Annotated in this window: 102 protein-coding genes (1 of these 102 cut by a window edge); 56 read left to right on the plus strand and 46 right to left on the minus strand. The window is 70.2% G+C overall.

Annotated features, from left to right (window positions below; genetic code table 11):
• Positions 1-311 precede the first annotated feature (311 nt).
• From G495_RS0100490 to G495_RS0100505, 4 genes are all read left to right on the plus strand, one after another.
• Positions 312-794 carry a periplasmic heavy metal sensor gene (locus G495_RS0100490; protein WP_169734333.1) on the plus strand — a complete coding sequence of 161 codons (483 nt, stop codon included), beginning with the start codon at positions 312-314 and terminating at the stop codon, positions 792-794.
• 321 nt (positions 795-1,115) lie between these two features.
• A complete protein-coding gene (locus G495_RS16830) occupies positions 1,116-1,751 on the plus strand; it encodes a periplasmic heavy metal sensor (RefSeq protein WP_169734334.1) in 636 nt (211 codons plus the stop codon).
• A gap of 123 nt (positions 1,752-1,874) precedes the next feature.
• Positions 1,875-3,692 (plus strand): two-component system sensor histidine kinase NtrB, encoded by a 1,818-nt coding sequence (locus G495_RS16835; protein ID WP_051444916.1) that lies wholly within the window; start codon positions 1,875-1,877, stop codon positions 3,690-3,692.
• Positions 3,692-5,104: a sigma-54-dependent transcriptional regulator gene (locus tag G495_RS0100505; RefSeq protein WP_028586192.1), complete on the plus strand. Its 1,413-nt coding sequence runs from the start codon at positions 3,692-3,694 to the stop codon at positions 5,102-5,104. The genes G495_RS16835 and G495_RS0100505 overlap by 1 nt, the downstream gene beginning before the upstream one ends.
• A gap of 77 nt (positions 5,105-5,181) precedes the next feature.
• Here the strand turns inward: G495_RS0100505 and G495_RS0100510 are convergent, their stop codons facing one another.
• The 10 genes from G495_RS0100510 to G495_RS0100555 form a co-directional block, all read right to left on the minus strand.
• Entirely contained in the window at positions 5,182-5,532 is a 351-nt protein-coding gene (locus tag G495_RS0100510) for a ferredoxin-thioredoxin reductase catalytic domain-containing protein (protein WP_028586193.1), read from the minus strand.
• 3 nt (positions 5,533-5,535) lie between these two features.
• The gene (locus G495_RS0100515) at positions 5,536-5,790 is read right to left on the minus strand and encodes a glutaredoxin family protein (RefSeq protein WP_028586194.1); all 255 of its coding nucleotides are present in this window, start codon (positions 5,788-5,790) and stop codon (positions 5,536-5,538) included.
• A gap of 78 nt (positions 5,791-5,868) precedes the next feature.
• Positions 5,869-6,798 carry an amino acid ABC transporter permease gene (locus tag G495_RS16840; RefSeq protein ID WP_156939529.1) on the minus strand — a complete coding sequence of 310 codons (930 nt, stop codon included), beginning with the start codon at positions 6,796-6,798 and terminating at the stop codon, positions 5,869-5,871.
• A gap of 4 nt (positions 6,799-6,802) precedes the next feature.
• A complete protein-coding gene (locus G495_RS0100525) occupies positions 6,803-7,627 on the minus strand; it encodes a transporter substrate-binding domain-containing protein (RefSeq protein ID WP_028586195.1) in 825 nt (274 codons plus the stop codon).
• A gap of 59 nt (positions 7,628-7,686) precedes the next feature.
• Positions 7,687-8,562 carry an amino acid ABC transporter permease gene (locus G495_RS16845; protein ID WP_245588330.1) on the minus strand — a complete coding sequence of 292 codons (876 nt, stop codon included), beginning with the start codon at positions 8,560-8,562 and terminating at the stop codon, positions 7,687-7,689.
• 551 nt (positions 8,563-9,113) lie between these two features.
• Positions 9,114-9,407: an addiction module antidote protein gene (locus G495_RS0100535; RefSeq protein WP_028586196.1), complete on the minus strand. Its 294-nt coding sequence runs from the start codon at positions 9,405-9,407 to the stop codon at positions 9,114-9,116.
• Entirely contained in the window at positions 9,394-9,711 is a 318-nt protein-coding gene (locus G495_RS0100540) for a type II toxin-antitoxin system RelE/ParE family toxin (protein ID WP_028586197.1), read from the minus strand. Before G495_RS0100540 ends, G495_RS0100535 begins: the two co-directional genes overlap by 14 nt.
• 240 nt (positions 9,712-9,951) lie before the next feature.
• Positions 9,952-10,743, minus strand: a complete 792-nt coding sequence (locus G495_RS0100545; RefSeq protein ID WP_051444917.1) for a glycosyltransferase family 2 protein — start codon at positions 10,741-10,743, stop codon at positions 9,952-9,954.
• Positions 10,740-11,426 (minus strand): dTMP kinase, encoded by a 687-nt coding sequence (gene tmk, locus G495_RS16850; protein ID WP_051444918.1) that lies wholly within the window; start codon positions 11,424-11,426, stop codon positions 10,740-10,742. Before tmk ends, G495_RS0100545 begins: the two co-directional genes overlap by 4 nt.
• Positions 11,402-12,439, minus strand: a complete 1,038-nt coding sequence (locus G495_RS0100555) for a 3'-5' exoribonuclease YhaM family protein (RefSeq protein ID WP_028586199.1) — start codon at positions 12,437-12,439, stop codon at positions 11,402-11,404. Before G495_RS0100555 ends, tmk begins: the two co-directional genes overlap by 25 nt.
• A gap of 209 nt (positions 12,440-12,648) precedes the next feature.
• Here G495_RS0100555 and surE point away from each other — a divergent pair, with 209 nt between their 5' ends.
• From surE to G495_RS0100635, 16 genes are all read left to right on the plus strand, one after another.
• Positions 12,649-13,404, plus strand: coding sequence for a 5'/3'-nucleotidase SurE (surE, locus tag G495_RS0100560; RefSeq protein ID WP_028586200.1), 756 nt, complete (start codon positions 12,649-12,651; stop codon positions 13,402-13,404).
• 177 nt (positions 13,405-13,581) lie between these two features.
• The gene (gene fba / locus G495_RS0100565; protein WP_028586201.1) at positions 13,582-14,505 is read left to right on the plus strand and encodes a class II fructose-1,6-bisphosphate aldolase; all 924 of its coding nucleotides are present in this window, start codon (positions 13,582-13,584) and stop codon (positions 14,503-14,505) included.
• Positions 14,506-14,529: 24 nt separating this feature from the next.
• Entirely contained in the window at positions 14,530-15,531 is a 1,002-nt protein-coding gene (gene gap / locus G495_RS0100570) for a type I glyceraldehyde-3-phosphate dehydrogenase (protein WP_028586202.1), read from the plus strand.
• 409 nt (positions 15,532-15,940) lie between these two features.
• Entirely contained in the window at positions 15,941-16,795 is an 855-nt protein-coding gene (locus tag G495_RS0100575) for a DUF169 domain-containing protein (protein ID WP_028586203.1), read from the plus strand.
• 166 nt (positions 16,796-16,961) lie between these two features.
• Positions 16,962-18,878 (plus strand): molybdopterin-dependent oxidoreductase, encoded by a 1,917-nt coding sequence (locus tag G495_RS0100580; RefSeq protein ID WP_028586204.1) that lies wholly within the window; start codon positions 16,962-16,964, stop codon positions 18,876-18,878.
• 225 nt (positions 18,879-19,103) lie between these two features.
• On the plus strand, positions 19,104-22,550 hold the full coding sequence (gene dnaE / locus G495_RS0100585) for a DNA polymerase III subunit alpha (protein WP_028586205.1): 3,447 nt from the start codon (positions 19,104-19,106) through the stop codon (positions 22,548-22,550).
• A gap of 54 nt (positions 22,551-22,604) precedes the next feature.
• Positions 22,605-23,006 (plus strand): 6-pyruvoyl trahydropterin synthase family protein, encoded by a 402-nt coding sequence (locus G495_RS0100590; protein ID WP_028586206.1) that lies wholly within the window; start codon positions 22,605-22,607, stop codon positions 23,004-23,006.
• The gene (dtd, locus tag G495_RS0100595) at positions 23,003-23,470 is read left to right on the plus strand and encodes a D-aminoacyl-tRNA deacylase (RefSeq protein WP_028586207.1); all 468 of its coding nucleotides are present in this window, start codon (positions 23,003-23,005) and stop codon (positions 23,468-23,470) included. Before G495_RS0100590 ends, dtd begins: the two co-directional genes overlap by 4 nt.
• 163 nt (positions 23,471-23,633) lie before the next feature.
• The gene (locus G495_RS0100600; RefSeq protein WP_028586208.1) at positions 23,634-24,761 is read left to right on the plus strand and encodes a flagellar assembly protein A; all 1,128 of its coding nucleotides are present in this window, start codon (positions 23,634-23,636) and stop codon (positions 24,759-24,761) included.
• 7 nt (positions 24,762-24,768) lie between these two features.
• The gene (locus tag G495_RS0100605; protein WP_028586209.1) at positions 24,769-25,524 is read left to right on the plus strand and encodes a motility protein A; all 756 of its coding nucleotides are present in this window, start codon (positions 24,769-24,771) and stop codon (positions 25,522-25,524) included.
• Positions 25,525-25,527: 3 nt separating this feature from the next.
• A complete protein-coding gene (locus G495_RS0100610; RefSeq protein ID WP_028586210.1) occupies positions 25,528-26,280 on the plus strand; it encodes an OmpA/MotB family protein in 753 nt (250 codons plus the stop codon).
• 1 nt (position 26,281) lies between these two features.
• Positions 26,282-28,000, plus strand: a complete 1,719-nt coding sequence (locus G495_RS0100615) for a CgeB family protein (RefSeq protein WP_425387584.1) — start codon at positions 26,282-26,284, stop codon at positions 27,998-28,000.
• Between the two features lie 7 nt (positions 28,001-28,007).
• On the plus strand, positions 28,008-29,474 hold the full coding sequence (locus tag G495_RS0100620) for a glycosyltransferase family 9 protein (protein ID WP_051444919.1): 1,467 nt from the start codon (positions 28,008-28,010) through the stop codon (positions 29,472-29,474).
• Between the two features lie 159 nt (positions 29,475-29,633).
• The gene (locus tag G495_RS0100625; protein WP_028586213.1) at positions 29,634-31,637 is read left to right on the plus strand and encodes a flagellar hook-length control protein FliK; all 2,004 of its coding nucleotides are present in this window, start codon (positions 29,634-29,636) and stop codon (positions 31,635-31,637) included.
• 23 nt (positions 31,638-31,660) lie between these two features.
• Positions 31,661-32,407 (plus strand): flagellar hook assembly protein FlgD, encoded by a 747-nt coding sequence (locus G495_RS0100630; protein ID WP_028586214.1) that lies wholly within the window; start codon positions 31,661-31,663, stop codon positions 32,405-32,407.
• 122 nt (positions 32,408-32,529) lie between these two features.
• Entirely contained in the window at positions 32,530-34,152 is a 1,623-nt protein-coding gene (locus G495_RS0100635) for a flagellar hook protein FlgE (protein WP_028586215.1), read from the plus strand.
• A gap of 167 nt (positions 34,153-34,319) precedes the next feature.
• Here G495_RS0100635 and G495_RS16855 read toward each other — a convergent pair whose 3' ends face one another.
• Positions 34,320-34,697 carry a flagellar protein FlaG gene (locus G495_RS16855; RefSeq protein WP_169734335.1) on the minus strand — a complete coding sequence of 126 codons (378 nt, stop codon included), beginning with the start codon at positions 34,695-34,697 and terminating at the stop codon, positions 34,320-34,322.
• A gap of 327 nt (positions 34,698-35,024) precedes the next feature.
• On the opposite strand from G495_RS16855, the gene G495_RS0100645 reads away from it, so the two are divergent.
• The gene (locus G495_RS0100645) at positions 35,025-35,945 is read left to right on the plus strand and encodes a flagellin N-terminal helical domain-containing protein (protein WP_028586216.1); all 921 of its coding nucleotides are present in this window, start codon (positions 35,025-35,027) and stop codon (positions 35,943-35,945) included.
• Positions 35,946-36,012: 67 nt separating this feature from the next.
• On the opposite strand, the gene rnc is transcribed toward G495_RS0100645, so the two are convergent.
• Positions 36,013-36,729: a ribonuclease III gene (gene rnc / locus G495_RS0100650; protein WP_028586217.1), complete on the minus strand. Its 717-nt coding sequence runs from the start codon at positions 36,727-36,729 to the stop codon at positions 36,013-36,015.
• Between the two features lie 29 nt (positions 36,730-36,758).
• Here rnc and G495_RS0100655 point away from each other — a divergent pair, with 29 nt between their 5' ends.
• Positions 36,759-38,870 carry an acetate--CoA ligase family protein gene (locus G495_RS0100655; RefSeq protein WP_028586218.1) on the plus strand — a complete coding sequence of 704 codons (2,112 nt, stop codon included), beginning with the start codon at positions 36,759-36,761 and terminating at the stop codon, positions 38,868-38,870.
• Between the two features lie 74 nt (positions 38,871-38,944).
• Positions 38,945-40,006, plus strand: a complete 1,062-nt coding sequence (locus tag G495_RS0100660) for a phosphotransacetylase family protein (RefSeq protein WP_028586219.1) — start codon at positions 38,945-38,947, stop codon at positions 40,004-40,006.
• A gap of 77 nt (positions 40,007-40,083) precedes the next feature.
• Here the strand turns inward: G495_RS0100660 and G495_RS0100665 are convergent, their stop codons facing one another.
• From G495_RS0100665 to G495_RS0100705, 9 genes are all read right to left on the minus strand, one after another.
• Positions 40,084-41,610, minus strand: a complete 1,527-nt coding sequence (locus G495_RS0100665; RefSeq protein ID WP_028586220.1) for a flagellar hook protein FlgE — start codon at positions 41,608-41,610, stop codon at positions 40,084-40,086.
• Between the two features lie 376 nt (positions 41,611-41,986).
• A complete protein-coding gene (rnhA, locus tag G495_RS0100670) occupies positions 41,987-42,463 on the minus strand; it encodes a ribonuclease HI (RefSeq protein ID WP_035250372.1) in 477 nt (158 codons plus the stop codon).
• Positions 42,460-42,984, minus strand: coding sequence for a hypothetical protein (locus G495_RS0100675; protein WP_028586222.1), 525 nt, complete (start codon positions 42,982-42,984; stop codon positions 42,460-42,462). The genes rnhA and G495_RS0100675 overlap by 4 nt, the downstream gene beginning before the upstream one ends.
• Positions 42,985-43,090: 106 nt before the next feature.
• A complete protein-coding gene (locus G495_RS0100680) occupies positions 43,091-44,329 on the minus strand; it encodes an ABC transporter permease (protein WP_051444920.1) in 1,239 nt (412 codons plus the stop codon).
• The gene (locus tag G495_RS0100685; protein WP_028586224.1) at positions 44,322-45,005 is read right to left on the minus strand and encodes an ABC transporter ATP-binding protein; all 684 of its coding nucleotides are present in this window, start codon (positions 45,003-45,005) and stop codon (positions 44,322-44,324) included. The genes G495_RS0100680 and G495_RS0100685 overlap by 8 nt, the downstream gene beginning before the upstream one ends.
• On the minus strand, positions 45,002-46,282 hold the full coding sequence (locus G495_RS0100690; RefSeq protein WP_028586225.1) for an efflux RND transporter periplasmic adaptor subunit: 1,281 nt from the start codon (positions 46,280-46,282) through the stop codon (positions 45,002-45,004). Before G495_RS0100690 ends, G495_RS0100685 begins: the two co-directional genes overlap by 4 nt.
• Before the next feature lie 51 nt (positions 46,283-46,333).
• On the minus strand, positions 46,334-48,079 hold the full coding sequence (locus tag G495_RS0100695) for an aldehyde ferredoxin oxidoreductase N-terminal domain-containing protein (protein ID WP_028586226.1): 1,746 nt from the start codon (positions 48,077-48,079) through the stop codon (positions 46,334-46,336).
• Positions 48,072-48,542 carry a 4Fe-4S binding protein gene (locus tag G495_RS16860; protein WP_051444922.1) on the minus strand — a complete coding sequence of 157 codons (471 nt, stop codon included), beginning with the start codon at positions 48,540-48,542 and terminating at the stop codon, positions 48,072-48,074. Before G495_RS16860 ends, G495_RS0100695 begins: the two co-directional genes overlap by 8 nt.
• A 38-nt stretch (positions 48,543-48,580) precedes the next feature.
• Positions 48,581-49,948: a phosphomannomutase/phosphoglucomutase gene (locus G495_RS0100705; protein WP_028586227.1), complete on the minus strand. Its 1,368-nt coding sequence runs from the start codon at positions 49,946-49,948 to the stop codon at positions 48,581-48,583.
• A 198-nt stretch (positions 49,949-50,146) separates the two neighbouring features.
• On the opposite strand from G495_RS0100705, the gene hflK reads away from it, so the two are divergent.
• Both hflK and hflC read left to right on the plus strand, forming a co-directional pair.
• A complete protein-coding gene (gene hflK, locus G495_RS0100710) occupies positions 50,147-51,238 on the plus strand; it encodes an FtsH protease activity modulator HflK (protein WP_028586228.1) in 1,092 nt (363 codons plus the stop codon).
• Positions 51,235-52,083: a protease modulator HflC gene (gene hflC / locus G495_RS0100715; protein ID WP_028586229.1), complete on the plus strand. Its 849-nt coding sequence runs from the start codon at positions 51,235-51,237 to the stop codon at positions 52,081-52,083. Before hflK ends, hflC begins: the two co-directional genes overlap by 4 nt.
• 398 nt (positions 52,084-52,481) lie before the next feature.
• Here hflC and G495_RS20760 read toward each other — a convergent pair whose 3' ends face one another.
• A complete protein-coding gene (locus G495_RS20760) occupies positions 52,482-52,790 on the minus strand; it encodes a helix-turn-helix domain-containing protein (protein ID WP_084457666.1) in 309 nt (102 codons plus the stop codon).
• Between the two features lie 125 nt (positions 52,791-52,915).
• Here G495_RS20760 and G495_RS0100720 point away from each other — a divergent pair, with 125 nt between their 5' ends.
• The 3 genes from G495_RS0100720 to G495_RS0100730 all read left to right on the plus strand — a co-directional run bounded on the left by G495_RS0100720 (position 52,916) and on the right by G495_RS0100730 (position 55,561).
• Positions 52,916-53,593: a LexA family transcriptional regulator gene (locus G495_RS0100720; protein ID WP_245588331.1), complete on the plus strand. Its 678-nt coding sequence runs from the start codon at positions 52,916-52,918 to the stop codon at positions 53,591-53,593.
• 136 nt (positions 53,594-53,729) lie between these two features.
• Positions 53,730-54,587, plus strand: a complete 858-nt coding sequence (gene panB, locus G495_RS0100725) for a 3-methyl-2-oxobutanoate hydroxymethyltransferase (RefSeq protein WP_028586231.1) — start codon at positions 53,730-53,732, stop codon at positions 54,585-54,587.
• A gap of 17 nt (positions 54,588-54,604) precedes the next feature.
• Positions 54,605-55,561 (plus strand): membrane protein, encoded by a 957-nt coding sequence (locus tag G495_RS0100730; RefSeq protein ID WP_028586232.1) that lies wholly within the window; start codon positions 54,605-54,607, stop codon positions 55,559-55,561.
• 4 nt (positions 55,562-55,565) lie between these two features.
• Here the strand turns inward: G495_RS0100730 and G495_RS0100735 are convergent, their stop codons facing one another.
• Both G495_RS0100735 and G495_RS16865 read right to left on the minus strand, forming a co-directional pair.
• On the minus strand, positions 55,566-56,384 hold the full coding sequence (locus G495_RS0100735) for a hypothetical protein (RefSeq protein WP_028586233.1): 819 nt from the start codon (positions 56,382-56,384) through the stop codon (positions 55,566-55,568).
• 217 nt (positions 56,385-56,601) lie between these two features.
• Positions 56,602-57,057, minus strand: a complete 456-nt coding sequence (locus tag G495_RS16865; protein WP_035250375.1) for a YbhB/YbcL family Raf kinase inhibitor-like protein — start codon at positions 57,055-57,057, stop codon at positions 56,602-56,604.
• A gap of 227 nt (positions 57,058-57,284) precedes the next feature.
• Here G495_RS16865 and G495_RS20035 point away from each other — a divergent pair, with 227 nt between their 5' ends.
• Positions 57,285-59,486, plus strand: coding sequence for a sensor domain-containing protein (locus G495_RS20035; protein WP_051444923.1), 2,202 nt, complete (start codon positions 57,285-57,287; stop codon positions 59,484-59,486).
• Positions 59,487-59,622: 136 nt separating this feature from the next.
• Here G495_RS20035 and G495_RS0100750 read toward each other — a convergent pair whose 3' ends face one another.
• Positions 59,623-62,274 carry a cytochrome c gene (locus tag G495_RS0100750; protein WP_028586234.1) on the minus strand — a complete coding sequence of 884 codons (2,652 nt, stop codon included), beginning with the start codon at positions 62,272-62,274 and terminating at the stop codon, positions 59,623-59,625.
• Positions 62,275-62,277: 3 nt separating this feature from the next.
• Positions 62,278-63,339, minus strand: a complete 1,062-nt coding sequence (locus tag G495_RS0100755; RefSeq protein WP_028586235.1) for a hypothetical protein — start codon at positions 63,337-63,339, stop codon at positions 62,278-62,280.
• A gap of 172 nt (positions 63,340-63,511) precedes the next feature.
• On the opposite strand from G495_RS0100755, the gene G495_RS0100760 reads away from it, so the two are divergent.
• From G495_RS0100760 to G495_RS0100840, 17 genes are all read left to right on the plus strand, one after another.
• Positions 63,512-64,303 (plus strand): type III pantothenate kinase, encoded by a 792-nt coding sequence (locus G495_RS0100760; protein ID WP_028586236.1) that lies wholly within the window; start codon positions 63,512-63,514, stop codon positions 64,301-64,303.
• Positions 64,304-64,384: 81 nt separating this feature from the next.
• Complete coding sequence (eno, locus tag G495_RS0100765) at positions 64,385-65,677, plus strand: phosphopyruvate hydratase (protein WP_028586237.1); 1,293 nt, start codon at positions 64,385-64,387, stop codon at positions 65,675-65,677.
• Between the two features lie 94 nt (positions 65,678-65,771).
• Entirely contained in the window at positions 65,772-66,638 is an 867-nt protein-coding gene (folD, locus tag G495_RS0100770; protein WP_028586238.1) for a bifunctional methylenetetrahydrofolate dehydrogenase/methenyltetrahydrofolate cyclohydrolase FolD, read from the plus strand.
• A gap of 143 nt (positions 66,639-66,781) precedes the next feature.
• Positions 66,782-68,341 carry a signal recognition particle protein gene (gene ffh, locus G495_RS0100775; protein WP_028586239.1) on the plus strand — a complete coding sequence of 520 codons (1,560 nt, stop codon included), beginning with the start codon at positions 66,782-66,784 and terminating at the stop codon, positions 68,339-68,341.
• A gap of 134 nt (positions 68,342-68,475) precedes the next feature.
• Positions 68,476-68,724, plus strand: coding sequence for a 30S ribosomal protein S16 (gene rpsP / locus G495_RS0100780; protein WP_028586240.1), 249 nt, complete (start codon positions 68,476-68,478; stop codon positions 68,722-68,724).
• An 88-nt stretch (positions 68,725-68,812) separates the two neighbouring features.
• Positions 68,813-69,046, plus strand: a complete 234-nt coding sequence (locus G495_RS0100785) for a KH domain-containing protein (RefSeq protein WP_028586241.1) — start codon at positions 68,813-68,815, stop codon at positions 69,044-69,046.
• 93 nt (positions 69,047-69,139) lie between these two features.
• Positions 69,140-69,772, plus strand: a complete 633-nt coding sequence (gene rimM, locus G495_RS0100790; RefSeq protein ID WP_028586242.1) for a ribosome maturation factor RimM — start codon at positions 69,140-69,142, stop codon at positions 69,770-69,772.
• A gap of 161 nt (positions 69,773-69,933) precedes the next feature.
• Positions 69,934-71,220 carry a tRNA (guanosine(37)-N1)-methyltransferase TrmD gene (trmD, locus tag G495_RS0100795; RefSeq protein WP_028586243.1) on the plus strand — a complete coding sequence of 429 codons (1,287 nt, stop codon included), beginning with the start codon at positions 69,934-69,936 and terminating at the stop codon, positions 71,218-71,220.
• Positions 71,221-71,265: 45 nt separating this feature from the next.
• Positions 71,266-71,616 carry a 50S ribosomal protein L19 gene (rplS, locus tag G495_RS0100800; RefSeq protein ID WP_028586244.1) on the plus strand — a complete coding sequence of 117 codons (351 nt, stop codon included), beginning with the start codon at positions 71,266-71,268 and terminating at the stop codon, positions 71,614-71,616.
• A 60-nt stretch (positions 71,617-71,676) separates the two neighbouring features.
• Entirely contained in the window at positions 71,677-72,318 is a 642-nt protein-coding gene (locus tag G495_RS0100805; protein ID WP_035250379.1) for a ribonuclease HII, read from the plus strand.
• Complete coding sequence (locus G495_RS0100810; protein ID WP_028586246.1) at positions 72,300-72,701, plus strand: YraN family protein; 402 nt, start codon at positions 72,300-72,302, stop codon at positions 72,699-72,701. The genes G495_RS0100805 and G495_RS0100810 overlap by 19 nt, the downstream gene beginning before the upstream one ends.
• Complete coding sequence (rsmI, locus tag G495_RS0100815; protein ID WP_051444925.1) at positions 72,695-73,552, plus strand: 16S rRNA (cytidine(1402)-2'-O)-methyltransferase; 858 nt, start codon at positions 72,695-72,697, stop codon at positions 73,550-73,552. Before G495_RS0100810 ends, rsmI begins: the two co-directional genes overlap by 7 nt.
• A gap of 51 nt (positions 73,553-73,603) precedes the next feature.
• Complete coding sequence (locus G495_RS0100820; RefSeq protein ID WP_245588332.1) at positions 73,604-74,419, plus strand: PTS system mannose/fructose/sorbose family transporter subunit IID; 816 nt, start codon at positions 73,604-73,606, stop codon at positions 74,417-74,419.
• A 41-nt stretch (positions 74,420-74,460) separates the two neighbouring features.
• A complete protein-coding gene (locus G495_RS0100825) occupies positions 74,461-74,766 on the plus strand; it encodes an HPr family phosphocarrier protein (RefSeq protein WP_425387590.1) in 306 nt (101 codons plus the stop codon).
• Positions 74,766-76,547: a phosphoenolpyruvate--protein phosphotransferase gene (ptsP, locus tag G495_RS0100830; RefSeq protein ID WP_028586250.1), complete on the plus strand. Its 1,782-nt coding sequence runs from the start codon at positions 74,766-74,768 to the stop codon at positions 76,545-76,547. The genes G495_RS0100825 and ptsP overlap by 1 nt, the downstream gene beginning before the upstream one ends.
• Before the next feature lie 2 nt (positions 76,548-76,549).
• Positions 76,550-77,017: an SsrA-binding protein SmpB gene (gene smpB, locus G495_RS0100835; protein ID WP_028586251.1), complete on the plus strand. Its 468-nt coding sequence runs from the start codon at positions 76,550-76,552 to the stop codon at positions 77,015-77,017.
• Positions 77,018-77,027: 10 nt separating this feature from the next.
• On the plus strand, positions 77,028-78,398 hold the full coding sequence (locus G495_RS0100840) for an FAD-binding oxidoreductase (RefSeq protein WP_028586252.1): 1,371 nt from the start codon (positions 77,028-77,030) through the stop codon (positions 78,396-78,398).
• 292 nt (positions 78,399-78,690) lie between these two features.
• Here the strand turns inward: G495_RS0100840 and G495_RS16875 are convergent, their stop codons facing one another.
• Together G495_RS16875 and G495_RS0100850 are read right to left on the minus strand one after the other, a co-directional pair.
• Positions 78,691-81,027 carry a PAS domain-containing sensor histidine kinase gene (locus G495_RS16875; protein WP_156939530.1) on the minus strand — a complete coding sequence of 779 codons (2,337 nt, stop codon included), beginning with the start codon at positions 81,025-81,027 and terminating at the stop codon, positions 78,691-78,693.
• 153 nt (positions 81,028-81,180) lie between these two features.
• Positions 81,181-82,080, minus strand: coding sequence for a DMT family transporter (locus G495_RS0100850; RefSeq protein ID WP_051444928.1), 900 nt, complete (start codon positions 82,078-82,080; stop codon positions 81,181-81,183).
• Between the two features lie 313 nt (positions 82,081-82,393).
• Between G495_RS0100850 and G495_RS0100855 the strand changes: the two genes are divergently transcribed.
• A complete protein-coding gene (locus tag G495_RS0100855) occupies positions 82,394-83,551 on the plus strand; it encodes a (Fe-S)-binding protein (RefSeq protein WP_028586254.1) in 1,158 nt (385 codons plus the stop codon).
• Between the two features lie 79 nt (positions 83,552-83,630).
• Positions 83,631-86,144, plus strand: a complete 2,514-nt coding sequence (gene secA / locus G495_RS0100860) for a preprotein translocase subunit SecA (protein WP_028586255.1) — start codon at positions 83,631-83,633, stop codon at positions 86,142-86,144.
• Positions 86,145-86,423: 279 nt separating this feature from the next.
• Here secA and G495_RS0100865 read toward each other — a convergent pair whose 3' ends face one another.
• Complete coding sequence (locus G495_RS0100865; RefSeq protein WP_028586256.1) at positions 86,424-86,966, minus strand: ferritin-like domain-containing protein; 543 nt, start codon at positions 86,964-86,966, stop codon at positions 86,424-86,426.
• A gap of 210 nt (positions 86,967-87,176) precedes the next feature.
• Between G495_RS0100865 and G495_RS0100870 the strand changes: the two genes are divergently transcribed.
• A complete protein-coding gene (locus tag G495_RS0100870) occupies positions 87,177-87,584 on the plus strand; it encodes a bacteriohemerythrin (RefSeq protein WP_028586257.1) in 408 nt (135 codons plus the stop codon).
• A gap of 80 nt (positions 87,585-87,664) precedes the next feature.
• Here G495_RS0100870 and G495_RS0100875 read toward each other — a convergent pair whose 3' ends face one another.
• Together G495_RS0100875 and G495_RS0100880 are read right to left on the minus strand one after the other, a co-directional pair.
• Positions 87,665-88,852, minus strand: coding sequence for a pyridoxal phosphate-dependent aminotransferase (locus G495_RS0100875; protein ID WP_028586258.1), 1,188 nt, complete (start codon positions 88,850-88,852; stop codon positions 87,665-87,667).
• 63 nt (positions 88,853-88,915) lie between these two features.
• Positions 88,916-90,367 (minus strand): sigma-54-dependent transcriptional regulator, encoded by a 1,452-nt coding sequence (locus tag G495_RS0100880; RefSeq protein WP_028586259.1) that lies wholly within the window; start codon positions 90,365-90,367, stop codon positions 88,916-88,918.
• A 225-nt stretch (positions 90,368-90,592) separates the two neighbouring features.
• Here G495_RS0100880 and G495_RS0100885 point away from each other — a divergent pair, with 225 nt between their 5' ends.
• From G495_RS0100885 to G495_RS0100910, 6 genes are all read left to right on the plus strand, one after another.
• The gene (locus G495_RS0100885; protein ID WP_169734336.1) at positions 90,593-91,870 is read left to right on the plus strand and encodes an O-antigen ligase family protein; all 1,278 of its coding nucleotides are present in this window, start codon (positions 90,593-90,595) and stop codon (positions 91,868-91,870) included.
• On the plus strand, positions 91,867-92,607 hold the full coding sequence (locus G495_RS16880; protein WP_051444929.1) for an acyl-[acyl-carrier-protein] thioesterase: 741 nt from the start codon (positions 91,867-91,869) through the stop codon (positions 92,605-92,607). Before G495_RS0100885 ends, G495_RS16880 begins: the two co-directional genes overlap by 4 nt.
• Before the next feature lie 312 nt (positions 92,608-92,919).
• Positions 92,920-94,278: a protoporphyrinogen/coproporphyrinogen oxidase gene (locus G495_RS0100895; protein ID WP_028586261.1), complete on the plus strand. Its 1,359-nt coding sequence runs from the start codon at positions 92,920-92,922 to the stop codon at positions 94,276-94,278.
• Positions 94,279-94,397: 119 nt separating this feature from the next.
• The gene (locus tag G495_RS0100900; RefSeq protein WP_028586262.1) at positions 94,398-95,471 is read left to right on the plus strand and encodes a M24 family metallopeptidase; all 1,074 of its coding nucleotides are present in this window, start codon (positions 94,398-94,400) and stop codon (positions 95,469-95,471) included.
• Positions 95,468-95,761: a DUF4911 domain-containing protein gene (locus G495_RS22320; protein ID WP_245588333.1), complete on the plus strand. Its 294-nt coding sequence runs from the start codon at positions 95,468-95,470 to the stop codon at positions 95,759-95,761. The genes G495_RS0100900 and G495_RS22320 overlap by 4 nt, the downstream gene beginning before the upstream one ends.
• 19 nt (positions 95,762-95,780) lie before the next feature.
• A complete protein-coding gene (locus G495_RS0100910) occupies positions 95,781-96,197 on the plus strand; it encodes a hypothetical protein (RefSeq protein ID WP_028586263.1) in 417 nt (138 codons plus the stop codon).
• Between the two features lie 99 nt (positions 96,198-96,296).
• Here the strand turns inward: G495_RS0100910 and G495_RS0100915 are convergent, their stop codons facing one another.
• The 15 genes from G495_RS0100915 to aprB form a co-directional block, all read right to left on the minus strand.
• Entirely contained in the window at positions 96,297-97,112 is an 816-nt protein-coding gene (locus G495_RS0100915; protein WP_028586264.1) for a TatD family hydrolase, read from the minus strand.
• A 165-nt stretch (positions 97,113-97,277) separates the two neighbouring features.
• Positions 97,278-98,324 (minus strand): glycosyltransferase family protein, encoded by a 1,047-nt coding sequence (locus G495_RS0100920; RefSeq protein WP_028586265.1) that lies wholly within the window; start codon positions 98,322-98,324, stop codon positions 97,278-97,280.
• A gap of 108 nt (positions 98,325-98,432) precedes the next feature.
• On the minus strand, positions 98,433-98,639 hold the full coding sequence (locus tag G495_RS0100925) for a hypothetical protein (RefSeq protein ID WP_028586266.1): 207 nt from the start codon (positions 98,637-98,639) through the stop codon (positions 98,433-98,435).
• Positions 98,640-98,654: 15 nt separating this feature from the next.
• Positions 98,655-98,924, minus strand: coding sequence for a hypothetical protein (locus tag G495_RS16890; protein ID WP_051444930.1), 270 nt, complete (start codon positions 98,922-98,924; stop codon positions 98,655-98,657).
• A 173-nt stretch (positions 98,925-99,097) separates the two neighbouring features.
• Positions 99,098-99,835 (minus strand): ABC transporter ATP-binding protein, encoded by a 738-nt coding sequence (locus G495_RS0100935; protein ID WP_035250385.1) that lies wholly within the window; start codon positions 99,833-99,835, stop codon positions 99,098-99,100.
• Positions 99,836-99,838: 3 nt separating this feature from the next.
• On the minus strand, positions 99,839-101,062 hold the full coding sequence (locus tag G495_RS0100940) for an ABC transporter permease subunit (RefSeq protein WP_028586268.1): 1,224 nt from the start codon (positions 101,060-101,062) through the stop codon (positions 99,839-99,841).
• A complete protein-coding gene (locus G495_RS0100945; protein ID WP_028586269.1) occupies positions 101,046-101,957 on the minus strand; it encodes a branched-chain amino acid ABC transporter permease in 912 nt (303 codons plus the stop codon). Before G495_RS0100945 ends, G495_RS0100940 begins: the two co-directional genes overlap by 17 nt.
• Positions 101,958-102,160: 203 nt before the next feature.
• A complete protein-coding gene (locus tag G495_RS0100950) occupies positions 102,161-103,300 on the minus strand; it encodes a branched-chain amino acid ABC transporter substrate-binding protein (RefSeq protein WP_028586270.1) in 1,140 nt (379 codons plus the stop codon).
• Positions 103,301-103,330: 30 nt separating this feature from the next.
• Complete coding sequence (locus G495_RS0100955) at positions 103,331-104,095, minus strand: ABC transporter ATP-binding protein (RefSeq protein ID WP_051444931.1); 765 nt, start codon at positions 104,093-104,095, stop codon at positions 103,331-103,333.
• Between the two features lie 588 nt (positions 104,096-104,683).
• Positions 104,684-105,361, minus strand: a complete 678-nt coding sequence (locus G495_RS0100960; protein WP_028586272.1) for a hypothetical protein — start codon at positions 105,359-105,361, stop codon at positions 104,684-104,686.
• Between the two features lie 52 nt (positions 105,362-105,413).
• The gene (gene qmoC, locus G495_RS0100965; RefSeq protein ID WP_028586273.1) at positions 105,414-106,595 is read right to left on the minus strand and encodes a quinone-interacting membrane-bound oxidoreductase complex subunit QmoC; all 1,182 of its coding nucleotides are present in this window, start codon (positions 106,593-106,595) and stop codon (positions 105,414-105,416) included.
• Between the two features lie 11 nt (positions 106,596-106,606).
• Complete coding sequence (locus G495_RS0100970; protein ID WP_028586274.1) at positions 106,607-108,826, minus strand: FAD-dependent oxidoreductase; 2,220 nt, start codon at positions 108,824-108,826, stop codon at positions 106,607-106,609.
• 5 nt (positions 108,827-108,831) lie between these two features.
• Positions 108,832-110,067 (minus strand): CoB--CoM heterodisulfide reductase iron-sulfur subunit A family protein, encoded by a 1,236-nt coding sequence (locus G495_RS0100975; protein WP_028586275.1) that lies wholly within the window; start codon positions 110,065-110,067, stop codon positions 108,832-108,834.
• A gap of 166 nt (positions 110,068-110,233) precedes the next feature.
• Positions 110,234-112,228 carry an adenylyl-sulfate reductase subunit alpha gene (gene aprA / locus G495_RS0100980; RefSeq protein ID WP_028586276.1) on the minus strand — a complete coding sequence of 665 codons (1,995 nt, stop codon included), beginning with the start codon at positions 112,226-112,228 and terminating at the stop codon, positions 110,234-110,236.
• Positions 112,229-112,291: 63 nt separating this feature from the next.
• Positions 112,292-112,783, minus strand: a complete 492-nt coding sequence (aprB, locus tag G495_RS0100985) for an adenylyl-sulfate reductase subunit beta (protein WP_028586277.1) — start codon at positions 112,781-112,783, stop codon at positions 112,292-112,294.
• Positions 112,784-113,707: 924 nt separating this feature from the next.
• Between aprB and sat the strand changes: the two genes are divergently transcribed.
• A protein-coding gene (sat, locus tag G495_RS0100990) for a sulfate adenylyltransferase (RefSeq protein ID WP_028586278.1) crosses the window boundary here: on the plus strand, positions 113,708-114,260 show its start. The gene runs 731 nt beyond the window's last position; the window shows 553 of its 1,284 coding nt (coding positions 1-553); its start codon is at positions 113,708-113,710; the stop codon falls past the right edge of the window.

Here is a 114,260-nt window from a genome sequence, read left to right on the forward strand (position 1 = left end):
CCCGTTCCGCTCCCGCTTCCCCCCCTCTGGCGCGGCGTTGTGCCCCGGGCCGCCCCGTGCGTGGCGCCGGGGCCGCACGCGCTCCCTGTGCAATGGTCTGCACAGCATGTGCAAGCCGATGTGCGTGGCGATTCACAACGCCCTGGGTGGACCGCAGGGGGAGGAGGGGGCGTGCGCTATTATCATCATGCAATAATTGGAAATAATGTGTTGGCATGGTCTATGCTTAAGGGCAGGCAACGGGGCGGCCTGTCCGCCCTCCGGGAACACAAGGCGCGGCGCTGGCCCGCCACAACAGCATGGAGGATACCATGACCAGACGAATCACCGGAATTTTTGCCATGGGTGCCCTGGTGGCGCTGGCGGCCCTGATTTTCAATCCCGCGGCCATGGCCGCGAACCACGGGCAGGGCCATGGGCAGGGCGCTCATGCCGGGGCCCAGATGGGCGGCTGCTCCGGCTGGGGCGGCGCCGCGCTGACCCCCGAGCAGCAGGAAAAGGCCCAGGCCCTGTTCACCGAATTCCAGCAGAAGACCGCCACCCTGCACCGCGAGCTGTACGCCAAGCAGGCCATGCTCAACGCCGAGCTGGTGGCCCTGACCCCGGACTCCAAGCGCGTGGACGCCCTGGTGGCCGAGGTCAGCGACCTGCGCACCAAGCTGTTCACCGAGCGCGTGGCCCTGCGCAAGGCCATGACCGAGGCCGGGCTGCCCGCCATGGGCGGCATGGGCATGGGCATGGGCGGCAAGCACGGCGGCATGCGCGGCGGCGGCATGATGATGGGTTGCAACTGACCGCTTCGGCAGATGACATAGACAAGATCCTCCCTCCTCCTTCCCACCCTCACCCCAACCCCCTTGCCGCAGGCCCCTCCCCCCCCGGAGGGGCCTGCCTCCTTTTGCAGCCCGGTCCGGGATGTGCAAACGGGCTCCTGGTGAAACGCCTTGCACAAAGCGGGCGGATGTGCTGTGCTGGCCTTTGCACATGCAGGCCCGCAGGGCTGGATGCATCTTCGCATTTGTTTGGAATAATTGAATATCACCTTTGGCACGGCGCATGCTAAGTCAAGGGTGCCATCACGAATGCAACGCTGTATTCCAGCAAGGAGTAGACGCATGTCCAGGAAGTCTTTGATTCTTTCGTTGGCCGCAGTGGCGGTGCTGTCCCTGTCGGCTTTGGCCGTGGCGGGCCAGGGCTTCGGCCCCGGCGGGTGCGGCCTGGGCGCCATGCAGGCCCTGACCCCCGAGCAGCGGGAACAGGCCGCGACCCTGTTCGAGGAGCACCAGAAGGCCATGATCCCCCTGCGCGAGCAGATTCTCGCCAAGCACGCCCTGCTCGAGGCGGCCCTGCGCGCCGAGAAGCCCGACACCAAGGCCGTGGACGGCCTGACCAAGGAGCTGGGCGAGCTGAAGGTGCGCGCGCTCACCGAGCAGGTGGCCCTGCGCAAGAAGCTCGCCGCTGCGGGCCTGCCCGCCGCCTTCGGCCCCGGCATGGGGCATATGGGCATGGGCGGCCACGGCAAGGGCATGATGGGCCACGGCATGGGCATGGGGCCCGGCATGGGCGGCTGCCCCGGCATGGGCGCCGGGCCCGGCATGGCCCCCGGCGGGGGCTGCTGCCCCGGCATGGGTCAGGCTCCGGCGTCCGACCAGGGCATGATGGGCATGGACCAGGAGCCGGGTCCGGGCATGATGGGCATGGGCCCCGGCCTGGATGCTGACATGGACGAGACCGTCGGCTACGGCGGCTGAACCTCCTGACCGCCAGGACACCCTGGCGCCAGACTGCTCCGGATGCCCGGGAGGCGCCCCGCCAGCGGGGCGGGCCCCCGGGCATCCGCCGCACGGCGGCGCCGGGTTCCCGGCAGGACGCACATGGACATAGGCATCCGCAGCGACAGCCGATCCTACCTGGGAGCCGCCGCCTTGGCGGTGGTGCTCATCGGGTTGGCCCTGTCCTTCCTCACCTGGCAGAACCTGGAGCGCCAGCGCCAGACCATCGAGGAACACCTGTTCCTGTCCTCGCAGGTCATCCTGCGCGGGGTGGAGTCGGCCATGTCGCGCGAGATGCGCGGCTTCGAGCGCCTGCTGCCGGGGATGCACGCCCGGCGCGGCGCCGGGCAGCCCCCCCTGCCCGACCCGCTGGCGCCCCGGCTGCGCGAGATGCTCTCCGAGCTTATCGAAACCAGCGATGTGGAGTTCGTGGCCTTCATGGCTGCGGGCGGGCGGGTGCTTTTCAGTGTGCGCTCGGCCACGGGCCCGGAGATTCCGCCCCTGCCCGCCTCGGCCTGGGAGCAGCTGGCCGCAACCGGGGAGTGGGCCGCGCTGTACAAGGGCTCGGGCGGGGCGGAAACGTTCGTCTCCGGCCTGCGCACCAAGCCCGGCCTGGCCCGGCTGTGCCCCGAGGGCCAGGAGCTGGCCGCCGGGCGCGGCGGCCCGGGCGCGGGCCCCTACCTCGTGGTGGGTATCACGCCGCACAAGCATTTGGAAACATTTGGCAAGTTCCGGCGCACGGCGCTGCTGCAAACGGGCTACGTGCTCATGGTCGCCGTGTTCCTGTGGGGCCTGGGCGCGGCCTATGTGCGCCGCCGCGACCAGGGCCGCGAGCTGCACCGCCTGGAGTCCTTCCACTCCCGGCTGCTGGACGCCATGCCCGACGGGCTGCTCACCGTCAGCGCCGCCGGGGGCATCCGCGCCGCCAACCCCGCCGCGCGCGATCTGCTGGCAGGCGGCGGCGAGCTGGTGGGCCAGCGCTTCGACGCCCTGGACCTGGAAACGGACGGGGTGCCGGGCGCGTCGTGCCTGTGGGGCAAGGGCTGGGAGCAGGCCCGCGCGGGCGGGCGCAGCCTGGAGATCCTGTCCATGCCCCTGCCGCCTGCGGCCTCCGCCGAGGGCGAGGCCGGGGAGCGGTTGGTGCTGGTGCGCGACCGCACGGACCTCAAGGCCCTGGAAGACGATCTGGCCGAGGCGCGCCAGCAGGCGGCCATCGGGCGCCTGGCCGCCGGGCTGGCCCACGAGATCCGCAACCCCCTCTCGGCCCTGCGCGGCTTCGCCCAGTTCTTCAAGAAGAAGCTCGAAGGCCGCCAGCCCGAGGAGCAGTACGCCGCGACCATGGTCAGCGAGGCCGACCGCCTGGACAAGGTCATTTCGGACCTGATGTTCCTCTCGCGCCCGCGCGCGCCCGAGAAGGCCGACGTGGACGCCGCCGCCCTGGCCGGGGACTTGCGGGCGCTGCTGCGCTTCGACCTGGAGCACCAGGGCGCCGAGCTGGTGGTGGACATGGACCCGGGCGCCCCCGCCGTGGTCCACGCCGACCCGGACATGCTCAAGCAGGCACTGTTGAACCTGCTGCTCAACAGCCTGGCCGCCGTGGGCGCCAACCCGCCCGGGGAGCCCCGGCGCATCGTGCTGGGCGTCGCGCAGCGCGACGGGCGGGCCTGCGTGGCCGTGCGCGACACCGGCCCGGGCATGACCGAGCAGGAGCGCGCCCACGCCCTGGAGCCCTTCTTCACCTCCAAGAAGGAGGGCACCGGCCTGGGGCTGGCCATCGTGCACCGCATCGTGCGCAACCACGGGGGCCGCGTGGATATCGAAACCCGCCGCGACGGGCCGGACCACGGCACCGAGGTCCGGCTGTGCTTCCCGCCCGCCGGGGCGGGGGATGCCTGTGAACCTGAACAGGGAGAACCGTGATGATCGCTGCCAGCCAGAAGCGCCGCGCCCTGGTCGTGGACGACGAACCCGCCCTGCGGATGATGGTCGGCGCCGTGCTGCGCGACGAGGGCTGGGACGTGGCCGAGGCCCCCAGCGCCGAGGACGCCCTGGACCTGCTCTCCGGCGCCCGGCCCGACGTGATCCTGCTCGACATGCGCATGCCGGGCATGGACGGCCTGGAGGCCCTGGGCGCCATCCGCGCCAAGTCGCCGGGGGTGCCGGTGGTCATGCTCACGGCGTTTGGCACCGTGGGCAGCGCCGTGGACGCCATGAAGCGCGGGGCCTTCGACTACCTGACCAAGCCTGCGGACAACGACGAGCTGGTGGCCGTGCTCGGCAAGGCCTACGAGTATTCGCGCCTGATTTCCGAAAACCTGGAGCTGCGCCGCGAGGCGGACATGACCCCCGAGGTGCGCGAGATCATCGGCCAGTCCGAAGGCATGCAGCGCGTCAAGCGGCTCATCGAGCAGGCCGGGCCCAGCGAGGCCACGGTACTCATCACCGGCGACTCGGGCACCGGCAAGGAGCTGGTGGCCGCCGCCCTGCACGCCGCCAGCCCGCGCGCGCGCGGGGCGCTGGTCAAGGTCAACTGCGCGGCCCTGCCCGGCGACCTGCTGGAAAGCGAGCTGTTCGGCTACGTCAAGGGCGCCTTCACCGGCGCGGTGAAGGACAAGCCCGGGCGCTTCCAGCTCGCCTCGGGGGGCACCTTGTTCCTGGACGAGATCGGCGAGCTGCCCCTGGGCTTGCAGGCCAAGCTGCTGCGCGCCATCCAGGAGCGCCAGGTGGAGCCCCTGGGCGGGGTGGGCGCCGTGCCCGTGGACGTGCGCCTGCTGGCGGCCACCAACCGCAACCTCGTGGCCGAGGTCCAAGCCGGGCGCTTCCGCGAGGATCTTTATTTCCGTCTCAACGTGCTGGAGGTGCCCATCCCGCCGCTGCGCGAGCGCATGGACGACCTGCCGCTGCTCACGGCGCACCTGTTGCGCAAGCTGGCGCGCAAGAACAACAAGCCCGTGCGTGAGGTCTCGCCCGCGTTCATGGACACCCTGGCGCGCTACCCCTGGCCGGGCAACGTGCGCGAGCTGGAAAACGCCCTGGAACGGGCACTGGTGCTTTCGCGCACGGATTCGCTCTCCGCCGCGGACTTGCCGCCGCAGGTGCTTTCGTCCGCCCCGGCCCGGGCCGCGCAGCCGTCCGCCCCGGGCCCGGGCCCCCTGGGCGCCCCCCAGCCGCCCCGGGCCGCCCCCTCCCTGGACGAGGCCGAGAAACAGGCCATCATCGAGGCCCTGGCCCTGTACGGCGGCCACCGCCAGCGCACCGCCGACGCCCTGGACATCAGCCGCCGCACCCTGCAATACAAGCTGCGCAAATACGGCCTGACCACGCGGGGCTGAAGGGCACCGCACGGCCAAAACGACAACCGCCCCCGCCGGAGGACTCCGGCGGGGGCGGTGTGCGTTGGCGCCCGGCCTCAGTCGCCCAGCAGGGCGGCCAGGAGCTTCTCCTCGGGGCGGCGTTCGGGGACCGTGCGCTGGGGGATGGTGCCCTCGTTCCAGGCCTGGGTCACGTACAGCCCGCAGAAGCAGCTGCCGTATTCGGCCACGTCGGCCTCGCGGTAGGCGCAGGGGCAGACGATGTCGCGGTCCTTCTCGAAGGAGCCTGCGCCCAGGCGGCAGGGGCAGACCATGTGCCCGTAGCGGGCCTTGTTGACCAGCAGGTTTTCCAGCAGCGGCATGGTCATGCCGTCCAGGTCCTTGTTGAAGAAATAGCCCTTGGGCTCCTGCATCTTGCGCAGGGCCTCGTACAGCGTCTTGGCGTCCATGTGCTACCCCAGGTATTTGTCCAGTTCGTCCTTCTTGAAGCCGATGACCACGCAATTGTCGTCGATGACCACGGTGGGGAAGGAGGTGGCGGGGTTGAAGCGGCGCACCTCCTCGACCATGGCCTTGCGCTCGTCGCCGGTCAGCTCGTCCACGTGGACGCATTCGTATGCGACACCCATGTCGTCCAGGTATTTCTTGGCGTGCTTGCAGTGGATGCAGGTGGACAAGGCGTAGACCTTGACTTTCTTCTGGCTCATGCCGGGGTTCCTCCGGGGCTGGGGTTGGGCCGGGGCCGGAGCCCGGGCCGGGGCGCGCGGGCCCTGATGCTGACAAACCTACCTGCCGCCCGGGGCGAGGTCAACAGGGCCGGGCGCGGCGGGCGGCTCCCAGGCGCGGCGCAGGCGCAGCTCCAGGCGCCGGGCCAGGGCCGAGCAGGTCAGGGTCAGCAGCAGGTAGAGCACGGTGACGCTGATCATGATCTCGTAGGTCATGTAGGTGGCGGCCATGAGTTCCAGGCCCTGGAAGGTCAGCTCCTGGACGCTGATGACCGAGACGATGGCCGTGTCCTTGATGGTGGCGATGAACTGCCCGGCCAGGGGCGGGACGATGCGCGCCACGGCCTGGGGCAGCACCACCAGGCGCATCTGCTGCCACGGGGGGAAGCCCAGGGCCCGGGCGGCCTCGCGCTGGCCGCGCTCCACCGACTGCACCCCCGCGCGCACGTGCTCGGCGATGTAGGCGCCCTCGTAGACGGCCATGGTCATCAGCGCGGCCAGGAAGTTCGGCAGTTGGTCCGCCGGGGCCATGGCCCAGGCCAGGGCCTCGCGGGCCCAGCCCGGCAGGGCGCGCACGGCCGCGTCCACCCCCAGGGCGCGCAGCAGCATGTCGGACAGGAAGAAGTAGAAGATGAAGATGAGCACCAAAGGCGGGACGTTGCGCACCAGGCCCACATAGGCGCCGCCCGTCAGCCGCCAGAACAGGCTGCCCGAGGCCCGGGCCAGGCCCATGGCCCCGCCCAGCAGCGTGGCCAGGACCATGGTCCACAGGCTCAGGCGCACGGTGGTGGCCAGCCCCCGGGCCAGCAGCCCCGGCACCCAGCGCCCGGTGGCCTCGTCGAAACGCAGCAGGTACTGGGCCAGGACGTGCCAGCGCCAGGCATAGTCCTGCGTGGCATACACGCGCCACGCCAGCAGGACCGCCCCGCCCGCCAGGACGCACAGCAGGACGGCGTCCAGGGCCGTGAAGCGGGCGGGGCGGTGCAGCACGGGGCTACTCCACGCGGTCCTTCCAGTCCATGGTCATGAACCAGTAGTGGTAGCGCTCCTGGATCCAGCCCTCGCCGCGCACCTGCTGGATCCAGCTGTTGACGTAGTTCAGCAGGTCGGGGTCGCCCTTGCGCATGGCGATGCCGTTGGGCTCGTTGGTCAGGTTGCGCTCGAAGGGCACGAAGAGCTTGTCGGGGTTTTCGGCGGCCTGCTGGGCAGGCAGGGGGGCCATGCTCACGAAGGCGTGGGCCCGGCCCGCAAGCAGCTCTTGCAGGGCCTGGGGCTCCTTCTCGAACAGGCGCTTCTGGGCCCGGGGGAAGTGCGTTTCCAGGGCCTTCTGGGCCGTGGTGCCCGTGCGGGCGACGATGACCACTGCGGGGTCGTCGTAGGCCTGCATGGAGGTCAGTCCTGCGGCCTTCTCGCGGCTGGCGACCATGGACTGGCCCGAGTAGTAGTAGGGCTCGGAGAAGTAGACCTGCTGGGCGCGGTCGGCGCGGATGCTCATGCCGCCGATGAGCAGGTCGAACTTGCCCGCGAGCAGGGCGGGGATGATGCCTTTCCAGGCCGTGGGCACCAGCTCGATGCGCACGCCCAGGTCCTGGGCGAAGCGCTCGGCCACATCGATCTCGAAGCCGATGAAGGCGCCAGTCTTGTCCTTCATGGCCCAGGGCACGAAGGTGTCGAAGCCCACGCGCAGCACGCCGCGCTCCATGATGGCGGTGAGCGCGCTCTCGCGGGTCAGGGCGGCGCCGGTGTCGCCCGCTGCGGCGGGGGCGGCCAGGGCCAGGGCCAGGACCAGGGCGGCCAGGGTCAGGGTGGTGATGCGCATGGGGGCGTCCTCCTCGGGGGGCGGGTAGGGGGTGTTGCGCGGGCGGGCGGCAGGCACGGTCAGCACCCCGTGCCCATGCGCCGCTCCAGCCCCGCCGCCGCCAGGGACAGCGGCAGGGTCACGCACAAATAGATGGCGGCCACGGTGAACCATGTCTCGAAGACCAGGAAGGTGTCCGAGGCGATGATGTTGCCCTGCTGGGTCAGCTCGAAGATGGCGATGGTGCTGGCCAGGGACGAGTCCTTGACCAGGGACACGGCCACCCCCGTGAGCGGCGGCAGCACGCGGCGCAGGGCCTGGGGCAGGATGACGCGGCGGTAGGTCTGCCAGCGGCTCAGGCCCGTGCCCAGGGCGGCTTCCCACTGCCCGCGGTCGATGGACACGATGCCCGCGCGGAAGATCTCGGCGGCGTAGGCGCCCTCGAACAGCGCCAGGGCCAGCACCGCCGAGGCGAAGGCGTCCATGCCCAGCACCGGGGCGATGACGTAGTAGATGAAGAAAATCTGGGTCAGCAGCGGGGTGTTGCGCACGGTTTCGACGTAACCGCGCGCCACCAGCCGCGCGGTGAAGGAGCCCGACAGGCGCAGCACCGCCGCGCCCAGCCCGAAGACCAGGGCCAGGCCCAGGGCCAGGGCGGCGATCTGGAAGGTGACCAGCAGCCCGCGCAGCAGCGGCCCAAGGGTCCAGGCGCCGTCCGCCGCCGCCACGAGATAACGCGGGATGCGGTACCACTTCCACTGGTAGCCCAGCCCGTGTTCGCCCGAGGCCAGGAACGCGGCGGCCCCGGCCAGCAGCAGGGCGAAGAGCAGCACATCGCGCGCGGCGCGCACGGCGGCCCGGCGCTGGCCAGGGGCGGGCATGGGCGCGGCGGGAGGCGCGCCGGGGGCGCCAGGGCCACCGGGGGCGTGGGCGGTTGTGGGCTGGGCGGTGGTCATGCCCGCCCCCTGGCGCCCCGGGGGCCCGGGAGCTGCGGCGGGGCCGGGGGGCCAGCGGGCCGGAGGTGGTTCGAGCGGTGCCCGGGGTGCCCGGCGCCTGGGTGGCGCGCGTCCTGTCGGGAAGCCGGGTGGTGCGCTTGGGCCGCTCCGGCAACGGGCGCCGGGCGGGGGACGGTCTGCGTGTGGCGGGGGCGAAGGGGGGCTGCGGGGCAGGAAGGCAGGGGCCGGGCGGCTGCGCAGGGCCCGCCATGCGCAGCGCGCACGGCGGCCCGGGCCAGGGCGCGCCGCCCCCCGCGTTCGCCTCCGGGGCCGAAGAAGACCTGTGAGGTCTGCCGCAGCCGCGCGGGCCGCAGGGTGCGAGCGATACGGATCATGCCGGAGCCTCCTGCCACAAGACACCACCCTAGCAGAATCCGGGGCGATGGCAAAGCGTGCTGGACAGGGCGGGGAGGCACCGGGGCGGGGGTGGCGGAGAGGTGTACTGAGAGGGGTATCACCTGACGCCATTGCCCCTGGCGGTCTGCCCCGCGCTGCCGGGCAGTGCTGCCCTCTTACAGGCCGGTGGTGCTGTTTGCCTTTGGGGCCAGGGGCACGCCCAGGGCTTTGGTGATCTTCAGGATGGTGTCAAAGCGCGGCTTGGCGCCGGGGGCGAGGGTCTTGTAGAGGCTTTCGCGGCCCAGGCCGGTATCCCTGGCAAGCCGGGCGATGCCGCGTGCCTTGGCCACATCGGCCAGGGCGGCGAGGAATACGTCGGGGTTGTCGTCTTCCATGGCTGCGGCGAGGTATTCAGCCATCAACTCCTCGCTGTCGAGGTAATCGACGGCATCGAATCTACTTGTTTTCATTGCGGTTTGCCTCCTCGATTTCGCGGCGCAACTGCCTGGCCCGTTCGATGTCCCGGCGCTGGCTGCCTTTGTCGCCCCCGGCCAGCAGCCAGTAGACTTGCCAGCCTTCCTGCCAGAAGTAGATGCGGTAGTCCGGGCCCCAGTGCAGGCGCATTTCCGAGACGCCTTCGCCCACGGGGGCGCAGTCGCCGAAGTTGCCGTGTTCCGCAGCCCTGATGCGCACGAGGATGCGGGCCTTGGCCTTGATGTCCTTGAGTTTTCCGAGCCAGGCGGCAAAGGCCCCGGTCTGGTGGAACACGTTCATGGCAGAAGTGTATCCATCGGGATACAGAAGTCAAGGCCAATCCCTGGTCCGCCCTGCCCCTTTCGAGCCTCCCGCATCTCGCGCCAGCCGTACCCAGGCCACCCTGCCTCAAAGAGCGCATTTTCCGGGAGGAGGGTGGGGGAGAGGGTCCGGGAGAGGGGGCGGGGGGAACCGGCTTTTGGCGCTTGGGAAAAAGGGAGTTCCCCCCGCCCCCTCTCCCGGCGGCCTTCGGCGCGTCCGCTACTTGTGCCCGGCGCGGCGGTTGAGCTCGTCGAGCTTCATGTATTTGTGGAAGGCGTAGAGGAAGGCGTGCACGGCGAGGACGAGGCCGGCGCGGCCGTCGCGGAAGCCCTGCTTGAGCAGGTATTGCTTGGCGAACTTGCCTGCGCCGTGGCCCAGGGCGCGGGCCAGGCCGGAGGGGCGGCCCTGGCGGTGCAGCTCGGCGGCGGCGGCGGTGGTGTAGCGGTTGATCTTGTCCAGGTGTTCGGCGAGGTCGGCGTAGGGGTAGTGGACGATGTCGCCGGACAGGGTGCGCACGGGCCCGGTGGGGTGGAACTCCTCGTGGGGCAGGGTGCCGCGGATTTCCACGGCGTCCAGGCGGAAGGCGCGCAGGAGCAGGTCGGGGTACCAGCCGGAGTGGCGGATGAAGCGGTCGAGGTACCAGGAGCGGCGCGGGCAGAAGAAGCCGGTGGCCCCGGCGGGATCGGCCAGGGCGGCGCGCAGGCTGGCCTTGAGCTCGGGGGAGAGGAATTCGTCCTGGTCCAGGGTCACGATCCAGGGTGTGTCCACCTGCTCGAAGGCGAAGCGGAACTGGGGGATGGTGCCTTCCCAGGCCCGGGTGAGGATATCGGCCCCGGCGGCGCGGGCGATGTCCAGGGTGGCGTCGGTGCTGCCGGAATCCACCACCAGCAGGCGCTGGCAGAAGTCCAGGGAGGCCAGGGTGCGTTCCAGGTGCTGCTGGCCGTTGCAGGTGAGCACCACGGCGGTGGCCGGGGCGGCGGCGGGCGCTGCGGGGGCCGTGGGCGCGGTCACGGCTTGGGCTCCAGGGTGCGCGGGGCCGGGCCCTGGGCGGACTCGGGGCGCTTGCGCAGGTTCTGGCCGACGATCTCCAGGGCCTGGGCGACCACGGCGGCCAGGGGTTTGGAGGCGTCCACCACGCGGAAGCGTTTGTTGTACAGGGCCGCGCGGGTCAGGTAGCCCTCGCGCACGGTTTCGTGGAAGGCCAGGGCCTCGGCCTCGAAGCGGCCCTCGGTCTGGTGCGTGCCCTCGCGCAGGTTGCGGGTCAGGGCGCGGCGCAGGCCCTGTTCGGCGGGCAGGTCGAAGAGCAGGGTCAGGTCGGGCCACAGCCCGCGCACGGCCTCGTCGTTCAAGGTGTGCAGCAGGGCGGGGTCCAGGCCGCGGCCGTAGCCCTGGTAGGCCACGGTGGAGTCGGCGTAGCGGTCGCACAGCACCACGCGCCCGGCGGCCAGGGCGGGGCGGATGACGGTGCCTACATGCTGGGCGCGGTCGGCCAGGTAGAGGAACAGCTCGGCCTCGGCGGTGAGGTCGGCGTTGTCCACGGCCAGCAGGATGCGCCGCAGCTCCACACCCAGGCGCGAGCCGCCGGGCTCGCGGGTGCGCAGCACGTCGTAGCCCTGGGCCACGAGGTGCTCCTGTACGCGGTCCAGGACGCTGGACTTGCCCGAGCCTTCTATTCCTTCGAAAGTAATGAACATTGCTGGGCCTTGGGGTTGTCCTTCCGGTCCTGGGACGGGTCGGGGGTGCGGGCGGGGCGGTAGACGAAGCGCGAGAGCGGGCGCACGAAGGGGCTCCAGCCTGTTTCGCCGTCGGGCAGAGCCTCGTCTACGGCCTCGGCCACGGTCTTGAGCTTGGCGTCGAGGTTGTCGGCGAAATGCAGGGCGAAGGCCTCGCGCGTCTTGGGGCGCTTGGGCGAGCCCCATTCCAGCTCGCCGTGGTGGGCCAGGATGACGTGGCGCAGGTGCGTGGCGATCTCGGGCTCCAGGTCCTTGGCCTTGCGCAGAAAAGGTTCGAGCACCTGCATGCCGATGAAGATGTGCCCCAGCAGGCGGCCCTCGTCGCTGTGTTCGCGCACGGGGCCGGGGGCGTATTCCCAGGCCTTGCCCAGGTCGTGGAACACGGCGGCGGCAAGCAGCACCTGGCGGTCCAGGTCGGGGTAGAGGTCGCAGAAGGTCATGCACGCGCGGCACACGGCCAGGGTGTGCTCCAGCAGCCCGCCCGCGTAGGCGTGGTGGATGCTCACGGCGCCTGGGGCGGCCATGATGCGGGCCTTCACGCCGGGGTCGGTGAGCACGGTGCGGCACAGGGTGCGCAGGGGCTTGTGGTGCAGGTGCTCGCGGCACAGGGCCTCGATGTCGGCCAGCATGTCCTCGGGGGCGCGCTCGCTGGCGCGCACGAAATCGGCCAGGGTCAGGGCGGCCTCGGCGTCGGGGTCCAGCACGGCGAGTTCGTCCACCACGACCTGGGCCTGGTCGCGGTAGGTGCCGACCAGCCCGCGCACGTGGACGAAGCGCCCGGCGGCCAGGTCCTGGTGGGCCTGGGCCTGGGGCGAGAAGATCTTGGCGGGCACCTCGCCGCTGCGGTCGGCCAGGGTCAGGGCCCAGAAGGGGCCGTTCTTGGCCTGGCCCTGGCGGGCCTCGGCCAGCAGGAACACGGCGTCGGCCTTTTGGCCGGGGGTCAGGTCGCGGACGAAGGTTGTCTTGGCGTGCATGGGCTGCGTGGGAAAAAGGGTTGCACGGCGCGGCGCGCCGCCCGCAAGGGATAGCAGAAGCGCGGGGGCTGCGCAATCGCCCTTGGGCGTTGCGAAGATGGCGCGCCTGGGCTAGGCTTGGGGGCGAGCGCCGGGGGCGCCGCGATTTTTGGCGCGCGGCCAAGGCGGCCCGGCCCGGAAGCAAACGCCAACCAGGGAGCCTGCGGCCCATGAAGATTCTTCTTACCAACGACGACGGCATCCAGGCCGTGGGCCTGCGGGCGCTGTACGCGGCGCTGACGGCGCGCGGGCACCGGGTGCGTGTGGTCGCCCCGGTCACCGAGCAGTCCGCCGTGGGGCACGCCGTGACCCTGGCCATGCCGCTCAAGGTCAAGCAATTCCACGAAAACGGCTTCCGCGGCCAGGGCGTGCTGGGCACGCCGGTGGACTGCGTGAAGCTCGGCCTGACGCGGCTGCTGGACGAGCCGCCGGACCTGGTGGTCTCGGGCATCAACGCGGGCTGCAACGTGGGCGTGGACATCATCTACTCGGGCACGGTGTCCGCCGCCACCGAGGGGGCGCTGATGGGCTTCCCGGCGCTGGCGGTGTCGCTGGACAACTGGACCCCGGGGGACGTGTCCGGGCAGGCGGAGTGGACGGCGGATTTCGTGGACCGCGTGGAATGGGCCGGGCTGCCGCGCCAGTGCGTGCTGAACCTGAACTTTCCGGATCGGCCCCTGGCCGAGGCCCTGCCGCTGCGCGTCTGCCGCCAGACCACGGCGGGCTACGAGGACTGGTACGACGAGCGTACCGACCCGCGCGGGCACACCTACTACTGGCTGGGCGGGCGCATCCCCGAGGAGCGCGTGAGCCCGGAGACGGACCGCGCCCTGCTGTGGGCCGGGCATATCACCCTGACGCCGCTGCGCTTCAATTTCACCGACGACGGGGCCATGCGCACCCTGGAGGGCATGGGCCTCAATTGACAGCCCACGGGGCTGCGTCTATAAGCTGGCTCGTTTCCGGAGGACTGCCTCCGCGCGTCGCACCCGCCCCTCCGGCCCGCCGGGACGCGGAGCCGTGGCGCGCGGAAATCCAGGACGCCCGCAAGGGGCGGCCCCGACCCGGGCGCCGCCGTCATTCATACTTTTGAGGAGGATCCCATGCCCCTGACCGGACCCAGAGAGATGTTCGAGAAGGCGTACAAGGGCGGCTTCGCCGTGGGCGCGTTCAACGTGAACAACATGGAGATCATCCAGGGCATCGTCATGGCCGCCCAGGAGGAGCGCGCCCCGCTCATCCTCCAGATTTCCGCCGGGGCGCGCAAATACGCCAGCCAGCCCTACCTGATGAAGCTGGTGGAGGCCGCCCTGGTGGAGGCCGACCTGCCCATCTGCGTGCACCTGGACCACGGCGCGGACTTCGACATCTGCAAGGCCTGCATCGACGGCGGGTTCACCTCGGTGATGATCGACGGCTCGCACCTGCCCTACGAGGAGAACGTGGCCCTGACCAAGCGGGTGGTGGCCTACGCCCACGACAAGGGCGTGTGGGTCGAGGCCGAGCTTGGGCGGCTGGCGGGCATCGAGGAGCACGTGGTCAGCGAGGAGAACGTGTACACCGACCCCGACCAGGCCGTGGACTTCGTGGGCAAGACCGGCTGCGACAGCCTGGCCATCGCCATCGGCACCAGCCACGGGGCCTACAAGTTCAAGGGCACCCCGCGCCTGGACTTCGAGCGCCTGGAGACCATCACCAAGATGCTGCCGGGCTACCCGCTGGTGCTGCACGGCTCGTCCAGCGTGCCGCAGGAGTTCGTGGCCATGGCCAACGCCTACGGCGGGCAGATTCCCGGCGCCCAGGGCGTGCCCGAGGACCTCTTGCGCCGCGCGGCGACCTTCGGCGTGTGCAAGATCAACATCGACACCGACATCCGCCTGGCCATGACGGCCACCATGCGCAAGTTCTTCCACGACAACCCGGCGGCCTTCGATCCGCGCGGGTATCTGGGCGAGGCCCGCAAGGCGGTCAAGGACATGGTCCAGCACAAGATCAGGAACGTGCTGGGCTGCTCCAATCAAATCTAACCCATCGCTGCAAAGGTAGGAACAATGCCCGTGCGTATCGGATTGAACGGCTTTGGCCGCATAGGCCGCTACCTCACCCGCCTGCTGGCCCGGGAGACGGGCCTGGAACTGGCCATGATCAACGCCCGGGCCGACAACGCGACCCTGGCGCACCTGCTCAAGTACGACTCCATCCACGGCACCTACGCGGGCGAGATCGTGCCCACCGAAGCCGGGCTGGCCATCGACGGCCACGAGGTGGCCGTGTCGCGCCAGGACATCGGCCAGTGGACCTGGGGCGCGGGCGGGGTGGACATCGTGGTCGAGACCTCGGGCCGCGTGAAGGACCGCGCCGGGCTGGCCCGGCACCTGGACTGCGGCGCGAAGAAGGCCGTCATCGCCGCCCCGGCGGGCGACGCGGACCTGACGGTGGTCATGGGCGTGAACGACCACCTCTACGACCCCGCGCGGCACCAGGTGCTGTCCAACGCCTCGTGCACCACCAACTGCCTGGCCCCGGCGGCCAAGACCGTCCACGAGGCCTTCGGCATCCGCCACGGGCACATGACCACCGTGCACGCCTACACCATGAACCAGCGCATCCTGGACGGCTCGCACAAGGACCTGCGCCGGGCGCGCGCGGCGGCCCTGAGCATCATCCCCACGACCACGGGCGCGGCCCGGGCCATCGGGCTGGTGATCCCCGAGCTGCACGGCAGGCTGGACGGCCTGTCCATGCGCGTGCCCACGGCCAACGTCTCGCTGGTGGACCTCTCCTGCGAGCTGGAGCGCGCGACCAGCGCCGAAGAGGTCAACGCCGTGCTGCGCACCGCCGCCGAGGGGCCGCTTGCGGGCCACATGGGCTACACCGAGGTGCCCCTGGTGTCGGTGGACTACACCTCCAACGCCTGCGGCGGCGTGGTGGACGGCCTGCTGACCCACGTCATGGACAAGACGCACCTCAAGCTGGTGGTCTGGTACGACAACGAGTCCGGCTATTCCAACCAGCTGGTGCGCCTGCTGCGCAAGATGGCCGCCAGCCTGTAGGAGGCGGCCCGGGCCAAGCCCGGGGCAGGGCCGGGAGAAGAATGCATAACGCCCGCAGGCTTTGGCCTGCGGGCGTTTTTGCGTGGCGCGGGCGTCTTCGTGTTGCCTGGGGGGCAGATTGTTGGTATGGTCAACCAAGGCAGGCGTCCAGTGTCTGCGGGACGCAGGGGGTGTTTTTCGGGGGGCAGCCTTGAGAGGCGCATGGCCCCGGCACCGTCGGCGGCTGCCTGCGGCCCTGCGGCGGGGGCTGCCGGGGACAGGGCTGGACATTCCTCCGGGCACAGCAGGGGCCCCGTGCGACGCTTTGGGCCGCGACGGCGCGGCGCAGCACGGGCTGGCGCATGCGATCTGCGCCGGCAAGGCGGGCCGCGACGGTGTGGAACGTGTGGCAACGGACAAAGGAGCGGGCATGAACACGTTGATGGAACAGACCACCAGGCTTCTGGAACTGCTTGGGCACGACGAGACGCCCCTTGGCGTCCACTACGCCGAGGCCAGGCCCGAGGGCTTCGGGCCTCGGGCGGGCGAGATCTTCAGCCGCGAGCGGGAGGCCGCAGGAGCCATCGACTGGCCCAAGGCCTTCGGCGACTTCTCCTGCATCGTGGGCAACGTCTGGCTGGCCCGCAAGAAGCGCAAGCCCGCCTGGATCAGCCACGAAGAGTGCGGCTGCATGGGCGGGGGCTACTACGCAGGCATGTACGCGCCCTATGTCGAGATGATCGTCAGCTACGTGTCCACGGGCATCCCGGGCACGGCCATGGAGGGTGAGCACTACATGCCCTCGCCCGAGGCCATGCGGCATTTCCTCGAAGAGGTGGACCCGCCGTCCGGGCTGGGCAGGTATTGCGTCATCAAGCCCCTGGAACTGTTCGCCGCCGGGGAAGAGCCGCTGGTGGTGGCCTTCTTCGTGCGCCCCGAGGTGCTCACGGGGCTGCATTCGCTGGTGGGCTACGCCACGGGCGGCCTCGACGCCGTGCGGGCGCCCTTCGGGGCGGGCTGCACGAACATCATCACTTGGCCGCTGACCTACCAGCGGCGCGGCCAGGAGTGCGCCGTGCTCGGCGGCTTCGACCCCTCGGCCCGCAAGTTCATGAAGCCCGACGAGCTGACCTTCGCGGTGCCGCTGTCGCTGTACCGCAAGATGCTTGCGGTCATGGAGACCTCGGCCCTGACACGCCACACCTGGGCGGGGGTGCGCAAGAAGGTGGAAAAAAGCAGGCGCGCCTGGGGCGAGGCCGCGCAGGAAGACGCACGGCAGGGCTGACCCCGGCCCCGGCGCGGGAGCCGGAAGAATGCAAAACGCCCGCAGGTTTTGGCCTGCGGGCGTTTTGCGTGGCCGTGGCCTGCATGGAGAGGCGGGCCGCCCGCCCCCGGCGCGCCCCGAAATCGTCTTTTGACGCCCCGGGCGGGGTTGGGGTAGCGTCGCGGGCATGAGCAGCGTCAAGACCAGAACCGTGTCCGCCTGCATGCTGGACTGCCCGGACGGGTGCTCCTTCGTGGTGGAGACCGACGGCGAGGGCGGGGTGCGCATCCGGGGCAACCCGGAGCACCCCTTCACCCAGGGCTTCATCTGCGCCAAGACCGCCAAGTACCCCGAGCGGCTGGCGCACCCCGCGCGCATCACCAGCCCGCTGTTGCGCCAGGGTGAGGGCTTCGTGCCCGTGCCCTGGGGCCGGGCCCTGGAGCTGGTGGCCGGGCGCATCGACGCCCTGCGCGCCACGCCCGAGCGCATGGCCCACGTCAAGGGCGGGGCCCTGCGCGGGGTGCTGGCCCAGGCCTCGCGCCACCTGTTCGCGGTGCTCGGAGCCACGGGCACCAGCGGCTCGCCCTGCGACGAGGCGGGCATCGCCGCCAGCATCCAGGACTTCGGCGCCCTGGACCACAACGACCCCCAGGACCTGCTGCACGCCGCGCGCATCGTCAACTGGGGCCGCGACCTGACGCGCTGCTCGGTGCACCAGCTGGCCCTGGTCCGGCAGGCACGCAAGCAGGGCGCGCGGGTGCTCTCGCTGTCCCCGGGCGGGGACGGCTGCGCCGAGTTCTCCGACCGCGTTTTGCGCGTGCGCCCGGGGTGCGACCGCTTCCTGGCCGCCGCCGCGTGCAAGGCGCTGCTGGAGCGCGGGGTGGACCCGCAGGTGCGCGAGGCCGTGGCCGGGCTGGAGGCCTTCGGGGCCCTGCTGGCCGGGCACGACACGGCGGCCCTGCTGGACGCCTGCGGCGTGGGCCCCGCCGAATTCGCCGAACTGCTGGCCTGCTACATCGCCGACGGGCCCACGGCCACGCTCATCGGCTGGGGCGTGCAGCGCTACCTGCACGGCGGCGAGAACGTGCGCTTCATCGACGCCCTGGCCGTGCTCTCGGGCAACGTGGGCCGCCGGGGGGGCGGGGTGTATTTCAACATCTCCTCGGGCCGCAACTTCACGGCCTGGGCCGGGCGCGGGGCCGGGCCCCGGCCCCGGCTGCTGCCGCTGCACGCCCTGGGCCGCGCCCTGCTGGACGCCGACCCGCCCGTGGAGCTGCTGTGGATCGACGGCATGAACCCCGTGGCCCAGCTGCCCGACGGCCAGACCCTGGCCCAGGCCATGCGCCGCTGCCCCTTCACCGTGGTGGTGGAGGCGTTCATGACCGACACCGCCGCGCAGGCCGACCTGATCCTGCCCTGCGCGCTGATGACCGAGCGCGAGGACCTGGCCGCCTCGTGCCTGCACAGCGTGGTCAACCACGCGGCCAAGGTGCAGGACCCGCCCGGGGAGGCCCGCGCGGATTTCGAGTTCGTGAGCGAGCTGGGGCGGATGCTGCGCGAGCCCGTGGAGCTGCCGGACGCCGAGGAGTGCTTGCGCACGGCACTGTCCGGCCCGGCCACGCCCTTCACCATGGCCGAGCTGCGCGCCCGGGGCTTCATGCCCGCCCGCTGGCCCGAGGTGGCCTTCGAGGGCATGCGTTTCGCCCACCCCGACGGCAGGTGCCGCCTGCCCCTGGCGCTGCACCCCGAGCCCGGGCCGGACCCCGACTGGCCCTGTGCCCTGCTGACCCTGGTCCACCGCGACTTTATCCACTCCCAGCGCCCGCCCGACGAGGCGCCCGGCCCGCCGCGGGTCATGGTGTCGCCGGACAACCCCTGCCTGCCGGGGCTGGACCTGGACCGCCCGGTGTTCCTGGCCACGGCGGCGGGGCGCATGGCCGTGAGCCTGGGCCTGGATCCCGGGGTGCACCCGCAGGCCATCGTCGGGCGCCGGGGCGGCTGGCTGCGCCACGGGCGCTGCTTCAACGCCGTGATCGAACCCCGGGAATGCGACCTGGGCGGCGGCACGGCCTACTACAGCCAGCGGGCGCGCCTGGAGAACTGAGGCCGGGCCGGACCCCGCGCCGCGCCGTGGACTTTCCGGGCCTGCCCCCGGACCCCGCCGGGGCGGCCCGGGCCGGGGCGGCCTGCCGAACCCCGCGCCGGGCCCGCTCCGGCAGTGCCCGTCCTTGGGGTTTTGCCCCGGGCCGTTTGCTGCTACAGTGCCCCCCGACGCGCCCGCATCCCCGGGCGCGCAATTCCACCAGTCACCAACCGGGGCCCGTCCGCCATGTCCGATTTCGTCCATCTGCACTGCCACACGGAGTTCAGCCTGCTGGACGGCGCCATCCGCCTGAAGGACCTGTGCGCCAAGACCGTGGAATTCGGCCTGCCCGCCGCCGCCATCACCGACCACGGCAGCATGTACGGCGCGGCCAAGTTTTTCACCACGGCCAAGGAGTTCGGCGTCAAGCCCGTCATCGGTTCGGAGATCTACGTCTCCGACGGCGACCACCGCGTGAAGGAAGGCCCCGGGGCCATGCGCCGCTACCATCTGGTGCTGCTGGCGCAGAACCTGACGGGCTACCGCAACCTCGCCAAGATCGTCACCGAAGGCTACATGGAGGGCTTCTACTACAAGCCCCGGGTGAGCCGCGAATTCCTGGCGCGCCACAGCGAGGGCATCATCGCCCTGTCGGCCTGCCTGCAGGGCGAGGTGGTGCGCGCTGTGGTGGACCGGGGCATGGACGAGGGCCTGCGCGTGGCCCGGCTCTACGAGGCCATCTTCCCCGGGCGCTTCTACATCGAGATCCAGGCCAACGGCATCGCCGATCAGGACCGGGCCAACGTGCTGCTGCGCGAGCTGGCCGCCCACGCCAAGCTGCCCCTGGTGGCCACCAACGACTGCCACTACCTGACCGCCGCCGACGCCAAGGCCCACGACATCCTGCTCTGCGTGCAGACCAACGCCTGCGTGGACGACGAGAAGCGCTTCCGCGTGGATTCGGACAAGCTCTACTTCCGCCCGCCCCAGGAGATGCGCCGGGCGTTCCCCGACTGCCCTGAGGCCCTGGACAACACGGTGCGCATCGCCGAGCAGTGCAACGTGGAAATCCCCATGGGCCGGTACTTCTTCCCGGTCTACAAGGTGGACGAGGGCAAGAGCCTGGGCGACGAGATGCGCGACCTGGCGCGCCAGGGCCTGCGCGAGCGCCTGGCGGCCATGCCCTACGCGGTGGACGAAAAGCTCTACTGGGAACGCCTGGAAATGGAGCTGGACGTCATCTGCCAGATGGACTTCCCCGGCTATTTCCTCATCGTCCAGGACTTCATCAACTGGGCCAAGCGCAACGGGATTCCCGTGGGCCCCGGGCGCGGCTCGGCGGCAGGCTCCCTGGTGGCCTACGCCCTGCGCATCACCAACCTGGACCCCATCCCGTACAACCTGCTGTTCGAGCGTTTTTTGAACATCGAGCGCATCTCCATGCCGGATATCGACGTGGACTTCTGCGAGCGCCGCCGGGGCGAGGTCATCCGCTACACGGCCCAGAAGTACGGCGAAGATTCCGTGGCCCAGATCACCACCTTCGGGACCATGAAGGCCAAGGCCGTGGTGCGCGACGTGGGCCGCGCCCTGGGCCTGACCTTCGCCGAGACGGACAAGATCGCCAAGCTGATCCCCGAAGACCTGAAGATGACCATCAAAAAGGCCCTGGAGCTGGAGCCCGAGCTGGTGCGCATGCAGGGCGAGGACCCGCGCGTGGCCCGGCTGCTCGACATTTCCCAGCGCCTGGAGGGCATGCACCGCCACGCATCGACCCACGCGGCGGGCGTGGTCATCTCGCCGGGGCCGATGAACGAGTTTTTGCCGCTGTACCGGGGCAAGAAGGGCGAGGTCGTCACCCAGTACGACATGAAATACGTCGAGAAGATCGGGCTGGTGAAGTTCGACTTCCTGGGCCTGCGGACCATGACGGTGATCCAGGACACCCTGGACATCATCGGCGAGCGGGGCGGCCCCGTGCCCGACCTGGACACCCTGCCCCTGGACGACCAGCCGACCTACGACCTCTACTCGCGCGGCGACACCGACGGCATCTTCCAGGTCGAGTCCGACGGGATGCGCAAGTACCTGCGCATGCTCCGGCCCTCGTGCTTCGACGACATCATCGCCATGCTGGCCCTGTACCGCCCGGGGCCCCTGGGCTCGGGCATGGTGGACGAGTTCATCCGCCGCAAGCACGGCGAGGTGCCGGTGGTCTACCCCCTGCCCGAGCTGGAACCAGTGCTGCGCGACACCTACGGCGTCATCGTCTACCAGGAGCAGGTGATGAAGATCGCCCAGGTGGCCGCAGGCTACACCCTGGGCGGGGCGGACCTGTTGCGCCGGGCCATGGGCAAGAAGATCGCCGAGGCCATGGCCGAGCAGCGCGCCGTGTTCTACGAGGGCGCGCTGAAAAAGGGCGTGTCCCAGGAGAAGGCCAAGGAAATATTCGACCTCATGGAGATGTTCGCGGCCTACGGCTTCAACAAGTCGCACTCGGCGGCCTACGCGCTGATCTCCTACTACACGGCCTACCTGAAGACCCATTACCCCACCGAGTTCATGGCCGCCATGATCACCTCGGAAGTGGGCAACACCGACAAGCTGCTCAAGTACCTGAACGCCTGCCGCGACATGGACATCACCGTCCTGCCGCCGGACGTGAACCGCTCCCAGAGCCACTTCACCGTGCCTGCCCAGGGCCAGATCATCTTCGGCCTGGCCGGGGTCAAGAACGTGGGCGAGGAGGCCATCCGCGAGATCGTGGACGCTCGGGCTCAGGGCGGGGCGTACAAGAGCCTCCTGGACCTGGCCGAGCGCGTGAACCTGCGCAAGGTCACCAAGCGCGTGCTGGAGAACCTGATCAAGAGCGGCAGCATGGACTGCTTCGGCGTGCCGCGCGCCGAGCTGGCCGACGCCCTGGACCGCGTGGTGGCCACGGCCCAGAAGCGCGCCAAGGACCGCGAGAGCGGCCAGATGTCGCTCATGGGCGTGGTGGGCATGGACGTGCCCAGCCTGCCCGGCACCGGCCTGCCCCAGGACGGCCCGGCCCTGGGAGAATGGCCCGACGACGAGCGCCTGCGCCAGGAGAAAGAGGCCCTGGGCTTCTTCCTCTCCAGCCACCCGCTGCTGACCTTCCGCCACGAGATCCGGCGCATGAACCTGGTGGACCTGCAGGACGCGGCGGACTACCCCGGCGGTGCGGCGGTGCGCACGGCGGTCATCGTCACCGGGGTCAAGGAGATCATCACCAAGAAGGGCGGCAAGATGGCCTTCCTGGAGGTCGAGGACCTGGTGGGCGGCGGGGAGTGCGCGGTGTTCCCGGACTCCTGGGCCGAGATGAAGGAACTGTTCACCTCCGACCAGCCGCTGCTGCTGGAGGCCCGGGTCAGCGACCGCGAGGGGCCGGGCGAGGAGGGCGGGCCCAAGCGCGCCCGGCTCGTGGCCGAAAAGGTCCAGGCCTTGGCCGACGCCCTGTCGGCCAACACCCTGCCCGTGGTGCTCTGCCTGCGCGCGGAGCAGCTTGCCGGGCCGGGCATGGACCGCCTCAAGGACGCCCTGGCGCGCTTTCCCGGCAAGACCGAGGTCCAGATGTGGCTGCACGCCGAGGGCTTCGAGTGCAAGCTGGCCCTGGGCCCGCGCTACCGGGTCACGCCCTGCCGGGAGTTGTGGAAGGAAATCGAGGCCCTGTAGGCACAGGCCCGGGGCGCAACAGCCAAAAAGCGGGCCCAGGCCCGGGGAAGGACCATGACGCAGGAACGCAGGGGCAGGTGGCGCCTGTCCGTGAGCGAGGAGTTCTCGGCCTCGCACCAGTTGCGGCACTACGAGGGCAAGTGCGAGCGGATGCACGGCCACAACTTCGGCGTGGTGGCCGAGGTGCAGGGCGACACCCTGAGCCAGGATACGGAATTACTGATGGATTTCAAGGTCCTGCGCGGGCACCTCAAGGACGCCCTGGCCGCCCTGGACCACCGCCACCTGAACGAGGTGGCCTGCTTTGCCGAGCGTAACCCCTCCTCGGAGAACATCGCGCGCTTCCTTTACGGCGAGCTGGCGGCGCGGCTGGCGGGCAGCGGGGTCGAGGTGGTCGGTGTCACCGTGGCGGAGAAGCCGGGCCAGTCGGCGACCTATTTCGAGGTGGCGCCGTGAGGGTGCTGCTCCAGCGGGTGCGCGAGGCGCGGGTCACGGTGGGCGGACGCAGCGTGGGGGCCATCGGCGTGGGGCTGCTGGCCCTGGTGGGCTTCTCGCGCGAGGACGGGCCGGACCTGCCCGGCACCCCGGCCTGGGAGCGGACCCTGGCCCGGCTGGCCGAGCTGCGCGTCTTCCCCGACCCCGAGGACCGCATGAAGCTCTCCCTGGCCGAGTGGGGCGGCGAGCTTTTGCTGGTGCCGCAGTTCACCCTGTACGCCGACCTGGGCAAGGGCCGCAGGCCGTCCTTCCACCTGGCCGCCGAGCCGGACGTGGCCCGGCCCCTGTTCGACCGTCTGGTTGCGGACATGGGCGCGCGCCTGCCCGGCAAGGTGGCCCAGGGCGAGTTCGGCGCGTCCATGAATGTGGCCCTGGTCAACTGGGGCCCGGTGACCATCCTGCTGGACAGCGCCGGGCAGGGCTGACGGGGCCGCGCGGCGCCCGGCGCGGCCCGCCACGGGGATCGCCGCGCCGCGCCGGGCCCAAAAGGCACTTGAATTTGACCGCCGGGCAACGTATGGCGGTGTACTGTTCCGGGAGCGCGCGCCCGGCCAGCCTGGCCGTGCGCGCCCCGGCGAAGGACGGTGCATGCCCTATTATCTGAGGCACTTCTTCGACCCGGGCTTCGACTACACCGACCTGCGGCCCCGCGAACTGGCCGACGGCAGCGTGGACCATTACAACCGGGGCTATGTGCAGAACGTCGAGCGCGGGCAGGTGCTGGCCCGGTGGGTGGACGCGCCCCCGGTGCCCGAGGCCGGGGCCGAGCCCGACCCCTGGAGCACCCGGGCCCACGAGGAAAAGGTCTTCCCCGCCGGGAACAACACCATGATCGACCCCGCGCGGCCCGACGAGCTGCTGGCCGCCGAGGCGGGCTACGTGTTCTACCTCGACGGGCGCATCACGGTGAAGAAGACCCTCAACGTGCGCCGCGACGTGGACTTCCACACCGGCAACATCTCCTTTCTGGGCAATGTGGTCGTCCACGGCAGCGTGCGCGCGGGCTTCCAGGTCCAGGGCCAGAACGTGCTGGTGCGCCAGACCGTGGAAGGCGCGCTGATCCGCGCGCGCGAGTCCTTCCAGGCCGAGGGCGGCGTCAAGGGCGGGGGCAAGGCGACCATCAAGGCCGGGGCCAACTTCCGCGTGCCCTTTGCCGAAAACGCCATGCTCCTGGCCGGGGGGCGGATGCTCATCGACGGGCCGTGCATGCACTGCGACGTCTACGCCGGGGAGCAGCTGGCGGTGAAGGGCCGCCTGGTGGGCGGCAAGGCCGTGTGCACCCGGATCATTTACGTGGGCGGGCAGCTGGGCGGGGGCATGGGCGCCGAGACGGTGCTCATCCTGGGCTACGACGCCATGCTGCTCAACCGCTCGCACCTGGTGGAGGCCAAGGTGGCCGAAACCCTGGCCCGCCTGGAGGAAACCCGCGCCCTGGCGGCCAAGCACCCCCACCTGCGCGCCGAGCTGGCGCCCAAGGCCGCCCTGCTGGAAGAACGCCTGGCCAAGTTCCGCGAGCGGCACCGCGAGCTGTGGCAGGGCATCCGCGCCGTGGAGAACCTGGAGGCCTGCCGCGTGGTGGTGCCGGGCAAGGTCCACCCCGGGGTGGAGGTCTGCATCGGCGAGGCCTGCTACACCGTGGACGACCTCATGGAAAACGTCTTTTTCACCTATGCTGACCACGAGGTGGTGGTCGGCAAACCCGCCCTGAAGAAGTAGCCCGCGTATGGATATCGGAACCCTTGTCGGCATGCTTGCCGGGCTGGGCCTGATCTTCGGGTCCATCGCCTACGGCGGCAATCTTGGCGGATTCTTCGACGTGCCCTCGGTGCTCATGGTCATGGGCGGCACCGTGGCCATCGCCTTCATCATGTTCCCGGCGGGCGTGGTGCTGCGCTCGTTCAAGGTGGGCATGAAGGCCTTCTTTGCCAAGGGCCGCGACGCCTCCGCGCTCATCGACCTCATGGTCTCCCTGGCCGAGAAGGCCCGCAAGGAGTCCCTGGTGGCCCTGGAAAAGGTCCAGGTGGACGACCCGTTCATCAAGAAGGGCGTGCAGCTCGTGGCCGACGGCACCGAGGAGGGCCTGGTGCGCGCCGTGCTCGACACCGAGATTTCCTTCATGAGGCGGCGCCATTTCCAGGGCCAGGGCGTGTTCAAGGGCATGGGCACCATGGCCCCGGCCATGGGCATGATCGGCACCCTGGTCGGGCTGGTGCAGATGCTCCAGAACCTGGACGACCCGAGTTCCATCGGCCCGGCCATGGCCGTGGCCCTGCTGACGACCTTCTACGGCGCCGTGCTGGCCAACGTGATCTTTTTGCCCATGGCCAAGAAGCTGGAGGAGCGCAGCGCCGAGGAGACCCTGTACATGGAGATCGCCATGGAGGGCGTGGTGTCCCTCATGCACGGCGAGCACCCGACCATCGTGCGCGAGAAGCTGCTGGCCTTCCTCGCGCCCGCCCTGCGCGAGGCCAAGGGCTAGGCCATGGCCGGCGCGCCCTACGTCAAGAAGCCCCTGGAGGCGCCGCCGCCGGAGGAGGGTCTGCCGCCCTGGATGGCCACCTTCGCGGACATGGTCACCCTGCTGCTCTGCTTCTTCGTGCTGCTCTTGTCCTTCGCCAACATGGACATCATGAACTTCCGCACGCTCATGGGCTCCATCCAGAACGCCTTCGGCGTGCAGACCGAGCGGCCCGAGGCGACCTTCGCGGCCTATTCGCCCACGCGCCTGGAGCGCCAGGGCGTGAAGCTCGACCGCGAACAGAAGGCCGTGCTCGACCTGACCATGCAGCTGCGCGCACTGCTGGAGCAGGAGGAGGAGCTCAAGCGCTCGGTGGGCGTCAGCGCCGAGCGCGAGGGGGCCCTGGTGCGCGTGGAATCGGCGGCCCTGTTCGAGCCCGGCGGAGCGACCCTGCGGCCCGATGCCCCGCGCCTGCTGGCCCATGTGCTCAAGGTGCTCAAGGAGTACAATTTCAACTGCGTGATTCGCGGACATACCGACGACCAGGAGGCGGCGGCGGGCGCGGGGCCCTTTGCGTCCAACTGGGAGCTGTCCGCCGCCCGGGCGGCGGCCACCCTGCGCTATCTGGTGGAAGAGGGCGGCATCGACCCCCGGCGCATGAAGGCCGTGGGCTACGCGGGCACCCGGCCCCTGGTGCCCAACGACCGCCCCGAGGACCGCGAGCGCAACCGCCGCGTGGAGTTCATGCTCCACCGGCCCGACACGGAGACCTGGTGAGGTGAACGCGCGATCCGACGACCCGGCCCGGCGCCCCTACGCCGCCCGCCCCCTGACTGCGGACGGCGGGGCCCTGGCCGACGTGCTGCTGGACTTCGGGGACCGCACCTGGCCGCTGCTGGGCGGCGCCGGGCAGGCCATGGAGCTGCGCGCGGTGGAAGAGTTCGACCCCGGGGCCGGGCGGCTGCCCGTGCTGCTGGGCTCGGGCCTGGGCGCGGCCCTGGCCCGGGTGCTCGCGGCCTGGGCCGGGCCCGTGGCCGTGGTGGACCGCGAGGCGCCCATCCTGGAGCTGACCGGCGTGCGCCGGGGCCCGGGCGCCGACCCCCGCGTGCTGTGGGTGGACGAGCCGAGCCCCGAGGCCGCCCTGCGCGCGCTTTCGCGCTGGCAGATGGAGCACGGCGGCAAGCCCTTCGCGCCCCTGGCCCTGCCCGTGTACCGGCGCATCGACCGCGCCTACTACGGCGCCCTGGAGCAGGCCCTCGCCGCCAGCCGCAAGGCCGACTTCTGGGCCCGGGCCCATTATCCGAAGTTCACCTCCTGGCCTCCGCGCGTGCTCTACCTGACCAGCGACTATTTCCTGCTGGGCGAGCTGGTGCGCGCCAGCGAGCGCCTGGGCGCGCCGCACCGCTTCGTGAACATCGGCGCCCGCGAGACGGGCCGCGCCGAGTTCGTGGAGCGCCTGCTGCACGAGATCGTCACCTTCCGGCCCGATTTCGTGTTCACCATCAACCACCTGGGCGTGGACCGCGAAGGGGTGCTGGTGGACCTGCTGGAGCGCCTGCGCATCCCCCTGGCCTCCTGGTTCGTGGACAACCCGCACCTGATCCTCTACCTCTACAACAAGCTGCAAAGCCCCTGGACGGCCATCTTCACCTGGGACACGGACAACCTCGCCAGCTTGGCCGAGCGCGGGTTCCCCCATGTGCGCTACCTGCCCCTGGCCACGGACGCCACGCGTTTCGTGCCCGTGGCCGCGCCGCCCGCGCGCCATCCCTGGCGCTCGCGGGTCTCCTTCGTGGGCAACTCCATGACCACCAAGGTCGGCAAGCGCATGAAGGCCGGGCGCTTCCCGCGCGAGCTGCTGCGCACGTACAAGGCCGTGGCCGCCGGGTTCCGCGCCGGGCGGGAGCGCTCGGTGAGCGCGTTTTTGCGCCGGGCCCACCCGGACCTGGCCGCCGTGTTCGACGCCTTCGAGACCAACGAGCGCCGCCTGTGCTACGAGACGATGATCACCTGGGAGGCCACGCGTCAGTACCGCAAGGGCTGCATCGAGGGCATCCTGGGTTTTGACCCGCTCATCGCCGGGGACCGGGGCTGGCTGCGGACCTTCCCCGGGGCTGGCCGGACTTGGCGCTGGCACAAGGAATTGAACTATTACGAGGAATTGCCCCTGTTCTACGCCCTGTCGGAGGTCAACTTCAACTGCACCAGCCAGCAGATGAAGGGCGCGGTGAACCAGCGCGTGTTCGACGTGCCCGCCGCCGGGGCCTTCGTGCTCACCGACCACCGCCAGCAGATGGAGAACCTTTTCGAGCCCGGGCGCGAGGTGGCTTTTTTCCGCGACCCCGCCGAGGTGCCCGATCTGGTGCGCCATTACCTGGACCACCCCGCCGAGCGCGAGCGTATCGTGGCCGCCGCCCGGCGGCGCATCCTGGCCGAGCACACCTACGAGCACCGCCTGGACGCCCTGTTCCGGGCCATGCGCGAGCTGTACGGGTGAGGCGGGCATGAACGCCGCCGACAGAGCCCAGGGCGACCCCGGCAAGGCGCCCATCCTCATCCTCCAGATGCAGCGCATGGGCGACCTGGTGCTGTCCTTTCCGCTCATGCTCTGGCTCACGCGCCGCTTCCCCGGCCACCCGGTGTGGACCATGGCCGAGCGGCTGTTCTCCGAACATCTGCTGCCCGTGAGCCCCCAGGTGACCTACTTCCCCTGGGAGGCCGCCAGCCTGGCCCACCTGCGGGCCCACCGCTATCATCTGGTCATCAACCTGAGCCACGATCCGCGCGCGGCGGAGCTGGCCGGGGCCGTGGACGCCGAGGAGGTCTACGGCCCGGTGCGCACCCCGGGCGGGGCGGCCTATGTGCGCGGCGACTGGCAACTCTACCGCACCTCCCTGGTGCGCGCCAACCGCCACAACCGCTTCCATTGGGCTGACCTCAACGCCCTGGACGTGATTCCCCTGGCGGAGATCGCCGCCACGGGTTATTCGCCGCCGCGCACCATCACCGCCGTGGCCCGGCGCAAGATCGGCCTGTTCCTGGGTGCCAGCCAGCCCGAGAAGCGCCCCGAGCCCGCCTTCTGGGCCGCCCTGGCCCGCGAGCTGCTGGCCCGGGGGCTGCGGCCCGTGCTGCTGGGCGGCCCGGGCGAGGCGGCCATGGGCCGGGCCGTGGCCGGGGAGGTTCCGGAGCGGGTGCTCAACCTGTGCGGGACCACCAGCCTCTCCGAGCTGGTGATGATCGGCCAGACCCTGGGGCTCATGGTCACCCCCGACACCGGGCCCATGCATCTGGCGGCCTGGACGGGCCTGCCGGTGCTCAACCTGTCCATGGGCAACGTCAACTGCTGGGAGACCGGGCCCTACCAGCCCCGGCACCACGTGCTGCGCGCGCGCATGAGCTGCCGGGGCTGCTGGGAGTGCTCGCGCCCGGGCGTGCCCTGCCGCGAGCGCTTCCTGCCCCGGCAGGTGGCCTTTCTGGCCCACCAGGCCGTGGAGGGGCGCCTGGAGCGCTATGCGGGGCGGCCCCTGGCCGACCTGGAGCTGCTGCGCTCGGCCCGTTCGGAGCAGGGGCTCTATGCCTTGCAGCCCTTGGCTCCCGAGGGCGTCCCTGCGGCCCGCGAGCTGCTGGGCCGTTTCTGGCACCAGTTCTTCGGGTGGAACCACGGGCTGTGGGGCCCGCAGACGGCCCGGGCGGCCTACGCGGCCCTGGCCGAAGGCTACCCGCCCCTGCACGAGGGCATGCGGCGCTTCCTGGCGCGGCTGGGGCGCGACCTGGGCCGGGGTCTGGCCCGCTCGCGGCGGACCCTGCCGCCCGACTTCTGGCTGCGCACGCCCCCGGCCATGCAGCCCGCGCGCAGCCTGTGCCAGCTGCTGCTGGAAAACGGCGACTTCGCCCGCCCGGCCTGGGCCCGGGCCCTGGGCCTGGCCGAAGCCCTGCTGCTCGTGACCGACCCCCGCGGGCCCGGGGCGTAGCCGACTGGCGGAGCGTCCCTTTTCCAGGCCCTTTCCGCCCCGGCCCGCGCGGGCAAGTTCTGCCTGCCCCCGGGCGCGCCGCCGCCCGCTCCCCCTTGGAATCATTGCATGATTGCTTTGGTACGCCTCTTGTAATCAAGGCGGCCAGGAGTGCGTATCATGCAGTTTTTTCCCTTCCTGAACACCGACGCCGTATCCTCGGGCCTGGACGCCAATGCCCTGGGGCGTGGCGCGTCATCGCGTCTGGACAGCCTGGGAGAGGACGCCCGCGCCCAGTTCGCCAGCCTGCTGGATGACGAACTGGCCGCCGTGCAGGACGACGTGCCGGGCCGGGAAGAAGCCGTGCGCAGCATGTGGGCCAAGGCCCGTTCCGGCGTCCAGGCCCTGGCCTCGGAGCGGCTGCTGCACAACGATTTCGCCACCCGCGCCCGGACCGCTGCCGCTGCGCAGGGCGCGAGCTCCCGCAACGCCTCGGGCGTGGACCTGGGCGCCCTGATCTCCGGGCGCGGCGCCGTGTCGGGCGTGGGCGAACTGAGCGGCCTGCGCATGACGCGCGAAGACCTGCTGGCCCTGCAGGACGGCCTGAAGGCCTACGGCCTGTCCAAGGCCGACGTGCAGGCCCTGGACGAGCGCATTTCCAGCCAGGGCGGGCTGTCCTGGGGCCAGTTCCTGGCCACGCTGTCGCAGAAGATGACCGAGCTGGGCCGCGAGTTCGCGCCCCTGGCCCTGTCGGGCGCCGAGTCGCGCGACATGCTGACCCTGTTCCAGAAGATCGGCTTCACCGCCGCCCGGTCGCGCGAGCTGCTCTCCACCCTGGAGGGCGGAGGCACGGCCACGGTCTGGGAGGCCATCCGCTCCCAGCTCGCCCAGCTGCCCGAGGGCGCCACCGTGGGCCTGGAACGCTCCGAGCTGGCGACCCTGGGCAAGGTCATGAAGCTTTCCGAGTCCGGCCAGGCCCGGCTCACGGCCCTGCTGGGCGAGGCCTCCGGCGCCGAGCTGACCCCCGGCCAGCTCTCCACGGTGATGACCGTGCTGCGCGCCGAGGTCGCCGCCGACCGGCAGGTGGACGCCGACGTCAACCAGGCCCTGCGCGCCCTCGTGGCCAAGGGGCTGACCGACGCCGCCGAGCGCGCCGGGCTGGCCCGCCAGGCGGGCAACCGCCCCGGCAACGACGAGCGCAACCAGCGCGTCCTGGCCCAGGAAGGCCGCCGCCAGCGCAGCGAGGAGGCCCAGGGCCGGGCTGCGGACCAGACCGGCGAGCAGGGCGCTGCCGAACGCATCCTTGAGGCCGATCCCAACGCGGCCCGGGCCCGGCGCGCGGCCCAGGCGCCTGCGGCCCAGGCCGCCCAGGGCGAGGCCGCCCGCGAGCCGCGCGAAGCCACCGAGGGCCGCGAGGGCCGGGGCGCCTCGGGCCGCGAAGGGCAGGATGGCAGGTATCTGGCCGACGGTGCGCTGCGCCGGGGCGCCTCCGCCCAGGGCGAAGGCGCTGCGGGCGGCAAGTCCGACGGCAAGTCCGACGGCAAGTCCGGCGACGGGGCCGACGCGGCCTGGCGCCAGATGTGGGACAAGGTGCGCGCCGAGGACGGCGCCCGGGCCGCCCAGGCCCGCGTGGACGAGGCCTCCGTGGCCGCCGCGCGCCTTGCCGACGTGGCGGGCCTGACCCAGGCCACCGGGCGCGACGCCCTGGCCGGGCTGGACCGCGAGCTGGCCGCCCGGGCCATGCGCCAGGTGGAGTCGGGCCTGCTGCGCACCCTGGGGCAGAACCAGAAGCAGCTCGTGCTGCGCCTGGACCCGCCCGAGCTGGGCAAGCTGAGCATGGTGCTCACGGTACGTGACGGCGAGGTCAGCGCCATGTTCCGCGCCGAGACGCGCGAGGCGCAGACCATGCTCTCCGAGCAGATGAGCCAGCTGCGCACGCAGCTCGAGCAGCAGGGCATCCGCGTGGGGCGCATGGAAGTGCAGACCCAGCTTTCCGGCGACCAGAACCCCGGGCAGTGGCTTTCCGCAGGCGACCACAACCAGGCCCGCGAGCGCGAAGAGGCCGCCCGGCGCCAGGGCCTGCTGCGCCAGATGCGCGGGCAGGACCAGGACGTGGCCCAGGAAATGCACAATGAGCCGCACACGGCAAGAATTGCCCGCCAGGGGCTGGATATCATCGCCTAGCGACCCATTTTGCGAGGACCGCCATGCAGCTGTACGAACCGAGCAACATCATCGGCAAGGCCGAAAAGGACCTCTACAACACCGAGAAGTTCACGGGCAAGTCCCAGCTCGACAAGGAGGACTTCCTGACGCTGCTCGTGGTCCAGCTCCAGAACCAGGACCCCCTGAACCCCATGGACGACAAGCAGTTCACCTCCGAGCTGGCGCAGTTCTCCAGCCTGGAGCAGCTCACGCAGATCAACCAGGGCGTGGCCTCCCTGGGCGAGACCACGGCCCACCAGGAGATGGTCAACGCCGCTTCCTACATCGGCAAGACCATCCGCGCCGTGGGCGACAACCTGAGCATCCACGCCGACGGCTCGGTGAGCACCATGTACTACAAGCTCGCCGACAAGGCCGAGAAGGTCTACATGAACATTTTCGACCGGAACGGCAACATCGTGCGCACCGTGGAGCTGGGCGCCCAGGCCGCCGGCGAGCACGAATTCCAGTGGGACGGCAAGGACTGGAAGGGCAAGGCCCTGCCCGAGGGCGTCTACTACCTGGCCATGGCCGCCGAGGGCGAGGACGGCTCGGCCATCCTCACCCAGACCGAGGTGGCCGGTATGGTCAGCGCCGTGCAGTACTCCGGAGGTTACACCTACCTGCGGATGACCGACGGGCGCACGGTGGCCTTCCAGTACGTCAAGGAAGTTGTGGGCACCCAGGCCGCTCCGGGCGGCGAGAATACCGGCGGCTCGGGCGACACCGGCGGCGAGAGCGCCGACTAGCGGAGTTTTCATGGCCGCGCCCCGGGCGAAGGGGCGCGCGCAGGCAAGAGCACCCACGGCGGCCCGGGCGAAGGGCCCGCCGGTCAGGCAACGGCAGAAGTCAGGATACAGGAGGTTCGGTTATGGGTCTTTCAGCTTCCATGTGGACCGGCGTGTCCGGTTTGCAGACGCATGGTGAGAAGATGAGCGTTGTTGGTAACAACATCGCCAACATCAACACCGTCGGCTTCAAGGGCGCCACCATGCATTTCGAGGATTTCATCAGCCAGAACGTGAACACCGCCGCCGGCGTTGGGCAGATCGGGCGCGGCGTGGCCATCGGCGCCATCTATGCCGACTTCAGCCAGGGCGCCTTCGAGACCACCAACGAGGCCACGGACCTGGCCATCGGCGGGCGCGGGTTCTTCCGCGTCAAGGTCAAGGGCGAGGAGACGACCTACTACACCCGGGCGGGCAACTTCCGCTTCGACAAGGACGGCTACCTGGTGGACCCGCACGGCTACGTGCTCCAGGGTTGGGCCATCGACAACTCGACCTCCACCGCCCTGGCCTCCTCCGGATCGAGCACCGCCACCAGCGGCAGCTCGGCCATCAAGGGCGCGGGCCTGCCCACGGACGTGCGCATCGAGGGCTTCACCGCCAAGCCCAAGGCCACCGAGCAGGTGACCATGGTCACCAACCTCGACTCGCGCGACGGCAACGACAACGTCGCCGACGCCACCAACCCCTTCTTCAGCATGTTCAACGTCTGGAACGGACAGAACGAGACGCCCCTGGGCGAAACCCAGTTCGCCTACCAGAGCACCATCAAGGTCTACGACGAGGGCGGTTCCTCCCACGACATGACAGTGTACTTCGACCAGGTGGCCTCCGTGTCCAGCACGGGCGAGCGCTACTGGGAGTACATGGTCACCGTGCCGCCCAGCGAGGACGGGCGCGTCATCGACGGCCAGACCGTGCGCAACTCCGGCGTGGCGGGCGTGGTCATGATCGGCACCCTGACCTTCGACTCGGCGGGCCAGCTCAAGAATATGTCGGCTTTCACCCTGGCCTCCAGCGCCACCGGCGACCTGGGCAGCCTGGCCAACTGGACCCCGGCCCAGTTCAACACCAAAGGCCAGCCGGTGTTCACGGCCAACTTTACCGGCCAGCCCTCGGCCAGCGGCACTGCGGAATCCAACGCCCGTAACATCGGCGTCAACTTCGGCCTGACCAACGCCAACACTGCCGCAGGCTGGGCCGTTGGCGCCGTGGCCAACGCGGCGGCCATCGGCACCGACCCGACCCTGCTGCCCGAGTTCGCCGACATCCGCGTCAACGCCAACGCGACCACGAGCTTCTCGGGGTCGAGCTCCACCCAGCTCCAGTCGCAGGACGGCTACACCTTCGGATTTCTGCAGAACGTCTCGGTGAACCGCGACGGCATCCTCACCGGGCGCTACTCCAACGGTGTGGTGCTTGAGCTGTTCCAGATCACCCTGTACGACTTCGTGAACAAGTGGGGCTTGCAACGCAACGGGTCCAACCTGTTCTCCGAAACGCGCGAATCCGGCGAGGCCACCGCAGGCCCGGCCAACGCCAACGGCTACGGCTCCATCTCCTCCAACTCGCTTGAGCAGTCCAACGTGGACATGGCCGCCGAGTTCGTGCAGATGATCACCACCGAGCGCGGTTTCCAGGCCAACTCGAAAATGGTCACCGCCGTGGACGGCCTGCTCCAGACGGTGATCCAGATGAAGCGCTAGCTCACACTTCGCACACAACCGACCTCCTTCACCATAACCGTGCCCGGCGGACTTGTCCGCCGGGCACGCCGTTTTTCGGGCGCGCGCAAGCCCGGCGCGCGGGCCGCGCCGGGCTTGCCGCCGGGAGGGGCGGGGGCAGGCGCCGCGCGCCCGCAGGGGTCGGGGGGCTACAGGGCCTTGCTCAGGAAGTGTTCGCCCATTTCGCGGATGGACGCCGCCAGGCGCAGCAGCTCGTCGGCGGGCACCTTGCGCAGCACCTTTTCGCCCGAGGCGTCGCGCACCTCGGCCTGCATTTCCCCGGTCTTTTCATGCATGTGGAACGATATCTCCACCCCGACCTTGGCCATGAACCGCTCCACGGGCTCGGCTAGGCGCAGCAGCGCGGCCTGGGGCTCGCCCTGAGCGGCGCCGGGGGCGCCGGAGTCGGAGTCCCGCTCGCGCCGGGGCTGGGCGCCCTGGATGCGGTAGCCCTGGGTGTAGGCCCTGGTGGCCGACAGCGCTGCCTCGGCTCCTCCCGTGATGCCCATGACATCCTTGACTTCCATGTCCGCCTCCCGGAAGGCCCGCTTGCGATCCATCTGGGGTCTTCCTGAGCATCGTATCGGCACTTTGTCCGCGTTCCTTTAGGCCTGCGGGGCCGCGCCCGTGCCTTCCGGGCGGGCCGGGCAAGGATTTGTCAAGCAATGTCAAGGTGCAGGAACGTTTTCCCGGCGTGCAAAAGCCGACGCCCGGGCGGAAAAAAGCTCCATGCCCCTGGAAATCATGGGGTTTTTAGACTTTTTCTAAAACGCAACTAGCAGGAATTGATTAAGAAAGTTCAATTGGCACTGACGTTGCTTAATCTGGGCAAGTCAAAACAAGGAGGTTTTGCAATGTCTTTGGTCATCAACCACAACCTCATGGCGATGAACGCCGCCCGCAACCTGACCCAGACCTACGGGCGTCTGTCCACCTCGACCAGGAGGCTCTCTTCGGGACTGCGCGTGGACACGGCGGCCGACGACGCCGCCGGCCTGGCCATCCGCGAGCTGATGCGCTCGGACGTGGCCACCCTGCACCAGGGCATCCGTAACGCCAACGACGCCATCTCCATGGTCCAGACCGCCGACGGCGCGCTGCAGATCATCGACGAGAAGCTGATCCGCATGAAGGAACTTGCGGAACAGGCGGCCACGGGCACCTACAACTCCGACCAGCGCCTGATCATCGACTCCGAATACCAGGCCATGGCCTCGGAAATCACCCGTATCGCCAGGGCCACGGACTTCAACCAGGTCCACCTGCTGGATGGCACGCTGTCGGGCAGCATTCCCACCGCCCACGACGGCTCCGGCCTGCAGCCCGTGGGCCCGATGAAGATCCACTTCGGCACGGGCAACGACAGCAGCGAAGACTACTATTTCATCTCCATCGGCGGCGCCACGGCCTCGCACTTCGGCCTGGGCATGGGCGCCGACGAGGATGGCGTGAACTCCATCGGCGGCATGAGCATCTCCACCCAGTCGCTGGCCCAGGCGGCCCTGGCGGCCCTGGACGCGGCGATCATCTCCAAGGACAAGATCCGCGCCAACCTGGGCGCCCTGCAGAACCGCCTGGAGAACACCATCTCCAACCTGCAGATCCAGGCCGAGAACCTCCAGGCCGCCGAGTCGCGCATCTCCGATGTGGACGTGGCCTGGGAAATGACGGAATTCGTGCGTAACCAGATCCTGACCCAGGCGGCCACGGCCATGCTGGCCCAGGCCAACTCCATCCCCAGGCTGGCCATGCAGCTCATCGGCGGCGGCGGTTGATGCCGCATAGCCCTGCTGTGGTTGCTGCTGCGGCGTGAGACCAAAGACGTGCCCGGACCGGGGAGGCTCAGTCCTCCCCGGCCCGGGAAGCGCCCGCCCCGCAGAGCAGGGCCAGGGCCTTGGCCGCAGCGTCCTGCTCGGCCTTCTTCACCGTGGCCCCCGAGGCATGCAGGCGCGTGCCGTCCGGCAGGGTCAGCTCCACCTCGAAGACCTTGGCATGGTCCGGCCCGTTGCTGGCCAGCAGCGTGTACACGGGCCGCTCCCGGAAACTTTTCTGCGTCAGCTCCTGCAGGCGGCTCTTGGCGTCCTTGATGCGACGCGTTTCGCCGGGGGCGGGCAGGCGGCTGGCGTAGATGCCCCGCACGGCGGCCCGGGCCGCCTCGTAGCCCCCGTCCAGAAACACCGCCCCCAGCACGGCCTCGAAGGCGTCGGCCAGCAGCGCGTCGCGCGTGCGGCCGCCCTGCATCTCCTCGCCCCGGCCCAGGCGCAGCAGCTCGTCCAGCCCCAGCTCGCGGGCCAGGGCGGCCAGGGCCGGCTCGCTCACCAGCCGCGCGCGCATGCGCGTCAGCTCGCCCTCGGGCGCCTCGGGGCTGCGCTCGTAAAGCATTTCCGAGACCCCCAGCTCCAGCACCGCATCGCCGAGGAACTCCAGGCGCTCGTTGTCCTGCTGCGCCTCCTCGTGCTCGTTGGCGAAGGAGCTGTGGGTCAGCGCGGTTTCCAAATGCTTGACTTGGGAAAACCGATGCGAAATAACCTTCTGCAACGTGTCAAGATTCTGCGTCATCCCGTTCCCCGCGTAGCAAAAAGGCCGTCATGCCCGATTCATCACTCCAGGCGCTTTTCGAGCCGCGTTCCGTGGCCGTTGTCGGCGCGTCGGGCAGCCCGGGCAAGGTCGGCCACAGCATTGTCAAGAACCTGGTTGAGGCCGGATACCAGGGGACGATTTGGCCGGTCAACCCGAAGGGCGGCGCCATCCTCGGGCTGGACGCAGTCGCGTCCATAGCCGGGCTGCCCGAAGCGCCGGGCCTGGCCGTGATCTGCATCCCCCCGGCGCTGGTGGTCGGCGCGCTCGAGGAGCTGGGCGCGCGCGGCACCCGGGCGGCCATTGTCATCACCGCAGGCTTCAAGGAGATCGGCCGCGAGGGCTACGCCCTGGAGCAGGCCCTGGCCGAGGTCGCCCGCAGGCACTCCATGGCCCTGCTGGGCCCGAACTGCCTCGGGCTGTGTAACACCACAGCGGGCCTGAACGCCACCTTTGCCGCCGGGCAGCCCGCGCCGGGCTCCGTGGCCTTTTTTTCCCAGTCCGGCGCGTTGTGCACCGCCATCCTCGACTGGGCCCTGGGCGAGAACATCGGCTTTTCCAAGTTCGTGAGCCTGGGCAACAAGGCCGTGCTCGACGAGTCCGACATGCTGCGCTACCTGAGCCACGACCCGCAGACCCGCGTCGTGCTCGGCTACGTGGAGAGCGTGGAGGACGGCCAGCGCTTCGTGCGCGTGGCCCGCGAGGTCACCCCGCACAAGCCGGTGATCATGATCAAGTCGGGTACCACGGCTGCCGGGGCCAAGGCCGCCTCCAGCCACACCGGGGCCATGGCCGGGTCCGAGCAGGCCTACGGCGCGGCCTTCGCCCAGGCCGGGGTCGTCCGCGTGGCCGACGTGGCCTCGCTGTTCAACCTGGCCCAGGCCTTCTCCACCCAGCCCCTGCCCCAGGGGCCGAACCTGGCCATCGTCACCAACTCCGGCGGCCCGGGCATCATGGCCGCCGACGCCGTGGAGCGCTCGGGCCTGCTCATGGCCCCGCTGTCGGGGCGCACGGTGGACGCGCTGATGCACGCCCTGCCGCCCTTCGCCTCGGCCTACAACCCCGTGGACATCATCGGCGACGCCGGGGCCGACCGCTACCGCGCGGCCCTGGAGCACGTGGCCGCCGACCCCATGGTCCACGCGCTGCTCGTGCTGCTTACGCCCACGGCCTCGGCCCAGGTGGAAGAGACGGCCCAGGCCATCATCGACGTGGCCCGGGGCTGCGCCAAGCCGGTGTTCGCCTGCTTCATGGGCGGGCGGCGCGTGGGCCCGGGCCGGGCCATGCTCCAGGCGGCGGGCATCCCGTGCTACGCCTTCCCCGAGCCGGCCATCGCCAGCATCGAGGCCATGTACCGCTACCGCGAGTGGCAGGCCCGGCCCATGCCCGTGGAGGTCTGCTACCGGCGCGACAAGACCCGGGCCGCGCGGGTCATCGAGCGCGCCCGGGGCGAGGGCTGCGTGGAGATCGTCGAGTTCCAGGCCCAGGAGCTGCTGGGGGCCTACGAACTGCCCGTGCCCGCCACCGAGCTGGCCCGCACCTCGGACCAGGCCGCGCGCATCGCCGCGCGCATCGGCTTCCCCGTGGTGCTCAAGATCGCCTCGCCGCAGATTTCGCACAAGACCGACGTGGGCGGGGTCAAGGTCGGGCTGGACAGCGAGGACGCCGTGCGCGCCGCCTTTTTGGACATCACCTCGCGGGCCCGGCGCCTGCGCGAGCAGGCCTACATCACCGGCTGCCTGGTGCAGGCCATGGCCCCCAAGGGCTCGCGCGAGGTCATCGTCGGCTTCAAGCGCGACGCGCAGTTCGGCCCGCTGCTCATGTTCGGCCTGGGCGGGGTGTATGTGGAGGTGCTGCGCGACATCAGCTTCCGCCTGGCGCCCTTGTCCCTGGACGACGCGCACCGGATGATCCGCGAGATCAAGTCGTATCCCCTGCTGCGCGGGGTGCGCGGGGAGCCGCCGGTGGCCTTCAAGGCCATTGAGGACATCCTGCTGACCATGTCGCAGATGGCCCAGGACTTTCCAGACATCTACGAGGCGGAGTTCAACCCCATCCTGGTGGACCACCAGGGCGCCGTGGTGGCGGACGTGCGGGTCACGTTGTGCTCGGGCGGCGGCTGAGCCCCGGGCGGGATTTGCAACGCCGCGAAAATGGATTAGACAGGACCGACGACAGCGAGGAGGACGGCAAGACCATGGCGGGAATCTACATCGGCTCCACGGCGGGCTTTTCGGGCAAGAACATGGTGGTCATGGGCCTTGGGCTGAAGCTGCAAAAAGACGGCTTCAAGGTCGGCTACATGAAGCCCGTGGGCGCCATGCCCACGGAAGTCGAGGGCACGGCCTGGGACGAGGATGCCTACTTCGTGCAGAACATCCTGGGCCTTTCGGAGCCCGCGGGCGACGTGACCCCCGTGCTGGTGACCCAGGACTTCAAGGTCAAGGCCTTTTCGGGCCAGTGCGGCGACCTCATGGGCGGCATCCGCGACGCCTACGCCAAGATCGCCCAGGGCAACGACGTGACCATCGTGGCGGGCTCGGGCAGCATGTACTCGGGCAAGTACTGCAACGTGGACGCCATCACCGTGGTCCGCGAGCTGGGGCTCAAGGCCGTGGTCATCGACCGCTTCCACGACGAGCTGAAGTACGACTACCTGATGGTCATGAAGGAGGCCCTGGGCGACGCGCTGCTGGGCGTGGTGCTCAACGACATCCCCCCCACGTTCATGGACGAGGTGGAGACCATGCTGCGCCCCTGCCTGGAGCGCCTGGGTGTGCGGGTGCTGGGCGTCATCCCCAAGGACCCGCTCATGGGCGCCATCAAGGTCTCGGACCTGGCCGAGCGCCTGGGTGGCAAGGTCATTTCCTCGCACAACAAGGCGGACAAGGTGGTGGAGAACTTCCTCATCGGCACCATGCAGGTGGAGAACTTCATGACCCACTTCCGCAAGAACAAGAACTCGGCGGTCATCGTCGGCGGCGACCGCTCCGACGTGCAGCTCGTGGCCCTGGAGGGCAACTGCCCCTGCCTGGTGCTCACGGGCAACCTCTACCCCAACGATATCATCCTGACCCGCTCGGAAGTCCTGGAAGTGCCCATCGTCATCGTGCGCGAGGACACCTTCTCCGTGGCCAAGAAGATGGAAACCATCCTTTCGCGCCACAAGCTGCGCGACGTGATCAAGATCCGCCAGGGCGCGCAGCTGGTCAGCTCGAACATCGACTACGAGTACATCAAGAAGAGCCTGAACCTGTAGCCCCGCGCGGCCAGGATGCGAAAAGGGCGCGCCCCGGCGGGGCGCGCCCTTTTTCGTGCTGCGGCCCGGGGCCCGCGCTACTTCTTGAGCTGGTAGAGCACCTGCAGGATCTGGTCCTGGGTGGTGATGACCTTGGAGTTGGCCTGGAAGCCGCGCTCGGTGATGATCATCTTGGTGAACTCCTCGGCCATGTCCACGTTGGAGCCTTCCAGGGTGGACTGGGCGATGGTGCCGTAGTTCACGGTGCCCGCCACGCCCTCCACGCCCTCGCCCGAGGCGCCGGTGGCCGAGAAGTGGTTGGAGCCCTCGCGGCGCAGGCCCCATTCGTTGACGAAGGTGTACAGCGGGATCTGGGCCAGCTCCTGCTTCACGCCGTTGGTGAAGTAGCCGATCATGGTGCCTGCGGCGTCCACCCCCAGGTTCATGAGCCAGCCCATGGGGTTGCCGTCCTGGGTCTGGTAGACGGTGACGGAGCTGCCCGCCCGGCCCGTGGTGGCGAAGCTGCCCGCCGTGGCCCCCGCCATGGTCGGCAGCAGGGTTTTGTCGTGGCCGATGTCGGCGGCGCTGGCCACGGCGGAGGTCCAGCCCGAGCCCGTCAGGCCGAAGGACAGGCCGATGTCGGCGGTGCCCGGCGGGGTCCCCGCAAAGGTCATGGAAAAGGACGGCGCGCCGGACTCCGAAAGGGCGGCGGGTGTCCAGTTGGCCAGGTCGCTGGGGTCGCCGCTGCCGCTGTAGGTGAAGGCGGACACGCCCTCCAGTTCGCCCGTGGAACTGAAGGTCAGGGTGCCGGTCATGATCCGCCCGGCGGCGGAGGTTCCCGCGATGCCCGCCCGCCCGTCGGCCTGCGGCGCCGTGCCGACCACGAACTCGTAGTACGACTTGCCCCCCGCGTTGGAAACGCTGGCCTTGTCGAGGTAGACGGTCAGGTCCTGGGCGTTGCCCTGGGAGTCGTAGACGCGGATGGTGTTCTCGTAGCCGTAGGTGCCCGCGCCCAGGGGCTGGCCGTCCGCCGTGGCGCCGTTCCAGGCCTCGAAGAGCGCGAAGAACGGGTTGCCCGTGCTGGTGGTGGCGTCGATCATGGTGCCGACGTTCATGCCCATCATCACGTCGGTGGTGGCCACGGGCGGCACGGTGATCTCGCCGTTTTCGTCCAGGGGCAGGCGGATGTCGCCCGTGCTTCCGGCCACGCCGTCCGTGACGGCCTTGCCCTGGACGCGGAAGCCGTTTGGGTCCACCAGGAAGCCGTTCTTGTCGAAGCGGAAATTGCCCGCGCGGGTGTAGCGAATCACGCCGTCCTGCTCCACGCGGAAAAAGCCCTTGCCCGAGATGGCCAGGTCCGTGGTGGCGCTGCCGGCCATGAACCCGCCGTTGCGGAAATCCGTGAGCACCGCGCCCACGCCCACGCCCTGGCCTGCCTGCGAGAACCCCGTGGTCAGCGGATTGCTGGCCGTGGTCATGGTCTGGCTGATCAGCGTGGAGAAGTGGATGTCGGTGTTCTTGAAGCCCAGGGTGTTCACGTTGGCCAGGTTGTTGCCAATGTTCTGCATGCCCGACCCGTGGGTCTTCAGCCCCGTGGCCCCGATGTACAAGGCGCCCAAGCCCATGATGCTCTCCTTCAACCGTAAACCGCACACAACCGGGGAAACAATTTCCCTCGCCGGGGCGTATCGCAAGGAGCGTGCCGGGGTGGGCAACGGTGAAGAAAAGTCAAGAATGTTCAAGGCGTGGATGCCCGGCGCCTGCCCGGGCGGCAAGATGTGCCGGGCGGGCGCGGGCAGGGTTCGGGCAGAGCCGCAGGCGGGCAGGGCGCGGGCGGTCTGCTCCCCCATCGCGCACGCCGCCTGCGGCCCGGGCATGCGGCAAAGCGCCGCGCGGCCCGGGCCGTCGTGCGGGGTCCAGGGGCCGTTGGCCCCTGGCGGGGGGCCGGGGGCGGAGCCCCCTGGGCCTGCTGTCCGCTGCTCTGGCCGGGCGCGGGCGCCCTCAGGGTTCGAAGCCGGAGTCCTCGGGCTGGCCGGGTGTGGCGGCCTCGCGGCGGGCCAGCAGGTCGCAGCGTTCGTTCTCGCGGTCGCCGCTGTGGCCCTTGACCCAGCGGTAGTCGATGCGGTGGGCGGCCAGCAGCGGGTCCAGGAGCAGCCACAGGTCGCGGTTCTTGACGGGTTTCTTGGCGGCGGTCTGCCAGCCGTTGCGCTTCCAGTTCCTGAGCCAGCCCTTGGTCAGGGCGTGCAGGAAGTACTGGGAGTCGGAGTGCAGCACCACGGCGCAGGGCCGCGTGAGCCTGGACAGCGCCTCGATGACGGCCATGAGCTCCATGCGGTTGTTGGTGGTCAGGCGGTAGCCGCCCGAGAATTCCTTGCGCGTGTCGCCCATGGTCAGCACGCAGGCCCAGCCGCCGGGGCCGGGGTTGCCCAGGCAGGAGCCGTCGGTGTGGATGGTCACCGGGGTCGGGGAGTCGGTCATTGCGCGGGGGTCTCTCGTGTTTCCAGGCCCATGAGCCGGTCCCAGATGCGCTTGAGGGCCATCATGAGCCCGGTGGGCCAGCTGTCGGATTCGAAGTAGGGGGCCATGTGCGCGGTCTCCAGGTCGGCGGTGAACTCCTCGCCCAGGGCCCGGCGCATCCAGGCGGGGTATTCGACGATCAGGGTCCGGGCCTGGATGTCCAGGCCCAGGAACAGGGTCTTGGACTTCAGGCGCGGCACCTCCACCGGGCCCTGGTTGATGCGCAGCACCAGCTCGATGCCGAACTCGTCGCGGAACAGGGCGGCGAATTCGCGCAGCTGGCGCAGCTGCCCGGAGTCCAGCAGGCCGCTGGCGTCGTGCACGGCGGCGCGGCTCTGGATGTCGGCCAGGGTGCGGTCGAAATGCCGCGTGTAGAGCCAGGCCACGCCCGCGAACACGCAGATGAGCAGCAGCATGCGCACGGCGCTCATGCCCCGGGATTCGCCGGTGTGGCGCGGCAGCAGGGAGAAACCTCGGCGCATGGGCCTCCTCGGAGGGTTGTGCGCGGCTCGCGTCGCGCGTGGCGTGGATGGGGCGCACGGTAGCCGCCGGGGCAGGGGCCCGTCAAGGCGCCGGGCCGGGCGCGGCTCAGGTGCCCTCGCCGCGCAGGGCGGCCACGGGCTCCAGCCCGGCGGCCCGGCGCGCGGGGCGCAGGCCGAAGATCAGCCCGATGGCCAGGGCCGCGCCCAGGGCCAGGAAGAAGACCTTGGCCGAGAAAAGGATCTCCAGCACGCCCAGGCGCGAGAGCAGCTGGCCCAGGCCCATGCCCAGGGCCATGCCCGCCAGGGCCCCGGCCAGGGTCAGCAGGGCGGCCTCGAGCAGGAACTGGGCGGTGATCTGCCAGCTTGTGGCGCCCATGGCCTTGCGCAGGCCGATTTCCTCGGTGCGCTCGCTGACGCTGATGTAGAACAGGTTGGCCAGCACGAACCCGCCCACGACCATGGCCGCCGTGGCCGTGACGCCCAGAAAGGCCACCAGGCTGCCCTTGAGCATGCCGATGAATTGCAGGATCTGGTCGGCGGTGAGCAGGGTGAAGTCATCGGGGGCGTCGCCGGTCAGGCCGTGCTGGTGGCGCAGCAGGGAGCGCAGGTTTTCCACGTGGGCGGCCATGCGCTCGGGGTGGTGGAACTTCACGCGCAGGGCGCGGAAGTATTTGCGGTCCAGGTTGAAGCGCTGGGTCAGGGTGCTGATGGGCACGATCATGCGCTCGTCGATGGTGCCGTGCCCGGCGCCCACGCCGCGGTAGGCCAGCCTGCCGATGACGCGCACGGGCAGGTTGTCCACATAGACCACCTGGCCCAGGGGCGAGGCCGCGCCGAACAGGCTGGTGGCGATGGCGTCGCCGATGAGCGCGACCTTGGCCCCGTGCTGCACGTCGGCGGCGGAGATGTCGCGGCCCTCGGAGAGCGGCCAGTTCCAGGCCTGGACGTAGCCCTCGGTGGAGCCCACGAGCACGGGCAGGTCGGTGTTGCGGCTGCCCGCGCGGGCGCGCAGGCCCATGCGCGCGCGCATGGGCACCACCAGATACGCCCCGGGCAGGGACTGCTCCATGGCCCGGGCGTCATCCCAGGTCAGGGTCATGCTGCGCCGCCCCGGCGCGCGGGACATGATGTCCCCGCCCAGGACGAACACGGCGTCGGGCCCGAAGGTGTCCACGATCTCCAGGGCCTTGCGCTGGGCGCCGTCCACGCTGGTGACGATGATGGTCAGCGCGGCGATGCCCAGGGCGATGGCCGAGGCCACGAACACGCTGCGCAGCTTGTAGGCCCAGACGGCTTCCAGGGCGAAGGCCAGGGCGCGGCCCAGGTGGCGCAGGGTCTCACCCATGGGCCTGGATGCGCCCGTCCAGCAGCTGGATGGCCGAGGTAGCGAAGGAGGCGGTCTGCGGGTCGTGGGTGACCATGACCACCGTGGTGCCTCCCGCATTGATCTGGGCCAGCAGTTCCATGATCTCGCGGCTGGTGGTCGAGTCGAGCTGGCCGGTGGGCTCGTCGGCGAAGATGCACGAGGGCTCGTTGAGCAGGGCCCGGGCCAGGGCCACGCGCTGCTGCTGGCCGCCCGAGAGCTGCCCGGGGCGGAACTGGGCGCGGTCGGCCAGGCCGACCTGGGCCAGGATGGCGTGGGCGCGCGCGGTCAACTCGCGGCGCGAGCGCGGGCCGTAGAGCCCGGGCAGCAGCACGTTTTCCAGGGCCGAGACGTAGGGGATCAGGTGGAAGCTCTGGAACACGAAGCCGAAGGTGCGGTTGCGCAGCCCGGAGAGGGTGTCGTCGTCCAGGGTGGACACGTCGCGCCCTTCCAGCTCGTAGCGGCCCGAGGTGGGGCGGTCGAGCAGGCCCAGGATGTGCAGCAGGGTGGACTTGCCCGAGCCCGAGGGCCCCTGCAGGGCCGTGAAGTCGCCGTGGGCGATGTCCAGGTCCACGTCGCGCAGGACCTCGGTGGGCGCGCCCGCCGTTTCGTAGCGCTTGCCGATGCCCGCCAGGCGGATGAGCGGGGCGTCGCTCACGAGCGGCCCCTGGGCGGCCCGGGGGGGGCCTGCGGGGTGCGCGGGGCCTGGGCGCCCTGCGGGGCCTTGGTGCCGGGCAGCACGAGCTGCACGGCCACCTCGTCGCCCTCGGCCAGCCCCGAGAGAACCTCGGTGGCGCTCACCCCGGCCAGACCCAGCTCGGGCATGATCCGCTCGGGCTTGCCCGCGCGCATGACGTACACGGCCTGCTCGCCCGCCACCCACTTCAGGGCCGCGTTGGGCAGGGCCAGCACGTTGTCCTTGACCTCGACGATGATCTGGCACTGGGTGGTCATCTCCGGGCGCAGGCTTTGGGCCTGCTCGGGGGTGATGCGCACCAGGGCCTGATAGTAGACGATGTTGTCGCGCACCTCGGGCTCGGGGTAGATCTGGTCGATGGTGCCGTGGAAGGAGGTCCCGGGCAGGGCGTCCACCTGGAACTCCACGGGCAGGCCGGGGCGCACCTGGCCGATGTCGGTCTCGTCCACGTAGATCCACATTTCCAGGCGTGTGGGGTCGAGCACGGTGATCAGGTTGGCCACCTCCAGCCCGGCGACCACGGTTTCGCCCTCCTGGACCGTGACCTGGCTGACCACGCCCGTGAGCGGGCTGACGATGCGCGTGTAGCTCAGGCGGGTCTGGATGGATTCCAGGGCCGCCTCGGCCTCGCGCACGGCCTTTCTGGCCTTGTGCAGGGTCTTTTCCGTTTCGGTGCGCGTGCGCTCCAGGGCGGCCCGGCGGGCGCGCAGGGCGCCGTCCTTGACCTGGGCCTTCTGGGCGGCGTCGTCCAGGGTGTCGCGGGCCACCAGCCCCTGGGCGAACAGGGTGCGCTGGCGCGCGGCGAAGTCGGCGGCGTAGGCGGCCTCGGCCTCGGCGGCCTCCAGGTCGGCCTGGGCCTCGGCCACGGACAGCGGGGCCACGGCGCGCGCCCGGGCCAGCTCGGCGCGCTCGCGCTCCAGGCGGGCCTGGGCCTCGGCCTGGGCCGTGCGCGCCTCGCGGTCGTCGATCTGGGCGATGAGGTCGCCCTCGCGCACGCTGTCGCCGATCTTCACGCGCATGGAGGTCAGGCGGCCCGTGGCCTGGGCGCCGATCTTGACGATGGCCCCGACCTGGGCCTTGACGATGCCCGTGGCTTCGAGCTGGCTGCGCACGGTGCCGCGCGTGACCTTGGCCGTGGCCAGGACCTGGATCTCGCCCGCGCGGCGGCCCGTGGTCCAGAACAGGGCCGCCACGACGGCTGCCGCGACGAGGGCGGCGAGAATGAACTTCTTGCGCACGGGCAGACCCCCTGGTTGCAGTGGGCGGATGGCGTTGGGCCTGCGGGCAGCCTACTCCTGCCGGGCGCCCAGGTCCACTATGGCCTTGGCGTAGGCGCCGCGCAGGGCGTCCATGTAGCCCTGGTCCATGGCGCCCTTCCAGGTGACGACCTCGCTGAAGCGGCGCGGGATGGTCACCTTGCCGGGGTCGTAGCCCGTGTCCAGCTTCAGGCGCCAGCGCAGGCGCTGCGCCTCGCTGGCCAGGGCGTCCAGGTTCTGGGCCGTGGCCGGGAAGCCTGCGGCGTCCAGGGCCTCGGCCAGCAGTTCGGGGGTGTAGATGCCGCGCGCGAACAGGCAGGAGACCATGCAGGTCAGCATGACCCGGCCCTTCTCGTCGTCCACCATGAAGCGCACGGCCTTGCCCACGTCCTTGTCCTTGGCCTTCTGGTCGTAGGAGTAGCCGCCGCTGTCCAGGTGCGAGTGGCGGAAGCCCAGCGCCTGGGACACGAAGAACACCTCGCCCGTGGCGTAGCCAGCCATCTCCTGGCCGAGGACGCAGGCGAAGTCCGTGCCGCCGTAGTGCTCGGCGGCCACCAGCGCCCCGCGCCCGAGGATCTCGTAGAACTCGTTGGCCCGCGAGCCCAGCAGGTCCATGGCCGCGATGAAGCCCTTGGCCTGGCCGAAGCGCAGGGGCACCACGGTCTGCTTCTCGGTGACGACGCCCTTTTCCAGCGCCTCGGCGGCCCAGGCCAGGGCCACGCCCGCGCTCATCACGTCCATGCCCTGGCGCTCGCAGGCGTCGAGCACGGCCAGCACGTCGGAGGCGTTGGACAGGGCGAGCATGGCCCCGCAGGCGAAGATGGGCTCGTGGTCGTAGGACACCTGGCGGTAGAGGTATTCGTGCTCGCCCGCGAACTGCTCGCGCAGCAGCCCGATGTGGATGCAGCCCACGGGGCAGCCGGAGCAGGCCGTCTGGCGCAGCAGCAATTGCTCGGCGAAGCGTTCGCCCGAGATGCCCTCGGCCCCGGGGTCCGAGGTCTGCTGAAGGTTCTTCCACGGCAGGGCGTTCAGCTCGTTGAGCGGGATCACGTTCTGGGGCGTGCCCAGGTTGTGGTATTTGCTCATCATGTCCGTGGTGGTCAGCTTGGCGTAGATATCCTTGAAGATCTTCTTGTATTCCTTGCCCGCGCCCAGGGGCAGCTCGCGGTCGCCCACGACCATCACGGCCTTGAGGTTCTTGGCGCCCATGACCGCCCCCGAGCCCAGGCGCCCGAAGTGGCGGAAGGAATCCACGTTGATGCAGGCGTAGGCGAGCAGGTTTTCGCCCGCCGGGCCGATGCGCAGGATGCTGCGGTGGCCCGAGGCGCCGCTCTTGTGGCGCAGGTGCTTGCCGGTGCTGAACACGTCGCGCCCGCGCAGGTACTCCACGTCGGCCAGGGCCAGCTTGCGCCCGGCCACGGTGAGGGCCGACAGGCGCTTTGCCCGCCCCGTGATCACCAGGGCGTCGAACCCCGCGAAGCGCAGGGCCAGGGCCAGGCGGCCCCCGGCGTGGGACTCGGCGTACTGCCCGGTGTAGGGCGACTTGAAGCCGCACACGACCTTGCTCATCAGCGGGTAGCGCCCCGTGAGCGGGCCGATGGCGAAGATCAGCGGCTGCGCGGGACTGAACGCTGGCCGGTCGAGGCCGCCGTATTTCTCGAACAGTCGGGCCGCCAGGCCCGAGCCGCCCAGGCACTCGTCCGGGGCCGAGAAGTCGGCGCGCTCGCCGCGCCCGGTCTCCAGGTTCACATGCATGATGTGGAACGGACGGTCAGCCATGGGTGTGCTCCTCCTCTTCCCCTTCCAGGGCTTCGGCGGGCAGGGGGCGGGGCTTGCGGTCCTGCACGTCGATCATCTCCAGGCAGCCGTGGGGGCAGAACTGGGCGCAGCGCCCGCAGTGGATGCATACGTAGGGGTAGCCGTCCTCGGTGCTCATGAGGATGGCGTCCACCGGGCAGTGGGCCGCGCATTCGCCGCAGCGGATGCACAGCGCGCGCTGGACCACGACCCCGCCGCCCTTGCGCTGGGCGAAGGCCCCGGTGGGGCAGGCCAGGGCGCAGGGCGCGGGGTTGCAGGCCACGCACAGCCGGGCTTCGAAGCCGGTGGTCAGCCCGCCTGCGGAGCCGATGCGGATGCCCGCGCGGATCCAGCTCAGGCTGTCGTGCACCAGGCGCGCGCAGGCCAGGGAGCACGAGTGGCAGCCGATGCAGCGTTCCATGTGGTTGGCGGCAAGTATTTTCATCGTGGGTCGGACTCCATTTGTTCCGGCCTGGCCGGGGGTCAGGACATTTCGGCGATCCAGCGGGCCAGGGGCTCCTCGACGAGGCGGCGGATCTCCTCCAGCCGCTGGGGCGACTGGGCCTCGAAGCGCAGCACCAGCACGGGCTGGGTGTTGGAAGCCCGCAGGAGCCCCCAGCCGTCGGGCAGCACGATGCGCACCCCGTCCACGTCGATGACGTCGTAGCGCGTGCGGAAATACTCCAGGGCCCGGGCCACCACCTGGAACTTCAGGGCGTCGGGGCAGTCCACGCGCAGCTCGGGGGTGTTGCAGGTCACGGGCCAGTCGTCCAGGTAGCCGGACAGCGGCGCCCCCGGGGTGCGGGCCACGATGTCCACGATGCGCAGGGCGGCGTAGAGGGCGTCGTCGAAGCCGTGGTACTGGTCGGCGAAGAACATGTGCCCGCTCATCTCGCCCGCCAGCAGGGCGCCGGTCTCGCGCATGCGGGCCTTGATGAGCGAGTGCCCGGTGGCGCTCATGATGGCCTGGCCGCCGTGGGCCTCGATGTCCTTGTAGAGCAGGTGGGTGCACTTGACCTCGCCGATGACCGTGGCCCCGGGGTGGCGGGTGAGCATGTCGCGGGCGTAGATGGCCAGCAGCTTGTCGCCGTAGACCATGGCGCCCTTTTCATCCACCACGCCGATGCGGTCGGCGTCGCCGTCCAGGCCGATGCCCAGCTCCGCGCCCGAGGCGGGCACGCGGGCGATGAGGTCGGTCATGTACTTGGGCACCGTGGGGTCGGGGTGGTGGTTGGGGAAGTCGCCGTCGGGCTCGGTGTACTGCTCCAGGACCTCGGCGCCGATGCGCCGCAGAAGCTCGGCGCAGACCAGCCCGCCCGCGCCGTTGCCGCCGTCGAGCACCACGCGCACCGGGCGCGGCAGGCGCACCTGCGCGGCCAGGGCGTCCAGGTAGGCAGGCACGATGTCGTGGCGCGCGGCCACGCCCGAGCCGGACTCGAAACGCCCGGCGGCCATGATCTCGTACACGGCGGTGATCTCCTCCGAATGGATGGTGGAGTCACCTTCCCAGACCTTGAAGCCGTTGAACTCCGGCGGGTTGTGGCTGGCGGTGATCATCACCCCGGCGCGGTAGCCCAGGGTCTTGACGGCAAAATAGAACAGCGGGGTGGCCACCATGTCCAGGAACAGCACGTCCACCCCGCAGGCGCTTAGCCCGGCGATCATGCGCTGCTGGTAGCCCGGGGAGGAATGGCGGCAGTCGTGGGCGACCACGGCCCGGGTGTGGCCCTTGCGCCGGAAATAGGTGCCGCAGGCCCGGCCCAGGGTCTCGACCCACTGCTCGTCGAAGTCCCTGTCCACCACGCCGCGGATGTCGTAGGCCCTGAAGACTTCCTTGTTGACCGGTTTCATCGCTCCTCCGCTGCCCTGTTTGTGTGCCGCGTCCGCCCTGGCGGACCGGATGTGCCCAGAGTGGACCCTACCCTTGCCGGGCCGGGCTTGCAAGGCCCAAGGACGCGCCCGGCGCGCCCGGCGGGGCGGGCGGATTCCCGGGCCGGGCGCCCGGCAAGGCTTGACCTGCGCGCGCCGAAGCCTTAGAGCTAGGGGACTATGAACTGGGACTGGGACAAGCTGCAACAGCAGAACAAACGGCAGAGGCCGTCCGGCGGCGCGAGCGGGCCGGGCCTGGGTGATTTCGGTTTCGAGGTCCGGCGGCTGCGGCAGTTCAACTTCCCGGCGGGCAAGTTCATCCTGCTGGCGGTGGTGGTGCTGTGGGCCCTGTCGGGCCTGTACATCGTCAACGCCGACGAGCAGGGTGTGGTGCTGCGCTTCGGCAAGTTCGCCCGGCTGACGGAAAGCGGGCTGCACTACCATCTGCCGTTCCCCATCGAGAGCGTGGAAACGCCCAAGGTGACGCAGATCCACCGCGTGGAGATCGGCTTCCGGGGCTCGGCGGGCGCCGGGTCGCAGGCCCGCGCCGTGGACCAGGAATCGCTCATGCTCACCGGCGACGAGAACATCGTCGATGTGCAGTTCATCGTGCAGTACAAGATCAGGGACGCCAAGCAGTATCTGTTCAACGTCAAGAGCCAGCACGAGACGGTGAAGGCCGCCGCCGAGGCCGCCATGCGCGAGGTGGTGGGCTACAACCTCATCGACACCGTGCTGACCACGGGCAAGCTGGGCATCCAGAACGACAGCACCGACCTGTTGCAAAGCATCCTGGACCGCTACGAGAGCGGCATCCAAGTCGTGGCCGTGCAGCTTCAGGACGTGCATCCGCCCCACGAGGTCATCGACGCCTTCAAGGACGTGGCCTCCGCCCGCGAGGACAAGAGCCGGCTGATCAACGAGGCCGACGCCTACCGCAACGACCTGATGCCCCGGGCCCGGGGTCAGGCGGCGGTGCTGCTCAACCAGGCCGAGGCCTACAAGGAGACGCGCATCCGCCGCGCCCAGGGCGACGCCGCGCGCTACCTGGCCGTGCTCCAGGAGTACGAGAAGGCCCGCGACGTGACGAAGACCCGCCTGTATCTGGAGACCATGGAAACCGTGCTCTCCAACCCCGAGCTCGAAAAGATCATCATCGACTCCAAGGCCAGCGGCGGGGTCGTGCCCTATCTGCCTCTGGACAGGCTGCCCCGGGCCAAGGCCCCGGCGTCCTCCGAACCGCAGACCCCCCAGGCCGGAGGTGCGCAATGAGCAAGCGAAACGGATGGCTGCTGGGCATCCTGGGCGCGGCGCTGGTGGTGCTGTCCCAGAGCATGTTCCTGGTGCACCAGACCCAGACGGGCATCGTCCTGGAGCTGGGCAAGCCCGTGGGCGGGGCCAAGGAGCCCGGCCTGCACTTCAAGAAGCCCTTCATCCAGAGCGCGACCGTCTTCGACGCGCGCATCCTGGAACACAACTCCCAGCCGCGCGAGATCCTCACCGAGGACAAGAAGGCCATGCTGCTGGACAACTTCAGCAAATGGCGCATCGTGGACCCCTTGCAGTACTACCGCACGGTGAACAACGAGCGCGCGGCCACGGCCCGGCTGGACGACATCATCTACGCCCAGCTGCGGGTGGCCCTGGGCCGCTACACCTTGCAGGAGATCGTGTCCCAGAAGCGGCCCCAGATCATGGCCGAGGTGCTGGCGCGCTCCGACGAGCTGATCCGCGAGTACGGCATCGAGCTGGTGGACGTGCGCATCAAGCGCACCGACCTGCCTGCGGAGAACGAGCGGGCCATCTTCGGGCGCATGCGCGCCGAGCGTGAGCGCCAGGCCAAGCAGTACCGCTCCGAGGGCCAGGAGGAGGCCGCCAAGATCAAGTCCATGGCGGACCGCGACAGGGCCCTGCTGCTGGCCGAGGCCGAGCGCGAGGCCCAGGTGCTGCGCGGCCAGGGCGACGCCGAGTCCACGCGCATCTTCGGCGAGGCCCTGAAGACCTCTCCGGACTTCTACACCTTCAAGCGCAGCCTGGAAGCCTACGAGAAGAGCCTTGCGGGAAGCACCCGGGTCATCCTGACCCCGGACAGCGAGTTCCTGCGCCACTTCCGCTAGGTCGAAGCCCGGGCCCCGGCCCGCAGCCGTCAAGAAGGCGGCCCGCCTGGATCCAGGCGGGCCGCCTTTTGTTCTCTCGCAAATATCTGTGGAGCGATTTTGTGCACCGGGCGCTGCCGGGCCCGGCGCGGAATTTCCGTACGCGCACAGTCTGTTTTGTGGAAAAGCCAGGGCGATATCTCTGGAGGGCGGCCGTTGCGGCCGCCGGGCGCGGCAGGTTGTGGATTGACAAATGCGTCACGGGGATTCATCATCGCATACGAAAACGCCTGAGGGGGACGGGCTGGCGGGTCGTGTCGCGCGCGGGGATCCCTGGATTTCCGCAGGCGGCGCGCCCGGAATCGTCTGTGACCCAGCGGGTGTGCCCCGCCGGAAAGTGCGACCCGCACTACGATTCTTCACTCTGAACGGTCCGAAATCGACGTGGAAGGCTGCGCGGCCTTTCGCGGTGCGTTTTTGGCGCCAGGTGGCCTGCCGGGCGGCCTAGAGGGCTCCGGGAGCAGCTCGCGGGGGATACCGAGCCTTGCGAGCTGCCTGATGCGCCGGGCCGGGGCGCGGTCGCCGCTGACGATGCGCGTGATCATGGACGGGTGAACCCCCAGGGCCAGAGCCAGGTCGCCGTACCGGATCTTGTGCAACGCCAGCCATGCCCGCAGCCGGGCTTGACGGGTCGGGTTATTTTCGTCAATTTGTTTACCGATTTCCATGGCGTGGTCCTGACGCAATCGACTATATAGCCACGCCGCTGGACGGTCAACAGCAAAACGGTTCCTGAGAGAAGAAAGCGATGGGAAAATCCGGGAAAAAATACGGTGAGAATTTCGAAACGGTGGTGGACCGCATCAAAGAGGCCACCGGGACCAGGACCCAGGTGGAGCTGGCGCAGGTGCTGGGCATTCGCCAATCCAGCATCTCCGACGCCAAGCGCCGCGATTCCGTGCCGGCGGACTGGTTCCTGACCCTGTTCCGCGAGTTCGGGCTCAACCCCGACTGGCTGGCCCTGGGGCGCGGCCCGCAGTACATCAAGACCAAGGAGGGCTACAAGCCCTTCGACCAGCCCGCCCTGTCCGAGACCCTGCGCGAGGAGGGCTCGCCCTACGGCGAGCCCATGGCCTCGGCCAAGGTGGTCACCTACTACGCCATGGCCGGGGGCACCGCCGAGGACGGCGGCTGGAAGCCCCAGCCCGCCGGCAAGATCGCCATCCCCAAGGCCTTCGACCGCAAGTCGCTGCTGGTGGTGCGCATGGACGGCACGGGCATGGATCCGCTGATTCGCCGCGGGGCCTTCGTGGGCCTGGACCGCGACCACGTCAGCGTGCTGTCCGGCGAGGTCTACGGCGTGCTGCTGCCCTTCGAGGGGCTGGTGGTGCGCCGGGTGTTCCTGGAGGCGGAGAAGAACCGCTTCGTGCTGCGCGCCGAGAACCCCGCTCTGGCGGACCAGCACTTCGGCTTCGAGGAATACCGCGACAAGATCATCGGGCGCATGGTCTGGATGATCCAGGAAATCTAGCCCCGGCCCCGGGCCGCGACCTTCCGGCCCCCGGCGCGCGAGCGCCGGGGGCCTTGCCGTTGCCGCCCTTGCGCCGGACCCGCGCTGTTGCTACCGTGGCGCCCGCGCGCCGGGTGCCCCAGCCCAAGGAGGAGCCGTGACCAAGACCGAATCCGTGACCGTGCCGTCCGTGGCCGCCCGCAAGGGCGGCGAGCGGCTGACCATGCTCACCGCCTACGACTACGCCCTGGCCCGTCTGGCCGACGCGGCGGGGGTGGACATGGTCCTGGTGGGCGATTCGCTGGCCATGGTCGGCCTGGGCCAGCGCGACACCCTGGCCGTGGGCCTGGACGCCATGGTCCACCACACCCGCGCCGTGTCGCGCGGCGTGGAACGCGCCCTGGTGGTGGCCGACATGCCCTTCGGCTCCTACCAGGCCTGCGACGCCGACGCCGTGCGCGGCGCCGCGCGCCTCCTGGCCGAGGGCCGGGCCGGGGCCGTGAAGGTCGAGGGCGGGGAGCGCGTGCTGGGGCGCATCGAGGCCATCGTGCGTGCGGACATCCCGGTCATGGGCCACATCGGGCTCACGCCCCAGAGCGTGGCGCGCATGGGGGGCTTCAAGGTTCAGGGCCGCACGGCCTGGGCCGCCCGGGCCCTGCTGGACGACGCCCGGCGCCTGGAAGACGCGGGCTGCTTCGCCCTGGTGCTGGAGGCCGTGCCCGCGCCCGTGGCCCGGGCCGCCACTGCCGCCGTGGGCATCCCGACCATCGGCATCGGCGCCGGGCCGCACTGCGACGGGCAGGTGCTGGTGACCCACGACGTGCTGGGCCTGTTCGACCGCTTCGCCCCGCGCTTCGTCAAGCGCTACGCCGAGCTGGGCCAGGCCGCGACCCAGGCCATGGCCGCCTTCTGCGCCGAGGTGCGCTCCGGCGCCTTCCCCGGGCCGGAGCACAGCTTCACCATGGACGCCGCCGAGCTGCGGGCCGCCGGGCTGGAAATGCCGGACGGCGAGTAGCGGGGCCGCCGGTGGACATGGACCTCGCCGCCCTGTGGCAGGGCCTGGGCTGGCCCCTGGTGCGCCTGTGCTTCTTCGTCTCCCTGGGGCTTTTGGTGGGCACGCTCATCGAGGCCCTGAACTGGGTGCGCTTCGTGGCCGTGCTGGCCACGCCGCTGACCCGCGCCGCGCGCCTGACCGACGTGAGCGGCGCCGCGTTCTCCATGGCCTTCTTCTCCGGGGTGTCGGCCAACACCATGCTGGCCGAGGCCCACGCCCGGGGCCGCATCACGGGTCGCGAGCTTTTGTTCTCCAACCTGTTCAACAGCATGCCGACCTTCTTCCTGCACCTGCCCACCATGTACGCCATCACGCGCTCCATCGTCGGCCAGCTGGCCGACGTGTACGTGGGGCTGGCGGTGCTGGCGGCGGTGCTGCGCACGGGGGCGGTGGTCCTGGCGGGGCGGCTGTTCAACCCGCCCCTGGAGGAGGGCTGCATCCCCTGCCGCCTGGACGAGCAGAAGCCGCACTCCCTGCGCGAGGCCCTGGGCCGGGCGCTGTCGCGCTTCTCGCGGCGCATCCGGCGCATCCTGGGCATCACCGTGCCGGTCTACGCGCTGTTCTTCCTGCTCCAGGAGTGGGGGCTGTTCACGGCCATCGAAACCTTCATGGCCACGCACCTGTCCTTTTTGTCCTGGCTGCCGCCGCAGGTCATCTCGGTGGTGGCCCTGCAATCCACGGGCGAGCTGGCCGCCGGGCTCTCGGCCCTGCGGCCCCTGCTGGACCAGGGCGCCATCGCCCCCAACATGGCCGTGCTCACGCTGCTGCTGGGCAACGTGCTGTCCTCGCCCATGCGCACCATCCGCCACCAGTACCCCTACTACGCGGGTATCTTCCCCCAGCGCGTGGCGGTCCGGCTCATCGTCGCCAGCCAGACCCTGCGCGCGGCGTCCATGGCGCTGGTCACGGCGGGGTACGTCCTGTTCGCCTTCTAGGGCTTCAGCCCCCGGCTCCGCGCCCGGCCCCGGGCCCCGGCCCGCCGCGCCCGGCCATGGTGCCCGGTGAGATCTCCACCACAGCCACCCGCCAGCCGTCGTAGTCGCGCCAGGCCCCGGGCACCAGACGCACCGTGTCCAGGGGCATGTCCACCTCGGGGATGGGGAAGTCCAGGCGCAGGTCCGTGTCCGGGTGCATGCGCTCCATGACGAAGAGCACCAGGGCGTGGGTGCCCAGCAGGTGCGGCGTGTGCAACCCCTCCGGGGGCATGGCGTCCAGGGCGGCCATGGCCGCGTAGGCCTGCTCCCAGGTCGGGGCGGGCCCGGGCAGCCGGTCCTTGGGTACCAGGAAGACGCGCACGCTGGCCGCCTCGCGGTACACGGGCGCCACGGAGGCCCGCTCCAGGAGCAGGGCGCCCCCGGCCAGGCGGTAGGTCACGTCGTAGAGCAGCCCGGCCACGCGCCCGTAGCGGTCGGCCAGCACCAGGCTGCCCGAGGCCGTGCGCGCCTGCGGGGCGCCTGCTGGCGCCGCGTAGCGCAGCAGGCGGTGGGCCACGACCTCGAAGCCGGGGTAGGCGAAGGGCTGGCGATCCAGCACGGCGGCGGCCTCGGGGGCGTAGCCCGCCCCGCGCGGGGCCGCGCCCTGGATGCGCCCCAGCACCGCCCGGGCCGCGAAGGCGGCGTCTGGCGGGTGCAGCGCGGGGTCGCCAGGCAGGGCGGCGGGCACCGGGGCCAGGGCGCGCGGCGCCCCGGCGCAGGCGGCCAGGGTCAGGGCCAGGGCGGCAAGGGCCAGGGCGGCAAGGCGGCGGGCTGGGGCAGGCATGGGCGGCTCCCGGGTCACAGGGTGTGCCTGATCATAGCACGGCCCGGCCCGGGGCGCATCCCGCGCGGCGCGGGCCTTTCAACCGTCATCATGCAGGAAAACGGGGCCGCCGCGCAACGGTCTGCGGGCACCGGAAAAGCCCTGGGCGTCGTTTGCAGAAACGACGCCCAGGGCTTTCCCGGCGCTGCGGGCAGGCACAATCGAAAGCCGGGAGAGCCTAGCTGCCGCCGTAGGTGGCCGTGATGCTGGCCGAGGCCAGCACGTGCCCGCGCAGGGCGGCGTCGAACTCGCGGCGCCTGGCCTGGGGTGGCAGGTCCAGGTCCACGTCCAGGGCGTGCAGGGTGAAGACGTAGCGTCCGCTGCCGTGCCCGGGCAGCGGGCCGTTGTAGCCCAGGCGGCCCCAGTCGTTCTGCCCCTGGCGCAGCCCCGAGGGGTGCTCGGCCATGCGCGGCAGCTTGGCCGCCAGCATGAAGACCGCGCCGGGGATGCCGTAGACCAGCCAGTGGGTCCACGGTCCGTCCGGCCCGCCCGGGTCCTCGCAGACCAGGGCGAAGCTCCGGGTGGCCTCGGGGGCGCCGTCCCAGGTCAGCGCCGGGGCGAAGTCGCTGGTCTCGGCGGTGTACTGGATGGGCAAGGCGCCGCCGTCGGCGAACTGGGGACTCTTGAGCTGCATGGCGGGGTTCTCCTGCTGGGGGTCGTGGTCCGGCTGGGATAGCAGACCGGGGCCGCCCTTGCCAAGCCCGCAGCGGCCTTCGGGGCGCGGCGCCCTTGCGCCCGGGCACCTTCCTGGCTATTGTTGACGATGCATGGATGCCCCCGCCGGAGCGGGGGCGCTTTCGGGGACAATCGACAACGCTCCCGCCGGGCTGCTGCCCGGCCTGCGGGGCGACGGGGCGACGCGTGGAGCTTGTGACCATGACCATGGCGGTGCCGGTGTGGGTGCTGCTGCTTGCCGGGGCCGCCGCAGGGCTCGGGGGGCTGGCCGTGTGGGCCGCCCGGAGCCGGAACTCCGGCCAGGACCTGCCCCTGCCCGAAACCCTGCGCCATCCGGCCCCGGCGGAGCCGGAACTCCCCGCGCCCGCGGCCCCGGCCCAGTCCGAGGCTCCCGCGGCCTGCACCCCCGACGCCGAGAACTTCTTCCGGCGCATCTACGAAAGCGCCAGCGTGGGCATCTTTCGCACCACGGTGGACGGCGACCGCGTGCTGCTGGGCAACGAGGCCGCCGCGTCCATGTTCGGCTACGCCACGGTGGCCGAGTTCCTGGACGGCTGCCGCCCGGAGCGGGCCTACACCGAGCCCGGCCAGCGCGAGGCGCTGCTGGAGGCCCTGCAGGCCCACGGCCATGTGGACGGCTTCGAGATTCTGGTGGCCCGGCCCGACGGCAGCCGCAAGGTGCTGGCCCTGTCGGCCAGCCTGGACGCCGAGCACGGGACCATCGAGGGCGCCGTGCTGGACATCACCGCCCGCAGGCGCGCCGAGCGCGAGTTGCAGGACAGCCACCTGTTCCTGCAAACGGTCATGGACACCATCCCCAACCCGCTGTTCTACAAGGATGGCCGGGGCCAGTTCCGCCACGTCAACAGCGCCTTCGAGCAGTTCCTGGGCCACGGGCGGCGCGAGGTGCTGGGGCGCACCCCCGGCGACCTGGTGCCCCCCGAGGTCGCCGCCGACTGGATGGAGCGCTCCGAGGCCCTGCTGGCGGGCGGCGACGGGGTGCACCGCTTCGACACCTGGCTGCGCACCCGCGGCGGGACGCGGCGCGACGTGGTGATCCAGGAGGGGCTGGTGGCCGACTCGGCGGGCAAGCATCTGGGGCTTGTGGGTGTCATCACCGACGTGACGGACCTCAAGCGCATCGAAAGCGACCTGCGCGAGGCCTGGGCCACCTACCGCAACATTTTCGACAACGCCGTGGACGGCATCTTCACCACCACCGCCGAGGGCCGCGTCGTGCGGGCCAACGCGGCCATGGCGCGCATCCTGGGCTACGACTCGCCCGACGAGCTGGTGCGCGGCGTGACCGACCTGGCCAGCCAGGTCTACGCCAGCCCGGACAAGCGCATGGAGGTGCTGGGCCGGATGCAGGAGGAGGGCGTGCTGCGCGGCCACGAGATCGAGGTGCTGCGCCGCGACGGCAGCCGGACCTGGCTCTCCCTCAGCCTGCGCGCCATCCGCGCCGAGGACGGCGCCCTGGCGCGCATCGAGGGCGTGGCCACCGACGTGTCCGAACGCAGGCGCGAGGTGGCCGAGCTGGCCCAGCGCGCGCTGACCGACCCGCTCACGGGGCTGCCCAACCGCGTGGCCTTCGAGCGCGAGTTCGAGCGCATGCTGGCCCAGGCCCGTCGCTCGGGGCAGACCGTGGGCGTGCTGTTCATGGACCTGGACGGCTTCAAGCCCGTGAACGACACCCACGGCCACCAGACCGGGGACGAGCTGCTGCGCGTGCTGGGCGAGCGGTTGCGCGAGCGGTTGCGCGTGTCCGACATGGCCTCGCGCATCGGCGGCGACGAGTTCGGGGTGCTGCTGTGGAACGTCTCGGGCCCGCAGACCATGGAGCGCATCGCCCATGAGATCATCGAGGCCCTGAACCAGCCCGTGGACCTGGAGGCCTGCCGCTGCGAGGTGGGCGTGAGCATCGGGGGCAGCCTGTTCCCGGCCCACGGCGAATCCCCGCGTGAGCTGATCAGCCGCGCCGACCAGGCCATGTACCGCGTCAAGCAGCAGGGGCGGAACCATTTCCTGCTGGCGGGCGGCGAGGACGACGGGGACGGCTGCGCTCCGGACGCGGGCTGCCCGGCCCCTGCGGCCCAGGCCGGGCCGGAGCGGACCGGGGCCCTGGCTGCGGGGGCCATGGCTGCGAGCGCGGCCATGGCCGCTGACGGCGCGGCCCATGCGGACCCCGGGCCCGGGGAGGCCGATGCCCCCGGAGCCGCCCAGGCCGAGGATTCCGCCGCCGCCTGGGCCCTGGCCCCGGACGACGAGGCGCCCGGAGCCCCGGCCCCGGAATCTCCGGCCCCGGGAGGGCCCGAGGGCGGTCCGGACGACGCCGACGCCCTGGGCGAGACGGAGTTCGGCGGCTTCCGCCTGGAGCCCATCGAATAGCCGGGGCTGTGGCGTTTTTCCGGGCCTCTGCGCGAAGCGGGCCGGGCGGCGATGTGCCGTCCGGCCCGCTTGGCGTGTGAGGCGGGGGGCGTCTGTCCTGCCCGGGCCGGGGGTGGTGCCCCGGCCCGGGGGCAGGTCAGCGCAGGCCCATGGGATGGTGGGCGCTGTCCTCGGGGGTGTAGCCCGTGCCCACGTGGCACAGGGCGCAGTTGCCGTCCTTGCCCAGCTGGGCGTTGGCGCCCATGTACTGCATGGGCTGGATGCTGTCGCGGTGCGCGCCGTAGCCCGAGTCCTCGCGCGCCGGGTAGGTGGCGTGGGGCGCGCCGTGGCAGGCCGGGCAGCGCAGGGCGTCCATCTGGTCGCCGCGCACGCGGAACAGCTCCCCGGGCCCGGCGGTCCACTCCCCGAAGGTCTCGAAGACCTCGGGCGGCGCGAAGTCGCGGTGGCAGTTCAGGCAGTCGGGGCTGTTGATCCAGGCCTGGCGCGGGGGGGCCTGCTCCGCCGTGTCCGCGTTGCGCAGGGGCAGCTTGGCCAGGAGCTTGCCCATGCCGGGCACCCCGAGCTCCTGCTGGCCGCGCACGAGGCTGCGGGCGTGCTCCTCCATGGTCCCGTGGCAGTTCAGGCAGGTCATGCCCAGGCCGTCGTGGTGGTCGCGCAGGCAGCGGGTGGGCCCGGCGGGGTTGTTGGGGTGGCAGGCCGCGCAGGCCTCCTCGCCGCGGTCGGTCAGGTAGTTGGCGTGCCAGCCGTGGATGGCGGCAGACAGGGTCGGCATGCCGGGCCTGCCGGGGGCGTCCAGGGCGGCGTCGGGGTGGCAGTCCTGGCAGAGCACGGCGTTGCCCGAGCGGGCGCGCCGCAGCAGGTCGGTGTTGTTGATGCGGTCGTGCACGGCGAGCACGTCGGTGCTGGTGGCGTCGGTGAATCCGGCCACGCCGTCCACGCGCCAGGTGCCGCCGTGGCAGTTCTTGCAGCCCATTTCCGAGGACGTGGGCGCGACCACGCGGGTGCTGGCCAAGAGCGTGCCGCTTTGGGCGTCGCGGGCCTCGATGGTGAAGACGGGATAGGGGTTGAAGCCGCCGCCGTCGGGGTAGGGCACCACGGGGATGGCCGTGGCCTCGAACAGGCGCTCGCCGGCGCGCAGGTCCATGGTGCCGGACAGGCCCTTGCCCGTCAGGCCGGTGTCGTCGGGCAGTTCCTTGCCGAAGAGCCGGTCCTCGACCTCCCAGAAGCGCACGTGGGCCGAGGGCTTCTCGAAGCCGGGCTCCACGGCGTAGGTCACGGTCACGCCCTCGGTGACCAGCTCGGGCGAGGCCCCGCGCCGCACGAGCTGGCAGCGCAGGTCGTTGGCCGGGGGCAGCAGCACCCAGTAGGGCTCGGAGTCGGACAGGCAGTGCATGCCCAGGGTGTTCCAGGCCAGCAGCACGTACTCGTCGCCGTCCTTGTCGAAGGCCGGGATGGCCACCTCGCCGCCGGGCGCGGTGAAGGCGGCCTCGTAGGCGGGCTTGTCCGCCCCGTGCAGGCCGACCACGAGGAACTGCGCCAGGGCCAGGCGCTCCTGGCGGGTGCCCAGGAAGGGCGGCATGTAGTCGCGGATGCGGCCCTGGCCGTCGAGTTGCGAATCCATGCCGAAGACGCTGTACTTGGCGGCCAGGGGCACGATGTCGTTGGCGGGGCCGCCGATGCTGTGGCAGGCTTGGCACTGGCCCATGAACAGCTCGCGCCCGGCTTCGAGCACGTTGGCGTCGGTGATGTCCTTGTGCTTGGCCCACAGGGTGCGCGCCAGCCAACCCGTTTCATTGATGGCCGCGGCCTCGGCCACGCGGGCCTGGTTGGAGTAGATGTGCCCGGCGATGACGTAGGGCCTGCGCGCGGCCTCGCGGGTGTATTCGAAGCCGCCGATGTACACCAGCCCCAGGGCCAGCAGCACCACGGCCACGGGCTTGCGCACGGCGTCGGCGCGCGGCGCGGCCATGACCAGGGCCAGGGCCATGATGGCCGGGCCGCTGATGAACAGGGCGCGCACGTAGGCGACCATCTCGGGGTTCCAGCCCGCGACCATGGCCTGGCGCCCCTCGGGCAGGGCCAGGTAGCACCACCAGCCCGCCGGGACCATGAGCACCAGGGGGATGCAGGTCCACTTGGCGGTGTAGCGCATGAGGGAATCGCGGACCTTGGGGTCGGCCATGCGCGTGGCGGTGAAGAAGCCGAACAGCCCGGCGATGGAGAAGCACATCATGGAGCGGAAGGCCAGCTGCGGCCAGAAGGCGGGGTTGAAGAACCCGTCCCAGAAGCTCTGGGTCTCCAGCCAGCGCCCGGGCAGGAGCATGGCGCCGATGATGCCGTTGATGATGAACAACGACAGGAAGCCGAAGGCGAAATAGATCCAGCCCACGGTGAGGTGCTCACGGCGGCGCATTTTCCCGAAGGTGTAGTAGTACACCAGAAGGGCCACGATCTCGCCCAGGAAGAAGACCCACTCCGTGGACCATGCAAAGGTGAAGGCGCGGATGAGGGTCAGGGTGGCGGTGGGGCTGGTCAGGGCGATGATGAACCAGATGGCCACGCCGGTCAGGCTGCCGAAGACCATGGTCAGCAGCAGGAAGAACAGGGTGTGGCGCTTGGCGTAGGCCAGGATCTCCGGGGAGTTCTCGCGGTGGCCCTTGAGCTCGGTCAGCGGCAGGAACAGCCCGCCGCCCACGGCGAAATGGGCCACGTAGACGTGGATGACCGCGATCCAGGCGATGAGCACGCCCCCGCCGAAGAAGGGCACGTTCCAGATGGGGTAATCCATGGCTTAGGCCTCCTTCCCTGCGTTGCGGGCCAGCTTGAGCACGTAGGCCACCACGCCCGCGCCCAGGACCAGGGCGGCGAGGAACAGCGCCAGGGGCGAGTATTCCCCGCGCGAGGGCACCTCCCAGGCCCGGTAGAAGCCTTCCAGGTAGGAGACGCGCATCATCTCGCGCACCCCGACCATCATGGCCGCCGTAAAGACCACGGCCACGGCCCCCAGGCCCGGGCGCCGGGCGAACCCGGCGTAGAGGGACACGGCCACGCCAGCCATGGCGGCCATGAAGAAGGCCGTGTGCACGGCGCCGTGGCCCATGAACAAAAGCATCACGTCGCGGCGGATGGTCAGCAGGAACCAGGGCCCGACCACGAGCTGGGCCAGGGTGGCCCGCAGGAACCAGCGCATCCCGCGCCGGACGTGCTCCGGCGCGTCGGGCCGCGCGGCGCGCTCGCCCCGGCTCCACAACAGGGCCACGGCCAGCCCGCCCACGGCCAGGGAGGCCAGCAGGAAATGCGCCACGCGCGGCAGAAGCGACGGGTCGCCCCAGTTGAGCACGGTGCCCCGGTCGTTCTCGAAATAGGCCAGCCAGCGGTCGGGGGTCAGGAACATGGTCAGGTTGTTGACGAAAAAGAAGGCCACCGCCGTCATGCAGACCACGGCCAGGGCCAGCACGGCGGTCCGCCCCTGGCCCAGGCGCTCGTAGCGGAAGTCGAACAGGTAGGCCATGTAGTAGGCGAACATGACCAGGAAGGGAACCGAGAGCCAGAACCAGCCCATGATGATGTCGCTGATGTAGAAGAAATGCCCGTAGAGCACCTGGAGGAAGAGCAGCGGCACCACCCCGAAGTTCACGGTGAAGGCGATGACCGTGGGCAGCTTGGTGGAGATGGCCTTGGCCGAGGGGTCGTCCGCCCCGCCCAGGCCGCCGGCCAGGGCCATGACCGCCGTGCCGAGCATGACGTTCACGAGCAGGATGTGTACCAGGAAGCCCAGGCTCAAGAGGGCCTGGAAGATCCACCACTGCACCTGGTAGGGCTCGGTGGCCGGAATGAGGGTCGTCGGGTCCATGGCGTCCGTCCTTTCTCCCAGGAATCTGGTCTGTTAATGGGTCGCACTCCTCCCATCCCATACCCTCGGCCAGGGAAAAGGACAACCTGTTTCGAACACGAAAAGGACGCTTGAGTTTCCGCGCCAAATCGCTACAGTCCTGGGAGCGGCGAAAGCCCGCGCCCGGACGGCCATGAACGACACCCCCTTCCTGATACTCGACGTCGGCAACACCAATATCAAGGCCGCCCTGGCCGCGCCCGGCGGGCAACCCGGCCCGGCGCGCGCCGTGGCCACCCATGGCGGGGCGCAGGCCCTGGAGGCGGCGGTGCTGGCCCTGTGCGCCGGGGCCGGGCTGGCCCCCGGCGCCCTGGCGGGGGCGGCGGTGTCGTCGGTGGTGCCTGCGGCAAACGGCGCCGTGGCGGCCCTGGTGCGCGAGCTGACGGGCCGGGACCCGCTGTTCGCCCCGCGCGACCTGCCCCTGGGCTTTGCCAACATGGCCGCCATCCCGCCCAACGTGGGGGCGGACCGGCTGGCCGGGGCCTTCGGCGCGCGCGTGGCCCTGCCCGGGGCCGGGCGCCTGGTGGTCGTCGATTTCGGCACGGCCACCACGGTGGACTGCGTGCGCGGCGACGAGTACCTGGGCGGGCTGACCTGCCCGGGCATGCGCACTGCGGCGGACGCCCTGACGGCGGGCACGGCGCTTTTGCCGCCCCTGGCCCTGACCCTGGACGAGCCCGCCCTGCGCCTGAGTTTCGACACCCAGGTCAGCCTGAACCAGGGCTTCCTGTTCGGCTTCGCGGCCCTGGCCGAGGGGCTGGCGGCGCGGCTGGCGGCGCTCATGGGCGGGCCCGCCGAGGTGGTGGCCACGGGCGGGCTGGCCCCGGCGGTGGCGGCCCTGTGCCCGGCCATCGGCCACGTGCGGCCCGCCTTGGTCATGGAAGGCCTGAGCGCCGCCCTTGTGGCGCAGGGCACACATTTCTGATACGAGGGACGCTGCGGCGTCCCGCCCCCGGCGCGCCCGGCGCGCCGCACACATGCAGCCATCCTTGCAAGGAGAGCACCCATGAGCACCATCGTCAATGTCTGGGCCAGGGAGATTCTCGATTCGCGCGGCAACCCGACCCTGGAGGTCGAAGTGACCACCGACTCCGGGGCCAAGGGCGTCGCGGCGGTGCCCTCGGGCGCCTCCACCGGCACCCGCGAGGCCCTGGAGCTGCGCGACGGCGACCCCGCGCGCTACGGCGGCAAGGGCGTGCAGAAGGCCGTGGAAAACGTCAACGGCGAGATCGCCGAGAACGTGGTCGGCCTGGACGCGCTGCGCCAGGTGGCCCTGGACAACGCGCTCATCGACCTGGACGGCACCGAGAGCAAGTCGCGCCTGGGGGCCAACGCCATGCTCGGCGTGTCCATGGCCGCCGCCCGCGCCGGGGCCAAGTTCCTGGGCCTGCCCCTGTACCGCTACCTGGGCGGCCCCAACGCCAAGGTGCTGCCCGCGCCGCTCATGAACATCATCAACGGCGGGGCCCACGCGCCCAACAACCTGGACATCCAGGAGTTCATGATCGTGCCCCTGGGCGCGGACACCTTCGCCGAGGCCCTGCGCATGGGCGCCGAAACCTTCCACAGCCTCAAGAAGATCCTGGCCAAGGACGGCCACGTCACCAGCGTGGGCGACGAGGGCGGCTTCGCGCCCAACCTCGCTAGCCACCAGGAGGCCTTCGAGTACATCATCCGCGCCATCACCGCCGCAGGCTACGAGCCCGGGCGCGACATCGCCCTGGCCATCGACGCGGCGGCCAGCGAGTTCCACAAGGACGGCATGTACAACTTTGCGGGCGAGAAGCGCATCCTGTCCGCCGCCGAGCTTATCGACTACTACGCCGACATGTGCTCGCGCTTCCCCATCGTCTCCATCGAGGACGGGCTGGCCGAGGGCGACTGGGACGGCTGGAAGGCGCTGTCGGCCCGGCTGGGCGAGACCATCCAGCTCGTGGGCGACGACATCTTCGTCACCAACCCCGAGATTCTGGCCCGGGGCATCGAGGAGGGCGTGGCCAACTCCATCCTCATCAAGCTGAACCAGATCGGCACCGTCACCGAAACCCTGGACACCATCGAAATGGCCCGGGGCGCCGCGTACACCACGGTCATCTCCCACCGCTCGGGCGAGACCGAGGACCATTTCATCGCCGACCTGGCCGTGGCCGTGAACGCCGGGCAGATCAAGACCGGCTCGCTGTCGCGTTCGGACCGTCTGGCCAAGTACAACCAGCTGCTGCGCATCGAGGAGGACCTGGAGGACGACGGCCTCTACTTCGGGCCCATCATGGGCGAGCAGTGGTTCGACATGGACTAGGGCGCAAGCCCCCGGAACGACGCGGGGCGCGGGAGCTTTACAGGCCCGCGCCCCGCTCCCTTTTCCCGGCCCCAACCCCAACCGGAGACGCAACATGATTCTTCTGGACGGCAAGGCCACGGCGGCCACCATCCGCACGGAACTCAAGGCCAGGGTGGACGCCCTGCGCCAGGACCACGGCCGCGCCCCGGGCCTGGCCGTGATCCTCGTGGGCGACGACCCCGCCAGCCAGGTCTACGTGCGCATGAAGGAAAAAGGCTGCGCCGAGGCGGGCATCGTCTCCTTCTCCCACCGCCTGGACGCCGCGGTGGCCCAGGGCGAGCTGGAGGCCCTCATCGACCGCCTCAACGCCGACCCCGCCGTGGACGGCATCCTGCTGCAACTGCCCCTGCCCAAAGGGCTGCACAGCCAGGCCTGCCTGGAGCGCATCGCCCCGGACAAGGACGTGGACGGCTTCCATCCCGAAAACATGGGCCGCCTGGCCCTGGGGCTGCCCGGCTACCGGCCCTGCACCCCGGCGGGCGTGATCGAGCTGCTGCGCCGCCACGGCGTGACCACGGCGGGCAAGCGCGCGGTGGTGCTGGGCCGCTCCAACATCGTGGGCAAGCCCATGGCGCTGATGCTGCTGGAATACGGCGCCCTGGGCGACGCCACCACCACCGTGGTCCATTCGCGCACGCCCCTGGACGACCAGCGCGCCTGCTGCCGCGAGGCCGATATCGTCATCGCCGCCGTGGGCCGCCCGCTGCACGTCAAGGCCGACTGGATCAAGGACGGCGCCGTGGTGGTGGACGTGGGCATCCACCGCACCGAGGCGGGGCTGGTGGGCGACTGCGATTTCGAGGCCATGAAGGACAAGTGCGCGGCCATCAGCCCCGTGCCCGGCGGCGTTGGGCCCATGACCATCGCCCAACTGCTGACCAACACCGTGGCCGCCTGCGCCGCGCACCTGGGCGCGTAGCCGGGGCCGCCCGGGCGGGGTGCGGCGCCGTGGCCGGGGGGGGGCACGTTCCCGCCGCCCCCGGCGACGTGGTTTGCGCACTTGACGAATCTGCGGCGGTTCTTTAATGAAAAGCTCTTTTTGCTTGCAGGAGCCCATAGCGCATGTTCGAAAGCCTCCAAGACCGCCTGGGCGGCGTCTTCAAGAAGTTCAAGGGTCAGGGCCGCCTGGATGAGAGCAACATCCAGGAGGGCCTGCGCGAGGTGCGTCTTGCGCTTCTTGAGGCCGACGTCAACTTCAAGGTCGCCAAGGATTTCGTGGCCCGCGTGGGCGAGCGCTGCCTGGGCCAGGAGGTGCTGCGCAGCCTGACCCCCGGCCAGCAGGTGGTCAAGATCGTCCACGACGAGCTGGTCACGCTTCTGGGCGGCGAGGCCAAGGGCCTGGAGCTGCGCGGCGCCCCGGCGGTGATCATGATGGTCGGCCTGCAGGGCTCGGGCAAGACGACCTCCTCGGCCAAGCTGGCCCTGTACCTGCGCCGGGTGCACAAGATGAAGCCGTACCTCGTCCCTGCGGACGTGTACCGCCCGGCGGCCATCGACCAGCTGACGACCCTGGCGCGCCAGCTCGACGTGCCGGTGCATCCGTCCCAGTCCGGGCAGGACCCGGTGGACATCGCCCGCGCCGCCGTGGCCGCCGCCCGCGAGCAAGGCTGCAACGTGGCCATCCTGGACACGGCGGGCCGCCTGCATGTGGACGAGACGCTCATGGGCGAGCTTGCGGCCATCAAGGCCGCCGTGGGCCCGCAGGAGATCTTGTTCGTCGCCGACGCCATGACCGGCCAGGACGCCGTGACCGTGGCCGAGAGCTTCGACGCCAGGCTGGACCTTTCCGGCGTGGTGCTGACCAAGATGGACGGCGACGCCCGGGGCGGCGCGGCCCTGTCCATCAAGCACGTCACGGGCAAGTCCATCAAGTTCGTGGGCATGGGCGAGAAGGTCTCGGACCTGGAGATCTTCCACCCCGACCGCGTGGCCTCGCGCATCCTGGGCATGGGCGACGTGCTCACGCTCATCGAGAAGGCCCAGGAGACCATGGGCGAGGAGGAGGCCGAGCGCCTGGGCCAGAAGTTCCAGCGCGCGGAGTTCGACTTCGAGGACTTCCGCACCCAGATGCGGCGGCTGAAGAAGATCGGGTCCTTCGAGAGCATCCTGAAGCTCATCCCGGGCATGGGCGCCCTGAAGGACAAGCTCGGGGAGCTCAAGGTGCCCGACAAGGAGCTGGGGCGCGTGGAGGCGATGATCAACTCCATGACCCTGGCCGAGCGGCGCAACCCGGCGCTCATGGACAAGAGCCGCAAGGAGCGCATTGCCCGCGGTTCGGGCGTCGCCCTGGACGACGTGAACCAGCTGGTGAAGAATTTCGAGGGCATGCGCCTGATGATGCAGCAGATGATGGGCGGCAAGAAGGGCAAGAAGGGCAAGATGCCCGGGATGCCCAAGCTGCCGCCCGGCATGGCCGCCCGGCCCGGCATGGGCATGCCCCGCCTGCCCGGCGCGGGCGGGATGCCCGGCCTGGAGGGCCTGGACGGCGCCATGGGCGGGATGCCCGGCATGGACGGAATGCCCGGCGCGGGCGAGGGGCAATCCAAGAGCGGCTTCACCAAGGCCAAGAAGGACCGTAAAAAACGCGTCAAACCTGCAAAGCAGAAGAAAAAGAAACGCTAGAACGGCGCAATGCGGGCTGCGGCTGGCCCGGGGCGCTTGCAAATACACGGCAAACAGGAAAACAGCCGGTCTGCTCCGGCTACTTGCTTTTATTCTTGAAATTGTAATAATCTACCAGTGGGAGTATAGAAGAAATGGCAATGAAGCTTCGTCTGACCAGGATGGGTTCCAAGAAACGTCCGTTCTACCGCATTGTCGCCGTGGATAGCGCCACCCGCCGTGATGGCCGGGCCCTGGACTACGTCGGGTTCTACAACCCGATGGTCGAGCCGGTCGAGCTGAAGGTGGACCAGGAGAAGGTCAAGATGTGGATCGAGCGTGGGGCCCAGCCCTCCGACACGGTCCGCGCGCTGCTCAAGCAGGCCGAGAAGGCCGCCCAGTAGCAGCCCGCCTTCCCCGTCCCGCCGCCCCGGCGATTTGCGGCAATGTTCTGCGAGGCGTCCCAGCTCACGTTGCGATGCGGAGGGTATCATGTTGAAGGACCTGATCTCGTACATTGCCAAGTCGTTGGTGGACAACCCTGACGCCGTGTCCGTCTCGGAGATCGAAGGCGAGCAGACCTCGGTCATCGAACTCAAGGTGGCCAAGGAAGACCTGGGCAAGGTCATCGGCAAACAGGGGCGCACGGCCAGGGCCATGCGCACCATAATCGGCGCGGCCTCGACCAAGGCCAGGAAGCGGGCCGTCCTCGAAATCATCGAGTAGGCCGCCCGTCGCCCGGCGGGGCGGTGGCTCCGGGGGTGGCGGCAAGGCCGCGCCCGGGGCCGGGGTATGGAACCGCAGCGAGCCGGAGGGGCGGTGCAGAACCAGGACGCGGATTTCGTCGTCGTCGGCGAGGTCCTCAAGCCCCATGGTGTTCGGGGGGAGCTGCGCGTGGCGTGCCACGCGCAGTCCCCTTTTTTGTTCGACGAGGTGCCGTGCGTGTTCCTGCGCCCGGGGCCGCGCACGCCCCGGCCCGACCCCCTGGCGGGGCTGGGGCCCGGGCCCGTGCGTCCGGCCCAGGTGGCCCGGGCCCGCAAGCCCGCCCCGGTCCGCCCCCGGCAGATGGAGGTGGCTGCCTGGCGGGAGCACAAGGACCTCGTGCTTTTGACCCTCACGGGCGTGGCCGACCGCGACGCCGCCGACGCCCTGCGCGGCCACGAGATCCTGGTGCGCAAGGCCGACCTGCCCGAGGCGGAGCAGGGCGAGCTTTTCCTGCACGAGATCGAGGGCCTGACCGTGCTGCTCCAGGACGGCTCGCGCCTGGGCACGGTGGCCGATGTCATGCTGCCCGGCGGGCAGGAGGTCTGGACCATCGTCACCGCCGACGGGCGCGAGGTGCTGTTCCCCGTGGCCGAGGAATTCCTTGTGGACGTGGACCCCGAGGCCCGGACCGTGACCATCGCCCCGCCCCCGGGGCTGCTGGAGCTCTACCTCGCGGGCGAGGCCTAGCCCGCCGCTGGCATGCCCGTGCCCCGGGCCGCCGGGAAGAGCCGCGCCGCGATGCAGCCGGATGACGAGCGCGCGAGAGCGCGCCGCAGCCGCGCGGCGGCGCCAGCGGCGCAGTGGATTGCCATGTTTCACCGGCCTGCCGGGCCCTTGCGGAGTTGTGCGTGCGTTTCACCCTGGTGACCCTGTTCCCCGAGTTCTTCGACTCGCCCCTGGCCAGCGGGCTCATGGGCCGGGGGGAGCAGGCCGGGCTGGTGGAATTTTCGTGCGTCAACCCGCGCGATTTCGCCGCCGACCAGCGCGGCACGGTGGACGACCGGCCCTACGGCGGCGGCCCGGGCATGGTCATGAGCTGCCCGCCCCTGGTGGCGGCCCTGGAGAGCATCCCCCGGCCCGGGCGCATGATCTACCTGTCGCCGCGCGGCAGGCGGCTGGACCAGGCCCTGGCCCGCGAGCTGGCCGCGCAGCAGGCCCTGACCCTCATCTGCGGGCGCTACGAGGGCATCGACCAGCGCATCCTGGAGCTGTTCCCGGTGCAGGAGGTCAGCGTGGGCGACTTCGTGCTCAACGGGGGCGAGGCCGGGGCGCTGTGCCTCATGGAGGCCGTGGCCCGGCTGCTGCCGGGGTTCATGGGCCACGAGGGCTCCGCCGACGAGGAGAGCTTTTCCCAGGGGTTGCTGGAATACCCGCACTACACGCGGCCCGAGGAGTTTCGCGGGCTGCGGGTGCCTGCGGTGCTGGCCGGGGGCGACCACGGGCGCGTGGCGGCCTGGCGCCGGGAGCGGGCCCTGGAGACGACCCTGGACCGGCGGCCCGACCTGCTGGCCGAGGCCGCCCTGGACGAGGCGGACCTGGCCGTGCTGCGCCGGGCGCGGCGCGCGGCGGGCCCGCGCCTGGGGCGCAACCTGTACGTGGCGCTGCTTCACGCCCCGGTGCTGAACAAATTCGGCCAGACCGTGGCTGTGTCTTTGACAAACCTCGATGTTCACGATATAGCCCGCGTTTCCCGGACGTGCGGGCTCGGCGGCTACTATGTGGCCACGCCGCTGGCCGACCAGCGCGCCCTGCTGGATACGCTGCTGGGGCACTGGCTGGACGGGCCGGGCCGCGAGGCCAACGCGGACCGGGCCGAAGCCCTGGGCACCGTGCGCGCCGCTGCGGATCTGGACGAGGTGCTGGCCGATGTGGCCCGGCGCTGCGGGCAGGCGCCCCGGGTGCTGGCCACCAGCGCGCGCGGCGCCGGGGGCATGACCCCCGGGCGGGTGCGCGCCTGGCTGGGCCAGGGGCCGGTGGTGCTGGTGCTGGGCACCGGCCACGGGCTGGCCCCCGAGATTTTGGAGCGGGCCGACGGTGTGCTGCGGCCCCTGCATGGCCTGGGCGGGTACAACCACCTGCCCGTGCGCGCGGCGGCGGCGATGATCATTGACCGCGTGCTGGGCGACGCGTATTAGACGGTTCCCGACGCAAGAACACATTCCGTGCCAAGGAGTTTTGATATGAACGTCATCAAGAAGATCGAGCAGGAGCAGCTGCGCATCGACATCCCGCAGTTCAAGGCGGGCGACACCGTGAAGGTGCACCAGCGCATCATCGAGGGCGGCAAGGAGCGCATCCAGGTGTTCCAGGGCGTGGTCATGCGCGTGCACCGCGGCACCACCAACGCCACCTTCACCGTGCGCAAGGTGTCCGACGGCGTGGGCGTGGAGCGCATCTACCCCATGCACAGCCCGTTCATCGAGCGCGTGGAAGTGATCAGCGAGGGCCGCGTGCGCCGCAGCCGCATCTACTACCTGCGCAACCTCAAGGGCAAGGCCGCCCGCATCAAGACCAAGAACCAGTGGGACTAGCTCCCCTGGGGTCTTTCGCGGGCCTGCGCCCGCGTCCGTGAGCGCGGCGGGAGGCGACCCATGTCGCTTTTGAGCTGTCACCAAGGGGCCGGGGAAGCGTTTCCCCGGCCTTTTGCCGGTGTGGACGAGGCGGGCCGGGGCTGCCTGGCCGGTCCCGTGGTGGCCGCCGCCGTCATCCTGCCCCCGGGCTTCGACCTGCCCGGGCTGGGCGACTCCAAGCAATTGTCCGAGCGGCGCCGTTTGGCGCTGGAACCGACCATCAAGGCCCAGGCCGTGGCCTGGGCCCTGGGCGTGGTCTGGCCTGCGGACATCGACCGCCTGGACATCCTGCGCGCCACCTTCGCGGCCATGGCCGGGGCGGTGGCGCACCTGCGCGCGCGCCCCGCGTTCGTGGCCGTGGACGGCGACAAGACCGTGCCCGGCCTGGGCCTGCCCCAGCGGGCCGTGATCGGCGGCGACGCGAAGATTCCCGAGATTTCCGCCGCCTCGGTGCTGGCCAAGACCTTCCGCGACCGGCTGATGGTCGCCCTGGCCCGGCGCTATCCGGGCTACGGCCTGGAGGTCCACAAGGGCTACGGCACCCGGGTCCACCTGGAGGCCCTGGCGCGCCTGGGCCCCTGCCGGATGCACCGCCGCACCTTCCAGGGCGTGCGCCCCCGGGCGCGCAGCCGCGAGGACTCGTTGTGCCTGCCGGGCATCTGACCCTGGGCCGCCGGGGCGAGGACGCGGCAGCCGCGCACCTCGAAGCCCGGGGCTACGCCGTTTTGGCCCGCAACTGGCGGGGCCGGGGCGGCGAGCTGGACATCGTCTGCCAGCGGCGCGGCACCGTGGTCTTCGCTGAGGTCAAGACGCGCACGGCGGGCCAGCGGGCCACGCCCCACGACGCCCTGACCCCGGCCAAGCGCCGCAGCCTGGCCCGCGCCGCCGCGCAGTGGCTGACCCAGCACGACGCCTGGGACCGGCCCTGCCGCTTCGACCTGCTGGCCGTGGTCCAGGACCAGGGCCGCACGCTGGTGGAGCACGTGGAGAACGCCTTCGACCTGGACCCCGGGCAGACCGGGGAGGGAGGCTGGCAGCCATGGTGAAGGACACCCCCGCCGCAGCGCTGGCCAGCGCGCTGTACGTGGTGGCCACGCCGCTGGGCAACCTGGGCGACCTGTCGGCGCGCGCGCGCGCGGTGCTGGCCGGGGCCGACCTCGTGCTGGCCGAGGACACCCGCCGCGCCGGCACGCTGTTCAAGGCCCTGGGCATCCCGGCCCGGGGGTTTTTGAGCTGCCACGAGCACAACGAGAAGGAGCGCCTGGGCCGCGTGCTGGAACTGCTGGGCCAGGGCGGCAGCGCGGCGCTGGTGTCCGACGCGGGCACGCCGCTCTTGTCCGACCCCGGGTTCGCCCTGGTGCGCGCCTGCCGCGAGGCCGGGCTGGCCGTGGTGCCCGTGCCGGGGCCCAGCGCGCCCCTGGCGGCGCTCATGGCCTGCGGGCTGCCCCCGCTGCCGTTCACCTTCCTGGGCTTTCTGCCCCGGTCGGGCGGCGACCGCCGCCGTCTGCTGGAGACCCACGGCGCCACCGGGGCCACGCTGGTTTTTTTCGAGCGCAAGAACCGGCTCATGGACAGCCTGGAGGCGGCCCACGCCGTGCTCGGCCCGCGCGAGGTGTGCATCGCCCGCGAATTGACCAAGATTCACGAGGCCTTTACAATAGGCCGTTTGGATGCCCTCGGGGAGCTGGACGTGCCGCTGCTGGGCGAGTTCACGGTGGTGGTCGGGCCGCCCGCGCCGGGCACCCGGGCCGTGGACGAGGACGGCCTGCGCGCCATCCTGCGCGAGGAGTTGGCCGCCGGAGGCAAGCCCCGCGAGGTGGCCCGCCGCGCCGCGGCCCGCGCCCCGGGCTGGACCACGGGCCAGGCCTACGATCTTTTGGGCGGCCTGAACGGCTGACCCGGCCCCGGTCCGTTCCGGCGCCCCCAGCAACGACCACGCGGAGAGCTCGTGCAACTGCCCCCCCAGCGGATCACCGCACCCGGCCCGGCCCGGCCCTCCGGCGCGTTTCCCACGGCCCGGGTGCTGCTGCGCTGCCTGCTGCGCACCTGGCTGGTGGGCGCGGGCTTCAACACCCGGGGCATGCAGAACATCGGGCTGGCCTACGCCATCGACCCCGGCCTGGCCCAGCTGCACAGGGACCCCGAGGCGCTGCGCCTGGCACGGGCGCGCTACGCCACGCACTACAATACCCATCCCTTCTGGACGCCGCTGCTGGTGGGCATCTTCCTGGGCATGGAGCGCAAGATCGCCAAGGGCCTGCTGGAGCCCGACATGTTCGACAGCGTGCGCTCGACCACGGTCTACACCCTGTCGGCCATCGGCGATTCGCTGTTCGGCGGCAGCGTGCTGGTGCTGTGGTCGCTGGGCACGGCGTGCCTGGTCGTCTCGGGCCAGGGCGCCCTGGCCGTGGCCCTGGCGGCGCTGCTCTTCCAGGGCCTCATCGTGTTCAAGACCCTGACCTTCTGGATGGGCTTCCAGGAGGGCCTGACCTTCCTGCACCGCCTGGGCCGCTGGAACCTCATCAACTGGAGCCAGCGCATCAAGCTGTTCAACGCCGTCCTGCTGGTGGTCTTCTGGGCCCTGGCCTGGCCGGGCAACATCACCTGGTATCTCTGGCTGCCCGCCGGGTTCGCCTTCGGCGTGGTGGGCATGGTTCTTTCGGCCACGGGGCTCTCGCGGGAGATTCTCGCCGCCCTGGCCGTTGCTGCCTATCTCGGCCTGCCGTGGCTCGCGCGCCTTGCGGGCGGGCTGTGGCCGGGCTGAGACGCCTGCACCCCGCGCCTGGGCGCGGCATGGGAAGGAGGATTTTCGTGACCAACGAGGAGATCGCAGCGGACGACAGCGCCAGCGCCGAGGTGTGCGTGGGCAACGAGCTGGGGCTGCACGCCCGGCCCGCCGCCCGGCTCGCCCGCGAGGCGCAGCGTTTCGCCTGCGACATCGCCCTGGTGTCCGGCGGGCAGCAGGTGGATGCCAAGAGCATCCTGGACATCCTGACCCTGGCCGCCGCCCCGGGCAGCGCCATGACCATCCGGGCCACGGGGCGCGACGCGTCCCTGGCCGTGCGGACCATATCGGAACTCTTCAACACCCGCTTCGGCGAGGAGAAATAGTGGCGCGCAAGGTCCTGACCGGCATTCCGGTCTCCTCGGGCATCGCCATCGGCAAGGCCTTCTTCATGAACAGAAGGCTCTACGGCAGCATCCCGCGCCAGTCCATCGCCTCGCACCTGGTGGCTGGCGAGCAGGACCGCCTGCGCCAGGCCCTGGCCCAAGCGGCCCGGGAGCTGGAGGCCGCGCGCGAGCAGGTGCCCGCCGAGCTGCGCGAGCACGCCCTGCTCATCGACTCGCATGTGACCATCATGCGCGACCCCAAGCTGTGCGAATCGGCCTGCGGGTTCATCGAGCGCATGCGCATCAACGCCGAGTGGGCGCTGCTCAAGGCCGTCAAGGAGCTGGAGGACAAGTTCGCGGCCATCGAGGACGAGTACATCCGCCAGCGCATCCAGGACGTGCGCCTGGTGGCCGACCGCGTGCAGTCCAAGCTCATGGGCCTGGCCCGCGAGCTGCGCGACATCGAGGGCCGCATCATCCTCATGGCCCACGACCTGTCCCCGGCGGACACCGTGGGCCTGGAAGTGGACAAGATCATGGCTTTCACCACCGCCGAGGGCGGCAAGACCTCGCACACCGGCATCCTGGCCCGCTCGCTGCAAATCCCCTCGCTGGTGGGCGTGCAGGAGCTCGAGGACGAGATCCGCGACGGGCAGTTCGTGATCATCGACGCCCTCAAGGGCCGCATCCTGGTGGAGCCCGGCGAGGACGAGATCCTGGAGTATTCCCTGCTCCAGAACCAGTTCGAGCTGTACCAGAAGGCCATCATCCGCAACTGCCACCTGCCCGCCGAGACCATCGACGGCTACCGCGTGCAGGTCATGGCCAACATCGAGCTGTTCGAGGAGGTCGCCGCCGTGCAGGACCATGGCGGCGAGGGCGTGGGCCTGTACCGCACCGAGTATTCCTACATGAACCGCATGGCCCTGCCCGACGAGGACGAGCTGACGGCGGAATACACGAGCCTGGCCTCCATCCTGGCCCCGGCCAAGGTCGTCTACCGCACCCTGGACCTGGGCGCGGACAAGGTCGTGTCGCAGTTCGGGGCCATCGACGAGCGCAACCCGGCCCTGGGCCTGCGCTCCATCCGCTTCTGCCTCCAGCACAAGGAGCTGTTCAAGGCCCAGATCCGGGCCATCCTGCGCGCCAGCGTGGCCGGCAACGTCGCCATGATGTATCCCATGATCTCCGGCCTGCGCGAGCTGCGCGAGGCCAACAAGGTGCTCAACATCGCCAAGCACGAGCTGCGCAGCGAGGGCGTGCCCTTCAACGAGGAGATCCCCGTGGGCATCATGGTCGAGCTGCCCTCGGCGGTGATGACCGCCGAGCTGCTGGCCAAGGAGGCCGATTTCTTTTCCATCGGCACCAACGACCTGATCCAGTATTCCCTGGGCATCGACCGCACCAACAAGAACGTGTCGTACCTCTACCAGCCGCTGCACCCGGCCATCCTGCGCTCCATCAAGCACGTGGTGGACGCGGCGCACCAGAGCGGCATCGAGGTCAGCCTGTGCGGCGAGGTCGCGGCGGACCCGTTCTGTGTGCCGATCCTCATGGGCATGCAGATCGATTCGCTGTCCATGAACCCGCAGGCCATCCCCGGCATCAAACGCATCATCCGTCAGACCACCATGGCCGAATGCAAGGATCTCTTGCGCCGCGTGCTCGAATGCCGCACGGTGAACCGGATCAACAAGCTGGTCATGGACACCATTTTCCAGCGCTTTCCCGAGGAGCTGACCTTCTACTCCTCGCTCATCGAATCCGAGGATCTGATCTGATCATGACCCAGAAACCCAGGACCGGCGAAAAACTCATCGCCACCAACAAGAACGCCCGGCGGCTCTACGAGCTGCTGGAAACCTACGAGGCGGGCATCGCCCTCATGGGCTCGGAGGTCAAAAGCCTGCGCGCCGGGCACGTGAGCTTCAAGGACGGCTACGTGCGCCTGCGCGACAACGAGGCCTGGCTGGTGGGCGTGCACATCGCGCCCTACGAGAACGCCGTGCACACCGGCCACGACCCCGAGCGCGAGCGCAGGCTGCTGCTGCACGCCCACGAGATCGCCCAGCTGCGGGCCAAGGTCGAGCAGAAGGGCCTGACGGTGGTGCCCGTGCGCCTGTACCTCAAACAGGGGCGGGTCAAGCTGGAAATCGCCCTGGGCCGGGGCAAGAAGGTCCACGACCGGCGCGACGACATCAAGGACCGCGACATCGCCCGCGACACCGCGCGCGAGCTGGCGCGCTACTAGCGGGGGCGCCATGGGCCTTGGCAGGGACCAGCTGCGCTTTCTGCGCGACACCTTCCCCGGCGACGGCTGCCTGCTGGAACCCGAGGCCGCGGCCATCTTCGGCACGGATTCCAGCCGCCTGGCCGAGGCGCCCTGGGCCGTGGTCCGCGTGGCCAGCGAGGAGCAGGCCGTGGCCCTGCTGGCCTGGGCCCACGCCGAGCGCGTGCCGCTGTTTCCCCGGGCCCGGGGCACCAACGTGGTCGGCGCCTGCGTGCCCCGGGGCGGGGGCGTGGTGGTCTCCACCCTGCGCATGGACCGCATCCTGGACCTGGACGGCAACGACTTCTGCGCCGTGGTCCAGCCCGGGGTGGTCACCGGCGATCTGCAACGCGAGCTGGCCGCGCGCGGGCTGATGTACGCGCCGGACCCGGCCAGCGTGCGCGTCTCGACCATCGGCGGCAACGTGGCCACCAACGCGGGCGGCATGCGCGCCGTGAAGTACGGCGTGACGCGCGAGCACGTCCTTGGCGTGCGCGCGGTGCTGCCCGGGGGCGACGTGCTGCGCTGCGGCGGGCGCAACCACAAGAACGTGGTCGGGCTGGACCTGACGCGGCTTTTCGTGGGCAGCGAGGGCACCCTGGGGCTGTTCACCGAGCTGACCCTCAAGCTGCTGCCCCTGCCCGAGGCCACGGCCTCGGTGCTGGCGGGCTACGCGGGGGTGGACGGCGCCCTGGCCGCCTCGCGGGCGGTGCTGGCGGCGGGCATCCTGCCCACGGCCATGGAGTTCATGGCCGAGGAGGTGCTGGACGCCGTGGCCCGCGTGGGCGAGGTGCCCTGGGGCCCGGGGGTGCGCGCGGCGCTGCTGCTGCGCCTGGACGGCGGGCGCGAGGCGCTGGCGGCCGACGCGCGGCGGCTGGACCGCGTGCTCGGGGCCACGGCCCCGATGTTCCTGGAGCACGGCACGGGCGCCGACGAGGAACGCCTGTGGGAGGTGCGCCGGCTCATCAACCCGGCCTCGTTCACCATCGCCCCGGACAAGATGAGCGACGACATCACCGTGCCGCGCGGGCGCGTGGGCCAGGCCCTGGAACGCATCCGCGCCGTTGCCGGGCAGGCCGGGCTGACCATCCTGGCCTTCGGCCACCTGGGCGACGGCAACATCCACGTCAACGTCATGTACGATGCCGCCGCCGGGCAGACCGACGCCGCCCGGGCCGCCAAGCGGGCCATCCTCGGCCACGTCCTGGCCCTGGGGGGCACCATGTCCGGCGAGCACGGCGTGGGCCTGACCAAGCTGCCCTACCTGGACGAACAGATCTCCCCGCTCGAACGCGACCTCATGCGCCGCATCAAGGCCGCCTTCGACCCCCACGGCATCATGAACCCCGGCAAGGCCTACTAGGCTGCCCCGGCGGGCGGCGCGCGGCCAGCGGGGGAAGGGGGAAAACCCTTTTCTTGAGGAGAAAAGGGTTTTCCCCCTTCCCCCGCACCCCCATCCCCTTTTCCCAAAAGACCTTTTTCTTTGGGGGGGCGTGCCCAGGACGGCGCGCCTCTGCGTCCGTTTGCCCGCGTCCCCGTCCCGGACCCGCGCGGCGTTTCGCCGCGCGGGTCCGGGACGGCGTGCGGGGTCAAGGGGCCGTTGGCCCCTTGCGGGGCCCGGGGCAGCGCCCCGGCCGCCGGAGGCCGCGCCGTCGCTACGCCTTGGCCTCGGCGCGCGGGGTGCGGCGCGGGCCGCCCCGGGGCAGGCGCACGGTGAAGCGTGCGCCCTGGCCGGGCTGCGAGTCCACGCCGATGGTGCCGCCGTGGTTGCGCGAGATGATGAAGTAGGACACGGAGAGCCCCAGGCCGGTGCCCTGGCCGGGGGGTTTGGTGGTGAAGAAGGGGTCGAAGATGCGTCCGCGCCGGTCTTCGGGGATGCCGGGGCCGTTGTCTTCGACTTCGGCCAGCACGGCGTCCGCCGTGGCGCGGGTGCGCAGGGTGATGCGCGGGGTCTGGGCCCCGTCCGCGTGCGCGGCTAGGGCGTGGGCCGCGTTGGTCAGCAGGTTCAGGAAGACCTGTTGCAGTTCCTGGGCCGAGCCGTGGATTTCCGGCAGGTCCGGGTCGAGGTCCGTGGTGATGGTGATGCGCCGGAAATCGTAGCCCCGGGCCAGGTCGTAGCCGCCTTCCACCAGTTGCAGGGCGCCTTGCAGGCATTGGTTCATGTCCAGGGGCTCGTGGCTGGTCTGGCCGCTGCGGGCGAAGTTGAGCATGTTGGCCACGATGGCCGCCGCGCGGTTCCCGGCGGCGCTGATGCCTTCGAGGAAGCGCGGGATGCCGCGCTGCCTGAGGTAGGCGTCCATGGCGTCCATGGGGCAGCCCAGGGCCTGGGCCGCCTCGCGGTTGGCGGGCAGGGCGGGGTCCAGCCTGCGGCGGATGTTCTGGGCGCCCTGGAGGATGCCCGCCAGGGGGTTGTTGATCTCGTGGGCCATGCCCGCCGCCAGCCCGCCCACGCTCATCATTTTTTCGCTCTGGATGAGGGTTTCTTCCATGAGCACGCGCTCGGTGACTTCGTCCAGGCGCACAACAGCCATGCCCGGCCCGTCGTTTTCCGGGGGGTCGAGGGGGTAGACGAGCAGGTCCCAGTAGTGCAGGGCACCGGCCTCCTCGCGCGGCACGGCCTTGCGCGACAAGGGCGCGCGGTCTTCGCGCAGGGCGTGCAGCATGTCGTCCAGCCCGGGGAACCCGGGCAGGACTTCGGCGAAGGCCAGGCCTTCGAGCTGCGGCCCCGCCCCGGCGCACAGGGCCCGCGCCGCGCCGTTGCACAGGGCGATGCGGCCCTGGGCGTCCACCACGAACAGGGCCGAGGGCATGGCGTCGGCCAGCTGGTGCATGGCCCGGCGCACGCGGGAGAGTTCCTGCTCGGCGCGTTTGCGTTCGGTGATGTCGAGCACGGTGAAGATCATGCCCTCCCCGGGGCGCTCAGGGTCCATCCAGGCCGAGCCCAGCAGGACGCTCAGCAGGGCGCCGTCCTTGCGGCGGAACACGGTTTCCACCGTGCCGCTGCCGAAGCGTTCCACCAGGGGGTGGCGCACCTGGCCCACGCGCAGGAACTCCTCGGCGCTGGGGTAGAGCAGGCTTGCGCTTTTTCCGCGCAGTTCGTCGGCCTCGTAGCCGAGCATGCGGCAGAGCACGTCGTTGGCCGTGCCGATGATCCGGTCGCGGACCGTGCCCATGCCCACGGGGGCGGCGCGGAAGATGCCCGACATGAAGGCCTCGCTGCGGCGCAGGGCCTCTTCGGCGCGCAGACGGTCGGTGGCGTCGTGGACGATGGAGCACAGCAGGGTGCGGCCCTGGACGGGCACCGGCCCGGAGTGGACCTCCACGTCGCGCAGCGCGCCCGAGGCCAGGCGGTGGCGGAAGCGGAAGAAAGTCCGCCGCGAGCGCCGGGCGGCGTCCATCTCCCCGAGGGCGGCTTCGGGGGTCATGGCGTTGATGTCCATGACGGTCATGGCCCGCAGGGCGTCTTGGGAGTAGCCGTAGAAGCGGCGGGCCGCGGCGTTGGCCTCGACGATGCGCCCGCTGTCGGGGTCGATGAGCAGCATGACGGTCTGGGCGTGCTCGAAGGTGCTGGCGAAGAGGTCCTGGCCCTCGGCGGGCTGGGGGGCGGCTTCGGGCAGGGCCAGGGCCAGGCCCGCCAGGCGCCGGGCGTCACCGTTGTGGCCGGTGGCGCCGCGAAGCAGCAGCGGGCGCCAGCCGCCGTGGGGCCCGCGCAGGCGCAGTTCGAGGTCCAGGCGCAGGCTCTGGCCTGCGGCGCAGCGGGCCAGGGCGGCGTCCAGCCGGGCCGTGTCGTCGGGGTGCAGCAGGCCCCGGCAGAAGGGCCCGGCGCAGTCCCGGTCGGGGGCGCCGCAGCCTGCGAGGGCTGGCAGGCCCGGGCCGCAGTGGAAGCGGCCCGGGTCGAAGTCGTAGGCCCACGCGCCGCCGTCAGCGGCGCGCAGGGCGCCGCCCATGTCCCAGGCCCCGGGGCGGCCTCCGGTCTGGTGTCCGTCGCTCATGGCTGCGTCATGGTCTGCCCTGTCCCGGTTTGGGACAGTCATACCAGAGAGATTTCTACAGGAAAAGCGGTTTCGCCCCGGGAGGGGGCGTGCTGGCTGTGGCGGCGGCGCCGCGCGGGGGGAGAGGTGGGCGCGGGGGTGCGGGGCGCGGAGTCAGGCGGCGCGGGCCTCGCGGCACAGCAGCACGCCCCCGAGCACCAAGGCCGAGGCCGCGAACTGCTGCGGCGTGAAGACCTCGTCCAGCAGCCACCAGCCCAGGGCCACCACCACCACCGGGATCAGGTTCATGAACGCCCCGGCCTGGCTGGCGGGTAGGTATTTGACCCCGTAGTTGTAGCACAGGTAGGCGCCCAGGGTCACGCCCAGGCCCAGGAAGACCACGCTGCCCACGGCGGCGGGCGGGAAGCTGCGCGGCAGCTCCGTGCCCGGCAGGGCCAGGGCGGGCAGGAAGAACAGCGTGCCGACCACGGCCATGAACGCCGTGATGTACAGGGGGCTGTAGCGCGCGGACAGGTGCTTGGCGGTGACGATGTAGCAGGTGGCCGAGGCCATGGCCAGGACCTCCAGGAAATTGCCCAGCACCGGGTTGGGGGCGGTTTCGCTGGCCTGGCCCGAGGCCGACAGCCAGGCCACCCCGGCCAGGGCCAGGGCGAATCCGGCCATGGTCCGCCGCGAGACGCGCTCGCCCAGGAAGGCCACGGCGGCGGCGGCGATCATCAGCGGCAGGGTGGCGGCGACCATCCCGGCCTGGGAGGCCGTGGTCAGGCGCAGGGCGTTGGCCTCGAACACGAAGTACAGGCACGGCTCGCCCAGGCTCATGAACAGCAAAAGGCGCAGGTCGCCGGGGCGGCGGTCCTGGTGCGGGTGCATGCGCACGGCCAGGGGCAGCAGCACCAGCGCCGCCAGGGCCATGCGCCCGAAGACCACCACCATGGGGTCGAAGACCATCACCGCGTATTTCATGGCCACGAAGGCCCCGGCCCACAGCAGCGAGGCCACGGTCAACGCGGCCACGGGCAGCAGGGGGAAGCGGGGGGCGGAGGCGGGGGTCATGGGGGTGGCCTTGGTGCGGGTGCGCGGGCAACAGTGAGCACTAGCCCCGGGCGGGCCGGGTGTAAAGGGAAACCCGCTCCGCCCCGGGGGGCGGGCGGCCAGGGCGCCCGGCGGACCTCCCGCGCGGCGCGGCCCGGAGGCTGACAGGATTGCGCCGCGTGGCCGCACTGCGGCCCTCCCCCCTGCCGCGCGGCGCGGCCCGGGGCCCATTGGGGCGCCACGCATTGACGCGGCCCGGGGACGTACTTATCCTTTGGCTTCGCGCGCGCTGGGCGCGCGACCCCCGAGAATCGCCACGGAGCGCCCCGAGATCATGGATTCCCCCGCGCGGTCGCACGAGCCGCAGTGCATCCTGTGTGGCCGCTGCCTGGAAGTCTGCCCGCTGCTCGCCGCCACCGGGCGCGAGGAGCTCTCCCCCCGGGCCAAGCTCTACACCCTGCGCCGCCTGGCCGACGCGCCCGGCGAACTGGACGCCCGGGCCGTGGAGCGGCTGGCCGGGCTGTGCCTGTCGTGCGGGCGCTGCGCGCGGGTCTGCCCCCAGGGGCTGGACGTGCCCGGGGCCGTGGCCCTGGCCCGGGGGCGGCATCCGGGCTTCCAGGCTTGGCTGTGGCGGGCCTGGATCGGGCGGGCCGACCTGCTGTGGCCGGGCGCCGCGCGCCTGGGCGCGGCCCTGGGGCCGCGCGGCGGCCCGGGCGCCCTGGGGCGCAGGCTGGCGGCCCTGGCCCCGGCCCGGCGCCCGGCGCCCCTGCTGCGGCCCGAGGCATTCGGCCCTTGCCCTGACGCGGGGAAGACCGTACTTTTCAGCGGGTGCCTGGCCCGGACCCTGCGCCCGGACTGGGCGCGCACGGCCACGGACCTGCTGCGCCGCCTGGGCTGCGAGCCCGGGCCCGAGCCCGCCTGGGGCTGCTGCGGCGCGACCCTGGGCCACGCCGGGCTGGCCGGGGCCCGCGCCGGGGCCGTGGCCCGCAACGTGGCCGCCTGGCGTGCGGCGGGCCGCCCTCGGGTGGTGACGTTTTGCGCCTCGTGCACCCACGGGCTGGCCGCCTACGCCGCCGACCCCGTTGCCGGGCTGGACGCCGCCGAGGCCGCCGCCTGGGCCGAGGCCGTGACGCCCCTGTCGCGGCTTTTGGGGCGCGTCCGTTTTTCCGTGGCCGCCGCGCCGGGGCGGGTGCTGTACCACGCGCCCTGCCACGCCGGGCCCGCCGACCCCGACCGCGCCTGGCTCACCGGGCTGCCGGGCCTGGACGCGGACCCCGGCGACGGGCGCGACTGCTGCGGCCTGGGCGGCGTCATGCAGCTCGGGGCCCCGGACCTGTCGCGGGCCGTGGCCGCGCGGCTGTGGCAGCGGCGCGCCGCCGCCCCGGGCGACCTGATGCTGTCGGGCTGCAGCGGCTGCCTGACGCAGCTTGCGGCCACCGCGCCCCTGGGCGTGGCCGTGGCCCACTGGCTGGATTGCATCGACATGGCTTGAGAAGTCGCATACCACTTTGCCAAACGGTGCGCCCGGGCCCCCGGGCCGGGACGCGCGCCACGCCAAGCGAGGAAACCATATGCTGGGTGTCATCGGCCGCAAGATTTTCGGGACCAAGAACGAGCGCTACCTGAAGACGCTGCGGCCCCTGGTGGACGCCATCGGCGCCCGCGAACAGGACACGCGCAAGCTCGCCGACGCCGATTTTCCTGGGCGCACCGCCGAGCTGCGCGCCCAGGCCCAGGCCGGGCGCAGCCTGGACGAGATGCTGCCCGAGGTCTTCGCCCTGGTGCGCGAGGCCGGGCGCCGCGCGCTGGACATGCGCCACTTCGACGTGCAGCTCGTGGGCGGCATCACCCTGCACCAGGGGCGCATCGCCGAGATGCGCACCGGCGAGGGCAAGACCCTGGTGGCGACCCTGCCCGTGGTGCTCAACGCCCTGACGGGCAAGGGCGCCCACGTGGTCACCGTCAACGACTACCTGGCCCGGCGCGACGCCGAATGGATGGGCCAGATCTATTCGTTCCTCGGCCTGAGCACGGGCGTCATCGTCCACGGGCTGGACGACACCCAGCGCAGGGCCGCCTACGGCGCCGACATCACCTACGGCACCAACAACGAATTCGGCTTCGACTACCTGCGCGACAACATGAAGTTCTACCTCGAACAGCTCGTGCAGCGCGACCTGAACTTCTGCATCGTGGACGAGGTGGACTCCATCCTCATCGACGAGGCGCGCACCCCGCTGATCATTTCCGGCCAGGCCGACATGGCCGTGGGCATGTACACCCAGATCGACGCCATCATCCCGGCCCTCAAGGTGGACCGCGACTTCACCCTGGACGAGAAGGCCCGCACCGTGGCCCTCACCGACGAGGGCTCGGCCCGCTGCGAGCAGATCCTGAACATCGACAACCTCTACGACCCGGCCAACATCGCCTACCAGCACCATATTCTTCAGGCCCTCAAGGCCCACAAGCTCTTCAAGCGCGACGACGACTACATCGTCAAGGACGACCAGGTGGTCATCGTGGACGAGTTCACCGGGCGGCTCATGCCCGGGCGGCGCTTCTCCGACGGCCTGCACCAGGCCCTGGAAGCCAAGGAAGGCGTCAAGGTCGAGGCCGAGAACCAGACCCTGGCCTCCATCACCTTCCAGAACTTCTTCCGCATGTACGCCAAGCTCTCGGGCATGACCGGCACCGCCGACACCGAGGCCGTGGAGTTCAAGCAGATCTACGGGCTGGACGTGGTGGCCATCCCCACCAACATGCCCATGGTCCGCAAGGACCACCCCGACGCCATCTACAAGAACCAGCAGGCCAAGTACCGGGCCATCGTCAACGAGATCGAGGATCTGCACAAGAAGGGCCAGCCCGTCCTGGTGGGCACCGTATCCATCGACAAGTCCGAGCTCATCAGCGCCATGCTCACCAAGCGCCGCGTGCCGCACAACGTGCTCAACGCCAAGCAGCACGAGAAGGAGGCCGAGATCGTGGCCGAGGCCGGGCAGCGCGGTAAGGTGACCATCGCCACCAACATGGCCGGGCGCGGTACCGACATCAAGCTCGGCGAGGGCGTGACCGGCCTGGGCGGCCTGTTCATCCTGGGCACCGAGCGCCACGAATCGCGGCGCATCGACAACCAGCTGCGCGGCCGCTCGGGCCGCCAGGGCGACCCCGGCGCCTCGCGCTTCTACCTGGCGCTGGATGACGACCTGATGCGCCTGTTCGGCTCCGACCGCCTGACGGGCATCATGGAGCGCCTGGGCCTGAACGAGGAGGACGCCATCGAGAACGCCATGGTCTCCCGGGCCATCGAGAACGCCCAGAAGCGCGTGGAAGCCCACAACTTCGACATCCGCAAGCAGCTCCTGGATTTCGACGACACCATGAACCAGCAGCGCGCCGCCATCTACGCCCAGCGCCGCCAGATCATGGCCGCCGACGAGGAGCGCCTCCAGGAAATGGTTGAGGCCTTCACCGACGACCTGCTGGAGGAACTCTACGCGCCCATTACCGCCAGCAAGCAGCCCGACCCCGAGGACGTGGCCTACTGCGCCGCGCGCCTGGAAGAGATTTTCGACCTGTGGGACGCCCAGACCATGAAGGACGACCTGCCCGCCCGCGACGAGGCCCACGCGGGCATCATGGACAAGTTCTCCACCCTGCGCGCGGGCGCCGCCGACGTGTACAAGGAAATCCTGCGCTACTTCCTGCTCGAAGCCCTGGACCGCAACTGGAAGGACCACCTGCTGTCCATGGACCACCTGCGCGAGGGCATCGGCCTGCGCGGCTACGGCCAGAAGGACCCCAAGCAGGAATACAAGCGCGAAGGCTTCGGCCTGTTCCAGGACATGCTCGCGCGCATCAAGGAGCACGCCCTGCGCTCGCTGGTGCGCGTGCGCCTCAAGTCCCAGGTGGAGGAGGAGGACTTCAAGCACAAGGAGGAGCCCGCCAAGGTGCGCTACTCCGGCGGCGCCCAGGCCCCCCAGCAGCCCGAAACCGTGCGCCGCGAGGCCCCCAAGACCGGCCGCAACGACCCCTGCCCCTGCGGCAGCGGCAAGAAATACAAGAAATGCTGCGGCAAATAGCCCGGGCTGCCCGGGCTGGCCGACCCCTGCGGGCTGTGAAGCCCGGCGGGGGAGGGAAAACCCCCCTTTTCTTGAGGAGAAAAGGGGGGTTTTCCCTCCCCCGCGCCCCCTCCCTTTCCCCCCAAAAGACCTTTTTCTTTGGGGGGATGGGGTCGGCTTTCGAGAACGGTTGCGGCGGCGGTTGCCCCGTGCCGGGGCCCTGGCCGCCGCCCCGGCGGACCATACGAAAGGCCCCGCCGCGTTGCCGGGGCGGGGCCTTGGTGCTTGCGCGGGGGCGGGCTATTCGCCTGCGCCCAGCGAGAAGCCCTTGGTGGACGGGCCGGTGCTGGCCGAGGTCCCGGCGATCTTGGACAGGTAGGTGTCGCCCAGGGTCTTGATGTGGTTGCCCACGTTGTCGAAGTGGTTGAAGTGGGCCTGCTCCTCGTCGATGATGGCCTCGAAGAGCTTGGAGCTCACGTTGTCGCCGCACTCGCGGCAGACCTGCAGGAACTGGTTGTACACGTCGATGGTGCTGTCCTCGACGCTGGCGTCGAAGGGGAAGATGGTGCGCACGTCCTGGGCCTTGATGACCTTGTCGGCCAGGTCGGTGGTCGGCTCGCCGCCCAGTTCCTTGATGCGCTCGGCGAACTGCTCGGCGTGGCGCATTTCGTCGATGGCGATGAGCTTCATGTCGCGGGCCAGCTCGCCGTAGTCCATGCCGTCCAGCCCATAGTGCTGGTTCATGTACTGGGAAATGGCGTACAGTTCCATGGCCCGGGCCTTGTTCAGGACGACGAGCACTTTTTCCTTGCGTTTTTCCTTTTCGGTCTTTGCCTTGGGCATGGTATTCTCCTTGGGTTTGGGGTCGAGGCCGCGCCGGGGCGGCCGGAAGGTCCATCTTCGACCATACTATAGGGCAATGCGGCGCGGATTCAAGGGATGAGAGCCGTTTTCATCGCGCCCGGGCCGCGCGGCTTGACAGCCGGGGGGTGACGTCCTAATCAGGCCCATCATGCGCGCTTGCGCGCCCAACAGGATGCAAGGAGGCCCGCGATGCCCCGGATCGAATGGAACGACAGCCTGAAGCTTGGCGTCGCCAAGCTGGACAAGCAGCACGAGAAGCTCGTCGGCCTGATGAACGACCTGTTCGACGCCTGCACCCAGGGCAGGGGGGCGGATGTGGTGGAGGAGGCCATCTTCGAGGCCCACGACTACATCGACTACCATTTCACCTCCGAGCAGCGGCTGATGGAGGAGTACGAGTACCCTGACCTGGGCGAGCATGTGGACGAGCACGACGACTATATCGTGCAGGCGGCGGACGATTTCGCGGTGCTCCGCGAGGGGGCCGGGGATGAGGCCCGCGAGGTGCTGGAGCGCCTGACGGGCTGGTGGGTGGAGCATATCGGCGGGCCGGACCGCGGGCTGGCGGACTTTCTCCGGGCCCAGGGCCTGAAGTAGCGCCCCCGCGCGGGGGCCGCACGCACGGCGCGGCGCGCCCGGGGCTCCCCGGGCGCGCCGCGCTGCGTTGGAAGGCCGGGCTAGAAGCGGGCCATGGCCCGGGCGAAGCCCTCGGCGGAGCGGCGGATGACCTCCTCGCCCACGCAGAAGGTCAGGCGGAAGAAGCCCGGACAGCCGAAGCCCGAGCCCGGCACGGCCAGGATGCGCTCCTCCTGGAGGGCGGCGCAGAAGGCCACGTCGTCCCCGCCGGGGGCCTGGGGGAAGAAGTAGAACGCGCCCCTCGGCATGGTGAAGGTGTAGCCGGCCTCGTCGAGCACGGTGGTCATGGCCTTGCGCCGCTCGGCGTACACGGCCAGGTTGACCTGCGAGCCCAGGGCCCGCTCCACGAGCATCTGGCCGATGGCCGGGGCGTTGACGAAGCCCAGGATGCGGTTGGCCAGCACGATGCCAGCCACCACGGTGTCCTTGCCGGGCATGGCGGGGTTGACCAGGGCGTAGCCCACGCGCTCGCCCGCCAGGGACAGGCTCTTGGAGAACGAGCTGGCGACCAGGGCGTAGGGGTACAGCGGCAGGACGCTTGGCACCTCGCAGCCGTCGAAGACCAGGAAGCGGTAGGGCTCGTCGGCCACGAGGTAGACGGGCCGCCCGAACTCGGCGGTCTTGCGGGCCAGGATGGCGGCCAGGCCTTCCAGCTCGGCCCGGGTGTAGACCGCGCCGCTGGGGTTGTTGGGCGAGTTGATGAGCACCACGCGGGTGTGCGCGGTGATGGCGGCCTCCATGGCCGCGAGGTCCAGCTCGAAGGTCAGCGGCTTGGCGGGCACGGGGCGCAGGGTGCCGCCGTGGTTCTGCACGTAGAAGGCGTATTCCACGAAATAGGGCGCGGGGCAGAGCACCTCGTCGCCGGGTTCGAGCACGGCGCGCAGGATGGAGTTGAGCGCCCCGGCGGCGCCGCAGGTCAGCACCAGGTCGGCGGGGGCCACGGCCACGCCCTGCTCGCGCGAGAGGTGTCCGGCCAGGGCCTGGCGGGTGGCGGGGTAGCCGAAGTTGGGCATATAGCCGAAGGCGAAGGGCCGCTCGGCGGTGTCGGCGACCTCGCGCAGGGCCTGGGCCACGGCCCGGGGCGGGGCGAGGTCGGGGTTGCCCAGGCTGAAGTCGCACACGGCGTCCTCGCCGTATTTGGCCTTGAGCTCCAGGCCCGCCTCGAACATCTTGCGGATCCAGGACGAGCTTTTGAGGTAACCCTGGACCTGGGTGGAGAGCATCTGCATGGTCGGCGTATCCTCGTTGCGCCGCGCGGGGGCGGCGGCCCGGCCCGGGGCCGGGGGCTGGCGTCAGGGGATGTCGATTCCCCGTTTCTTGTACTCGGAAATCTTGTTGCGCAGGGTGCGCACGGAGATGCCCAGCAGGTCGGCGGCCTGGGTGCGGTTGCCTTCGGTCTGCTCCAGGCGGCGCATGATGGCGATGCGCTCGATCTCGGCCAGGGGGATGTCGCGGGCGTCCACGGCGCTGGTCAGCCCCGGGGCATTGGCGTCGGCGTCGGCGGGGGCGGCGGGCGAGGGGGCCGCCGGGGCGCAATCCGCCGGGGCCGCAGGCGCGGGCTCGTCCTCGGGCAGGGGCCAGGAGTCGGCGTCCAGCAGGAAGTGGCGCTCGCTGATGGGCCCGGCCCCGGCCAGCAGCACGGCGCGCTCCATGAGGTTTTGCAGCTCGCGCACGTTGCCGGGCCAGTCGTAGCCCAGCAGCCAGGCCCGGGCCGAGTCGGCGAAGGTGAGCCGGGGCAGGCCGTACTGGGCGGCGAAGCGGTCCACGAAGAACTGGGCCAGGAGCATCACGTCGTCGCCGCGCTCGCGCAGGGCGGGCAGCTTGAGGGGGATGACGTTCAGCCGGAAGAAAAGGTCCTGGCGGAACTCCTTGGCGCGCACGGACTCTTCGATGTCGCGGTTGGTGGTCGCCAGCACGCGCACGTCCACCTTCACGGTCTCGGTGCCGCCCACGCGGTCCAGCTCGCTTTCCTGGAGCACGCGCAGCAGCTTGGCCTGCAGCCCGAGGTCCATCTCGGTGATTTCGTCCAGCAGGATGGAGCCGCCGTCGGCCAGCTCGAACTTGCCGAGCTTGCGGCTGATGGCCCCGGTGAAGGCGCCCTTTTCGTGGCCGAAGAGCTCGCTTTCCAGCAGGTGCTCGGGCAGGGCGGCGCAGTTGATGGCCACGAAGGGCCGCCCGGCGCGGGTGCTGCTCTGGTGCAGGTAGCGGGCGAACATCTCCTTGCCGGTGCCCGACTCGCCGGAGATGAGCACCGAGGCCTTGGACGGCGCCACCTGCCGGGCCAGGCCCAGCACGCGGCGCATGGTGGGGTGCTCGCCGATGATGCGCACCCCGGGGCTGGCCGGGGCGGGGGCGCCGGGGCCGCCGGGGGCGGGCTGGCGGGCCGGGGCGGGCCCGGCGGGCAGGGCGGCCTGGATTTTTTCCCACGACAGGGGCTCTAGCCAGTAGTCCTGGGCGCCCAGCTCCAGGTAGCGCTGGGCCTCGGCGGCGCTGCCGCGCTCGGTGAAGACGATGACCGGCGGGAAGCCGTCCTCGCCGCGCGCGGCGGCCAGCAGGTCCTCCGGGCGCACCCCGGGCAGGTCGCTGGCGGCGAAGACGAGCGCAGGCCGCCGCTTGGCGACGAAATCCAGGGCCGCGCGCACGGTGTCCGCCAGGCCAGCTTCCACCCCGGCCTGCCGGAAGGACGGGAACAGCGGCGTGAGCGGCGTGGGCCGGGAGAGGAACAGGATGGTCTTGCCGGACATGAATTGTCCTCTTAGCCTTTCCCGCCGGGATTTTCAATCAAATGCGCAGGACCGGGCGCGGAGGCCCAATAGTGGTTCTCAGATTATGCGCTGTGTTATTGACCTGGACGGCAAGCTCGTCTACTTTGCCCTACACTTTGAGGAAGGATGCATGCACTGCGAAGACGCAATGAACGGACCGGCCCTGGCGCCCCGTCAGGGCCGCGGGCTTTCCCGGGAGGGGGCGTGAGCCCTGCTCCGGCCCCGGGTGGGGGCGTGCCCCGCGCCGCCGCCGCCGGGAAATGCCTGTCCCTGGTGCGCTGGGCCCTGGGGTTCTATGTGCTGTTCTTCCCCCTGGGCATGAGCTTCCAGGAGATCGGGGCCGTGGCCACCACATCGGCCCTGGCGGGCTACTACGTCCTGGACTGGCGCGGATCGAACCTGCGGCGCTTCCCGCTACGTTGGGTGCTGGCGGCGTTCTTCGCGCTGCTGGTGTTCAAGGGGCTGCACAGCATCTGTCCCTCGGCCAGTTGGTATGCCCTGGGCCACAACAGCTACAAGGGCCCGCTGCTGCTGCTGGCCGGGCTGGAGGCCGTGCGCGAGCCGCGCCACCTGCGGGCCCTGGCCTGGACCTTCGTGGTCATGAGCCTCTACAGCGGGCTGGACGGCATCTACCAGTACTTCACCGGGGTGGACTTCTTCTTCGGCATGCCCGACTCGGGGCGGATCAACGCCATGTGGGAGACCGGGCGCATCGGCAACCTCATGTCGCTGACCGTGCCCGTGAGCCTGGCCCTGCCCGCCCTGCTGCCCGCGCGCTGGCCCCTGGCCGCGCGGCTGGCGGTCTCGGCCCTGGTGGCCTTTCCGGGGCTGTTCCTGCTGGTGGGGGCCAAGGCGCGCAGCGGCTGGTTCGGCTTCATCGCCGCCATGGGCGCTCTGGCCTGGATGCGCCTGGGCACGCGCCACGCCCTGCTGGTGCTGGCCGGGCTGCTGGTGCTGCTGGTGGTGGCGGCGCCGCATTTCCCCCAGCAGCTGTCGCCCGAGGAGCTGCTGGACGCCCCGCGCTATATCATCTGGGACGTGGGCCTGGACGTGTGGCGGAACTGGCCGATCCTGGGCGCGGGGATCAACTGCTTTTCCGCAGGCTACAACGCCCTGGGCATCCAGTTCGACCTGAGCGTCTTCGGCGAGCCGGTGCCCCATCCGCACAACATCTACGTGCAGTTCCTGGCCGAGACGGGCGTGGTGGGCACGGCGGTGCTGCTGGCGCTGCTGCTGGGCAACGCGGGCTGGGGCGCGCTGCGGCTGCGGGCGCGCGTGCTGGCCGCCAGGGGCGCGGGCGGCGGCCTGCCCGGGCATGAGGCCGTGGGCATCTGCCTGTGGGCCTCGCAGGTGGGCTACATGGTCACGGCCTTCTCGGCCCACGATTTCTTCCGCACCTGGTGGCTGGGCATGTCCATGCTCGTCGCCGGGCTGGCCCTGGGCGCGGCCCTGGCCCGCTGGGAGCGGGAGGAGCAGGGGTGAAAGCCGCAGTCCACGAGGCCGCCTTCACCGTGGGCGTGGCTGACGCCGGGCCCGGGCGCGGGGCCAGGGTCTCCGCCGTGGCCGACTGGCTTCAGAACGCCGCCGCAGCCCACGCCCGGGAGCTGGGCTTCGGCAGCCGCCAGATGCGCGAGGCCGGAGTGGCCTGGGTGCTGGCGCGCCTGGCCCTGCGCATGGACGCCTACCCGCCCTTGGGCGCGCGGGTGGTGGTGCGCACCTGGCCTGCGGCCCTGGAGGGCCTGCGCGCCATGCGCGATTTTCACATCCTGGACGCCGCCGGGGCGCCCCTGGGCGCGGCGACCTCGGTCTGGGTGGCCCTGGACGTGGCCCGGCGCCGGGCCGCGCCCCTGCCGCCCTTCGTCACCGCCTGCCACCCGGCCCAGGCCGAGCGCGCCCTGGAGCTGACGGGCAGGGCCCTGCCCGCGCCCGGCCCGGGCGGCCCGCAGTGCCCCATCCTGACCCGGCTGGCCGACCTGGACGAAAACGGCCACGTGAACAACGTGCGCCTGCTGGAATGGGCCCTGGAGCCCGTGCCTGCGGGGCCGCCCCGCGAGCGGCCCCTGCTCGTGGACATCGCCTTTCGCGCCGAATGCCGCCACCCCGAGACCGTTACGGCCAGCTGCGCGCCCGAGGGCGGCGGCCCGGCCCTGCTGCACGCGCTGACCACCGCCGGGGGCACGGAGCTGGTGCGCATGCGCAGCCTGTGGCCTGCGGGCTGAGGCCGCCCCGCCCGCCTGCGTTCCTCCCTCCGGGCGCCCCTGCCGCCCGGCCCGATCCGGATATTGCCCCTGGCGCCCCGCCGCTGCGCCCGGACTGTTCCTTCCACCCGCCGCCCGGCCTGCGCGGGGTGCGCCCTTGCCGCCTGCCGCCTGCGTCGCTGCGCCCGGGTCGCGTTGCCGCCGTCGCGTCCGGCCTGCATTGCCATTTGCCCGGGCGCGGACTACAGTGCGCCTGCGGTGGGGCTTTCCCGCTCGTCCGCCCTCGGCTCCCGCGCCGGGGCGGGGGACGTCCGCCAGGGCACAGGAGACCGCGTGCACGCGACGTACTGCATCATCGGGGCCGGGCCCGCCGGGATCGGCGCAGGCTGGGGCCTGTCGCGCCTGGGCGAGGACGATTTCCTGATCCTGGAGCGCGAGGCGCGCATCGGGGGCCGGGCCGCTGGCGAAAAAGACGCCGCCGGGTTCACCTGGGAGCCCGAGCCCCGGGCCCTGTGCGGGCGCCACAAGACGTTTGCCCGGCTGGTGGACGACCTGTTGGGCGCCGACGCGCCCCAGGTCCCGCGCGAAGCCTGGGTCCGTGCGGGCGGGGCCTGGGTGCCCCAGCCCTTCCAGCGCAACCTGCGCTACCTGCCCGCCCAGCAGCGCCTGGAGTGCCTGCGCGGCCTGCTGGGCGCCGCCCTGGCCCGGGGCCAGGCGGCCCCGGAGCCCGACAACCTCGCCCAGTGGCTGGAGCGCGCCTACGGCCCGGGCATCGCCCGGCTCTACCTCGCGCCCCAGACGGCCAAGCGCCGGGGCGCGCCCCCGGAAGACCTCGACTGGCGCTGGGCCCCGGGCCGTTTCGTCCCGGCGGACCTGGACGCCCTGCTGGAAACCCTGGTCCTTGAGCGCGACGACACGGACCACGGCCCCGACGCCACGGTGCGCACCCCGGCCTTTGGCGGCACGGTGGAGCTGTTGCGGCGCATGGCCAAGCGCCTGCGCGAGCGCATCCTCATCGGCCAGGACGTGGTGCGTGTGGACCCGCTGGCGCGCGTGGTGCACCTGCGCGGCGGCCAGACCGTGGGCTACGCCCACCTGCTGTCCACCATGCCCCTGGACCGGCTGGTGGGCGCGGTGCTGGACGCCCCGCCCGAGCCCGTGCTGCGCGCCGGGGCCACCCTGCGGCACACCTCGGCCCTGGCCGTGGGCGTGGGCGTACGCGGGGGGCGCCAGGGCACGGCGCACTGGATGGAATTTCCCCAGGACAACTGCCCCTTCCACCGCGTGACGCACCTGCACAACCTGGCCCCGGGGCGGGTGCCCGAGCCCGGGGCCCGCGCGCTGCTGGCCGAGGTGGCCTGGTGCGGCCCGCGCCCGGCGCCGGTGGAGGCCATGGTCCAGGACGTGCTGGCCGGGCTGGAGAACGTCTCCCTGCTGCCCGGCGGCCCCCGGGCCGAGGTGGCCGCGCTGTGGCACGCCGAGCGGCCCTGGGCCGCGCCCCTGCCGGACCTGGCCCGCGACGCGGCCCTGCGCACCATCCTGCCCTACCTGGAGGCCCAGGGCATCTTCTCGCGCGGGCTCATGGGCGGCTGGCGCCACGAGGCGGGCGACCTGGACCAGTGCGTCATGCAGGGCATCGAATGGGCCCGGCGGGTGGTCCACGGCGAGCCCGAGACCGTGTATCCCGCCTGACGCGGGCCCGGCGCGTTGCCTATCGCGCCGGGGCGCGCTATACAGGCAGGCCCGGGCGGGCGCCGCGCCGTGCGCGCCGCCGGGAACGCGACCGCTTCCCCCGACCCCAAGGAGCACCGATGCCCACAAGCGATATCCACGCCGCCCGCCGCGAGCGCGTGCGCGCGGCCCTGGCCGAACGGAACCTGGACGCCCTGCTGGTGACCCACGCCGCCAACCGCTATTACCTGTCCGGCTTCGAGCTGCACGACCCGCAGTGCAACGAGTCCGCCGGGGCCGTGCTCGTCTCCCGGCGCGGCGACGACTGGCTGCTCACCGATTCGCGCTACCTGGACGCCGCCCGCAGGCTGTGGCCCGAGGAGCGCATCTTCATCTATGGCCGCCCGGCGCACAGCAGCATGGGCGCCTTCCTGCGCGGGGTGATCCAGGGGCCGCTGGGTTTCGAGTCCGACGGCGTGAGCCACCATTTCGCGGGCAAGCTGGGCGAGCACGTCGGCCTGGTGCCGACCATCGGCATCGTGGCCCAGCTGCGCTACGTCAAGGACCAGGCCGAGCAGCAGGCCATGCGCCGGGCCTGCGCGCTCAACCACAAGGTCTTCGCGCAGATCCAGGAGCACCTGCGCCCGGGCATCACCGAAAAGGCCCTGGCCTGGGAGGTGGAAAAGCTCTACCGCAGCCAGGGCGCGAGCGGGCTGTCCTTCGACACCATCGCCGCCTTCGGCCCCAACGGCGCGCTGCCCCACGCCATTCCCGGCGACGACGTGCTGGCCGACAACAGCCCCGTGCTGCTGGACAAGGGCTGCCGCCTGGACGACTACTGCTCGGACCAGACGCGGACCTTCTGGGTCGGCGACGCGCCCGCCGGGCACTTCACCCGCGCCCTGGAGCAGACCCGCGAGGCCCAGGAGGCGGGCATCAAAGCCGTCGGCCCGGGCCTGCCCATCGCCGGGGCCTACGAGGCCGCGCGCGCCGTGTTCGAGCGCCACGGCGTGGCCGCGCATTTCACCCACGCCCTGGGCCACGGCATCGGCCTGGAAACCCACGAGGCGCCCAGCCTGGGGCCCAAGGCCTCGGGCGTGTTCGAGCCGGGCATGATCGTCACCGTGGAGCCCGGGCTGTACTACCCCCAGTGGGGCGGCATCCGCTGGGAGTACATGGTCCTGGTCACCGAGGACGGGAACGAGATCCTGTGAGCGCCGCCCAGTGGAAGGGGCGCCGGGTGGGCAAGGCCCGCTCGGCGCAATACGCCCGCCAGGCCGTGCGCCCCGCGCGCTCGCGGCGCATCTACGTCCGCCTGCGCCCGCAGGACATGGCCCCGTTCAAGTTCATCCTTGAAGGCCACGACAATTTGGCCTATCTGAGTGTCGTGGATAAATACAGCGCGGTATGCCGCCTGGTGCATTCCCCGGGGCAGGAGCGGGAGGTCCGGGAGTGGCTTGAAGCCATGCGCACCCAGGTGGAATTTTCCATCATCGAACCCTGAGCGCCCGCGGAGACAGCCGATGCCAGCCTTGCGACGCCTTGCGGCCCTGGCCGCCACCCTGCTTCTGGCCCTTGCCTGCATGGGCATGGGCGGCATGGGCGATACCGGGATCATCAACAAGATCCCTGAGCCCGACCGGCATTTCACCGTGACCGTGGTGGACGTGACCGACACCACCTTCCAGGCCGAGGACTTCTCGGTGGAGGGGCTGACCATGGTGCCCGTGCAGATGGGCAAGGCCAGCCTGAGCATCGACTTCGCCCGGGTCTCCCGCGTGGTCTTCCTGCACCGGGGCGAGGAGCTGCAGGCCACGGTGACCTTCACCGACGGCCAGGAGAAGACGGTCACGGCCTCGCCGCGCACGCTGTTCTTCGGGCGCACGCCCTGGGGCCTGATGCGCCTGGCAGCCAAGGACATCAAGGAAATCCGCTTCTAGGCGAAGCCGGAGCCGCACGAAAAAGGGAGCCGCGAGGCTCCCTTTTTTTGCGCCCGGCGCCCGGGGGCGGCGATGTCTGGCGCGGCGCGGGCCGGGGGCCTAGAGCCCGAAGAACTGCGTGGCGTTGGCCGCCGTGCTGTGCCACAGGGCGGCGGGGTCTTCGCCGCGCAGGGCGGCCACGGCCAGGGCCGTGAAGCCGAGCAGGGCGGGCTCGTTGGGCTTGCCCCGGTAGGGGTCGGGGGCCAGGAAGGGGCTGTCGGTTTCAAGGACCAGCCGGTCTCCGGGCGCGGCGGCGGCGGCCTGGCGCACGGCTTCGTTTTTCGGGTAGGTCACCGGGCCGGGCAGGGAGAGCAGCCAGCCGCGGGCGGTGATCTCGCGCATCCGCTCCGGGCCCTCGGTGAAGCAGTGCCACAGCAGCGGGCGGCGGTGGAAGCCCTGGTCCAGCAGGATGGTCATGGTCTCGTCCCAGGCCTCGCGGGAGTGGACCACCACGGGCATGTCCAGCTCGCGGGCCAGGGCCAGCTGGTCGGCGAAGGCCGCGCGCTGCACCTCGCGCGGGGAGAGGTCGTAGTGGAAGTCCAGCCCGATCTCGCCCAGGGCGCGCAGGCGCGGGTCGGCGCGGAAGGCGTCGGCGGTGGCCTGCAAGCCGTCCGGGGTCAGCTCCTTGGCGTCGTGGGGGTGGGTGCCCAGCAGGAAGAAGACCCCGGGGTGCGCCGCGAAGGCCGCGCGGTTCGCGTGGTAGGCCTGCGGGCCCAGGAAGACCTGGCCGATGCGCGACACGCCGCAGCGCGCGGCGCGTTCGATCACGGCGTCCAGATCGTCCCTCAGGGGGGGCATGTCCAGGTGGGCGTGGGTTTCCACGCCGCCTGCGGGCAGGCCCAGGGTCTCGGGCAGCGGTCGGTGCTTCTTTCCCATGGTGGCGCGGTGTCCTGTTGGCGGTGGCGGTGGCGGAGGGGCGGCGGTTCGCGGGCCGTTGCGGGCCGTTGCGGGCCGTTGCGGGGGTGACTATAGGCTTTTTCGCGCCGATGCCAAGCCCCGGGGCGGCGGGGCCCCGGCAGGGGGGCACGGCGGGCCGGGGCTTCAGGCCCGGGGCGGGCGGGCGGCCAGGGCGTCCCAGGCGGCCAGGACCTCGCGGCGCTGGGCCTCGGGGCTGTAGGCGGCGGCGGTGGCCAGGGCGGCGTCCACGGCGCGGGCCAGGGCCGGGTCGGCTCCGGCCACCCAGCGCGCGGCGCTCTCCAGGGCCAGGGCCGCGCCGAGCACGTCGGCGTCGGCGCAGAACAGCCCGTTGCCGCCCCAGGGCACGGGGCGCTGGGGCAGCCAGGGCCGCAGGGCTCCGGGCAGCTCGGCGGCCTGGCGCATGGAGTCCTGCCCGCCCAGGCCGGTGTAGCCCACCACCAGACAGCCCGAGGCCATGGCCTCCAGGGGCGGCAGGGGGCAGCCCTCGGGGAAGCCCGTGGCCAGGAAGATATGCGCGCGGCGCAGCAGCTCGGCCACGCCCTGGGGCGGCTGCCCGGCGATTTCCAGCCAGCGCAGGGGCGGCGCGCCGGGGTCGCGCGCGGCGCGGGCCTCGACCACGGCGCGGACCTGCGCGGCCAGGGCCTTGTTCTTGCGCGGCATGCAGGCCACGGTCACGGGGCTGGCCGGACGCGGCGCGGCGGGCGGGTGGAACAGGGCCGGGTCCACGGCGGGGCGCACCACGGGCACGCGTTCGCCCAGGGCGTATTCCAGGAAGCGGGCCACGGGGTCGGACACGGCCAGGAATTCCACGGGCAACTGGTCCCAGCGCACATCGGGCGGCAGGGCCGAGAAGAGGTAGGCCCAGTTCTGCACATAGAGCACCGTGCGCGCGCCGGAGTGCAGGCCCGGAGCCAGGGCGTTGACCCAGCCCTCGGGCACCAGCCAGATGTCCCCCGGGCCCAGGGCCAGCTCGGCCCAGGGCACCACGGGCACGGCCCGGGAGCAGTCCGGCCGCCAGAAGCGGGACTCGCGCGGCACCAGGGCCACGGGCCGCCCGGCGTCGAACAGATGCGCGGCCACCTGGTGCAGCACGGCCAGCCCGCCCGTGGGCGTGGCCAGGGGTGGCAGGAAGATGTGGGTCGTGCCCGGGGTGTTCGTCTGTGCTGTCATGCTCCTGGTGTTAGCCCAGGCGGCGGGGTGTGGCAAGGCCAGGGGGCACCCCGTCAGGTCTGCTCCGGCCCTTGCCCGCTTTCGTCCTGCCCTCTCCCGGCCCTGCGGTCAGGAGCGGTGGCAGTCGTTGCAGCACCAATAGCAGCCGTCCACCTGCGCGAAATGTTTCCGGGCCTCAAGTACGGCGCCATGGCAGGACGGATGCCAGCCCAGGGCGATGCGGTTGGCGGGCGCGGGCAGGTACGGGCAGGTTTCCTCGTGGACCTCGTGGTCGCCGTTTTCCTGGGCATTCCTGTTCACGTAATACTGGGGCATGGCTTCCTCCAAACGCTACGGGTGTGGTTCGTCCTGGTCTGCGGACATTGCGGGCGCCGCCGGGGCCGGGTCCGGCTCCGGGCCGGGGTGGCATTCCAGGCAGCACCAGTAGCAGCCGCGCACCCGGGGGTAGTGCTCCCGGGCCCTGGCCAGGGCGCCGTGGCAGGTCGGGTGCTGCCCCAGGGGCAGGCAGTCCGCCGGGGCGGGCATGTACATGCAGCCCCGCTGGTGCACCTCGTGGTCGCCGCCCGGTTGTGGGGCCTTGGTGACGTGGTAGTACGGCATCCGCGCAATCCCGCCGCTATAGCTTTGCAGGTTACGCCAATTCTATTCACTTCCGCCGCCGTGTCAATCGCCGGGGCCGGAGCGCGCCCGGCATTTGCGCGCCCCTGGCCAAAGCGGCGCGCCCCGGACCTCCTCGCGGAGGACCGGGGCGCGCGGGGGCGGGCGGCGCGGGGCTATTCGCCCAGGTAGGCCTTCTTGATGGCCTCGTTGGAGAGCAGCGCCCGGGCCTCGTCCTCCATGGTCACCCTGCCGGTTTCCATGACGTAGGCCCGCGAGGCCAGTTGCAGGGCCAGGTTGGCGTTCTGCTCCACCAGCAGGATGGTCACGCCCTCCTGCTTGTTGATGCGCTCGATGATGGAGAAGATGTGGCGCACGATGAGCGGGGCCAGGCCCAGGGAGGGCTCGTCCAGCAGCAGCATCCGCGGGCGGCTCATGAGCGCGCGGCCGATGGCCAGCATCTGCTGCTCGCCGCCGGACAGGGTGCCCCCGCGCTGGCGGCGGCGCTCCTTGAGCACCGGGAACAGCGAGAACACATGCTCCAGGTCGTGTTGCACGCCGTCCTTGTCGCGGCGGAAAAAGGCGCCCATTTCCAGGTTCTCGCGCACGGTGAGCCGGGGGAAGATGCGCCGGCCCTCGGGCACCTGGCACAGGCCCCGGGGCGGCAAGAGGTCGGGCGAGACGCCGCTGATCTGCTCGCCCTTGTAGAACACCGCGCCGGACTGGGGCGGCGTGATGCCGCAGATGGTCATCAGCGTGGTGGACTTGCCCGCGCCGTTGGCGCCGATGATGGTCACGATCTCGCCGGGCATGACGCGCAGCGACACGCCCTTGAGGGCCTGGATGCGCCCATAGCTGGTGACCACGTCGCGCAGTTCGAGGATGGGGGTCTGGGTGGCGGTGGCTGCGGTCATGGCCTAGTCCATCTCCTCGGAGCGCGCCCCGAAGCGTTTGGCGGGCCACAGGCCCTTGGGGCGGAAGAGCATCATCACCGTCATGGCGCCGCCGAAGGCCAGCATGCGGTACAGCTCGAACTGGCGGAAGACCTCGGGCAGGGCCACCAGGGCCAGGGCCCCGAGCATCACGCCCGGGATGGAGCCCATGCCGCCCAGCACGACCATGGCCAGGACCATGGCCGACTCGATGAAGCTGAAGCTCTCGGGGCTGACAAAGCGCATGCGCGCGGCGAAAAACGCCCCGGCCAGCCCGCCGAACACCGCGCCCATGGCGTAGGCCAGCAGCTTCAGGCGGAAGGTGTTCACGCCCATGAGCTCGGCGGCGGTCTCGTCCTCGCGGATGGCCTCCCAGGCGCGACCGATGCGCGAGAAGTTCAGGCGGTGCACGGCGACGATGGTCACGATGGTCAGGCCCAGGATGATGAAATACATGGCCGTGAGTTTCTTGAGCTGCAACAGCTCGAAGCCGAACGTGCCCTCGAAGTTCGGCCACCAGATGGTCGGCGGCTGGATGCCCAGGATGCCGTTGGGCCCGTTGGTCAGGGCCATCCAGTTGTTGAGGATCAGGCGCACGATCTCGCCGAAGCCCAGGGTCACGATGGCCAGATAGTCGCCGCGCATGCGCAGCGTGGGGTAGCCGATGATGCATCCGGCCAGGGCGGCCAGGGCGGCGGCCACGGGCAGGGCCAGCCAGAAGGGCAGGGCGTAGTGGATGCTCAGCAGGGCGTAGGTGTAGGCGCCCACGCCGTAGAAGGCGATGTAGCCCAGGTCCAGCAGGCCGCACAGGCCGATGACCACGTTGAGCCCCAGGCCCAGGCAGATGTAGATGAGCACGTTGATGGCCACGTCCTGCACGTAGCGGCTGGTGCCGAAGGGCAGGGCGGCGGCGATGCACAGCGCCAGCGACCACCAGACCACCGGGGGCACCCGGTCCATGCCCGCCTTGGCGCCGCCAAGGGCCCGGGCCAGGGGGGTGGTCACGGCGGTGAACGAGCCGCGCGCGTGCTGCTGGCGCAGCGCCAGCAGCACCGCCGAGATCGCCGCCACGTAGCCCCAGACCGTGAGGCTGTCCGCAAAGGTCACGGTGCCGTCGGCGCCGATGCCCATGAGCGGCCACAGCAGCAGGTAGAACCAGGCCATGCCTGCGGCCCAGTACAGCCAGACCTTTCTAGACCCGAGTATCATTGACATTTTCACCCATGATTCCCGTGGGCCTGAAGTACAGCACCGCGATGAGGATGATGAACGCCCACACGTCCTTGTATTCGCTGGACAGGTATCCGGCGGCGAAGATCTCGACCATGCCGATGATCAGGCCGCCGATCATGGCCCCGGTGATGTTGCCGATGCCGCCGAGCACGGCGGCGGCGAAGGCCTTGATGCCGGGCACGAACCCCATGTCGTAGCGCACGCTGCCGTAGTACAGGCCGATCATGATGCCCGCCGCCGCCGCCAGGGCCGCGCCGATGGCGAAGGTGGTGGCGATGATGCGGTTGGAGTTGATGCCCACCAGGGAGGACATGACCTTGTCCTGGGCCGTGGCGCGCATGGCCGTGCCGATGCGCGTGCGGAAGACCAGGGCGTTGAGGCCCACAAGCAGGATGATGGTCACGGCCACGATGAGGATCTGCATGTAGGAGAAGGTGATCAGCCCGAAGTCCAGCCCGCCGCTGGTGAAGTCCGTGGGGTAGGCCTTGTCGTACACGCCCTGGGTCAGCATGAGCCCGTTCTGCAAAAAGATGGACATGCCCAGGGCCGAGAGCAGCACCGACAGGCGCGAGGCGTAGCGCAGGGGCTTGTAGGCCACCTTCTCCACGGCCATGGCCAGCATGGCGCAGTAGCCCATGGTCAAAAGCAGCGCGCCGAACAGGCAGAACCAGGGGTGGGTCTCCATGTAGCCGTGGGCCGCCAGGAAGGTCAGCAGGATCACGCCCATGTAGCCCCCGGCGGCGAAGAACTCGCCGTGGGCGAAGTTGATGAGCTGGATGATGCCGTAGACCATGGTGTAGCCCAGGGCGATCAGCGCGTAGAGCCCGCCCAGGGTCAGCCCGTTGATGACTTGCTGGATGAAAAATTCCATAGGCCTGGTTCCTGTCCTTCGTGTCCTGTCGCGTTGGCTGCGCCGGGAGGGCGCCCGGCGCTCCGGGTGCGTTGGGGCGCCGGGGCGCTCCGTGGGCCGCCCGGCGCGCTTGCGCCCGCCGGGGCCGCGAGGCCGGGCCGGGGCCCGGGGGAAGCATGGCGGGAGCCGCCGCCAGGGCGGCTCCCGCCGGGGAGCCCGCGACGCTAGTAGAGCGTGTTGGTCTCGGGGTTCCAGTAGTTGATGAACTCTCCGCCCTGGACCTTGCGGATGATGTAGTTGGAGCCGGAGTCGCCATTCTCCAGGAACTTGATGCGCTTGGTGGCGCCGTCGTAGTCCATGGCCATCAGCGCGGCCTTCATCTTGTCGGGGTCGGTGCTGTCGGACTCCTTGATGGCCTTCAGGGCCGCGTAGGCGGCGTCGAAGGCGTAGCCGGAGTAGGCGCCGGGGGCGGCGAAGCCCATCGTGGCGTACTGCTCGCGGAACAGCTTGTACAGCGGGCGCTCCTCGTCGATGAAGCCGAAGGTCAGGTACATGCCCTCGGCGGCTTCCTTGGCGATCTCCATGAGCTGCGGGTGGTACACGGCGTCCTGGCCGATGATGGGCGCGTTGATGCCCATGCGCCGGGCCTGGATGGCCATGAGGGCGCCGGAGGACGAGTTCTGCAGGCTCATGTAGAACACGGCGGGGTCGGCCTGCTTGACCTTGGTCAGCACGGCGGAGAAGTCCTTGTCGCCCTGGTTCACGTGGTCGTGGCCCAGCACCTTGATGCCAGTGGCCGCAGCGCGGGTCTCGACGTTGTCGGCCAGGCCCTGGGAGTAGGTGGTCTTGTCGTCGATAATGTAGACGGTGCCCGCCTTGAGGTGCTCGACCATGAACTTCACGGCCACCACGGACTGGTCGTCGTCACGCCCGCAGAGACGGTACATGTGGGCCAGGCCGCGCTCGGTGACCTTCTCGCTGGTGGAGGCCGGGGTCAGCATGGGGATGGACTCCTCGTCCAGGGTCTCCGATGCCGGGATGGTGGCCGACGAGCAGTAGGCGCCGACCACGAAGGCCACCTTCTCGTTGACGAGCTTGTTGGCGGCGGCCACGGCCTGGCGCGGGTCGCAGGCCGAATCCTGCGCGAAGAGCTCGATGGCGTCATAGCCGGGGATGCCGCCCTCCTGCTCGACCACGGCGATGGCCGCGCGCACGCCGTTGGCGATGTCGTTGCCGTCGGCGGCGTAGGGGCCCGTGAGCGGGCTCAGGCTGCCGACCTTGAGGGTCTTGGCGTGTCCGGCGGTGGCCGTCGCGACGGTCAGCGCCAGGGCCAGGGACAGGGACAGGAAAAGAAACCGTTTCATGCCGAATCCTCCTCTTGTTTGCCGTCCGCGCTACTGGCCCAGATAGGCCTCAATGACCTTCGGGTCGCGCTGGACTTCTCCGGGGTTGCCCTCACTTATCTTCACACCGTGGTCCAGGACCACGATGCGGTCGCAGATGCCCATGACGACCTTCATGTCGTGCTCGACCATCAGCACGCTGATGCCATGGTCGCGGATTTTGCGGATGTAGACGGTCAGGTCGGCGCTTTCGGCGGGGTTCATGCCCGCTGCGGGCTCGTCGAGCAGCAGCACGGCGGGCTCCGAGGCCAGGGCCCGGGCGATCTCCAGGCGGCGCTGGTGGCCGTAGGGCAGGTTGGCGGCCACCTCCCCGGCGATGTCGCCAAGGCCCATGAAATCCAGCGCCTGCTGGGCGCGCTCGCGGATGCGGCGCTCTTCGCGGCGCTGGGAGGGGCTGCGCAGGATGGCCCCGAGCACGCCCTTGGTGGAGCGGCAATGCTGGGCGACCATGACGTTTTCCAGGGCCGTCATGGCCGTGAACAGCCGGATGTTCTGGAAGGTCCGGGCGATGCCTGCGGCCAGGATGCGGTGGGGCCGCAGGCCGAGCAGGGGCCGCCCGCCGTAGGCGACGCTGCCCTCGGAAGCCTTGTAGACGCCGGTGATGACGTTGAAAATGGTCGTCTTTCCGGCGCCGTTGGGGCCGATGAGCCCGACGATCTGCCCTGCGGAGACGCAAAAGCTCACGTCGGCGACGGCCTTGAGGCCCCCGAACTGGACGGTGACGTCGCTGAGAATGAGGTCGGATTCGCTGTTCATACGCCAAATTCCCATAGTTGAAACAAGCTGCAAACGCAAGCGGATTGCCCGGAATTTGCCGCTGTCGATGATTCTGTCCAATTATGTTAAATCAAATAAAATCAAAGAAATACGTCCGTGGCACCTGGCCTGCCGCCTGGGCGGGCCAGGGCCGGAAAGGGCTATTTTTTGACGTTATTGTTAAATTTTGGCAGGCGGGCTCCGTTGCCTGCTGGAATCGGGATGGGGCGGGCCTTTTGGGTGGCGGGAGGCATGTGGTGCGCCGGTGGCGGGGGCATGGGCGGCAGGGGGGGCGTGGGCGCGAGCGGGAGCGGGGGGAACGGGGGCGGGGAGAATTGCGAGGCGGGAAGGATCGCGAGGCGAGGCGAGGCGGGAGGTGAGGGGGGAGGCGAGGCGAGGGGGGGCGAGGCTGCGTGGGAGGGCGCAAGGGGGCGTGGCAGGGGGCGCCGGGCGGGGCATGGGGGGCGGGGACGGCGGGGCAGGATGCGGCGCGTGCGTGGGGCGAGGGGAGGGGAGCCGCCCTGCGCGGGGCGCAAAAAAGCCCCCGGCCAGGGCCGGGGGCTTGCTTTTGCTCGGGGGCGTGCGGGGCTAGAAGCCGAAGCTGTCGCCGCCGGAATCCTCGGTGCCGAAGCCGAAGTCCGAGGAGACGGCGCCGGGGCTGTCCACGGCGGCTCCGGCGGCGGGGGCGGGCCCGTCGGCAGCCGCGCCAGCGCCACCAGCAGCGGCAGTGACCACGCCGTGCTTGATGACTTCTTCGATCTTGGCCAGCAGGCCGTCCACCTTGCCGATGTAGTCATTGACCTTGGTCTCGGAGAGCTGGAGCTTCTTCTCGTCCTCGCCGAGCTGGGCCTCGTAGGTGGTGACCTTGGCCTTGGCGGTCTTGAGCTCGGCCTGGGTGTCGGCCAGCTTCTTCTCCAGCTCGGAGATCTTGGTGGCCTGGGCCTTGTTCTTGGCCTGGGTGTCCTTGAGCTGGCCCACGATGGCGGCGACCTGGGCGGTCAGCTCGGCGGGCAGCACCGGCACGGAGACGTGCTGGCCGAACTGGTCGGCCTTGCCCGCGATGTGGATCAGCTCGGGGTTCTGCTCGTAGATCCAGGCCTTGGCCACGGCTTCGGCGAACGGCAGGGAGGTGCCGTCGATCTCAAGCTGGGTCATGTAGCCGAGCATCTCTTTGATGCCAGCCATGTTGGCGTCCTTGTCCTCGCCGGTCAGATAGGCGGCGAAGGTACCCATGGGGAACACTTTGCGGTCAACGCTCTCAGCCATTGTCATTTCCTCCAGGTAGGTAAGGAAAGTTGGTTCCTTGGTTGCCTCGGCCCTAGCTCAGCGGCACGCGGCCAATGTAGCGGGCATAGATCAGCGCCACGGTCCTGTACACCAGGTGCCCGAGCTTGGACCAGGGCAGGTAGGCGAACAGCATCCAGACCGCCACGAGGTGGACGTAGTAGGTCACGTAGGCCAGGGTGGCCACGCCCGCCAGGCGGAACAGCAGGGCGCCAGCGCCGGTGGCGAACACGGCCCAGACAACGCCCAGCAGGTACCAGTCGTAGTAGCTGGACTTGGTCTTGGCCTGGTCCAGGTTCATGCGGCGGCTGGTGAGCTTCACCAGGCCGTAGATGCCCAGGCACATGCCCACCAGGGCGGCGAACTTGTGCGGCGCGTACAGGGGCAGCGGAGTGTGGCCCATGGGCTCCAGGAAGTGGATGACCTTGCCGCCCCAGTGGCCGAAGGCGATGAGCCCCGTGACCACGGCCAGGATGACGAAGGAGTAGAACAGGGCGAGGTGGCCCTTGAAGCGCTCCTCGTCGGCGGGTTTCTGCTCCGCGCCGCCGCACTCCTTGAAGTTGGTGTGCTGGCCGACTTCGTTGAAGAGCACGTCCTTGATGCAGTCCACGATGCTGGGCTTCTTGTGCGCACCGATGTAGTAGGTGCCGCCCGAGGCCCCGAAGGACTTGATGAGCCTGGAGACGCCCAGCACGAACGAGGCGACCATGAAGAAGAAGGTCAGGCTCATGATGGGGTCGATGGTGTAGTCGCCGGGGAAGATCTTGCCGAAGACGATGTCGCCTTCGGGGAAGGTCAGCCCCGTGGTCAGGTACCACACGAACAGCCACAGCGCCGCCGGGATGGCCACCAGGATGGGCAGGTACTTGGCGGAGCCCATCCAGGTGCCCAGGATGGTGGGCGACACCAGCCCGCGGTAGGCCATGTTGCGCAGGGCCGACAGCAGGTCGCCGGGCTTGGCGCCGCGCGGGCACAGGTCCGAGCAGGTGCCGCAGTTGTGGCACAGCCAGATGTCGATATCGTTGACCAGCTTGTCCTTCAGGCCCCATTGCGCCCAGACCATCTCCTTGCGGGGATAGGGCGCGTCGGCCGGAGACAGCGGGCAGGCGACGCTGCAGGTGGCGCACTGGTAGCACTTCTTGAGCGAGTCGCCACCCACGGCCTGCAGGTCTTTGATGAACTGGAGATCGGGTTCGATCCGTACTGCCTTGGACATGGTATCTCCTCCTAGTAGCCCTTGAACGGGTTGGGACCCTTCTCAAGGATCATCGCCATGAATTCCTCGATCATCCCGGGCACCTTGTCGTACTCGTCGATGGCGACCTGGTACTGCTCGACGCGGTCGGGTTCCACACCGAGGCGGTTCAGGGTCTCGGCGATGTTCTCCTTGCGGCGGTTGCAGATCTCGGAGCCCTTGACGAAGTGGCACTGGTAGTCGTCGCCGTACTTGCAGCCGAGCATCATCACGCCGTCAACGCCCTTGGACATGGCGTCGGCCACCCAGATGGCGTTGACCGAGCCCAGGCAGCGGACCGGGAGGATGCGCGCGTACGGGCTCCAGCTCTTGCCGCGCATGGCGGCCATGTCCAGGGCCGGGTAGGCGTCGTTCTCGCACGCCAGGATGAGGATGCGCGGGCCGTCGGTCTCCATGTTGTCGGGCACCTTGATGGCCTTGATGGCCGAGCCGATCTGGTCCACGCTGTAGTTGTCGAAGGAGATGACGCGCTCGGGGCAGGCGCCCATGCAGGTGCCGCAGCGGCGGCAGCGCGTGGGGTTCGGCTTGGGCGTACCCTTCTCGTCGTCGTCCAGCGCGCCGAAGGGGCATTCCTCGGTGCAGCGCTTGCACTGGGTGCAGCGCACGAAGTTGAACTTCGGGTAGGTCAGGTCGCCCGAGCGCGGGTGCACCGCCACGCCCCGGTTGGCCGACTCGATGCACTGGATGGCCTTGAGGGCGGCGCCAGCGGCGTCTTCCTCGGCGTTGTCCATGAGCATGGGCTGGCGCACGGCGCCCGCGGCGTACACGCCGGTGCGGCGCGTCTCGTAGGGGAAGCAGATGTAGTTGGAGTCGCAGAACCCGTCAAAGAGGTCCAGGTCCGGGAAGGCCGGGCCCTGGCGGTAGACGAAGTTCATGACCGGGTCCTTGGCCGTGGTCGGCACCATGCCCGTGGGCAGGACCACCAGGTCCGCCGCCAGCTCGAAGTCCTGGCCGAGCAGGGTGTTCTTCACCGTCAGCAGCACGCCGCCGTCGCCCTGCTCCACGCGGGCCACATAGCCCTTGGTGAGCATGACGCCGGGGTCGTCCTGGGCGGCCTTGTAGTAGCGCTCGTGGATGCCCTGGACCATCATGTCTTCATAGATGATGTAGGCCTGGGCCGTGTCGTCCAGCTCGCGGACGTAGCCGGCCTGCTTGAGGGCGACCACGGAGTTCACGGCGCTGGCGTAGGGCAGGTGCCGGGCGCTCTCCAGATCCTTGAAGGCGGGCTCCTCGGGGGCCTCCTGGCCTTCGGCGGGCTCGGCGGGAGCCGGGGCGGGCTGGTAGAGGTCCTTGGGCGTGGCCTTGGCGGTGTTGAGCACGAACGCCACGCGCTTGGCCTTGAGCTGGCCGTCCTTCATCATGGCTTCGAACTCGGCGGTGGTGACCACGCCGGGCACGCTGCCGTAGCCCAGGGGCGCCAGGGCCGCCGTATCCTGCGGCACCCAGCCCGTGGCCAGGATCACCGCGCCGATGGCCTTTTCCGTGCCGTTGGTGAACTTGGCGGTGTAGGCGCCGGGCGCACCCTCCAGGGCCTGCATCTGCGCGCCGGTGATGACTTCGATGCGCGGCTCGGCCTGGACGCGGGCAACGAGATCCTCGATGCCGGTGGGGTGGGCCTGGGTGTAGGGCGGGGCCAGGGGCACGGTCTTGTACATGGTGCGGGCCTTGCCGCCGAGCTGGTCGGTCTTCTCCAGCAGCACCACGTCGGCGCCCGCGCCAGCGGCGTGCAGCGCCGCGTGCAGGCCGGTCCAGCCGCCGCCGACCACCAGCACCGTGCGCACGGTCTCGATCTTTTCGGGCTCGGGCACCAGGGTCTTCTGAAGCTTGAGCATGCCCATGTTGATGTAGTCGATGGCCATGAGGGTCTTGAGTTCCTCGTCCTCGTCCTCGGGGAAGCACATGCCGCACTGCTCGCGCAGGTTCACGCGCTCCACGGGAATGGCCGGGCCGAAGTCGAAGAACTGCCAGTCCACACGCGGCGACGAGCCGCAGATGAGCACGCCGTCGATGGTCCCGGCCTCGATGGCCTCCTCGATCATGGCGCGGCCTTCCTCGCCGGCGAGGATGGGGCTGGTCTCGATGACGGGACAGTTGCCGCCCCAGCGGTTCCTGACGTTCTCGGCCAGATCCTCGACGCTCAGGTACGGGCCGATAGCGGATTCGTCGAAATAGACACCAATTTTCTCGGCCATCGTCTCTACCTCCTCACCGTTTCAATCGCCTTCATCGCGGCGCCGGTGCCAGACTGGGCGGATTTCATCACGTCCAGAGGCTTCTTCGCGCACCCGGCGGCAAAGATGCCCTTGTCCTCGCCGCCGACGACGAAGCCGTCCTCGTCGATGGGCACGTCGATGGGCAGGCGCTCGCCGGCCAGGGTGGGCTGCATGCCCGTGGCGAGAACGACGAGATCAAAGGTTTCGTGGGATTTGGTTCCGGCAACGGCGTCCTCGACGGTGAGCACCACCGAGCCGCCCGGGCCCTGGGCCGCCGCGGCGACCTTGCCCTTGACGGTGCGGATGTTCTCGTCGGCCAGCACGCGGGCGCGGAACTTCTGGTAGCGGTCCGGGGTGCGCAGGTCGATGTAGAAGATGGTGACCTGGGCGTCGGGGTACTGCTCGCGCACGTAGGTCGCCTGCTTGAGGGACGCCATGCAGCAGATGTAGGAGCAGAAATTCAGGTGGTTCTCGTCGCGCGATCCGGCGCACTGCACGAAAGCGATCTTCTTGGGTGCGGCGCTGTCGGAGGGGCGCAGGATCTGGCCGCCGGTGGGGCCGCAGGGCGCGGCCAGGCGCTCCATCTGCATGTTGGTGATGCAGTTGTCGATGGCCCCGGCGCCCAGGTTGGTCAGGCGCGTCACGTCGTAGGGCTTCCAGCCCGTGGCGATGACAATGGAGCCCACGGCGACCTCGATTTCCTTCTCGGTCTCGTCCAGGTCGATGAACTCGTTGTCTTCCAGGGTTTCGAGGTCGGCGGCGCGCAGTTCGTCCTTTTCCAGCACGTAGCGGGCCGGGAAGGCGAAGGGCATGTCCAGGTGCAGCGGGCCGCGCTTGGCCAGGCCCAGCTCGAAGGCGTTGTCGGCGCGGGCGGGAAGTTCACCGGCCAGCTCGGAGAGGTCGGCGCTGCCCGGGGCGGTGTGGCGCGGGCGGATGCGGATCTTGGCCGTGTAGTCGCCCTGCTGCCCGGAGACGGACACCACCTCGGCCAGGGTGAAGACCTTCACGTTCTTGTTTTTCTTGATGCGCTGGAACTGGATTTCCAGGCCGCAAGACGGGGGGCACAGCTTGGGGAAATACTTGTTGAGCTGCGCGACCCGGCCACCCAGGAAAGGCGTTTTCTCTACGAGATAGACCTCGTGTCCGACTTCCGCGGCTTCGAGCGCGGCAGTGATGCCGCTGAAACCGCCACCGACAACGAGCACGCTGGTGTTTGGCATGTGTTCCTCCCTAAATCAGGTTCCGGCCAGCTGTTAAAAATGGCCTAAGCCTGAACAATATCTCATTGTACGGCTCAGGCTTAGACCATTTTCTGCCTCGTGCGCGCAAAGGGAAAGGTGGCCGCGGACCGCGGGGTCCGCGGCCACCTTGGATTACCTCAGGCCACTAGGCGGGGATGATCTGGTAGTAGGGCTTCTTGAAGATCGCAGTCTCACCCTTGGTGGGATCGTACTTGGAGTTCACGAAGCACTTCCACTTGCTGTCGTCCAGGCCCAGGAAGTCGCCGCGGTAGTAGAAGCCGGGGTAGCGGGACTCCTCGCGGAACCGGATGTGCTGCATGTGCAGGCGCACGGTCCACAGGCGGTGGTAGTTCTCCCAGCAGCGCAGCAGCTCGTGCAGGTCGCGGGCGGCCAGCTTCTTGGAGTCCTCCTCCAGCATGTCGAGGAGCCAGAAGCCCATGTCGAGCAGCGCGGCGGAGGTGGTGTAGTAGGTGCCCACGCCACCACCGTACTCGTCGGTGCACTTCATGAGGCGCATCATGAAGTTCTTGGGCGTGATGTACTCGGGGTTGACAACCGGGTCGGTGGAAGCGCCCTTGCCGGCCTGGAAGTTGTAGTACGGACGGTAGATCTCCTTGGCGAGATCGGCGGCGTTTTCCTTGATGGCGGGTTTGTAGTCCTTGTGGTCAAGGTACCAACGCACCATCTGCTTGCCGACGATACGGCCCTCGGCGTGCGAGCCGGAGGAGAACTTGTGGCCGGAGGCGCCCACGCCGTCGGCGCAGGTGAACAGGCCGTTCACGGTGGTCATGCGGTTGTAGACCTTGCCGTTGTCAGCCCGGACCTTGTAGTCCTCGGGGACCCAGGCCTCGTCGGGACCGGACACCCAGATGCCGCAGCAGCCGGAGTGCGAGCCGAGCAGGTAGGGCTCGGTGGGCATGATCTCGGAGCCACGAACCTCGGGAGCGCAGTTGGTGGCGGCCCACAGGTTGGCCTGGCCGACGCACATGTCGAGGAAGTCTTCCCAGGCCTCGGCCTCGAGGTGCTTCTGCTGGGCGGGGGTCATGGTGGCGAAGGAGGTCTGCAGGGCGGTTTTGGTGTCCATGAAGATGGGACCGCGGCCTTCGCGCATTTCGCGCAGCATCATGTGGTTGCGCAGGCAGGTGGGGATGATGTGACCCTTGGCGTAGCCGCGCTCCTCGTAGGGCTTGATCATGGCCCGGTTGGTCTCGCAGTAGTCCTCACCCTTGTAGTTGGTCGCCTTGGCCTTGAAGAGCAGGAACCAGGCGCCGACCGGGCCGTAACCGTCCTTGAAGCGGGCGGGCACGAAGCGGTTTTCCATCATGGTCATTTCGGCGCCAGCCTGGGCGCACATGGTGTAGGTCGAACCAGCGTTCCACACCGGGTACCAGGCGCGGCCCAGACCCTCACCGGTGGAGCGGGGGCGGTACACGTTCACGGCGCCGCCGCAGGCAACCACGGCGCAGTTGCAGCGGAAGATGTGGACCTTGTTCTCGCGGGCGTTCATGGCCACGGCGCCGGCGATGCGGTTGGGCTGGTTGGCGTCGAGCAGCAGCTTGACCACGAAGATGCGCTCCATGTAGCGCTCTTCGCCCAGGGCGTTCTTGGCGGCCTCGGCCACGATGCACTTGTAGGACTCACCGTTGATCATGATCTGCCAACGGCCGGAGCGCACGGGCTTGGCGCCCTTGCGGATGGACTTGCCAGCAGCCTTGGCGGCGGCGCCGTCCAGGTTGTGGTCGTGCTCGTCCTTGCACCAGACGGGCAGGCCCCACTCCTCGAAGTGGTGCACGGAGTCGTCCACGTGGCGGCCCAGGTCGAAGATCAGGTCTTCGCGGACCAGGCCCATCAGGTCGGTGCGGACCATGCGGACGTAGTCGTCGGCATTGTTGTCGCCGAGGTAGGTGTTGATGGCCGACAGGCCCTGGGCGACGGCGCCGCCGCGCTCGAGGGCGGCCTTGTCCACCAGCAGGATCTTGGCTTCGGGGGCGTACTTGTTGGCCCAGGCCACGGCTTCCCAGGCGGCGCCGCAGTTGCCCATGCCGCCGCCGATCATCAGGATGTCGACGTCATGCTCGACGATGGTGGGCTCGGCCAGGGGCAGGCCCTTGGGGGATTCTTTAACAGGAATCTTAGGCATGTGAGTGCTCCTTTATGATTCGCTTGTTGTTGTCTTGTTCACCCATGCAGCAAGGGGAGGGGCCTACTCGCAGGGAATGTCCTGCCAGCACTGGCTCTTGCCGCCGTCGGCGACGTCGAACTTCTGGCAGAGGGCTTCCTTGGGAGTCGCGAGGGCGGTCTCGGTGAAGAGCAGCTCGCTCTCGATGTCGCCGGGCTCGGGCTTGCCGTCGAAGGGCTTGATGGAGCCCTCAGGGGTGGTGCGAATGGGGAACTTGAAGCGCTTCACGGAACCGTCGCGGAACTTGATGGTCCACATGATGTCTTCGGAGGAGCGCATGGGAATCGAGGTGCCGCCCATGGGCGCGAAGTCGGCGTAGGGGCGGGCCGTGATGGCGCCCTGGGGGCAGATCTTCACGCAGGAGTAACACTCCCAACAGGCGTCCGGCTCCTGGTTGTACGCCTTCATCTCCTCAGGATCCAGGATCATGAGGTCGTTGGGGCAGATGTACATGCAAGCGGTTTTCTCGCCACCCTTGCATCCATCGCACTTCGAGGGATCAACAAAAGTCGGCATACTAGTCCTCCAACAATATTAGGGTTGATACAAACAACCAACTCCGAATATCCCGCATCACGATTGATGGAGATATGAAAAGCAGGGAAAGGTTCCCCCGCCTTCTGCCATTTCGGCGCGGTGTCGTTCCGCAGCGACCGTCCACGGGTGTGGCTGCCGGGGTCGCAAGCGGGACTTTCAATGACCGCGCGCCGTGTATGCCTGCCGGAGTTGCCCGTGGGCCGGAGCCGATCCGGCCTCCTCGGCGCCGCCCCTGCCGGGGCGCTGACCCGCTCCGCCCCCGCGGCCCCGGCGCGGGGCTTGTGAGGGATGGAACAAGCTGGTTCTGTCTAGCAAGTGGGGACTGACCCTGTCAAGGTGAAAGTGAATTTTATCCCAAGCGGCGGGCGCTTATCAAAAACACCTTGATTTTACTTGCGTTCGAGGCAGTTTCGGGCTCGTTTGTGAAAATATGGTCCGGCAGCAGACGTGTCTATACCTGCAATGCCCAGACAGTGCAAGGGCTGAGAAAGAAATTCAGTCCTTCTTTTTGTATAACATTCTGAAATGAAAGAAATCATTTTCGGTATCCCCGGGCAGGGGATTTCCGTCGGAGTCCCGGGCCGCCCGGGGCGGGCGGGGCATGGCGGCGGTGGCCCCGGAGCGGGGGCCCCGGGGGTGGAAAACCGGGGGTCGGCGCATTGCGGCGGAGGGCGCCGAGGGGTTTCTGGTTCAACATGCTGTTTTATAATGCATAAAGACTGCCCTTGACATTTGCGCATTTTTTTCACAAACACCGACAGACGATGCCGGAGATGGTAGAGGACGAATCGGGCACCCTGAATTTCCAGACGGCATGTCCGACCTGCACGGGAAAATTCGGATGCCTCAACAAGGCTGTGGATTAATTTCCTGTTACACATCATTGAAGAAAGGAGACCACAAATGTCCAAACTGGTTCCCCCTCATGGTGGCAAGGGCCTGGTCGAGTGTCTGCTCAAGGGCGACGCCCTCAAGGCCGAGCTGAAGAAGGCCGAAGGCCTCAAGACCCTGGAGATCTCCAACCGCGTCAAGGGCGACCTGATCATGCTCGGCATCGGCGGCTTCTCCCCGCTGTCCGGCTTCATGGGCAAGGCCGACTGGAAGAGCGTGTGCGAGAACTTCACCCTGGCCGACGGCACCTTCTGGCCCGTGCCCGTGTGCCTGGACACCAACGACGACTCCGTGAAGGTCGGTGACGAGATCGCCCTGAAGAACGACGGCGAGATCTTCGCGACCATGAAGGTCACCGAGAAGTACGAGCTGACCGAGGCCGACAAGAAGTGGGAGTGCGAGAAGGTCTACCGCGGCAGCGGCGAGGAGTCCGAGGGCGACAAGTTCTGGGAGATCGCCCCCAAGGATCACCCCGGCGTGCAGATGGTCCTGGCCCAGGGCAAGTTCAACCTGGCCGGCCCGGTGAAGGTCCTCTCCGAGGGCGACTACGCTGACCGCTACCCCG

The organism is Desulfocurvus vexinensis DSM 17965 (assembly GCF_000519125.1).
In the GTDB taxonomy this organism is placed as follows: domain Bacteria; phylum Desulfobacterota; class Desulfovibrionia; order Desulfovibrionales; family Desulfovibrionaceae; genus Desulfocurvus; species Desulfocurvus vexinensis.

Coding starts and splice junctions, on each gene's coding strand:
- G495_RS0100645 (WP_028586216.1), top strand. CDS start 35,025: ATGTCTTTGGTCATCAACCACAACCTCATGGCGATGAACGCCGCCCGC.
- G495_RS0100680 (WP_051444920.1), bottom strand. CDS start 44,329: ATGGGTGAGACCCTGCGCCACCTGGGCCGCGCCCTGGCCTTCGCCCTG.
- G495_RS0100620 (WP_051444919.1), top strand. CDS start 28,008: ATGAACGCCGCCGACAGAGCCCAGGGCGACCCCGGCAAGGCGCCCATC.
- G495_RS0100590 (WP_028586206.1), top strand. CDS start 22,605: ATGACGCAGGAACGCAGGGGCAGGTGGCGCCTGTCCGTGAGCGAGGAG.
- G495_RS0100525 (WP_028586195.1), bottom strand. CDS start 7,627: ATGCGCATCACCACCCTGACCCTGGCCGCCCTGGTCCTGGCCCTGGCC.
- G495_RS0100510 (WP_028586193.1), bottom strand. CDS start 5,532: ATGGACGCCAAGACGCTGTACGAGGCCCTGCGCAAGATGCAGGAGCCC.
- G495_RS0100555 (WP_028586199.1), bottom strand. CDS start 12,439: ATGCACGCCAAGACAACCTTCGTCCGCGACCTGACCCCCGGCCAAAAG.
- G495_RS0100630 (WP_028586214.1), top strand. CDS start 31,661: ATGCAGCTGTACGAACCGAGCAACATCATCGGCAAGGCCGAAAAGGAC.
- G495_RS0100915 (WP_028586264.1), bottom strand. CDS start 97,112: ATGGGAAAGAAGCACCGACCGCTGCCCGAGACCCTGGGCCTGCCCGCA.
- G495_RS0100760 (WP_028586236.1), top strand. CDS start 63,512: ATGAACGACACCCCCTTCCTGATACTCGACGTCGGCAACACCAATATC.
- eno (WP_028586237.1), top strand. CDS start 64,385: ATGAGCACCATCGTCAATGTCTGGGCCAGGGAGATTCTCGATTCGCGC.
- G495_RS0100955 (WP_051444931.1), bottom strand. CDS start 104,095: ATGAACAGCGAATCCGACCTCATTCTCAGCGACGTCACCGTCCAGTTC.
- G495_RS0100900 (WP_028586262.1), top strand. CDS start 94,398: ATGCCCACAAGCGATATCCACGCCGCCCGCCGCGAGCGCGTGCGCGCG.
- G495_RS0100750 (WP_028586234.1), bottom strand. CDS start 62,274: ATGGATTACCCCATCTGGAACGTGCCCTTCTTCGGCGGGGGCGTGCTC.
- G495_RS0100600 (WP_028586208.1), top strand. CDS start 23,634: ATGCCCTATTATCTGAGGCACTTCTTCGACCCGGGCTTCGACTACACC.
- G495_RS0100785 (WP_028586241.1), top strand. CDS start 68,813: ATGTTGAAGGACCTGATCTCGTACATTGCCAAGTCGTTGGTGGACAAC.
- G495_RS0100605 (WP_028586209.1), top strand. CDS start 24,769: ATGGATATCGGAACCCTTGTCGGCATGCTTGCCGGGCTGGGCCTGATC.
- rnhA (WP_035250372.1), bottom strand. CDS start 42,463: ATGACCGACTCCCCGACCCCGGTGACCATCCACACCGACGGCTCCTGC.
- G495_RS16845 (WP_245588330.1), bottom strand. CDS start 8,562: ATGACCACCGCCCAGCCCACAACCGCCCACGCCCCCGGTGGCCCTGGC.
- G495_RS0100610 (WP_028586210.1), top strand. CDS start 25,528: ATGGCCGGCGCGCCCTACGTCAAGAAGCCCCTGGAGGCGCCGCCGCCG.
- G495_RS0100855 (WP_028586254.1), top strand. CDS start 82,394: ATGGATTCCCCCGCGCGGTCGCACGAGCCGCAGTGCATCCTGTGTGGC.
- G495_RS16890 (WP_051444930.1), bottom strand. CDS start 98,924: ATGCCGTACTACCACGTCACCAAGGCCCCACAACCGGGCGGCGACCAC.
- G495_RS0100935 (WP_035250385.1), bottom strand. CDS start 99,835: ATGACCGCAGCCACCGCCACCCAGACCCCCATCCTCGAACTGCGCGAC.
- surE (WP_028586200.1), top strand. CDS start 12,649: ATGAAGATTCTTCTTACCAACGACGACGGCATCCAGGCCGTGGGCCTG.
- G495_RS0100805 (WP_035250379.1), top strand. CDS start 71,677: ATGTCGCTTTTGAGCTGTCACCAAGGGGCCGGGGAAGCGTTTCCCCGG.
- G495_RS0100730 (WP_028586232.1), top strand. CDS start 54,605: ATGGACCTCGCCGCCCTGTGGCAGGGCCTGGGCTGGCCCCTGGTGCGC.
- smpB (WP_028586251.1), top strand. CDS start 76,550: ATGACCCAGAAACCCAGGACCGGCGAAAAACTCATCGCCACCAACAAG.
- dnaE (WP_028586205.1), top strand. CDS start 19,104: ATGTCCGATTTCGTCCATCTGCACTGCCACACGGAGTTCAGCCTGCTG.
- aprB (WP_028586277.1), bottom strand. CDS start 112,783: ATGCCGACTTTTGTTGATCCCTCGAAGTGCGATGGATGCAAGGGTGGC.
- G495_RS0100655 (WP_028586218.1), top strand. CDS start 36,759: ATGCCCGATTCATCACTCCAGGCGCTTTTCGAGCCGCGTTCCGTGGCC.
- G495_RS0100960 (WP_028586272.1), bottom strand. CDS start 105,361: ATGGCTGAGAGCGTTGACCGCAAAGTGTTCCCCATGGGTACCTTCGCC.
- hflK (WP_028586228.1), top strand. CDS start 50,147: ATGAACTGGGACTGGGACAAGCTGCAACAGCAGAACAAACGGCAGAGG.
- aprA (WP_028586276.1), bottom strand. CDS start 112,228: ATGCCTAAGATTCCTGTTAAAGAATCCCCCAAGGGCCTGCCCCTGGCC.
- G495_RS0100940 (WP_028586268.1), bottom strand. CDS start 101,062: ATGATACTCGGGTCTAGAAAGGTCTGGCTGTACTGGGCCGCAGGCATG.
- G495_RS0100945 (WP_028586269.1), bottom strand. CDS start 101,957: ATGGAATTTTTCATCCAGCAAGTCATCAACGGGCTGACCCTGGGCGGG.
- G495_RS0100505 (WP_028586192.1), top strand. CDS start 3,692: ATGATCGCTGCCAGCCAGAAGCGCCGCGCCCTGGTCGTGGACGACGAA.
- G495_RS0100540 (WP_028586197.1), bottom strand. CDS start 9,711: ATGAACGTGTTCCACCAGACCGGGGCCTTTGCCGCCTGGCTCGGAAAA.
- G495_RS16860 (WP_051444922.1), bottom strand. CDS start 48,542: ATGAAAATACTTGCCGCCAACCACATGGAACGCTGCATCGGCTGCCAC.
- rpsP (WP_028586240.1), top strand. CDS start 68,476: ATGGCAATGAAGCTTCGTCTGACCAGGATGGGTTCCAAGAAACGTCCG.
- G495_RS0100925 (WP_028586266.1), bottom strand. CDS start 98,639: ATGCCCCAGTATTACGTGAACAGGAATGCCCAGGAAAACGGCGACCAC.
- G495_RS16875 (WP_156939530.1), bottom strand. CDS start 81,027: ATGAGCGACGGACACCAGACCGGAGGCCGCCCCGGGGCCTGGGACATG.
- G495_RS0100840 (WP_028586252.1), top strand. CDS start 77,028: ATGGGCCTTGGCAGGGACCAGCTGCGCTTTCTGCGCGACACCTTCCCC.
- G495_RS16855 (WP_169734335.1), bottom strand. CDS start 34,697: ATGGAAGTCAAGGATGTCATGGGCATCACGGGAGGAGCCGAGGCAGCG.
- G495_RS0100870 (WP_028586257.1), top strand. CDS start 87,177: ATGCCCCGGATCGAATGGAACGACAGCCTGAAGCTTGGCGTCGCCAAG.
- secA (WP_028586255.1), top strand. CDS start 83,631: ATGCTGGGTGTCATCGGCCGCAAGATTTTCGGGACCAAGAACGAGCGC.
- G495_RS0100515 (WP_028586194.1), bottom strand. CDS start 5,790: ATGAGCCAGAAGAAAGTCAAGGTCTACGCCTTGTCCACCTGCATCCAC.
- G495_RS0100950 (WP_028586270.1), bottom strand. CDS start 103,300: ATGAAACGGTTTCTTTTCCTGTCCCTGTCCCTGGCCCTGGCGCTGACC.
- G495_RS16830 (WP_169734334.1), top strand. CDS start 1,116: ATGTCCAGGAAGTCTTTGATTCTTTCGTTGGCCGCAGTGGCGGTGCTG.
- G495_RS0100735 (WP_028586233.1), bottom strand. CDS start 56,384: ATGCCTGCCCCAGCCCGCCGCCTTGCCGCCCTGGCCCTTGCCGCCCTG.
- qmoC (WP_028586273.1), bottom strand. CDS start 106,595: ATGTCCAAGGCAGTACGGATCGAACCCGATCTCCAGTTCATCAAAGAC.
- rsmI (WP_051444925.1), top strand. CDS start 72,695: ATGGTGAAGGACACCCCCGCCGCAGCGCTGGCCAGCGCGCTGTACGTG.
- G495_RS0100490 (WP_169734333.1), top strand. CDS start 312: ATGACCAGACGAATCACCGGAATTTTTGCCATGGGTGCCCTGGTGGCG.
- ffh (WP_028586239.1), top strand. CDS start 66,782: ATGTTCGAAAGCCTCCAAGACCGCCTGGGCGGCGTCTTCAAGAAGTTC.
- rnc (WP_028586217.1), bottom strand. CDS start 36,729: ATGACGCAGAATCTTGACACGTTGCAGAAGGTTATTTCGCATCGGTTT.
- G495_RS0100675 (WP_028586222.1), bottom strand. CDS start 42,984: ATGCGCCGAGGTTTCTCCCTGCTGCCGCGCCACACCGGCGAATCCCGG.
- G495_RS16835 (WP_051444916.1), top strand. CDS start 1,875: ATGGACATAGGCATCCGCAGCGACAGCCGATCCTACCTGGGAGCCGCC.
- G495_RS16865 (WP_035250375.1), bottom strand. CDS start 57,057: ATGCAGCTCAAGAGTCCCCAGTTCGCCGACGGCGGCGCCTTGCCCATC.
- G495_RS0100660 (WP_028586219.1), top strand. CDS start 38,945: ATGGCGGGAATCTACATCGGCTCCACGGCGGGCTTTTCGGGCAAGAAC.
- G495_RS0100705 (WP_028586227.1), bottom strand. CDS start 49,948: ATGAAACCGGTCAACAAGGAAGTCTTCAGGGCCTACGACATCCGCGGC.
- G495_RS0100535 (WP_028586196.1), bottom strand. CDS start 9,407: ATGAAAACAAGTAGATTCGATGCCGTCGATTACCTCGACAGCGAGGAG.
- hflC (WP_028586229.1), top strand. CDS start 51,235: ATGAGCAAGCGAAACGGATGGCTGCTGGGCATCCTGGGCGCGGCGCTG.
- G495_RS0100920 (WP_028586265.1), bottom strand. CDS start 98,324: ATGACAGCACAGACGAACACCCCGGGCACGACCCACATCTTCCTGCCA.
- G495_RS0100875 (WP_028586258.1), bottom strand. CDS start 88,852: ATGCAGATGCTCTCCACCCAGGTCCAGGGTTACCTCAAAAGCTCGTCC.
- gap (WP_028586202.1), top strand. CDS start 14,530: ATGCCCGTGCGTATCGGATTGAACGGCTTTGGCCGCATAGGCCGCTAC.
- G495_RS0100970 (WP_028586274.1), bottom strand. CDS start 108,826: ATGGCCGAGAAAATTGGTGTCTATTTCGACGAATCCGCTATCGGCCCG.
- G495_RS0100575 (WP_028586203.1), top strand. CDS start 15,941: ATGAACACGTTGATGGAACAGACCACCAGGCTTCTGGAACTGCTTGGG.
- G495_RS0100975 (WP_028586275.1), bottom strand. CDS start 110,067: ATGCCAAACACCAGCGTGCTCGTTGTCGGTGGCGGTTTCAGCGGCATC.
- G495_RS0100625 (WP_028586213.1), top strand. CDS start 29,634: ATGCAGTTTTTTCCCTTCCTGAACACCGACGCCGTATCCTCGGGCCTG.
- folD (WP_028586238.1), top strand. CDS start 65,772: ATGATTCTTCTGGACGGCAAGGCCACGGCGGCCACCATCCGCACGGAA.
- fba (WP_028586201.1), top strand. CDS start 13,582: ATGCCCCTGACCGGACCCAGAGAGATGTTCGAGAAGGCGTACAAGGGC.
- G495_RS0100880 (WP_028586259.1), bottom strand. CDS start 90,367: ATGTCCGGCAAGACCATCCTGTTCCTCTCCCGGCCCACGCCGCTCACG.
- G495_RS0100850 (WP_051444928.1), bottom strand. CDS start 82,080: ATGACCCCCGCCTCCGCCCCCCGCTTCCCCCTGCTGCCCGTGGCCGCG.
- G495_RS20760 (WP_084457666.1), bottom strand. CDS start 52,790: ATGGAAATCGGTAAACAAATTGACGAAAATAACCCGACCCGTCAAGCC.
- G495_RS0100910 (WP_028586263.1), top strand. CDS start 95,781: ATGCCAGCCTTGCGACGCCTTGCGGCCCTGGCCGCCACCCTGCTTCTG.
- G495_RS0100755 (WP_028586235.1), bottom strand. CDS start 63,339: ATGGACCCGACGACCCTCATTCCGGCCACCGAGCCCTACCAGGTGCAG.
- G495_RS0100665 (WP_028586220.1), bottom strand. CDS start 41,610: ATGGGCTTGGGCGCCTTGTACATCGGGGCCACGGGGCTGAAGACCCAC.
- rplS (WP_028586244.1), top strand. CDS start 71,266: ATGAACGTCATCAAGAAGATCGAGCAGGAGCAGCTGCGCATCGACATC.
- G495_RS0100865 (WP_028586256.1), bottom strand. CDS start 86,966: ATGCCCAAGGCAAAGACCGAAAAGGAAAAACGCAAGGAAAAAGTGCTC.
- G495_RS0100635 (WP_028586215.1), top strand. CDS start 32,530: ATGGGTCTTTCAGCTTCCATGTGGACCGGCGTGTCCGGTTTGCAGACG.
- G495_RS0100695 (WP_028586226.1), bottom strand. CDS start 48,079: ATGGCTGACCGTCCGTTCCACATCATGCATGTGAACCTGGAGACCGGG.
- G495_RS0100580 (WP_028586204.1), top strand. CDS start 16,962: ATGAGCAGCGTCAAGACCAGAACCGTGTCCGCCTGCATGCTGGACTGC.
- tmk (WP_051444918.1), bottom strand. CDS start 11,426: ATGTTCATTACTTTCGAAGGAATAGAAGGCTCGGGCAAGTCCAGCGTC.